This window comes from Vibrio zhugei (genome assembly GCF_003716875.1).
GTDB classification, from domain to species: domain Bacteria; phylum Pseudomonadota; class Gammaproteobacteria; order Enterobacterales; family Vibrionaceae; genus Vibrio; species Vibrio zhugei.
This window is the reverse complement of record NZ_CP033077.1, coordinates 980,415-1,095,757: the sequence shown is the minus strand read 5'-3', so window position 1 is coordinate 1,095,757 and position 115,343 is coordinate 980,415. Positions and strand designations below refer to the sequence as shown.

Below are 115,343 nucleotides of genomic sequence, written 5' to 3'. Positions count from 1 at the left end.
AAGCCTGAAAACGGAATGGGTACCAGCAACAGGCTATTTGACTCAGACTCAAGCGAAGAAAGATATCAGCTATTACTTGATGGACTACTATAATCGGCAACGGCCTCATCAAGCAAACGATGGGCTGTCGCCAGTAAAGGCCGAAAATCGGCTTAAATCTGTGTCCGGAATTTGTTGACCACACACCAACTCTATTAGTTTTTTATGTAGGATTCGTGTCCGCTTTGCTACCCGACCAGAGACTTACCGGAGCCTTGCCCCTCGGTATGTTCTCACCAAATTTCCGCACAGATTATCAGCACAGGTATTTCCTCGCGCATCCTTCCCCTAGAAATTCCGTGCAAGATACCGGAGATAGACAAGACAAGAAGTTATCTAAACCGAAACCACTTTCCTACAAACGTAAAAAAGCCCGATCATTTCTGATCGGGCTTTCTAAATAATGGAGGCGCGTCCCGGAGTCGAACCGAGGTCCACGGATTTGCAATCCGCTGCATAGCCACTCTGCCAACACGCCGTATCATTTGATGGTGCCCCGGGCCGGACTTGAACCGGCACAGCGCGAACGCCGAGGGATTTTAAATCCCTTGTGTCTACCAATTCCACCACCAGGGCAACGCAATCATACGATGGGTTAGACACCATCTGTCTCATCGACCTTTGCCGTGAGAACGAGGCGTACTTTAACGGATTAATTTATCTGGTCAACAAAAAAAATCACTTTCTTCGTTCAACCGTCTAAAAAGCCAGCTAATGCGTATGCTTCATAGGCACTGTGAACATAATTCACGCAAAGAAACGGAAGCATTCTCCCTTCCGTTTCTCCCAACGCCTATGCGATGGCACACCGACTAGTATTTGGGCCAACCTTGACTGTCCCAATTGAGCTTACTAATGATCATTTTCGATACCCCATTATCGGTGGCATCATAGCCGTGACGGATGATCACATCGGTATTGACGATATCTTCTCCGCCGACTGCAGGCCAACGATCATTGCCACGGTCAAACAGCTCTACGTTGCCGTCTAACAGGCGCTTACCGGACTTGGTCAAATATGGGCCCGTTATTGTCTGTGACCGACCATACGCAATCTTATAGGTACTGTTTAAACCACTGCAACATTTATCAATTGAGACAAATAAGTAATAGTACCCTTGACGGTAAATCAAGGTTGGGGCTTCAATGCCGCCAGTGCGTCGCGCTAAAGAATATAGCTGCCCCAGTGGCTTCATCGTTTCTGGATTCAGGCGAGTCAGTTTAATACCGTCCCAAAATGACCCAAAGACTAGCCAAGGCGCACCATCTTTTGCGATCACCAGATCTGGGTCGATGGCATTGTAGTTGTTCGACGACGTTGAACGAATCACCAAGCCATCATCACGCCACTGGCCGCTCTCAATCGAAGGAGCAGACGCTAAACCTATCATCGAGGTATTCTTACCAAAACTGGATATCGCATAATAGAGCCAAGTTCGGCCATTGTATTCACGCACATCTGGCGCCCAGACATCGATCCCATTATGCGCAGGTACATAATTTCTCCACCAGCTTAACCCCGATGGGAAAACCGCAGGAATGGGCTTCCAAGTTAACCCATCTGTCGCATATTTAGCCGGAATACCATCGCCCGTATAAAATTGCCACCAAGTGCCATTTTGGTACATCAATGTCGGATCGTGAGTAAAGGTATCACCAGATACGGCCCAGTGATCGGTCTTACCGTTCGTTTGAGAGGGGTCATAAGGCGTTGCTTGAACATTGGCCGTTTTCTCTAATTTCCATTGCTGGGCATCGTTGCCCGTGTATGTCCATTGATCAACGTTTGCCCCATCCGCAGTATTAAATTCATATAAGTCTAAGGCCTTGCCGCTATTGGCATTGATAAAACTCACATAATTACCGTGCGATTTAATGGTCCATAACTGAGTGGCATTTCCCGTATATTCCCACTGAACCGCATTGCCCCCATTCTGGGTCGAGAATTGATAAATTTCTAACGCTTTACCGCTATTAAGATTGATAAGCGAATATTGCTCGTTACCGCGATGAGTAATCAGCCATTTTTGCGTATCATGATAGGTGGGGCCCCAAGTATCGACGTTGGCACCGTCTTGAGCCAATGCAGAATTGGTCTGTAAAAATTTACCACTGTGTTTAGAGGTAATGGTATATACGCCATTATTCAGCGCAAGCGCTAATGGACTGGATAATACCATCGCACCGATGGTCAAAGCGTTCAATATCTTAGACATACAATAATCCCTTGAAGTGTCTTTACGTGTTTATAAAGGTAGGATATTTCTGTCAGATCGTGTGGTAGGCGTTGTCTTAATGGATAACAAAAAAATGAAATATTAATAAGTATCAATAAATTATGACATTGACCTTCGCGAAAAATCGTCGCTTTTATGCGATTTATGAGATCTGGGCAACGCTTTTATTGTAGGACTTATATTCCCTGAGAATCGTTCGGTGTCATGGTTTCTTTCGGTGTTCTCTCCACATGGATTCCGCATAAATTATGAACAACCTGTACGGCTTACACGACGGTAATAGGCGTTACTCTCTCGGTCGCCATAATAAAAAACGAGGCTCTCGCCTCGTTTTTTATCTCTGCCACCATAGGCTTATTTATAGCAGTGCAGCAAACTGCTTCACTAATTCAGAGTGAGCGGGCCATGCAGGTGCGGTGACCAGTTTTCCATCCGTGACCGCTTGATCAACTGCAATATCCGCATATGTCGCACTCGCTAATTCGACTTCTGGACGACAAGCCGGGTACGCAGAAACCGTTTTTCCTTCAATCACCCCCGCTGCTGTCAGAATTTGCGCGCCATGACAAATCGCGGCCACTGGTTTATCTTCTGTGAAGAAATGTTGCACCATTTCAATCACTCGAGCATTCAGTCGCAAATACTCTGGCGCTCGGCCTCCCGGTACATATAAAGCATCATAGCGGTCGAGATCCACCTCATCAAAGGTCGCATTGAGTTGGAAATGATGCCCAGGAAGTTCAATGTAAGTTTGATCACCCACGAAATCATGAATCGCTATCTTGATTGTCTCGCCTGCTTTCTTATCTGGGCACACCGCATCGACTTGATGCCCCATAGCGATAAGCGCCTGAAATGGAACCATATTCTCGTAATCTTCGACAAAATCGCCAGTAATCATTAAAACTTTAGCCACAAAAATCTCCTTGTTAGTATACGATCGCTCTGTAAGCAGAGTTCATTAGTATTATTCTTACATGTTGAGTGCGTAACGTTACTCAAATGTCGGTTGGTCTATTACCATAAAGGACAATGTTATAGAGGATAATACTCCTGCCTCATTCATCGTCCCTTTCTGGAACACAAATCACGTAGGATATTGATAAAGTTGTGTATTTAACCTAAATACTTTTGATATGTAAAATGTCAATAACAGTTGATACTGTGTCATATCAAGGTTAGAAGCCGAGAGGATGTTGCGGATATTAGGATAAGGTGACGATGCGCTCACGCTTCTCATTGCTGCATTTTATTCGATGAGACCAACGTTTGAGCTTGGATTAAGGCTGACTCTTGCCAACAAACTTTGTTATAATCCAGTCAGTGCCTTGGAACCAAACTGTTTAGGATTATCGTGCATGCCAACTCATCAAGCTTCAATCAAGCAGTCCGGCGAGAAAATCGTTGATAAGATTAAACGTGGTGACGTGTTAGAAAAAGAATGCCCATCTCGTGAAATTTTACGTAATGTTACGAGCAAATGGGGAGTGCTAACCTTACTGGCCCTCTATGGTGGCGATTCAGCCCGATTCAGTGTATTGCGCCGACGTGTCTCCGGTATCAGTGAGAAAATGTTGTCACAAACTCTACAAGCTTTAGAAGCGGATGGCTTCATCAAGCGAACGTCTTATGAAGGCGTGTCTTTGCATGTCGAGTACTCGTTAACGGTGATGGGAGAAGAAGTCGCAGCCCGTATTCTTGAACTGGCCGGATGGATTGAAGTGAACTTGTCGACCATTCTCGAGCACCGCCGTGATTACAAGGCAAAAAACACGTCATCTTAATCATCACATACGACCAAGCCACTGCCTAATAATACTGGCACTCTTTGCTATATAAGAAACTCCTAATTTTCTCTTTATTTCCAATATCACTCAATGCATACTCTCCTGCCTAAGCCCAAAGGAGAACGAAATTATGAATTCACCTCGCATCTCAGTATTAGATTTAGCTCCCGTCATCGAAGGGGCCGATCATTCCCAGACCTATCGACGTTCAGTCGAATTAGCCCAACATACTGAACAGCTAGGTTATCATCGCTTTTGGCTGGCAGAACATCATAATATGCCGGATATCGCCAGTGCCGCGACATCGGTTCTGATTGGTCATATTGCCTCTAACACTCACACCATCAGGGTCGGCTCAGGCGGCATTATGCTCCCCAACCATGCGCCACTGGTTATCGCAGAACAATTTGGCACGTTAGCAGCTCTTCACCCTAATCGCATTGATTTAGGGCTTGGACGCGCACCGGGCACTGACTATCCAACTATGCACGCTTTACGTCGTGACCCAGATAATATGGATCCGAATTTTGATGAGCTGCTGGAAGAACTGGAGTTTTTCCAAGGCCCTATTTCCTCCTCTCAACCCGTAGCAGCCTATCCGGGAGCTTACTCACAGGTGCCGATTTGGTTATTAGGGTCAAGCACTTATAGTGCGAGGTTAGCGGCTATGAAAGGGCTGCCCTTTGTGTTTGCCGCGCATTTCGCTCCTGGAGCAATGCACTCGGCCTTGAGCATGTATCGTGAACTATTCAAACCATCAGAGCATTTGGATAAACCTTATGCCATGGTGGCGGTCAATGCCACTTTAGCCGATACCGACGAGCAGGCACAATTTCTCGCCACCACAGAAAAACAAAAATTTTTGGGTATGATACGAGGTAAGCGCAGCAAACTGCCCCGCCCTGTCGCCAGCATGGACCCTTTGTGGTTACCGCATGAAAAACGTCAGTTAGAAAATCAACTGCAGGAGTCGATTATTGGCTCGCCAGAAACGGCAAAAACTCAGCTCAACGATCTGTTGGACCGCACCCAAGCGGATGAGCTCATGATACATTCCATGATTTATGATCAGGAAAGTAAACTGCATTCCTACAAGTTGCTCGCTGAGCTTGTCTCTGCAAACCTTCGTTAAAAGGATAAGTGGCGGCCTCGTTCTTACTTAACGCGCCATTTAGCGAGCGCGGCACAGACAAAAATAGCGCAGATGGCTCTGCGCTATTTTTGTCTCAATGACGAATTACTATCAATGGCGAGAATCGCTATTGGTTTAGCCTAGCAAATGCGGATTTCACTCGGCGTTTTCGCCACAATTCAACGACCTTCTCTCCCGCCAAGATGAGTCCCAACGTGGCGGTTTCTAAAACAATAATGGCAGCACTAGCGGTCACATCAATAAAGTAAGCCCCTAATAAACCACCAATGCAAAACGTCAATGCACTCACTCCCGCAATGACCATCATTTTCCATAATCGGTTGGCATATCGCATGCCGATAAAAGGCGGAACGGTTAATAAAGCGATGGTCAAAATGATACCGACAACCCGAATCATCACAACGGTAGAAAAAGCGGTCATCAACAGCAATATGGTATAAATCATTTTAACAGGCACTCGGCGAGTACGTGCGTATTCCATATCAAACGAAATTAACAAAAATTCATCGTATAACCAGACGGCTAAAACAATGATTAAGGCGACAACACCGCCCATGACCCACAAATCAAACGTAGAAACCGCGAGCATGCTACCAAACAGATAACTCATGAGATCGACGTTATAACCATTGGAAAAATCGAGCATCAAAATGCCACAGGCCATCCCAGCCGCCCACAGCGCCCCAATTAAGACTTCCGTCCGCTCACGCCGCCTTGCAGTCAATCCGCCCATCAGCAAGGCGCTGGCACTGGTAAAACACAACAATGTGGGCATTAACGGTAAACGCAAGGTAACGGCCGCGCCAACGCCGCCGTATGCCGCATGGGCAACACCGCCCGCGAGAAAAACCAATTGGTTAATAACAATCAATGTGCCGACTATCGCACAAACAATGCTCGCAAACACAGCGGCAATCAGTGCATGTTGCACAAACGTATAAGAAAAAAATTCCTGCATGGATAACTACTCGGTGACAAATCGTCTTAGGCAGATTGAACGATATTAAGGGATTGTAGATGGCTCAGACTCGTTCCAAGAGATAATGCCATCATTTCTTGCGTTAAAACATGCCCATTATGGCAGATCACGCTGCCATTCACTAATGCAGTGTGGGTGATAGGTAAATTCTGAGTGTCGGGATCGTGAGTAATGAGGACAATTGTCGCTTCTTTACTCAACTCCGCTAATAACGCATAAATTTGTTCACGCGCATCTTGGTCCACGCTGGCGGTTGGCTCGTCAAGCAACAACACACGTGGATTAATCACTAACGCTCGTGCGATCAACACGCGCTGACGCTCACCGCCAGATAACGCGGTAAACTGCTGATTTGCTAAATGGAGCAGCCCCACTTTCTGTAATGCATCGTTCACGCGTTGCTGCTTATCCGAGCGACTTAACCCTTTTTCTCGGTAGAGCCCTAAACGCACCACTTCCGCCACTTGAATCGGCAAACGTGATCCGTTAACAGTAATTTGTGGGACATACCCAACGCAAGCCAGCGCCTCTGAAGGGCGCTGACCTAATAACCGAATATGACCATGGCTCGGGGTTAACAACCCCAGCAACAATTTCACTAGGGTACTTTTCCCTCCCCCGTTGGGGCCAAGAATGAGGAGAAAATCGCCTTCTGACAAGGTTAAATTAACATCTTGCAAGACGGTTTTTTCCTCATAGGCAAAACTCACCTGTGACAATTGCAGAGCGTCAACCATGTTCTCTATCCTATTACTTTAATGCTTGTGTGAACGCGTTGGCTACGTTGACTAAGTTATTCCCCCAATCTTTCGCTAACGGATCCACGGCCACCACCTGACCACCAATTTCTTTCGCAACCGTTTGTGCTGCGCGCTTAGAAAATTGTGGCTCGACAAACACAACTTTGATACCGGAGGCTTTGGCCTGCTTGATGATTTTGGCAAGTTGTGTCGGGGTTGGGTCCGTTCCGTGTACTTGGACCGGTAACTGTTGCAAACCATAGCTACGTGCAAAATAGCCGAATGCCGGATGATACACTAAAAATGTATTGGATTTTAGTCCTTCTACTGCTTTCAAAATTTTTGTATCAATTTCGTTGATATGTTGAGCAAATTCACGAAAGTTCTTCTCGTAATCGGCGGTGTGCGCCGGATCTTGGGCAATCAAACTATCACGAATGGTGCCTGCCATGATACGAACGAGGTTTGGCGACATCCAAATGTGGGGATCTGCTCGCTCTGGACGACATGGGTTGTCATGGCCCTCATGCTTGTGATGTTCCGCATGGTCATGGTGTTCATCACCATGGTGATGCTCTTCCATGCCTTCAGGGAATTGGCGACGACAAATTCGTTCATAAAGTGGGATGACTTTCATATCCGCATTCACATCGGCAATACGGCTTTGCCACGCATTTTCGAAAGGAACACCCATTGGAAAATAGATATCCGTTTTAGCAAGATCGCGCATTTGGCGCGCTTTTGGAGCATAGGTATCAGGTTCTGCGCCGGGCGGAACAATAACATCAACCTTGACATGCTCTTTGCCGATCTGCTCAACAAAGTATTGTTCGGGGACGATACTGACTGCTACATTAATCGGTGCTGCAATAGCCCATGTTGGACACACCAATGCCGTCGCTAGCAACAGCTTTTTCAAGTTAGACACCATGTCTGGTCGCTCCTTGTCGAAATAAATCGTATGAATGGATAATGACTACTAACAGAGGAACCGCCGTCGCAGATGATTCATTGACACCTGCTCATGCTGTCTGCACGTCGGTCACCTCAAGAATTGTTATGTTATAACAAAACAATTGTGATGACAACGTTCCACTGATGTCTAGTTTACTTTTTATTGTGGCCTCAAACCCCGACAAAAAAGCGCCAATGAAGGCGCCTAGACGATTGTACAGACTCACGGCATCATCAAATCAACAGAACGTTGTCACATACAAAGCTTCAACTTTATCCCGTGCCCATTGCGTTTTACGCAGAAATTTGAGCGACGATTTTATTGACGGATCCTTTGAAAAACAGTTCACTCGAATTTGTTGATATAACCCATCCCAACCATAGTGCTCAACCAAGCGTGTTAGAATTTTTTCCAAAGTGAGCCCGTGCAAAGGGTTGTTAATCTGAGATTGATTCACGACATTTCCTAATCTTAAACACCACACCGCCGTCGCTGTGTGGATGGAGAATATAAGCGGATGGGTAATATAGCAAAATCTCATCCATTCAACATCTTTGCCTTATCATCATGGTTACCAGCGCTTAACTAAACGCCCCACTAAGTTGGGATGATAGCGCCAACAATGATCAAACATACTCAATAATTCTGGGTTACCGTAGCGAGACAAACAGACGGCATGAAAGCGGTTGTGCTGACGTTTGAGTTCCGCCACTTGCGCCAATATGGCCTCATCTTGTCGCGGAGCGATGAAATCAGAAATCATCACAATGTCGGCATTCTTATAACGTTGCGTGGCCATTTTTTCCATGCCAGCGTGAATAACTGGCTCGAAATCGGTGCCACCATGAAAAGTGTAACTCAGAAAATCACTCGCTTCTCGCAGACCATCTTGACGCGTCAATTCATAAGCAATATGTTCGGTTGAAAAAAGCATCACATAACAATCACGATCATCGGCTAGCGCTATTTGCATCAGAGCGTAGGCAAACGCCTTAGCACTGTGCTCAGGAAACCCACTCATTGAACCTGAAGCATCCACACACAGTATGAAAGGCCCCTTATCAATATCCGCTTTTTTCGACTCTGGCTTATGGGTTTTGACTTCACGTAATGTGCGTGATTTCCCTTGCATCCGATAATTCATCAATCTTTTATCAAGTAAGCGCTTATAAAACACGACCTCCAATTCTGGGTAGGTCAAAAATAACGCTTCGTTCGGCAATAACTTATTCAGATCATCGCTATTATGCACGCCCACAATATCATCGGTTGCCCAATCCGACGCTTCTTCGACCACGTCTAACGACTCTTGTGGCGCACGATTAAGGCTCGGATCATCAACGTCACTCGCCATGCGGCCGAGTTGCTCAGCGATGTCTTGCAAGCCTTTATTGCGTTGTAAAAACTTCGCATGCTGCTTCATTGTGGTGAGATCGTTACGACTGAGTTTTGCCGATGCCATATCCCATAAACGCCCAACACTATTGGTGTCGCCCGCCTCAGTCACCTTGTTCATATTGCGCAATGTTTCCATGCGCTGATATAAGTCCGCTAAAAGTTGCTCTTTATGGCTTTCAAGTTCGAGTATTTCTTCTTCACGAATCGCATCACTTAACGCTCGATACCATTGCTCACAAAAATAATGAGGAAACACAGGATTATCGACGCCTTTGTTGTTGTCGACTAAACGCTTGGCTTGACGATAAAAGCGTGATGATTTTTCCAACCGTTGCATCAGCTCGGGTAACCGATGCAAAAACGTATCTTCGCGCCAATGGATCACTTCTTGATACAGATTAATTTCTTGTTGAAAACGCTCAGCTTGGCCCACCCGTGCCATCCGATCACGTACCGAACGACGCCAACTTAGCACGTGCTTTTTGACCGAGGTACTCACTCCACGGTGCTCTGCCATGAGCATCACTTGGGAACGACCCATGAGATCATTCACCGCCGCATCAATGATACCCGAGTCGGCAATGGTCAATGCTAAATTTAATCCGTCAGCGCCCAACATGGTTCGTGCTTTCCTCTAAGAAAAATAATCCGCGAAGCGTTGTAAACGCTGAATATCGGGTTCACATTCCTCACGCACTGTCGCTAAACGCTCGACCAGCTCTTGAATGCCCGCTTCGATTTTTGATAAGACAGGCGGTTCAACGAAGTTATGAGGCAAAGCAGAATGAAATTGCGTCCGCACTTGGCGTAATTGATGCTGAGATTGCTCAAGAATATGAGCGGCTTGCTGTGTATCAGCCAACCATTGTTGATGCTGTTCCCCATCCAATCCTTGATGGGTGGCCAAAGCCACTAAAACAGAGCGGTTCGCAATATCTTTGATGACCACACGGCGGTCCGCATCCAAATCGAAGGTTAGCCGGCATAACTGTGTATTATGGTTTACATAGCCATACACATTACCGCCGCCGTCTTTAACCACTTTTTCAAACTCTGCCAACGGCACATATACCCAGCGGCTATCGCCTTTTTCATTCTCAGAGACCGACAAATTGCGATGCAGCAGCACCAGTTTCACTAATTGTGGTGAATTGCCCACCCGATGCAACGTCGCTTGCGACACATCATAGTGATACACCTGTTTCTTACGTAACCCCGATGACATTTCTACCTGTAACGACATCGCCAATGACTGTGCCACGCTTTGTGCGATGTTCGTCATAATCTCTTGAGCTAACGTCAATTGCTGAGAGACGTGTCTTTGCTCGAACGCCTCTTCCACCGCAAAGCGCTGCATGACATTTTGCACCACATCACGAGATTCAGGAGAGCTCCATAAACAATGTTCGAGTAGTAATAAATCGAGTGGATTAATCTCTTGCCGCCCATTAAAAAAGGCACTGGCTTTTAGCAATTTGACCGATTTCTTCCAACGGCGATCTGACACATACAAATCGGCAGTCTGTCCAGTTTCACTTTCCAACAGAGTTTTCAAGCGATATAGCTTGTCAAACAAGGCATCACTTAGGGTCAATTGTTGCAGTTGGGCTTGCCATTGGTGATACTCATCATGAGTGATTTTTAACGCAGGTTCCACATGGGCTTCTTGATTGGTTCCCACGGTTAACATGGCTTTGAAGTTTTGCTTGTCTTGAATGCGATTGACAAAAACACGCACTAACATCCGGTCATACAAGGCATCCAGGCCGCTATCTTGATCGGGCAGTTCATTGGAGGCGGATATCAGCAAACGCATGGGGACTTTTTGAACGTCACTGCCATTTTTAAAGGTCTTTTCATTCACAACCGTTAACAGCGTATTTAAAATCGCGGGGCCCGCTTTCCAAATTTCATCGAGAAATACCACCTGCGCGTTAGGTAAATACCCCTCAGTTAAACGGACATAACGTCCGTTGTCTTTGAGCTCTTGGATGCTCAATGGGCCAAAGACTTCTTCAGGTGTGGAAAACCGTGTCATCAAATATTCAAAGTAACTGCTCTTATCAAAGGCTTGAATTAAACGTTTGGCGATGAGACTTTTGGCAATCCCTGGCGGACCAAGTAGAAACACACTTTCGCCACTTAATGCCGCCAATAGACACAATTTTATCGTGCTTTCACGCTCATAAACGCCTTCGCTTAAAGAGGCCGCCAACTGGTTGATGCGTTCAGATAACAACGCTTGGCTTGCGTGAGAAGCGATAGGTGATGAATTCATAAATAAGCGAGCTCCTTAGCAACAGCTTAATGGATAGGTGAAAAGTGGTGGTATGGACCCGTCATCACTTAGCACCACGTCTTACCCAATATGGCGCGTATTGTTTGCAAATATTAATAGAATAGCAACCTTAGATTATTGAAAACACTAAATGGTCTGGTAATTTTGAAAAACTACGCTAAGGTATTAGGCCTAAAAAGGACAAATCTTTAGAGTGGACGCTATGAAAACCATCATTCATCAATGGAAACACTCCCTCGCTTTAACCGAACACGCCATCACGCTGCCAAATGGCAACACCATTACTCATACGACGATTGAACACCCAGGTGCGGCCGTTATCATCCCGGTAACAGATGATCAGCGGATTGTGGTCGTCAATCAATTTCGTCCTTCACTCGGTAAGTGGATGATTGAGATCCCAGCAGGCACGATGGAGCCTGGTGAAGATGCTTTGACCTGTGCCAAACGGGAATTGGAAGAAGAAACGGGATACAGCGCTGACCGTTACCTTTCCTTAGGTCAACTGACCCCAATGGCAGGCATGTGTGATGAAATTCAACATCTCTACGTCGCTTATCAACTGCACCACACCCAGCGCTACCAATGTGATGACGATGAAATCATCAAAGTTGAAACCTATACTCTGAATGAGCTAGAACAACACATTATCAATGGCGCTATCACCGATTCCAAAACGATCGCCTGTTTATACAAAGCAAAACTATCCCATGCACTCAATGATCTGTTGGCATAAGGCTAGAAAGCCCCCTAAGCGCTGACCGCTTCCCTTTACTTAGCGCTTACCTCGACCTGCGTGAATATTGAGCTTGGCCTTCAGTTTGCGTTTTTCTGCCGAGCGACTGCGACGACGACCGTGAGACTCGTTATCATTTTGGACGCTCTCAGCAGACGGTTCAAAACCAGCCAACCACTCTTGCGGTAACCGAGTATCCAATAAGCGTTCAATCGCCTCTAACGCCGGCTCTTCATCACGACTGAGTAAAGAAACCGCCAGCCCTGTTGACCCCGCTCGCCCGGTACGACCGATACGATGAATATAATCTTCCGCCTTAAATGGCATATCGTAGTTAACAACTTGCTCTAACTGAGCGATGTCCAGTCCACGAGCAGCCACATCGGTCGCGATCAATGCGCGTACTTTTCCGGCTTTAAAGTCCTGCAACGCTTTTAAGCGAGCACCTTGGCTTTTGTCTCCATTAATTGACACGGCTTTAATGCCGTCCAATTTCAATTCTTTCGCTAAATGATCACTGCCCTGCTTGGTTTTGACAAAGACCAAGACTTGCTGCCAATTTCGCGACCCAATTAAAAACGACAACAATGCTTGTTTGCGCTTTTTATCCACTGGGTACACGATTTGCGTCACGGTGTCGGCAGCAGAATTCTTTGGCGTAACTTGTATTTCGACCGGATTTTCCAATAAACGATATGCTGTCGCTTTAATTGAAGCGGTAAAGGTTGCCGAGAAAAATAGCGTTTGTTGACGCGATGGCATCTTGCGCAATAACCGCTGAATATCGGGCATAAACCCCATGTCCAAAAGGCGATCGGCTTCGTCTAACACCAACGTGGTCGCAGATTTGATGGACACCGCTTTGGTATGCAGATGATCCAGTAGCCTACCCGGCGTGGCAATGAGTATGTCGGCTCCATGCTGCAATTTATTTTTTTGCACACTCAGGCTGGTTCCGCCATAAACTGCCACAATAGAGAGCGTTGAGTGTTTGGCATACGCTTGCAAGTTATCCAACACCTGTTGCGCCAACTCTCGTGTTGGTACCACAATTAACGCTCTGACCCCGCGAGTGTCTGCTAGATAGGCTTGCGTGTCTTCATCCACGGGGTCACATAAACGCTGAATCAATGGAAGCCCATAGGCGGCGGTTTTCCCCGTTCCGGTTTGTGCCGCGGCGAGCACATCTCGACCGTCAAGCACGGCAGGAATACCTTGCGCTTGAATCGGTGTGGGGTCATTGATAAACAGTGAATGCAGTACATCAATCAGCGTAGGGTCTAGACCAAGAGCAGCAAATGACGCCGGAGAAGTCGACATAAAGGAAATTCCTAACAATAGCAAAACTGGGCGCGCATTGTATCAGACTCATTCGCCTTGTGCTGCGTTTAATAATTGCGGATAAAAAGCAAAAAATAACGATTCCAAATGCTCATACTCGGTCCTCAGCGTCATCACACACTGACTCAGCGGAGCTAAGCGCTCTCGACGTAACGCGATGCGCTGTAAAGCCATATCAATATTCTCAAAGCATTGATAAGACTCCAGCCAGCCTCCCGTCCACATTTTATCCGTGACCGAAATAAACGACTCAGGTAATGAAGTATAGGCTTGCACTGAGCGCTGCTGATGGCGAACCGTCTTCTCCGCATCACGGACAAATCCGCTCAACGGCTGATCGTGGTAACGGTGCCAATGACGGCTCAGACAATGATCCCAAAACATATCGAGTGCGATAGGAGCAAATCGTTTCAACTCGGAGGGAAAATAGTGCTTGGCGGCAAGAACGATCTCATGGCGGTCTGTATACGCATCCACCCATCGATGCAAACGAATACCCTCAACGACATCCAGAGCGTAATCATCGGTAATGTTGCCTCGGACAAAGTCACCCAATAAATTGCCCAACATTTGGCTGCGGCAATGCTCAGCAATGTGTAAGTGTGCGAGATAATTCATAAGATAAAGTAGTCAGCTAGGCGTAAAAAATAATGATGGGGCGATAAGAACTTAAAAGCCAGCGCGGCGCGCTGGCTTATCTCTATTGCAAAGAAGATGGCGTCTCTTCTTGCGTTGACGGTTGATAGTCAGAAAGTACGAAACCAATTTCCATGGCATCCATCCATTCCAAACTGTCTTCCTGAGGAACTGTATTGCGGTCACTCATTGTCGACCTCCTTATTTATTATTGTCTATACAGCCACGCGTGATAGTGATACCTCACGCTAACCTAAGCTGGATATTGCAATGTCATTGCGCTCCTTGTGTCCGATGTCTATCGTCCACGTGTCAACATTATGCGAATAATTCGGTGTCGTCTAGCCTTTCTTCCCCATCATCACAGCAAATACGCGCCATAGAGGGTAACAAAAATTGCCTGTAAATATTTATTTACACAAATTGTTAATTTTTACAAACACATTGACTCAACAGATATTCTCTTAGAGAATAGGCAAAGACAGGTTATTTATTCGTGTTACCCTCAATTTTATGACAAAAAATGAGTGTAACAATCCATAATATCGTATAAAAAAGTTTACATTTATGACTCAATCAAAGCTTTTTGGCAGTACTTTGATCATCGCCGGCACCACTATCGGTGCGGGCATGTTAGCTCTTCCTTTAGCGTCGGCAGGTATCGGTTTTTCCACATCATTGCTGATTATGTTGGTCCTTTGGGCGCTCATGGCCTTTACCGCGCTATTAATGGTCGAGCTGCACCAATACGCTGCTAGCGACGCCACACTGCATACTTTGGCACAACAAATATTAGGCAACAAAGGTAAGTGGGTCGCCACATTTGCCATGTTATTTTTATTCTATGCTCTCTGTGCCGCCTATATTGCTGGCGGTGGCTCACAGTTTACTCAACGTATTAGTGACGTGACAGGATCGCATTTCTCTCCTGCAACGGGGACGGTGCTATTTACTATTATTGTGGCAATCATCGTCACATTGGGTACTGGGCTGGTGGATAAAGTGAATCGCGTCCTGTTTGCTTGCAAGTTGATTGCTTTGGCTATGGTGCTATTTTTCTTAGCCCCTAATGTCACGCACTCTTACTTATTAAGTATGCCATTGCAACAAGGCCTCATTGTCGCTGCGATTCCAGTCATATTTACCTCTTTTGGTTTTCACGGCAGCATTCCCGCGATCGTCAATTACATGGATGGCAATACCTCAGCCTTGAGAAAAGCGATTTTAATCGGCTCTGCTATTCCACTTGTCATTTATATTTTTTGGCAATTGGTAACCCTAGGTGTCGTCTCGCAGGATCACTTGGTTAAGAACTCCCAATTAAGCGCGTTAATCCAAATATTGGCGAGCACAGTAGAGCAGTCTAATTTAAATCATATTATTGGTATCTTTGCCGATTTAGCGCTTTTGACCTCCTTTCTTGGCGTAAGTCTGGGGTTGTTTGAATTTTTAGGAGACAGTCTGCGAAAAACCAAGAGCTCAATCAGCCGCCCACTGGTGTCATTCATCACTTTTTTACCACCATTGGCTTTTGCTTTATTTTATCCGCAAGGTTTTATTATGGCACTTGGCTACGCCGCGATCGCTCTAGCCATCCTCGCCATTTTTCTACCTGTTGCCATGGTGTACACGGTGCGTAAGCGCTCACAAAACCGTCAACCTTATCAAGTCAAAGGCGGCGCTTTAGCGTTAACCATCAGTGCTCTGTTTGGAGTCGTCATTGTTGGAGTACAAATACTGGTGACACTGCACGCCCTACCTACGCTCGGTTAAGCGCTGAAAACTGGCCAAAAAACACGCTCATTGCTGCAATGTGCGTGTTTTTTTTACCTATAGCTGTGATCAATGTGAACCTATTCACGACATGGTTGTCAATTATCATCGTAAATTAGAGAAACACGATACTGCAGCTATACTAAAGTCATTAAACCATCACAACATTCGCTTAACATCGTGCTGACATCGCTATAAAGGTGTTGATTTAAAGTAAAAAAGAAATCTCTATTGAAGAAGCACTTGAGGTTGAGGATACGTATTAACAAAATTATAAAAAACAGGTAAAAATGGCATAAAATATGCTTTATAAAAACCTGAGGTAACAGACTCATTAAGGACAGCAAACCGTCACTCTGTCACGATGTCGTTAATGAACCAAACACCACCATTCCTTACAGGTTGAAGAGCAAACTCTGACTGTAGGGGCTAAAATAACAGGTACCACACCTTTGGGGCCTAGGCGTAAAGATGGGTTGATTCATGAGAAAACTAAAATATTATCTAACCAATACACTCTACAACCTGATTCCACAGCCAGTGCTGCATTTTTATGTAAAACAGCAATTGGCGAGCCTGCCTAAGCACACACAAAACAGACTGCAAAAACGCGTCGATTACTACATGAAACTCCAATCGTCGTTTCCAGTTTCTCAGCAAGCGCCTCAAATTGCCCAGTTTAAGAAGAATTGTGGCTCAACCTATTTTTTTGACTTACTCAAAGTCATCAAAGGCTTCGATCGTCATTTGCGATTCAACTTTATTCATGGCGATGTCACCGATATCCCAGCCGTCCCAACATTTGTAAAAAGCCGCCCGATTAGCGACCATAATGGGAATTCGGTACTTTTAAAACTCAATGCAATACGGCACTACCGATTTGTTGAAGATACTTTAGAATTTCGCCATAAAAAGAACATGGCGGTGTGGCGAGGCAGTGGTTTTCGCCCTAATCGACGAAATCTGCTAGAGAAATACTATTATCACGAACGTTGTGATCTCGGCAGAACGGATAAAGAAGACGAAGATCAACTGGCGTACGTTGTTCCTAAAATGTCCATCGAAGATCAGTTGAAGTTCAAATTTATCTTAAGTTTAGAAGGCAAAGACGTAGCCACCAATTTAAAGTGGATTATGTCTTCCAATTCGCTGGCGATGAGCCCGAAATTAAGATACGAAACCTGGTTTATGGAAGGCAAGCTCATTGCCAACGTCCACTATGTTGAAATCAAAGATGACTTCTCAGATTTGATAGAAAAAATGGACTACTACAATGCGCATCCCGAAGAAGCCGAGCGCATTATTAATAATGCACATCAATGGGTTGAGCAATTTAAAAATCCCCATGAGGAGCGGTTATTGAGCTATCTGGTGGCGGACAAATACTTCTATTTATCGCAGAACGTACGTTTGGCCGAAAACAATGACCGTCACTTATTAGCCAGTATCGCGAAATATGTGCATAAATAAATCACTCACAGACTGATTGCATTCATATTCGTTAACATCCTTTCTTTTTAGCAAAACCCTGACAGAGAGCCAATTTATGTCAGGGTTTTGTTATTCTTACCCGGCAAGCGTTCGGTTTTGATTCATTTTTCATCACCGCGACCTAGTTTACCTTCATTTTTGTTATTTATTCATCGATTATCATTGATAAAACATATATCAGCATATGCTAATTATTTGCTTTATCTATCGTTATTGAACGCTGTTCTTTTGAGTTTGACAATCGTCACTAAAATCGCAAGAATGCTAGCGCTTTATTAGTTCACCACTTTTTTATACTTCTTATGACTAATGGGCTTCAACTTCATCTGCTGATCTTATTCAGTTTACACTCTAAAGAACCATAGTTAATTTTATGATTAAAAAAACACTATTAGAGGCCCTAACATTAATAGGGCTGTTTGCGTTAGTCGCTGCTTGTATCGATCTTGATATTATCTACTTCAAAAACCGCATGACGGAAGCCTCCGTTACCGAGTCCATGCAATTAATTTTTCTTGCGACAACCGCGTTTTGCTTTTTCCGCCTCGGCAAAGTCAACCCCGATCTAAAGCGAGCGGCTTACCTGATTAGCGCCTTTTATCTGGTGCTACTGATCCGCGAAAACGATGAAATACTCGACTTAATCTACCATGGAGCGTGGCAAGCTCCTGCCATTCTTGTGACTTTACTCGCCTTATTTTATGCCTACAAAGGTGGCAAAGAGACACTCACTCACATGTCGACCATTCTCAGTGCACAAAATATGCGATTTGTCGTAACAGGAACCATCATGCTGCTGGTTTTCTCACGACTCTACGGGATGGGAAAGTTGTGGGAAGCACTCATGGAAGATAAATATAGCCGTATTGTCAAAAATGTCTCTGAAGAAGGGATTGAATTACTGTGTTATTCGCTTATCGCTTATGGGGCGCTTAAAGTACTATGTGAACTGAGTAAGGCACGTCCTAACGCTGAAAGCTAACGGTTAACCACGAGAACCGAAACAAAAAACAGGCTATGACGCCTGTTTTTTATTGAGCTTTCACACACTCTATTTATCAGGATAACCCTGCGGGTTGTTTGACTGCCAACGCCAAGTATCTTGGGTCATTTCTTCCAATGTTCGCGTTGCACGCCACTCCAGCTCAGTTTCCGCTTTAGCAGGGTCAGCATAACATGCGGCAATATCGCCAGGCCGACGGTCGACCAACTTATACGGAATTTTTGTGCCACTGGCTTTTTCGAATGCAGCCACCATTTCCAGCACACTGTAACCATTCCCCGTGCCTAAGTTATAGACGTGCAATCCCTCTTTGCTGCCGACATGAGTCAGTGCCGCGATATGTCCATCGGCTAAATCCATGACATGAATGTAATCACGTACCCCCGTTCCATCTTTCGTCGCATAATCGCTGCCAAAGACCGATAAAAACTCACGGCGCCCTACCGCTACCTGCGAAACAAATGGCATCAAGTTATTAGGAATGCCTTGCGGATCCTCACCTAATAAACCCGATGGATGAGAGCCCACTGGATTGAAGTAACGCAGTAAGGTAATACTCCAGTCTGGGTTCGCATTTTGGAAATCGGTTAAGCACTCTTCTACCATCAACTTACTGCGACCATAAGGGTTCGTCGCACTGGTCGGGAACGTTTCTAAAATTGGCACGGTGGCAGGATCACCGTATACCGTAGCAGAGGAACTAAACACCAACGATTTGACGCCAGCTTCACGCATCGCATCCACTAAGACTAACGTGCCATTCACATTATTGTCGTAATATTCCAATGGCTTTTGAACCGATTCTCCGACCGCTTTTAAGCCTGCAAAATGAATCACAGCATCAATAGAATGGTGGCGCATTGTTTCCACCAATAAGTCACGATCGCGCACATCGCCTTGAACGAAGGTAGGCGTTTGACCTGCCACATTTTGGATCCGCTCTAAAACGGTGGATTTGCTATTATATAAATTGTCCAAAATGACAGGATTCATCCCTGCTTCAATCATTTGAATACAAGTATGGCTACCAATATAGCCCATCCCACCTGTAACTAATACGTTCATAACTCGCCTCCTTTGACATTGACTCGATTGTACCGACTACCATGAGAAAAATCACGACCTTAGTACATCAATGACGCAACCCTGTCATTTCTAACGCAATAAAAAAGCAGGGCTCTTTCGCCCTGCTTTTCTTTGCTTTATGGCTCGACCATAAAAGTGCCTTCACGCTAACGGCTCGCCCACGACCATCGCCAGTTCACGAGGATATTCTCGCGCTTCGGCAATGGCAATCGCGCGGCGTTCAACCTCTTGACCATCTAAGGACATAGAAACAGGATGAGCCTGTTCAATATCGTCATGGTTATGATCGGACAGTCGCCAAGCAGAGACGATTTTTTGCACGGCTTCAAGCGCCGATGAACCTTTCACAATTTCGATGCGCGCGTAATGATTATCTTCCAAGCTGACATCCGCAGCACGTAAGGTTGCATCACTGCCCGGGATTTGTTGCGCACCAAATAGCGGCTTGCCAGCAATATCTGCACTGTTAAAACTCGGCATAAATTGCGCCATATGCTGGATAGCCAGTCCAGTTCGCTCAACCTGATCGGCCTCAGACCAACCTTTATTAAGCTTAAGCTGTAAATATTCTGGCAACTCGGGTTGTGCAGAGCGCAGTCCGCTTTTCACTAAGCCATCACTAAACAAGGTGATCCCTTCCGTCATACCGTGCAATTGAAAAACGCCATTAGCGTATGGCGTCAGTTGAGCCATACCTTGCGGTGTGCCACGTTGACCATGAAAGATAACCTCAGGCCACATTTGATGACAATCAGCCCAGTGTGCGACATATGCGGCTTTGAATTCGACTAAGCGATCGCGATAGTGACGCGCCATGTCATCGATCGACCCTGTTCTATAGCCACACGCATTGATCACATAATCGGCATATTGAATCGCGGTATCACCTAATGCGTTGAGCGTGGTAATTTGCCATTGGCTGCCCGTCCACTTAAGGTCGGTCACCGTGGTGTTGGTGTGTATCTGACACTGTGGCATCGCTTCTAGCGCCAATTCTGCACTCGCAGCCAAACGAAACACACTCCACCCATATTCCTGTACTGAAATCACGGGGTATTGAATCGCATCCAAATCCATATTCTGAACAACAGGAATCAGCCAATCTTCCATCGTGGTGGGCATCGCAGGCTGCTCTCGCTCACGCAGCGCTTCCAACTCTTCACGCTCAAAGACGCGATAGTAATCCTGTGGCTTACCCAACCACTCATTACGGGCATCGTCGTCCACCAGCTTTTGATACGCATCACGAATGACATCCAATCGTGAGACCACGATGTCCGGTGTTCCTGGATCCGCTTTCGGAATAGCAATCACCGTCGGGCGCTTATTGAGGGTATGTGGGTATAACCTAACGGTCTGCAACGATTGTCTGAGTAACTCAATACATTGCTGCTCAGAAATTTCTCGATACAGGTTACCGCCAGCGTGTAAGTGGCATATCGGTGGGCCGTCAACTAAACCGGCACTTTTTTCAATTAAAGAGACATTTAATCCTAACTCCCCCATATGAACCGCCGCCGTTGCACCAGCAACACCACCCCCAATAATCGCAATTTGAGGCGTGTTGGAATTCGGGTTTGTTTTCAACATCACACTTCCACTTATAGTTTGATTAAATACAGTGTAAAACGAGCTTGGTACGAAAAAAATCACATTTTTTACGCGGTCTTAGTGAAAACGAGGACCACCATTCGTGAACGCATCCTGGCCCTGCTACTCGCCAATTATGCGATTTTCGTCACACCCTATTTGTCAATCATTTTACCGGCATTTTCAAGTAAAAAATTCTTAAAAATTCCTTGACTGATTTCTTGTGGTTATCCAATTTCGTATTTTTGTGTATAACCAAATACGCTGATCATACGGTGTAGCAATGGCTAGCGTTTCATCCACCTCTGCACTAAGGATAAGTTATCCCAAAACTTATCCACTGTTTTTGTGGATAACTAGCCAGGTTATTCAAGCTTTTAATTAATTTATCCCTGTTTTCGTCGGGCGCAATAAACCTCGAAGCCCCGTCGCGACAACGCTGGCCAGTACAAAAAAGGTAAATATGGGAAGACCTATCCACAGCCAAACATGTGGATGGAATTCAATATCGAGTCCATAAGTTAACACTCCCCAGACCACCAATTCCGACACACCACTGGCAATAATACCGGCGATGAACGCCATAAGGCCGTACTCTGCCCATAATGTCTTCATGACAGTACGTCGACTTGCTCCTAGCGTTCGGTATAGCTGTATTTCGATTCGCCTCTGACTTAAACTCAATCTGAGTAATGTAAAGATCAATAATACTCCGGCTGTCACCCCTAGCCCAGCGAGAATCGTTACTGACCATACGATTTGTTTTAACAACGCGTCGAGTTTATCGGCAATTTGGCGAATATCGAGAATGCTCACTGTCGGATGTTTTCGTGACAACGTCACTAGTAGGTTGTCATCGCTCTGCGCTACGCGAAAACTCACTAACCATGTGGCAGGCATAGACTGCATTAAGTCTGGGGTAAAGATGAAATAAAAGTTGGGTTTCATCTGTCTCCATTCAACGTGACGAATCGAATTCACCTGCGCGCGAATGGTTTGGCTATTAATGACAAAGGTCAGCCAATCCCCTACGTGGATATCAAGATCGTTCGCCAGCCCTTCCTCTACCGACACCCCCTGACTTGTCGTCCACTTTCCGGCCACAACGGGGTTATAATCCGGCAAGGTCGAATCCCAAGTAAGATTGAGCTCGCGACGCAGCGCATTCGCGCCTTGGCGTCCATGAACGCGCTCTTTGGCACTGTCATCATTAATCTTGGTTAAACGACCTCGCGTCACCGGATAAGCGGGAGACCTCTCCACGCCAGCATTATCTAATCGCTTGAGATAGTCGTCTTTTTCATAAGGCGCGATATTCAGCGCAAAAGCGTTGGCCGAGCCTTGAGGCACTAGCCGTTGCCAATCACCAAGTAAATCCGTGCGGATTAACCAAATCACCGCTAATAGCATTAACGATAAACCCAAGGCGCCAAATTGAATACCTGACGCCCACTTCGAGCGTTCAATCCGACTCACGGCAAGCTTCATTGCTGGGCTTAACGCGAACGGCTTTATCACCCGAGTGAGCAATAAGCTAATCACCGCTAAAAACACAAATAGACCAAGAATCCCCGCCAGAATCATCCAAACCAAGGCATTGTTGTAGTACACCGCAATGAGCGTCGCGATGGGCAACGCAAGCAGCCACCAAGCACGGTGTTTACCCACTGTTTGGGTCTGCGCCGCATTCATCGCACTGGCTGGACTGACCGACAATAAATACGAAAAAGGGATCCCTAACGCCGGTATCGCAATGACAAGGCAAGTGACCAGAGCGCTAATAACGGGTGTCCAGCCGTAGCTAGGTAATGGCGTCGGTAACATGCCCGCCAGTGGAACACGCAGCAGAAACTCTAACCCCACTCCGATGCCTATCCCCACGAGCGCGGCAATCACAAATAGCACACTCGACTGCAAGACCAGCCATTGTAAAATCCAGCCTCTTGTCGCTCCCAAGCTTTTCAACATCGCGATCGTTCGTTGACGCGAGGCCACATAATGCTGGCACGTGAGCACTAATGTGGTGGCTGCCATTAATATCACGATGGCCACAGTTAACGACAAATATTGCTCAGTACGCTCAAACACTCGAATGGTACGATTGCCGCGATCACGATCTTTCCATTCATCACTGGGCGAGAGTGTCACGGCTTGTTTGACTCGAGTGAGCGCCTCAGGAGACGCGTTGATGTATCGCTCAAACTTTACTCGGCTTCCTAATTGCAGTGCCCCCGTCTTAGCGACATCACGTTGATGAATGTACACCGCGGGCATTTGCTGAAACGGATTAAAACGCAATCCAGGTTCCGACTGAACAGTACCCGAAATCGTAAAATCGGCATCACCAATCGATAACGTGTCACCTTGCTTCACGTTGAGCAAGGCTAACAGACGCTTATCCAACCACAGTTCATTCGGTTTCACATGATGACGAAGCGTATCACCGGCTTGCAATGTCATGGTTCCTTTCAGCGGATAAGTGCTATCGATAGCTTTGACCGTGACCAACTGCATTTGGTCATTATCGTTAAATGCCATCGTTTGGAACTGGGTGAGATCCGAAAATTGATATTGCTTGTTTCGAGTGAGCTGTTTTAAAGAGGAGGGAAGCGGATTGGCGGATTCAAACACCAGATCGGCGGTGAGGGCTTCCCCGCTCTGTTGGACAATGATCTGCTCCATCCGTCCCGCTAACGCCGTCAAGGCAAACACGCTCGCAATGATTAACGTCAAAGCCAACGCAACTGGCCATAATTGTCCGTGAATGATCTCAGATACGCCCCATTTCAATAACCGCTGGTTCATTTGCACAGCGGTTAAAGAAGATGCCGAGCTCCGTTCTGCCGTCATACCTTCTCCTCCAATTCACCATGCTGCATATGCAGGCGTCGCTGACAGCGCGCCGCGAGCTCCGGATCATGGGTCACTAAAATCAAGGTCGTACCATGCTGCTCATTTAACTCGAACAATAAATCAATCACTGTATTGGCCGTATCTTGATCAAGATTGCCGGTGGGCTCATCGGCAAACAGGATCTGCGGCTGCGTCATAAACGCGCGTGCCAACGCCACCCGTTGTTGTTCTCCACCAGATAACTGACTGGGAGTATGATGCATGCGCTCACCCAGCCCAACGGAGTGCAGTAACGCCGTTGCCCGAGTTTTATCTTCCTTTTCGCCCTTGAGTAGACATGGCAGCGTCACGTTCTCGATGGCCGATAAACTAGGAATCAATAAAAAACTTTGAAAGACAAAGCCAATCGACTGTGCGCGTAATTGCGCTCGCGCTTCATCATCTAAATTCGACAAGGTTTGCCCAAGGATGGTGACCTCACCCTGAGAGGGAGTATCCAGTCCCGCCAGTAACGTCATTAACGTTGATTTCCCAGCGCCTGAAGTACCCACAATGGCGACACTTTCTCCTTGCCATATCTCGACATTGACATCTTTTAAGATTGTTAAATGCTCTTGTTTAGTAGACACTGTTTTATATAAAGACTGAGTACTAATAATAGGTGATTGCATGATTCGTAGACTTTCCTTGTTGTTCCTGTTGATGTTTTCCACCAGCTCACATGGCCAAACATTGATGGTTTTAGGAGACAGTTTAAGTGCCGGGTACCGTATGCCTATTGAACAAGCATGGCCCAGTTTACTGAGTGAGAAGCTCCGCGAAAAAGGAAAAAATGTTACAGTTATTAACGCCAGTATTTCCGGAGACACATCCGGCAACGGTCTTGCGCGCTTACCTGGGCTATTAAACCAGCATCACCCAGACCTCGTCTTATTGGAGCTGGGCGCGAATGACGGCCTTCGTGGTTTTCAACCCCAAGGTATCGAAGCGAACCTGCGCCAAATGATTCACCTCATGAAACAACAACACACCGGTGTTGTGATGATGCAAATTCGCATTCCCCCTAATTATGGCAAACGTTACACACAAATGTTTTCCGATATCTACCCACGTGTGGCCAAATCCACAGATACGCCCTTAATTCCGTTTTTTATGGAAGACATCATCACTCGCTCAGAATGGGTGAAACCCGATGGTTTACATCCTCGTCAAGAAGCGCAGCCATGGATCGCTAACTTTATGGCAACACAATTGCAACCGTTTTTATAAAATTATATGAACTTTTAATGTTCTAGCTCAATAAATCCCCGTTAAGTGTTTTGTATTCTGCTTACTTGTGTGCAAATTACTGGGGATAGATGATGCAAATAAAGCCCGTGATTAAAGGGGTGATCGCAAAAAGTGCTCATCCATTAGGCTGTGAACAAGCCATTTTACAACAAATTCAACGAGCTCAAGCCGCATTACCGATAACTCAAGGTCCAAAGCGTGTTCTTATTCTAGGCGCCTCTTCGGGCTATGGGTTAGCAGCGCGTATCGCGCTGACATTTGGTGGTGCAAACGCGGACACCATTGGTGTGTCACTTGAAAGACCCCCTTCGCAACACCATACAGGTAGCGCGGGGTATTACAATAATAGATATTTTAAAAAACACGCCGAAGAAGCAGGACACATTGCGGTCAACATCAACGGTGATGTTTTTTCACAAGCCATCAAAGATGAAGTTATTGAAGCGATCGAGACCTACTTCGAAGGCGAAGTCGATTTAATTATCTATAGCATTGCGAGTGGTAAACGCCGTAAACCAGGAACAAACGACTTCTGGAGCTCATCCATCAAGCCTATCGGCAGTGCGGTTCAGGGCCAAACCATTAACCTTGAAACAGCGCAATGGGATAGCCTTGCGCTCGAACCTGCCACGGATCAAGAAGTCGCAGACACCATTAAAGTGATGGGCGGCGAAGATTGGGAAAGCTGGGTCGATACTCTCATCAATGTGGACTCCATTGCCCCAAACTGTAAAACCATTGCATTGTCTTATATGGGACCTAATATCACTCATCCCATTTATTTAGACGGCACGCTTGGACAAGCAAAAATTGATTTGCACCAAACCAGTCATGCGCTGAATTTAAAATTAGGCAACTACGATGGCGGCGCCTTTGCCGTGGTATGTAAAGCCATCATCACGAAAGCCAGTATGGTCATTCCTGGGCTGGTTCCGTACATGCTTGGTTTGTACAAAGTCATGCGTGAACAGGGACATCATGAAGAGGCCATTGACCAGATGCAACGCTTGTTTCGCGAAAAGCTCTATGGTCAGCCTATCGTGCCCGTCGATGGTGAACGGTTGATTCGCATGGACGATTACGAGCTCACTGACGAGACGCAGCACAAAGTCTCCACATTACTCAATGAGATGAACGCGAACAACTTTCAAACGCTGGGCGATTACGAGTCGTTTGTGAACACGTTCTTACAACTGAACGGCTTTGGCTTTGACAATATTGACTACCAACAGCCGGTCAACTTAAGTGAGTATGTTACCACTGAAGATAATGCCTGATAGCAGAACACACCTTGATTTTTTATAGGGCAAACACCCCTCGTTTGCCCTTTTTTGCCTTTCCCACGATATTCCCTTTACTCTCATAGGTGTGATTTCTATAATCCCCGCGTATCTACTAATCAATGAGTAAACCCATGGATCAATTAACATCCCGATTAAAAAAACTCGAAAAACAAAACTATCGAGCCTACCAGCAAATTAAAGGCACATACGATTTCGGCGATTTCACTTTGTTGATTGATTATACTCAGCCCGATCCCTACGCTCCGGCATCACGAATGAGAGCCATTCGTCCATGGTCGCCGAGCGGATTACAAGGGTTACGTGAGCAATCTGCAGAATATCAACTGGCCGCGCGAGACTTCATTGCGCGCAGTTTTGCCCGCTTTGCGCTTCAGGAAAATGCCATTGATATTGCGATGACTGGGCAAACAGTATTGGATAACACGGCGGTTTTATTCACCGATGAGGGCATTGAACTGCGCTTTCGCGTCAACTTACCTGCGGATGGTCGCAGCATTTTAGCAAAGCGTGCCCTTAACCTACTGACGTTCCATCTACCCAAATTCATTCGCCGCGCTACCATGGCGCGCGAACTTGATATGGAAGCATTAACCCACCATTGTGAAGTCATCGAAGATCAAGCCGCTTTACGCCAACAATTAGCCGAGCATGATTTATTAGCGTTTGTTGCCGACGGCAGTATTTTGCCACGTCTATCTGGCAATAGTGATTTACCGATGCAAGAAGCGGTGCCACTCACGGCCCCTGAATCCCTAGCGATGGAACTCACAACCCCTCATCGCGGTACCATACGTGGTATGGGCATCAAACGTAGCATTACCTTAATCGTCGGAGGTGGTTTCCATGGTAAGTCGACGTTATTGACCGCCATTGAACGTGCTGTTTACTTCCATATCCCCGGTGATGGCCGCGAATACATCGTCACGGATCCGCAAGCCATGAAAGTGCGCGCGGAAGAGGGGCGTTGCGTGCATCACCTTAATCTATCAAACTATATCAATCATCTGCCTATGGGCCGCGATACCAACGATTTCAGCACTCAAGATGCCTCGGGATCTACCTCACAAGCGGCATGGGTGCAAGAATCGATTGAATCCGGCGCGACAGGCTTATTGATTGACGAAGACACCTCGGCCACCAATTTCATGATTCGCGATCAGCGCATGCAAGCTCTGGTTGCCAAAGACGATGAACCGATTACTCCACTCGTGGACCGCGTCGCTCAACTTCGCGACGATATGGGCATTTCAAGTTTGATCGTCATGGGAGGCTCAGGGGATTATTTCGATGTGGCCGATACCGTCATTCAAATGCATGACTATCAACCGATGGATGTAACGGAAAAAGCCAAGGACATTGTCGCTCAATATCCAAATGCACGCGATGGCAAGCCTCATCAGCCCTTGCAACCGTTTACTGCCCGCCCCTTTCATTGTGGCAGCTTGCAAAGTATTTTGTCAGACGGCAAGTTCCGGGTAAATGTAGCCGACAAAAAAACTTTACGCTTTGGGAAAGAAAAGGTCGATGTCTCGGCCTTAGAGCAACTTGAAAGCGGCAATGAATTGCATTGTATCGGCTGGTTATGGACGCTGCTTGCTCAGCAACCTCAGTGGACCTCGAATCCTATTGAAACCATCGCTCACCTCCTTGACGACGCCGAGTGGTATCACCGAATTCCACAACATGGCGATCTGGCCAAACCCCGTTTACTTGACGTCATGGCCGTATTAAACCGCATGCGCCAAGCGCAATTTAAAGCACAATAAAGCGTCAGCGGCCCACAGAATATAAAATCTGTAGGCCGCTCATTCCGCCATTACACGTCTTTTCTAAGAATATTCCAAGCTTCGCATAACACGCGAAAGCGCTCTGCATCGCCTTTTTCTCTATCTGGGTGCCAACGCATCGCAAGTTTACGCCACGTTTTCCGAATTTCGTTGTCTGTCGCGGCCTCATTCAATTCAAACAAACGCAATGCTTGTGCACGACTAAAGTTGATCTCTTTAGGCTCATCACCACCGACAAATCGACGATAACGAGTCCAAAATTCATTCAGTAATCGTCTCACTTCTCCAGCGTTCGCTTCATAATTAGCCCACTCCATATAATAGTCGCGTAGTGGATCATCGAGATTAATATAGTGAATCGAACGACGAAACATGGGCTTCATCTCAATCTCCATCGCTTCCACCTGCAGCCATTTCTCCGGATACACCGTTTCCTGCAATTGGAATAACGCGTTCATGATCAGAAAATTGCGTTTAAACAGATCTTTCTCTGGCGAGTCATCGAGCTTGGGCATAAAACCCAGTTCGCCAAGGTGAGCCGATAGCGTATGAACCTTCCACCCCGAAGGGGTTTGTTTCAGCACTTCGAATATTGGCCAAACTAATGGGTTATCCATCTCGGTTTGTGATTTCACTAAAATAGGTTGAGTGTCTAACATAGTGCATCCATTGCAAGTAAGATTGGTCCTTACCAATCGTGATACATCAATTCATCGCACATCACACACGTCACGACTCATCGACGTCGAACCGACGCTCCCAAATGTTACCCCATTAAGAAGCTCATCTAGTAGGTTGGCAGTTATGTTCGCAACTGTCACCACCTTGACACTAAATACGCATCAGTTACTTGAAAGAATAGAACAAGCATCACGATGGCCCATTGAAAATACGAAGGATGTGTCAACCAATAGCCGTTTTTGAGACAATGACCTCATGAATGCATCGCTCTGACCAATGATCCCCTTAATGACATCACTGTTTCTGGGTATGGTGTTGTATCCACGCAAGATAAGGGTGAAAACCGTCAACGATCGGCAATTGAATAATTTCTGGGACGTCGTACGTATGCAGTGAGGCAATTAAACGCTCGACATCGCTGTAACAGTCGTACTGAGTTTTGATGACTAACAAGGTTTCATGAGATTGGCACACCTTTCCTTCCCAGACGTAATGGCTATTAATCGGCAGGGTTTGTACGCAAGCCGCCAAACGTTGCTCGAGTAACGAGGTAATCAACGTTTGCGTATTCACCTCATTGTCTGTTGTCGTCAGTACCACGCAATACCGCTCCGCTCCCATACTTCCTCCGCTTATTTATCACACTGAACAACACGCATCCCGATGTGCGCTTACAACGAGCATTCATCCTAACGCACTAGGCCAATTCTCGTAAGCACAATACATCGTAGAGTTCATTGAAATGGCGAATGGTATGGCAATCCGGGATATATATGACCTCGTCGCGATGTAATGCTTGCAAATGATAGGTTTGCACTCCGGCATTTAACCCGGCGGTGACGCCACGGAAAGTATCGTCAATGTAGATACATTCCGATAAACGATACCCCATACTCATTGCGCAATAGTGGATAAGGTCGGGTTCTGGTTTCCAACTGTTGGCTTCAAATGCAGAAAAGACTCGGTCTTTAAAACGTGCAGAAAGTCCCGCTAGCTCAAGTAACCGACACGTTTTATGCTTTGGTGCATTGGAGGCTACACACACATCAATGTTGTGCGCATCAAGCCGCGCGAGTAGCTCAACGGCCCCATCCATCGGGGCTAATTTCTGTGCAAATAGTCGCTGTGTTTGTTCTCGGTACGCTTGTTCGAGTTCATCCACATCCCAATTCAGCTCCATATAATCCAACAAACGCATCAAAATGTCGGCACTCTTCCCACCGTCAAATTGAGCCATTACTTGATCCATGGGAAGTATCACGCCTTTTTCTCGAAACAATTGATGCAGAACCTGGCAACACAATGTTTCGCTATCAATCAATGTGCCTTCACAATCAAATATCACGCAGCGAATTGAGACCTTATTCATGGTATACCCCCCGACTTTTCTTTAGTTTAGCGGCATACGATGTTGGAATAACGATACAGTTAACAACTCTGACGATTACGTTTAACAATCGCCGAATTTTCAAAGCAAGTCACTAATTTAAACTGGCGATGAAAATCAATACGAGAAAAAGTGAGAAATCTGACGCATTTTAGCGCTGGGAGGTTTCCAACCATAATTGTTGAGGACGCTTGCTGTGTGTCGCTTTTAACGTGACAATCGCGTTGATAAGATCTTGTTGCTGCGTAAAGCGAGAATTAGGCGTAAGTACACAATCTGAGATCAGCCACTCTTGCTGATAGTCGGTGACCATTGCCGCCGCACAAGGCTGCCCATCACAAAAACCAATATAGAGTTCACAGGGAGCCGACAAAATAATTTGAGCAAAGAATTCGAGCAACTCCGCTTGTGCGGTTTCGCCATCGACACGTTGTGATTGAAGCATCGCAAATAAAATGGTCAGACGATGAAAATCCACTAAATAGAGGTCATCACCAGATAGCGCAACGGGCTCAGCTTCACATGGCTCTACTGCCTGAGTTTCAAGCAATGATTGATAAAGCGCACGCCCCCGTAAACTTTGCGACGTGGGATGCTCTACTTCCACCTGCTGATGTAACCATTGATTTTTTACTGCGACAATTGTCGGCATAGACACATTCATAGGCGCTCTTATTTCTGGTTATTTATTCACAATATAACGATTTTACCTGTAGAAGCATACTGACCATTCCTATACTCTACAAGTCATTCAGTCATAAACGTTTGCAATCCGGACCTTGGGATATAAAACGCCGACTGCTATCATTAAAAATAAAATATGGATATCCATTTATGTTAAAGAAAATACTCAGTGTCAGCTTACTCGCCTTTATTCTAAACGGCTGTGATAATAACGAAGTTGGCGATGTCAGCTTGGGCATGTTTACCACGAAAGATCTCAAAATAGATATTCTCAAAGATCCCGACATTCCTGGCGTGACCTGTCATGTGGCCTCGGTAGAAGCCAATTTAAGCTTTTCCGATCCTAGCGATAGCTCCATTGCCTGTCGTCAAACCGGCGAAATTACCCCGGAGATGCTCACCAATATTGATAAAAGTAAATCCGGCGAAGTCCTGTTTAAAAAATCCAAAAGTATCTTCTTTAAGAGTATGAGAATTCGCCGTATTTTTGATGTAAGAACCCAGACACTGATGTATATTTCTTATACAACCAAAGAGACATCGGGGTCGTTCAAACACAGCCTATCAACCGTCCCATTATGGGGAACAAAAGCGTATGGCGCCATCACGCTAGAACACCAATAATCCCACTATTTAGTTTGATATAATTAATGAGCTATAATTGAATTCAATTATGTTACACTCTGCGCTAATACAGTTGATGCATCATATTTGTACGTTCAATTGTGATACTTGATCTCGGTAGTAGGAAAGCATGTCATTAAGCCATCATGGATTATCCTTGGAGAATTTATCTCCAGAACATAAGCAGCGTTTCAATCATATTTTGGAAGTTTTTTCTGAAGGGCTCTTTCATTTGGACAACCAAGGCATCCTCACATTTTTCACCCCTGATTTTTATACGCAATTTGGGTTTAAGAATACGCAAATCACTTATGAAGAATGGGTTGCCGTTGTCCACCCGCTTGATCGACACATTATTGACAAGGTGTTTACGGATTTCATAACTCATCTCCTACCTGGTGAGCAAAAAAACTTCCAATATCGTTTGCGTAAGTTCAATGGTCAATACACTTGGATAGAGTCTAACGTCGTATCAAAAACGGAAAACGGTGAGACATTCATGGTCGGGCGTCATTGCGACATTTCCGACCAAAAGCTAGTTGAATCGTATCTTCGGCAAACCGCTTACTATGACAGCGCTTCTGGCTTAGCGAATCGAGCAAAGCTCTTGATCGATATTGAGAACGCAAAAAAAGACGACATTGATTATACGTTATTATACATCGCGATTGATGATTTGCGTTCTTATTTTAATCAGTACGGCTCCGACGTTTCGCAACATTTGCTGCAGCATATTTTAGGTGCTATCCAAACCATTCCTAATGGCGTCGTTGAGTGCTATCAAATCCGTTCTGATGATATCGTCGTTCTGATTCGTGACCATAATGACAGCGCGGAGCTCCAACGACTGTGTCAAACGGTACATCAAGAGTATGCGCGTGCAATGAATGAGCATGGTCATTTATACGGCGATAAAATGAATATCGGCGTCTATCCTAAGATCAGTAATGACATCAATGCCGAGCAAATCATTAATATCGCATCTCGGACTTGCCAATATGCACGAGAAAAACAAGCGTCACCAATCGAAATCTATGCAGGCAAGACTCAGCGTCAAGTCGATCGCTTTTTCTTCATTGAGCGAGGCTTAAAAGAGGCATTAAACTCCAAGTCATTGAAAGTAAAATTTCAGCCCATTATACATGCGGAATCTGGAGAGGTATCGAGCTTTGAAGCCTTAGTCCGTTGGCGCTCCAAAGAATTTGGGGAAATCTATCCTGACGAGTTCATCCCTATCGCGGAAAAGAAAGGATTGATTAGCGAATTAGGCTATCAAGTATTTAGCAAAGCCTGCCAGTTTATCGTACGCTACAACAAGCAACACGGCACGTCAGTAAAAGTAAACGTCAATGTCTCGGCCCTACAACTGTTGGAACTCACTTTCCCCGAAAATATTCAATCTATCGCCAAACAAATTGGGATTGTCCCTTCTTCAATCGTTTTAGAATTGACGGAAACGGTCGTGCTCGATGGCAACCGCAATGCGATAAACCAGTTAATCAAGTTAAGCGACATTGGCTTTCAGCTGGCTTTGGATGACTTCGGCACTGGCTTTAGCTCCATGAACAGTTTCTTCGATTTGCCATTGAATCAAATTAAAATCGACCGTTCTATGGCAGTGAAAAGCATGGAAAATAACGCCATGCACGACTATCTCGCCTTCATTATTAATCTCAGCCGAGCAAACGGGATTCATATCGTTGTTGAAGGGATTGAAGATCAAGCCATGTATAAGAAGTTCTTGTCACTAGGCGCGGTCTACTTACAAGGCTACTGGTTATCCAAACCCCTATCCATTGCAACAGCCAGTCGTTATTCCCTATACACTCAGTCTTGAATCAGTCAATTCAGGCCAAAAATCAAAAACGCCGTAGAGAAGACGCCACGGCGTTTTGCATTATACCCGTTCGTAACGTCGTACCCATACTAATCCACATAGGCCCAAAATCATGATAATACCTATGCTACCGCCTCCGCCGCTACTGGATGATGGCACCACGACTGGCGTTCCTGCAGAAACCACCCGCTTGCCATCGACAGTCGCCACATAATATTGTGCGCGCACCTGTCCAGCCATGACATTTTGTATCCAACTGCGAAAATCGAAGAGCTCAGTGAATACGGACACCACTGGCGCACTTTTATCACCACATACTGACGAGTCATAACTGGTAAGCCCGATTTGTCTATAAACGCCACTTTCCAATAGGTACACCGGACCACCAGAATCACCGGAACAGGTGGCGTGTTTGTAGTCATCGCCACTATCGAGAGCGCCGTCGAAAAAAATCTGTGAATCGGTTACTGAGGAATAAAAACTGCTGCGACAAGTACTTCTATCCACAAACGTCAGTGACGTTTTCAAGAGCGTCGACGCACTCGCGCCTGACGGCTCTGTCCCGTAGGTCAGCCCATGACCAATCGCCACGTAATCCCCACCTGAAGGATAACCATCATTATACGTAAAGCTCAGCAAGTTTGAGTAATCACTGATGTTAAGCGGTTGCTCTAACTCTAACAGCGCAATATCTTGGCTGAAGGGTGGTTTGTCGATAAAGCCATCCGGATAATAAAATGCTTTCACCCGAGAAAATTGTATATTGCCATCAGGGAACTACGACTCGTCTTCTACTTGTGGAGAGACCACGGTGTACTTTAAGACATTATCGTTTCCCACCACACAATGAGCAGCGGTCAACGCAAACCGCGCATTAATGATGGTCGCGCCACAAAAACTTTGTGATGAATAAAAGTTAGGGTTGAGATATAAAAATAAGCTCGCGAAAGAAGGATAATTATTAATATTGACGTTATCGCCATTAATAATTTGCGGCTTAATTTGATACGCATGGGCCTGCACCGTGAGCAGAGCCAGTAGTACATAGAATTTAGAGAGTATTTTCACTTGATGACCGACTAGATTAAAACTTCATGCTTCTATTCTAGAAGATTTCTAGTGAATTATCTTATATAAATTAGCAACGTTATTGGCTTAATGCTTTTTCATCAACGCGCTATTCAGGGATAATGCGCCACACAAGCTGTGGCGCATTACGTCTATTTAGCCGCGGTAGTAACGCTGTGGTACGAATGGCATGCGAGTCACCAACATCGGTAGCTGTTTGCCTCGGACTTCCGCAAAAATTTCAGTATCTAATGCCGTATACTCAGCATCAACATACCCCATTGACACAGGTTTTCCTGCTGTTGGCCCAGCGGTACCACTGGTTACCCGACCGATCACATGTCCCTCGGCATTCAGCAGCACTGTTCCCTCTCGGACGGGGGCTTTGGTCAATCCAACCAAGCCAACCCGTTTGCGTTGAACATCACGAGACTCTATTTGTGGCAAGATAATCTCAGCGCCCGGGAACCCCCCTTCACGCTCACCGCCTTTACGACGCTTAGGACTGATAGCCCAAACCAATCCCGCTTCAACCGGAGTCGTGCTCGTATCTAAATCATGACCATAGAGGCATAATCCACACTCTAAACGAAGCGAATCACGGGCGCCAAGGCCAATCCATTCGACTTCTTCACAGGCCATTAGATATTGTGATAGTGAGGCAGCCTGAGTGGCAGGCACCGAGATTTCGTAACCGTCTTCTCCAGTATAACCGCTGCGACTGACTGTACACTCGATCCCGTTAATCTCAAGCTTTTGTATGTCCATAAAATGCATGTCACTGACCGCGGGCTGAAAGCGTGCTAAAACGTCAGCCGCTTTGGGCCCTTGCAAAGCCAATAGTGCATAATCCTCTAATACATCGATAGCGATATCGGCCGGAAGCTGACATTTAAGATGAGTAATATCGGCGTTTTTGCAGGCTGCATTGACGACGAGAAATAAGTGGTCGCCCATATTCGCGATCATCAGGTCATCTAAAATCCCACCTTGTTCATTGGTAAAAAACGCATAACGCTGCTTACCAACAGGCAAATCCACCACATCCACCGGAACCAGTGTCTCTAAATACTGAGCAGCCTCATTGCCACTAAGGCGAATTTGTCCCATATGAGAGACATCGAACAAGCCAGCCGCATCACGAGTATGCAGATGCTCTTTTTTCACCCCCAGTGGATACTGCACTGGCATCTCATACCCTGCAAACGCCACCATTTTGGCACCCGCTTCAATGTGTTCAGCATAAAGTGGCGTTTTCTCTAACAGGATAAATTCAGCATCCGTCGCTTTCGTCATGGTTTACTCCCTACTCCTACAACGAGCGGCCTTTCATAGTCACCGCTTCCGTCCTTCAATAATGTTTATCATCCATTACCGTACACCGTGTATCGCGAACCCCGCCATGCGTATGCCATTAGGTAACAGCTCCATTCCATCGTAAACATGTTGATTTACGGTTATTCTTCAGTAAATCAACTCCAAAAGCAATCGTTTGCATTTATTATAAGAAACTTTATTGACTAACCCGCACTGGTCACCCACAAGATTAATGCATCTTCAGCACTGGTTGAAACCAGCATGTGCCCCATATTCGCGTCGTAATAAACACTGTCACCTTCATTAAGCGTAACGGGCTCATAAAATTCGCAATAAAAAGTGATCTCTCCACTGAGCACTAACAAAAACTCTTCCCCACCATGCCGTATCCAATCACTATACTCAGAAAATGCGCGCGCCCGTACCCGACTCTTAAATGGCATCATTTTTTTCTTTGAGAGTTGCGTTGCCAGCAGTTCGTGTTCATAGGTCTGTGTCGGGTGCGGTTTACCCATCGTTTTTCTGGTAATGTCACGGCGCCCTGTCGCTTGAATTTTCTTAGGTGGCTCAAACAGTTGAGGCATATCAATATGCAAACCATGTGCTAACTTTTGCATGGCTTGGAACGTCGGTGAAATCTGCTCATTTTCGATCTTGCTCAACGTGGAGCGTGCTAATCCGGTTTGTTGGCTGGCTTCTTCTAATGTCATGCCCAGTTTGGTGCGAATCGATTTGATTCGCTCCCCCAGTTTTAATGGCGTAACCTCTGCTTTTTCTTCCGATTCTCTCGCGACTTTCATCGAAGGATACTCATCCACTATCGTTTTAGACATGCCTGTATTTACACCATAATTCACTCGTTCACTTGCTATATTGCATGAAACATTCTCCCCTTACACGCTTTCCTTAAAATAATGTGCGATCTCTAACACACATGCAAAAAGGTTTCCTATAAGAAACCTTTTTTATTGATCATTATTCAGCCACATAGTATGTTCTGCTCATAAGGCGTTTAGCAGACACGTGGATGAATGCATAGAACGAAGTTTCTTATTCAAGTGGCGATCACTTGAAAGATTTTGGATGAGTGACAGTGAGACACGATTTATCACAGCTTACCCCGACCTTAAGCGCTTTACGCTGGAATGTGTACGCGGGCATCTTGCTTATATCCGCACTTTTCATTCAATGCTCTTTTTTTATTTTTGCCTCACGCAAACGTTACCTTAGCGTCAATGGTGTGCTTTTTCGCTCGATTCACGCTTTTTGTGTGGCGATACTGTCACCACGCATTCCTCAGAATCAATTAGCATTCGTACTTCTCACTTTTGTGGCGGGCTTATCAATCTGGCATGGTCGCCAATGCATACGGATGAGGGTGACGGCGGATCGCCACACCAATACCTTCCTTCGACACAACCTCGAATACCTTTTTTGACGTAATATTATATTGAATCGTTCAGACGATAATTATTGGAGAAACAAGTAATGGACAACAAATTAAAGTTTACAGAAAGCCACGAGTGGGTTCGCGATAACGGTGATGGCACCGTCACAGTTGGCATCTCTGATCACGCCCAAGAACTCTTAGGTGACGTGGTATTTGTTGAACTACCAGAAATTGACAGCGAATTCGATGCTGGCGATGCATTCTCTTTGGTGGAATCGGTCAAAGCGGCTTCTGACATTTACGCGCCGGTCTCTGGTGTTGTGGTTGCCGTCAATGAAGACTTGGAAGACAGTCCAGAATTGGTGAACGACGAACCTTACGAGAATGGCTGGATTGCGACCCTAAAAATGAATGACGCGGAAGAATTAGACGATCTCAAAAACGCGGCTGATTATATGGCGGCATTGGAAGCAGACGAAGACTGATCGACTCACTTCCTCATTTGTTAGATAGCCGCCGATTGTGGCTATCTTGACTTAGTCACAGTGGTGAATTCTGCTCAGTCATTGGCTGAGCAAGATCACAGGTAAGGTAGCAATGACTGATTTACTCAAAAGTTTAAGCACATCTGGCGAGTTTATTCGCCGACACAACGGCCCTCGCGCGCAAGACGAAGCGCGTATGCTGAACACCATTAACGCCGCATCAATCGATGCCTTGATTGATGAAACGGTGCCAGCCGCCATTCGTCTGGAATCTCCATTAGAACTGGGCAGTGCTCTCAGTGAACCATGCATGATGCAGACCCTCAAAGAATTTGCGAAGCAGAACGTGGTGCAACGCACCTTCATCGGTCAAGGTTACTATAATACCGTTACGCCCAACGTTATATTACGTAATGTATTAGAAAACCCAGGATGGTACACCGCCTATACCCCATATCAGCCAGAGATTTCTCAAGGTCGCTTAGAGGCGTTATTAAACTTCCAACAAATGATCACAGATCTGACGGCAATGGACATTGCCAATGCCTCGTTGTTGGATGAAGCGACGGCCGCAGCTGAAGCCATGGCACTGTGTAAACGAGCAGGAAAAAGCAAAAGCAAGTCCTTCTTCGTCGCTGATAATTTGCATCCACAAACCATTGAAGTGGTCAAAACTCGCGCTGAGTTTTTAGAATTTGATGTCATTGTGGCCCCTGCGCATACCGTGACTGAACATGACGTGTTTGGCGCGCTCTTCCAACATCCAACGACCAGTGGTGAAGTCGTCGATTTGACCCCTTTGATTGAACAGGTACACCAAACAAAAGCGCTCGTCACGGTCGCGACCGATCTTCTCGCCAGCACATTATTAAAACCGGCGGGTGAAATGGGCGCGGATGTGGTCATCGGAAGTGCACAACGTTTCGGCGTTCCTTTAGGCTTCGGTGGCCCCCACGCCGCCTTCATGGCCACCCAAGATAAATACAAACGTACGATGCCAGGTCGCGTTATTGGTGTGTCAGTCGATGCAAAGGGACGTCCTGCATTGCGCATGGCGATGCAAACTCGTGAGCAACATATTCGCCGCGAGAAAGCCACCTCCAATATCTGTACCGCACAAGCTCTACTCGCCAACATGGCTGGATTTTATGCGGTATACCATGGACCTGAGGGTCTAAAAACCATTGCTCGTCGTACTCATCACCTTACCGCCATACTCGCCGCTGGCTTGACGGAAACGGGTTTTGAGCTTGCACATCATCACTTCTTCGATACTTTAACGGTGCTGACGACCGAACGAACTGGCGCGCTTTACAATAAACTTCAATCTTACGGGATTAACGTGCGTTTGTATGATGGCAGTTTAGGCATCAGTTTGGATGAAACCAGTTCAGACGCCGATTTACACTTACTGTTCTCGGCCTTTGGGGTGAAATCGACCGTCGAAACCCTGTCTGCACACATTGCCGACAATGAGTTCGCCGCCATTCCTGAGAGCTGTCGCCGTACCAGTGACTATCTGACTCATCCCGTATTTAATACCCATCATAGTGAAACGCAAATGATGCGTTATCTAAAACGGCTCGAGAACAAAGATTTCTCATTAACACACGGTATGATTCCACTCGGTAGCTGTACCATGAAGCTCAATGCAGCGGCGGAAATGCTGCCGATTACTTGGCCAGAGTTCAACCAGCTACACCCGTTTGCCCCACAAGCACAAACGGCGGGTTATCAAGCACTGGCAAGCGATCTCAAAGAAAAACTATGTGCGATTACAGGCTACGATGCCTTCTCACTACAGCCTAACTCTGGGGCTTCTGGAGAATATGCGGGGTTAATTGCGATTCAACGCTATCACCGCAGCCGCGGAGAGGAGCATCGCAATGTGTGTTTGATCCCCAGCTCGGCACACGGCACAAACCCAGCCTCGGCATCAATGGTATCGATGAAAGTGGTCGTAGTAAAATGTGATGATAACGGCAATATTTCACTCAACGACCTCGACGAGAAAATCGCTAAGCATCGGGATAATCTCTCATGCATTATGATCACGTACCCATCAACCCACGGTGTATACGAGACGGAAGTCAAAACGATTTGTGACAAAGTTCATGACGCAGGCGGACAAGTCTACATGGATGGTGCCAACCTCAATGCGCAAGTTGGGCTCACTTCACCAGGATTTATTGGTTCCGATGTGTCTCACCTTAACTTACACAAGACCTTCTGTATTCCGCACGGCGGCGGCGGACCTGGCATGGGGCCTATCGGTGTAAAAGCGCACTTAGCCGACTTTTTACCCGGCCACATCGAACATGGTGTCGACGGTAGCGAGTACGCCATTTCTGCCGCGGATATGGGCAGTGCGTCGATCTTGCCGATTTCATGGGCTTACATTGCAATGATGGGCGGTGACGGTTTAACCCAAGCCTCTAAAACCGCGATTCTCAATGCCAACTACATCATGGAACGCCTCGCACCACACTATGCTGTGTTGTACAAAGGCCAAAATGAGCGAGTCGCACACGAATGTATTATCGATATTCGTCCGTTAAAAGACGCGACCGGCATTAGTGAAGAAGATATCGCCAAACGTTTGATAGACTACGGCTTCCATGCGCCGACCATGTCCTTCCCGGTGGCTGGCACTTTGATGATAGAGCCAACAGAATCGGAAGATCTGGTCGAGATTGATCGTTTTTGTGATGCCATGATTGGCATTCGTAACGAGATTGCTCGCATTGAATCTGGCGAGTGGACCCTAGCAGAAAACCCATTGGTGAATGCGCCGCACACCCAAGCGGATCTCATGAGTGAGGAATGGCCGCACGCCTACTCTCGCGAAGTGGCCTGCTTCCCTACGCCACACAGCAAAGCCTCTAAATACTGGCCAACGGTCAACCGTGTTGATAACGTCTACGGTGACCGTAACTTAATCTGCTCATGCCCAAGCATCGAGAGTTATGAGTAATCTCAAGCACTTGTCACTATAAGCAAGTAGCAAGCTAACTTGAATCAAAAAAGGCGAACCTAACGGTTCGCCTTTTTATGACGAGCGAGAAAATTCTTATACCAAAACAAGTGACGTCTTTGGCGTAAAACTGTTCCGGTCAGCTCACGATTCAATTGTCTCTTCCGCTCAATCAGACATAGGCGTTCTCAGGTCTGTCCCTAGACGATAAATGACAGTTTCTCCCTATTCCCATTCGCGATTGAGCAAGCTGAAGGGTCACTATCAACAATAGTGATTACCAACGCCGAGGAAGTGACGCTTTATTGTGCTACTAACGTTTCAAATCGTAATCCACTCGCTGTGCGGTTCGGAAAACCTTTCCAATAAGTATGGTCGGCACTGTTCACGCCCTTGCCCCATTGACCATCGTTAGAATGTGGTACCACATCGAGATAGGCGGCCATACTGTCATCGTGTTTAAGGTACTTACCTAACCAAGCGGTAATGAAATGCGTCGAAATATTATTCATTCGCACGTTATCCCAAACAGGATCTAGATAATGCATGGAGAAGTTAAACCCTAAATCAGGATCGAATTGATACATTTCCTCTGGCGGCGCCATAGGAGCCCCAGCATTATGATTGGCATACTCAAAGGTTAACAGGGAGCGATCAACACTTGTCGCCGCTTTCCACAATGCGCGAACCCCATCATCATAACCCACAATGTCGTCTTTTGATCCAGCAATCATCAACATGGGAACACGAATCCCTTTCGCCGTTTGCGCGTCCATAAAGCCGTTATTCATACCCGCCGGAGCGAAGGTGACGGCTGTTTTTATGCGATCATCGGCAAGCTCAAGATACTCAGCACTGCCCGTTAAATATGGGTCTAATGTTCCCGTCGGTGCCGAAAAAAAACCTTCATTTTGATGGACGGCATAAGAGGTTAACCCTCCCCCTACGGTCACCGTTGTGCCGTAAGCGCCCATAGAATAACCAATAATGCCTGTATTATTGGCGTCCACAAGATGATAAAAATAGGAAGTGGGATCTTTGGCTAACTGACTGATTTGGTCAATAATAAACAACTGATCTTTCGTACGGTTAACAATACTTGAGCTGATATCACCTAAGGTACGATACGTCGAATCCGTATGATCGATAGCCACCACAACATAACCCTTTGAGGCAATATTTTCGGCGATGGGTGACATTAAAAAGCGATTACCTGGGTAGCCATGGGAGAGAATGACAAGAGGAAAAGCTTTATCAGATTTAAGCGGCTTCGCTCCCACAATAGCGCGTCCATGCAGGGCGATTTTTGTCTTACCATCACGTGCATACACATTCAACACATGTGACCCTTTGGCATTAGACACCGCAGGATACCAAGTCTCAACCGTTAACGGACGGTCGTAATAGGGAAACGCATCATCCTTGTGTCTATCTCGCTCGGTATTCAAAACATCAATCTGATGTTTATGGACAAACTCTAACTGTCTAACGCCGACCGTCTGGTTACCATACGCCGCAAGCTCAGGCGCATCCGCGCGTACAATATCAATTCGATTCTCAGCATAGGCCGCAGACAATGGCATACAAGATACCATCAAAAACCTCGCAACATAGCGCGCCATATTTTTATTGTTCATTGCCATCATCCTTTTATAAGCTCAGTTACTTCCCCAAATCGTTCTCATCGACGTGCTAGACGGTAGCGCCTTACTGTACCCTCGCTATCCGTTACGTAGTTACCGAGATATTCGCCACCACAGTTTTCGATGACCTTTTGAGATGCAGGATTATCCATTGAGCAAGTCACAATAACTGCGTCAGTGACAACGTGATCGCGCACCCAAGCGAGGAGAAAAGAGGCGACGCCTTTACCACGAGCTGACGGTCTCGTTTCGTAACCAATATGACCAATGACATTTTCTACTTTGGCATTGGTGCCTTTGCGAACTCGGATGGCACCTAAGATTTTAGAGTTTGCTAAACAATAGTACGTTGTGCTGGGCAAATAACCGTTTGTTAACTCAGCCGTTGCCTTAGAACGTTCAATCAACCCTAATAAATACGCTTTCGGGTTTTGATCCACTCCGGAATACCGAGGAATACCCGCCTCTAAGCATTCTTTCGCGTAATTCGCTAATATTGGAGCCAAATCAGGATTGGCCTCTACCACTTCCATGTCAATGTCCCTCACAACCATATAACGCTCTACTGAGCGGCGCTCAAGTGGTTTAAACTAAGATTATTAAGACGCGAACAAACGCCAGCGATTTTTGTCCAATTTAAGTCACTTGCACTGTTGTCACTACGACATACCAATATTTTTGGACATATTGAAGGCAGTAATCACAAACCCGACTTCCTGATATAGCTTGAGTGCACGCTTATTTTGATACGCGACTCTTAGTTTTATTTGATTCACACCCACGTCTTGTAGTTTTTTTTCCAAATCAGCGATAGCTTGAGTTCCATACCCCAAACCACGGTATTCATTGGATACAAAGAAATCATATATAAAGCTCGACTTGTCTACAACGTCAATGGAATGCCACAAATAACCGACTCGCTTTGTCTGCCCATCAACCTCTGCATCGATACATAGCAATGAATGCTCATTTCCCTGTAAACCATTAGGAAAGCAACGATACAGCTCTTTTTTAGCCAGCTCATTCGCCACATTTATCGAGTGTCCATAATTTTCAGCGATTTCCCGACTGTAGTCGTCGATAAAGTACTGACAGTAACCTGGGTATTCTTCTGTTCGCATTTCCCTAAGTACAATCATTATCAATTCCTTTCCATGCGATGGATGATTATATTTTATAACGCTTTATTAAGGTGAGGCATGCAATAATAAGACTTCTACATAGTCCCTTACCCACTAAAACTAACGCATGACACACTTGGATAGCTTTAGTGGCTAAATCAACGCCAATCATTGACGTTTTCATTGCTTTCCTCCAACAGTTTGACTCACTCAAAGGTTAATCTGTGATTAGAGCGGGAGTCCAATTATCTTGTTATGTGCGTTGCTATGTGTTGCGCACACTCCTTCACTGTATCGTTCTATGTAGAGAGTTCAAGGTCATAAACAACGCCTTGATGGACGCGCAAAGCTTGTTCTACAGCAGAGCCTTGAACACGATCACTTCGTAACCTCTCGCGTTCAACTAATACGTCTAAACAGCAATGAACACCGACAAACAGCGTGCTTGTTGAGCCTAAGGCGAGGTTCCATAGCTTTTGTTCACTAGAGCCATCCATAACATCATCGACTATGACACCAAGACCTAAATCTGCTAGGTGCTTAACTGTGGAGTGATAAGCCAGATTTACTTTTCTACCATATGAACCACTTTGGATTCTTTGGACAACTTTCCCTTCTAGTAATTCTTGTTGGAAGTAAAAACCGTCAGATTTCCCATCACCGCAATCTAGTGAATTCGACTTTTCTGGCATCATAGAGATGAATGTATCGATGCCAATGTGTAAGTAGTTTCTAGGCAAAATCGATTGAAGTTCTTTAGCAATCGAGCTTTTTCCAGAACTGCTTGCACCATTTAAGATTATGACATCCATACTTATTTTACCTCCAAGCACATAACGCTCTTATCACGCGCTTGTCCCGTGCATTGGTTTGTTATCTTTTGCTAAATTTTCAATTTGAGATTGATTTAACCGGAATACTGAAATTTCATCCAGTTTTTGTGCTCCGATATTCAAATAAAACTTAATTGCAGAATCATTTGTTTTAAGCGCCCACCACTCAAAGCGGGCGCAATCTTTTTCTTTTGCTATTTGAGCTAGATAAATGAGTGTTTTTTTGCCAATTCCCTTTCCTTGACACTCTGGTTCAACATATAAATCATCTAGATGCCCGAATTCAACTGCGAAGTGCGACATTCTCCAATCTCAAGCAACTAAAACCATTTTCTCAAATACAATGGCTGATTGCTTGAAGTCTAAACACTTTTTCGGTCGATAATTTATCCGCGATAAAGCGAACTCTATATCGATGTCCGTCACTGTCGTTAGATCGGTTCCTTTCTTCACATATTGCCTTAAAAGCCCGTTCGCATTCTCATTGGCTCCACGCTCCCAAGAGCTATAAGGATGGGCAAAGTACACATCAGCCTCCAACGCCTTTGCGATGGTTTCATGGCCTGCAAACTCTCTCCCATTATCTGCCGTGATAGTATGGACATGTTCCTTATAAGGCATGAGTAGCTCTATGGTGGCTTGAGTGACATCATCTGCTGACTTCGATGGCACTTTCTTGACCACGTAAAATCGTGTTTTACGCTCTAAAATAGTCACCATAGCACCGTAAGCGCACCACAAACCCCACATTCTAATCACGCATTGCCCACTCTATGATCACATCTCCAATCCAAAGGAGATGTGGCATGAATAAACGACGCACCGATCAAGAATGGCTTTCTCTGATTGAGCAATGCCAAGCCAGTTCGCTTACACAACAAGATTTTTGCCAAAAACACGACATTAGCGTATCGACGTTTTACGCTAAGCGGCAGCAGTTGAGTGTTAACCCATCTCCAACTCAGAGCGGCTTCGTTAAGGCCGAAATTATTGAAAAAACCACCTGTCGCAAGGTGACCCAGACGTCGGTAGCCAACATGACTTTGATAGTAAATAACATCGAATTGAGTATTCCTCAAGGCACGCCACCACACTATCTTGCTGAGTTGATTGGAGCCTTGTCATGAAGCGCATGATGACCGCGCCAGTGGTGTATTTATACCGCGAGTTTGTCGATTTCAGAAAATCTATCAATGGTCTGGCGCTGTTGATTGAATCCGACACCGACCTTGAGCTAGGCTCAGGGGCATTGTTCCTCTTCACCAATAAACAACGCGATAAAATCAAAGCGTTGTATTGGGACCAAACGGGTTATGCGCTCTGGTATAAACGCCTCGAAAAAGCCAAGTTTAAGTGGCCCACGCAAGAGAAAAATACGGTGTTGACCTTAACGCAATTTGACCTCGACAGACTGCTTTCTGACTTCACAATAATCGGCCATAAATCGGTAAAAATCGACAGTTTTACAATGGGTTAATGGCAATAAAAGTCAGATAAACCAAGCCTTTTTTATCGGTATTCAGTACAATAACGACCATGAAAAAGACGACCCCCGACATCAATCCAGACAGCCAAAACATCGCGGAACTTCAAGCGATGGTGAAGGCGTTGATGTCTGAGCAAGAAGCTTGGCAGCAAAAAGAATCACAATGGCAACAAGAGCGCCAATCCTTGATTGAGCAGTTCAAACTGGCACTTGACCGTCAGTTCGCCAAGCGCTCTGAAGCGTTAAAACCGTATAACGAAGCTCAGGGCGACTTCTTTAATGAAGTGGAATGCGAAGCGGAGAACGTCGACGAAGACGTGGTGACCACGACGACCACAACAAAGTGCCGTGGTAAACGCCAGCCATTACCGAAAGACTTACCTCGCGAAACCGTGGTTCTTGACCTGGACGAGCACGATAAACAGTGTCCTTGCTGTCAACATTCTCTGCATCAAATCGGGGAAGACCGTAGCGAGAAACTGGAGTTCACGCCTGCCGTTCTCAAAGTTATCGACTACGTTCGTCCTAAATACGCGTGCCGTCATTGTGAGCAACACAGTGAGACTAACCCCGTTCACCAACAGCCAGCACCCGAGAGCATTATCCCGAAAAGCTTCGCCACAGAAAGCTTGCTGGCCAATATCATCTTAGGTAAATACCAGTACGCCTTGCCGCTGTATCGACAAGAAACCTTGTTCACGCAATCGGGCATCGACTTATCAAGAACCACTATGGCTCGCTGGGTTATCCAAGTGAGCGAGAAGTTCCAACCCTTGTACCAAGCCTTAAAAACGCACTTACTTGAGCAAGTGGTGGTGCATGCTGATGAAACCCCATTGAATGTTCTGCAAGAAGAGAAGCGCAGTTACATGTGGCTTTACTGCTCAGGCGCTGACTCTCCGCAAGCTTGTTTACCGGAGATGAAAAACATCGTCTTGTACGACTATCAAAACAGTCGCGCGAGAGCGTGCCCAATGGACTTCTTGGGCGATTACTCGGGTTACCTGCAAACCGATGGTTATGTGGCGTACGATGGTCTCACTCAAGTGACAAACGTTGGTTGCTTCGCTCATGCTCGCCGTAAGTTCATGGAAGCAAAAAAGCTTCAGGGAAAAGGCAAGACTGGGAAAGTGGATATCGCGCTAGCAAAAATCCAAAAACTCTATGCGCTTGAAGCTCGCTTAAAACCGTCGTCAGCCGAAGAGCGTTGGTCAGAGAGACAATCACACGCCAAACCGATATTGGACGACCTGTATCAATGGCTCACGACACAAAAGGTGTTCGAATCCAGCCCACCGGGTAAAGCGATTAAATACACCTTGGGTCAATGGCCAAAGTTGGTGCGTTATGTGGATGATGGGCACGTATCCATCGACAACAATCGAGCAGAGCGTGCGATAAAATCGATGGTCATTGGCCGAAAGAACTGGCTCTTCGCCAACACATCAAGAGGCGCCGATGCTAGCGCATTACTCTATAGCATCATCGAGACGGCTAAAGCCAATGGACTCATTCTGTACGATTACATGGTCAAATGCATGAAAGAGCTGGCGAAAGCAGAGCCCGACATTGACTCACTTCTTCCGTGGAACTTCTCACACTAAAACGCCCCGTGTGTTCATGGGGCGCTTACATAGCACCAGTGCCATGTTTGCCTAATACGGTGTCGATTTCCCAATCACCCAATCGCTCCTTACTGTCAACGATGCTTGGCCTATCATCGATAGAAATAGCATTCTTGATCGCTGGCGCTTTCTCTTTCTTACCGCGACGATACCGCTTGTGTTCTTGTCTCAAGTGGCGATATAACTTGCCACCTAAGCGTTTATCCTGAGCGACATATCGGTAGATCCACTCATGACTCACAGCGGCACCGACTTTCGTATAGTACACAGGAAATCCCCGAATTCAACTGCGAAGTGCGACACTCTCCAATATCAAGAAGCTAAAGCCATCTCCTCAATATAATGGCTGCCTGCTTGAAGCCTAAACCACTTTCTCGGACGGTAATTTATCCGCGATAAAGCGAACTCTATATCGATGTCCGTCACTGTCGTTAGATTCGGTTCCTTTCTTCACATATTGCCTTAAAAGACCGTTCGCATTCTCATTAGCCCACGCTCCCAAGAACTGTACGGATGAGCAAAGTACACATCAGCCTTTAATTCTTTTGCGATGGTTTCATGACCTGCAAACTCTCGCCCGTTATCTGCCGTAATGGTATGGACATGTTTCTTATAGGGCTTCAGTAGCTCTATTGTCGCTTTGGTGACATCATCCGCTGACTTAGATGGCACTTTCTGTACCACGTAAAATCGAGTCTTACGCTCTAAAATAGTCACCATTGCACCTGTACCATGCTTACCTAGCACAGTGTCGATTTCCCAGTCACCAAACCGCTCCTTACTGTCAACGATGCTTGGTCTATCATCAATCGAAACGGCATTTTTTATCGCTGGAGCTTTCTCTTGTTTACCTCGGCGATACCGCTTATGACCTTGTCTCAAGTGACGATATAACTTACCGCCCAAGCGTTTATCTTGAGCAACAAAGCGATAGATCCACTCATGACTGACAGATGCACCAATTTTCGTTAATACATTAGAAATCTGCTCTGGACTCCAATCTGTTTCTAAAAGAAGGCGGATAAAATCGACACGTTCCTTTGGTATTCGGTATTTACGTGCTGTTTTGCGCTTTTTGGTAGACGACATCTGGCTTCGTTAGGGCAATAATGCTCTCCCTTCCGACCGCGTTAAGCTCACGGTATACCGTCGAGCGGTGGCACTGAACTGTTTTAGCTATTTCAGGAACCGAAATTCCCCGTTCCAAAAGAGCAGAAATCTGGTATCTTCTGCCTTCGGTCAACTGTTTGATAATTCATGGTAGTACTGCTTGTTTCTTTGGCGAGAAGAGCGTACCACTTCAGCAGTTGGCTTCCTCTTCTACATATTTCCATGAATGTCGCACTTATTATCTGAAATCGGGTATTACCCGATATGAATAAGCTAAATAATCTCTGGCAAAGGTGGTTTTTCTTTACCTATACGAGCCTTGAAGTTATTAATATCCGTTTCGAAATTTTTGTCTTCTGTTTTTAGAGCAAACTCTAACATACCATCTGTAAACCTAGTTAGGTTCAAATGATTTGATATGCGCTCATGCTTGAGGATTTTTCCATAAAGTAAGTTATGATCTATATAATCAATAGATATAACAGAAACATAGTCATTGTATTTTATATATCTTGCATTTATTCTTTGCCTATGTGCAAATTGAATCCTACAATAATCTCTTAATATCAACCCACAACTTTCAATTAATTAGATGAATCGCCAAGCTCATATTTTTGAGCAGAGCTTAATATTTTGTCAATATGATATGACAATGATAAGAAATCTTGCTTACTGAAGTATTTTAATGCATCATTATTAAAAGTTTGTAGTTCTTCTCTTGATTATCAATTACATCATTTAGTAAGTTATCTAGTATTTCATCATCAAAATTTAAAGTATATGTTTCACTATAAAGTTCTTTAAGAAATTCAATAAAATCCTTATATTCTAGTTGGAAGTCTAGGTTAGGGTTATCTATAAAGTCCAATTCTACTGGGTATGTTTCTGTAGGAACTTGCAGTTTCTTTTTGTGTATAGAATTTAAGTTATATTCAAGATATGCTTCACGTCTAATCGGTGAGGTTGAAAGTGCTAGAATGAATTTGTAAGATAGCTCTGAGTCATTTAGATAAGTGACAATCAAAATGACTGTCGACATAATTTTCTTTTTAGCAATTGATCAAAGTTGGTGTGCGTCACCATATTATCAAGCACATTACAAATGGTTTTAATTAGTCTTTCTTTCTGATTGCTATAAAGAAGATAATACATACCATCGACTATATTTTGAACTATTTGAAAAGAGTTGTGAAAGCACTCGTCTCCGAAAATCATATCCAGCGCGGTTGAATATGCACCAGATGTTATTTCTGGATAATATTTTAATATAGTGTGGTCATTAATATACTCGTATAGTCTATCATTATCTTTATCATCTAACCTTATCGATAAAAGCTCTTTCCTTCTAGACTCAACCCACTCACTAGCTTTGATTTTTCCATTTATTTTTGAACGTCTTGTGAAAATTATTGGTGTGTAATCTGGAAGATAACCCCCTCTGGCAGGATAGTTGTCACTGTTAAAATTTAACCAGTTAGGGGCGGTAACAGAGTAAATCATGTCTCGTTATCCGCAGGAAAGAAAAGACGCTATATTGAAAAAACTATTACCTCCATACTCTCGCTCAGTGGCGGAAGTCGCAAAAGAAGAAGGCATCAGTGAAGCAACCCTGTATAATTGGCGTAACGCATTAAGACAGTCAGGAGCCGTTGTGCCAGATAGTAATACTTCCTCCGATCAGTGGTCAGCGCAAACTAAGTTAGCTGTGGTTGCTGAAACCTTTTCCATGACAGAGCATGAGCTAAGTCAGTATTGTCGTGAAAAGGGGCTTTATCCTGAGCAGCTCAAAGAGTGGCGCAGCGAATGTATGCACGGCTTCATGACTCAAAAAGAACGAGAAGCGGAAGCCAAGAAACAGGCAAAAGCGGACAAACATGAAATAAAAGAGTTGAAGAAAGAACTCCGTTACAAAGAAAAAGCGCTGGCAGAAACCACCGCGCTTCTGGTGCTGAGAAAAAAGCTCAGAGCCTTTTACGGGGAAGAGCCCGAGGACGATTAACCTCAACCGATGAAAGGCAAAGCTTGGTTGCACTCATCCATGAGGCTCGCCAAAACGGCTGTCGATTAGAGAGTGCCTGTCATGAAGCTGAGATCGATTTACGGACTTACCGTCGCTGGTATCAGAGCGGTGAAATACAGGAAGATCAACGGCCGATAGCGACACGACCAGAGCCAGTAAACAAGCTCTCAAAGCAAGAAAGACAGTTGATCGTTGAAGTCAGTAACGCGCCTGAATACGCGAGTCTACCACCGAGTCAAATCGTCCCAACCTTACTGGATAAAGGTGAATATATCGCATCGGAATCGAGTTTTTATCGGGTTTTGAAAGCAGAAGGTCAACTTAACCGTCGAGGTCGCCAACGTAGTCGAAAAAAGTCATCGAGACCAACAAGTTACACCGCTACAGGGCCGAATCAGGTTTTCACTTGGGATATTACGTACATGCCGTCTGGGGTTCGTGGTCAGCATTATTATCTGTACATGATCGAAGATATTTATAGCCGAAAAATCGTTGGGTATGACGTCTATGACCGAGAGTGCGGAGAGTTGGCCGCTCAGTTACTGCAACGAACCTTGATGCGAGAGCAATGCTTCAATCAGTCTCTGGTTTTGCATTCAGATAATGGCGCTCCAATGAAATTGCGTATTTCGGTGATTGCGATCGCTTGTTTCGGTTTATTCCGATCACCTGATCCTGTCATTTTTCTCTCTTCCTATTTTTACTCTAAGTGATCGGATTGCGCCAGTTTTCTCATTGATTCACCTCCCAGTTCTATTCGATGACTATTGTGTACCAGCCGATCCATGAGAGCATCTGCGACGGTGGCGTTGCCGATCATGTTGTACCACTCTTTTACAGGTAATTGGCTGATGACGATTGTGCTGCTGTTTTGGTAACGATCTTCAAGCACTTCTAATAAGTGGCCCGCGTGTTCCTGAGTCAGTTTTTCCATCCCCCAGTCGTCGAGGATCAGTAAGCCTTTCTTAGCCAACGATTGAAGTTGTTTTTGATAGCTGCCATCCAGACGTCCTGCGGTCAGGTCATCAAGCAAGCGAGTTAATCGGTAGTATCTGACCGTTTGTTGTTGGTCGCAGGCACTGGTTGCCAGTGCACAACCAAGATACGTTTTACCTGCTCCTGTTGGGCCTGTGATCAAGATGTTTTGGTGCTTGTGTAGATAACTGCCCGTTAGTAGTTCGCTCATTTGTTTACGGTTGAGGTTTCGTCCCTCCTTGTAGACGAGTTGGCTCGGCTGTGCATCCACTCTTAATTTGGCTTGTCGTTTTAAGCGTTGGATTTTGGTCTGATTGCGATTCAAGATTTCGCTTTCCAGAAGCAGGCTTAGTCTCTCCTCGAAGTCCAGCTCTGCGTAGGTCGTCAGTTGCTCTTGTTGCTGCTCTAACGCTTTCGCCGCATGGCTCAACCGCAGGGTTTTTAGTTGGTTATTGAGTGTGTTCATATCCTTTCTCCTAGTGATAACAGTTCGGGCCACGGACATTGCTATGAACAAGGTTCGGCGTGCTCGTGTTGTCTTTGCTCAGTTGTCCTTCTCGATTGTTTTTCAGTAGATTGTTTATGAAGGTGTAGTTCGGTTTTGTCAGCATCAGCGCATCTTTACAGGCTTGCTCTAAGCGTGATTCACCATGCGCTTTACTCAGATTGAGCAGCCCAAGGCAGGAGCGATACGACTGCTCTGGATGAGGTTTGGAGTTGAGCATCTTATTGATGACTTCTCGTGTAGCCGGGCCGATATTGGCTCCCCAGTTGAGCAAGCGTCCAGGGGACCACTTTTGATGTTGATGGTTACTTGGCATATGCTCTGCGTTGGTGCTATTTCCTCGCTCTCGTTGGCTGCGTGGATGTTGAGCGACCAAGTTACCTTGGTGGTAGATCTGCACCAGACGATTGGTGGCTTCTAGCTCAACATAGTGGCCAACAAGTTGATGGGGAACCGAGTAGTAATGACGGTGATATTCAATGTGATAATCAGGCCCAACTTTGGCTCGCTTGGTTTCGGTATACAGATAACGCTGTTTGGGGAGAGGCTTTAACGCTGGCTTGTCGAGTTTATCGAACAATGATTGACGACTCGCGCCATACTGTTTCATCTCACGTTGGTTTAACTCATTCATGAGTTCTCGGATAGCGAGATTCAGCGCCTTGAAGGTATAGAAGGTTTGGTGTCGCAGCCGCATCATGATCCAGCGTTCCACTAGAAGCACGGCATTCTCTGCTTTGGCTTTGTCTTTTGGTTTGTAGGGACGAGCTGGCATTACGGCGGTTTGATAGTGATTAGCTAGTTTTTGATAGCTGTCGTTAAGTCTCGGCTCATAACGATTGGCTTTGGTGACCGCGCTACGTAGATTATCGGGAACCAAGAGCTGTGGTACACCACCGAAGTGTTCGAACGCATTAGCATGCGCCTCTAACCAGTAGGACTTACCTTGGCTCGGGAAGGCTTCAACATAGGTGTAATTGGATGCGCCTAAGGTCGCGACGAACACTTCCGCTTCACGCACTTCTCCTGTGTCAGGGTTGACCACCTGAAGCCTTGGCCCACAGTAATCGATAAACAGTTTATCACCCGCGACATGAAGCTGGCGCATGCTGCGCTTTTGCGTTTTGAACCAGCGCGTGAAGTGCTCACAGAACTGGGTGTAAGCGTAAGCTTGTTCTTGATATTGCTCATGATATTCCTGCCAGAGCAACATTTTCGTCATACCTTTACGTCTGAGTTCAACAGCGTATTGAGTGAAGTCTGGCATGACTTTATCGCGACTGGTTTTCTTATCGTGATACAGCGCTTGCGTGAGATCAGCATCACTGCAACTTTCGGGTAGAGGCCAGCCAAGCTGGATTTGTTTAAAGCGAGTAAGGAGTTCTGATATGGTGGACGGGCCGAGTTTAAGGCAAGAAGCGATGCTGCGATTTGAGAGACCGCAGTCGTACTTAAGGCGTAATACCTCTTTGATTTTGTTCATTGGAGTTCTCTTTTTGGCCATTGTCGCTTCCTTACGTTCTTGATTAAGAAGTAAAGAATAACGAGCTATTGATTTAAAAGAGAAAAAATAAGGATTTCGGGCATTCCGATCGCGGTTTTCGCTATTCCGATCACCGATTTCGGAGTTAGGCTAAAAGTGATCGGATAATCGCGGAATCAGTGATCGGTTTAAACCGAAATGGGTGATCGGATAATCCCGAAATGACTGATCGGAATGCTCCGAAATATGCAGAAATCATTGATGTTCAAAGCCAAGATGGAAGAGCTGGGCATTATCTCATCCTACAGTCGCCCACGAGTCAGCGATGACAATCCGTATGTGGAATCCTTATTCCGCACATTGAAATACGTGCCGAATTGGCCATCGAAAGGCTTTAGTGGTCTAGACATATGTCGAGCTTGGGTAGCAGACTTCGTTGTCTGGTATAACACAGAACACAAACATAGCCGCTTAAACTTTGTCACACCGTCAGAGCGCCATAGTGGAAAAGACAAACAGATCTTGGAGCATCGGGCAAAGGTGTTGATAGAACATCGTCAGAAAAGACCAGAACGCTGGTCAGGGAAAATTAGGAACTGTGAGCCGATCGGAGAGGTTCATCTGAACCCAGAAAAAAAAGCTGCTTGATAATTAAGCAAGTAGTGACAACTAGCTTGAAAAACGCCGATAATCAAGAGAAATTTTCTCTCCGAAAACTGAAATTTTCACTTCGTTTTGTAAATCATAATTATCTTCAAAATACTCAGTGGACTGAGATATTAGAAATCCTATATTATCATAGTGAGAGAAAGGTTTTCCCACGTTACCATTATTTGGTTGAGTCCATGCAGGGAAGGCTGATTTAATTTCCGTTCCTTTGAACTGAATAACTATTTTCATAGTTTTCATTGGTTCATCATTATTGATATAACCTATGATCTGACCATTACTTCGTTGAGTTATATCTTCATTCTCTAATGCCTCATCAATTGCCTCGATGACAGCATTTCTATCATAATACTTAGGGAAAAGAGTTTTCCATAGGTAGCCAGATTTATAATAATCGTCTGGATACATAGTTATTTTAGCTGCTTTACCCGCAAATAAGTCTCTGGGTAGTCTTAACGTGATAACTCCATTGCTAAGCTCTCTAGCGTAATACCAGTATTTGTGAATGTTACTGTTGAAAAAGTGTAAGTGAGAAAGTTCTTTGTAATAATTTTTTCTAAAGGTGTTCCATCCACTACAGGAATGTAAACCACCTCTCAGTACAGTCATATTGTCATCACCTTGCTGAGTTCTTACTACAAAGTTACCTTCATAGACATGCGTGACAGCCTCTTCACTAAGTCTTAGTTTTTTACCATCTGACTGTATATATTCTTTAATAATTTTCATCTTTCAATAAACTTTCGTTAAACGCTTGAGATATGATTTGTTAATTGTAATCTTTACGATGAATACTGTTAGGGAGATATACATACGAATCATCTTTTTGTTTTAGGGCCTTATCGCGAACTGCAAACACGAATGAGAATATAGCAGATCTTGTTAACTGCAAGAGTCGCTCTAGGTGATTGATAAATAGTGCTTCTTCTACGAGCACGATATATCCCATAAAATCATATGAATTATATATGTCACTAGGCCCGTTGGTGTTATGCACAACTACAAACTCATGCTCTAAGTCATTTCTTAGTTGCTTTAGGAAAGACCACTCACCACCTTTTCTATCATTTAAGTCTGTCGCAATGCTATATAATGCAAGCAGGCCTGCACTCTTATGCTCATTAAACTTATTTCTTCGGTCGTCGCTGTCAAGTTGCCAAAAGCTCTGGAAATATACCTTTCCATTCGGAGGATATAGATCAAACAGTTCACAAATAGCTATGCCTATTTTGTCTAAAATTCCAAAGCATGCTCTAAATGCTGTCCTTAGTTTTTCAACGTCAATACCTAGTAACTCATCATTAAAAAGCTCAGAAAAGCATGAAGCATGAAGTAAATCGTAATCTTTGTCTTTAGTTACATATTCGAAATATAGATGCCTTGCAAAAGAAAACTCTGATTTTAAGCGGTTAAGTACCATTTCCATTGGAATAACAAAATCTCCGACAACACCTTCCAAAGTGGGAATCGTCAAATTGTCTCTAGCGCTGCCTGAACAAGCACAGTACAGACCATGCTCAGACAAACTCAAATGATTGTCCAAACAAAACTGTCGATAACAACTTAGAGAATCATATTCAGCCTTAGTAGCTTCAGAGTCATGTAGATCAGGGGCAATCTCAGCTTCATTACAGGCTTCGTCAATTTTCTGCTGATGATAAGCGACTTGTCGTTTGTAATGCTCGCCCCATATTGGTGGAATTTCTCGTGATTTAAGCACATTTTCATATCCACCTTTTATTTGTTCCAGCATTTGGATCGAAAATGTATTCGAAACCTGATTGAGCATCATTAGTGTTTCAGATCTATTAACCCATGCCTGTGGAATGTCAAGTCCTAGAGAGATTACTTTGTCATAGCACTCTATTGCTTCTGCTATACGGAATTGTTGTTTCAACGAATTCCCTAGGTTCACAATATAAGTCGGGTTGATTTCATCCTGACATGACTTTATTGCTTTCCAGAGGTCACTTTTTATATCGATCAATTGCTCAATAGTAGAGAATGTATGATTAAAAGGATTTTTTTCAACGATCAAGTTGGACTTAGCGTTACTGAGGTTGTAGAAATATGCGTCTTCTCCTATTTGTTCGACTATTTCATCTTTATAGTCCTTGAGAATACTTAACCCTTTCTGAGTTGAGTCATTGCATGGTTGCATGTGACCAACGTCAATAAATATACTAGCAACGTTAGAGACTATTCTGAAAAAAATTGCGTCTCTATCTAAACCGCCAACTACTTGCCTATGTAAGCTCTCGGCACCTTCTTTGGCGTCATCAAACAAACCATTGCCGACAGCATCTGATAACCGACTTAGTTCTTTTACAATGAATTCTATTTCCATTATAGCTCCGAGAGTATAGTTGGTTGAACCAGAGGAAATTGATGCTTCACCTCCTCCAAGACACTTTGTTGCATAAGGAAAAGTAAGTCAACTGATGCTGAGGAGTAGCTAGTAGAAAAATGTCGAAACTCACTTTGGGGCAAAGGTGATTTAAAAAAACTGAGAAGAATATCCCTAATTGCCAACACGAAATGAGGCAGAAATGAGTGAATCATGGCAGCTCAAATCGTGCTGACCATGATGTTATATTATGTTTGAATCAGGACAGATATTGTTTAAGCCATGCGGTAGTCGATTTACAATGACTACGCAGACTCTAATGCTCACGTGCGATAAAGCACCTTCACAATGTGCCAACCAAATTTTGTTTTAACGAGTTGTGGTGTTAACACCTCCCCATTAAAGCAGGCTTTATCAAATTGTGGCACCATTTGCCCACGGCGAAACTCGCCTAAATCACCACCTTTTTTACCGGATGGACATAAGGAGTGTTTTTTCGCTAAGGTTTGAAACTTCGCCCCTTGTTTCAATTCTTTCATCAAATCTTCAGCTTGATTTTTATGCTTCACTAAAATGTGTAAAGCGGCAGCAGTTGAGGCCATATCTACGTCTCCAATGACATTCTGGCAACAGTATATCGTACTGACTCCTAATCCCAAAATGTCGAGAGCCATCATCTTATTCGCTCCCCATCTCACAGATTTGTCCTATAGTTAGACAAGAAACGTGATAACGAAAGCTCATATAACATGGACTCTATCAATAAATTAGCAAGTAATATGGAATTACGTTAATATGTAAGTGTAATTCCTTCCATAGAACAGACTAATTAACAAATTATGGCTAAGACGATAAGCAAAGCAAATCAAGCTCAGGGTATGCTCATGTTTACCTTAAACTTGCAAAAACAGCTTTTTGCTATTGGCACATTAAAGGTAAGAGAAATCATTCCTTTCATGCCCATGACGCAAATCCCCTATTCGCATCATGACGTTGTCGGTACGGTCAATTTTCGTAATATGACGGTGCCTGTCATTGATATGCCTGCTGCTATTGGTTTTCGCCGCATTGATCCCAGTGAATACAAAGATTGCTACCTGATTGTCACCGATTGTTTGCGTACTGTCGTGGCCTTCATGGTGCGTAGCATAGAAAAAATCATTGAGTGTAACTGGCGAGCGATTGAATCGGCCCCTAAGTCAGCAGGGCGCAATGTGTTTGTCACAGGCATCACACGTTTTGAAGATAGACTGGTGCAACTTCTGGATGTTGAACTATTGCTTGCCAAAATTTACCCGCAGTATGAGTCAACCAAAGTTCCGATGTTGACAGACATTGAACGAGAGCGTTTGAAGTTACTCAACATTATGCTGGTCGATGACTCCTCGATTGCGCGGAAACAATTGGCTGATGCGTTGGATCGCATCAATATTGCCTACACCGTCTGTAAAAACGGAGCGGAAGCCCTCGATCGTATGAAGGAATTGGCCAGCGAAGGCACGCCGATTGACTTATTAGTCAGCGATATTGAAATGCCAAGCCTTGATGGTTATGAACTCGCATTTGAAATTCAAAGCGATAGTCACTTGTCACATGCGTATATCATTTTACACACCTCACTCTCCAGTGAGATTTGTGTGGATAGAGCGCACCAAGTTGGCGCCCATGAGGCACTTGAGAAATTCAATGCAACCGAACTGATCGAGGCAATGCTACGCGGCGCGAAACGCATTGAAGAATACAGAAGTGACACTGTCGGTTAGCCGCTGGGTAACTCACTCATTGACTTGAATCACAAGGCAGCGAGAAATCGCTGCCTTGTCTCTTTATATTATACTCACGCCATGTGATACCCACGTCGCAGGCCTCAATCGTTCTCTAGCGAACCTAGCCACTGACTTAATAATTGGGATAAGGCTTGCTGCTCTTCTTCCGGTAATTGCGCAAGCAAGGTTTCTTGTAAGGCGACGTAATCATTTAACAAATTTTCGACACGCTCTAACCCCGTAGGGGTCAATACCACTTCCACACTGCGCCTATCTTCTTGACTGTGCTCACGGACCACTAACCCTTTACTTTCTAATTTATCTAAGCGGTTGGTCATGGCGCCGGACGTCAACATCATCGAATGCAAAATAGCAGAGGGTGTCAAACGGTATGGGGCACCGTGACGACGTAATGTCATCAGCACATCAAACTCCCCCATCAACAAACCATGAGACTTTAGCCAATCACTGACTTGTGCTTCCAAGTACTTAGTCAAGCGCAGCATACGTCCTAGAATGCCCATCGGTAAGGTATTCAGAGTCGGACATTCGTGTGCCCATTGACGACGAATTACATCAATTGAATCCATTAGTTGTGGTTACTCTCATCAAATCGCGTCGAACGTGCGATATTATATTTTAACGTTAAGATACTTTACACGATTGCCACGGGACAGTATAGTGAATGGTAATTAACTTAACGTTGAGATACTTTATATGAATATAATCCTTGCTATGATCCCTGCTTTCTTATGGGGAACCACCTATTCCGCGACACAGTTTACCCTCGATGGTTGGCCCCCGCTCTTATTAGGGGTGTTAAGAGCGATTCCCGCCGGGGTCTTGCTGCTGTTAATCAAACCCAGTTTGCCAACAAAAACATCTTGGAAGCCGTTACTACTGATTGGCGCAATTAACATTGGCGTGTTTTTCTGCTGCATTTTTGTCATGGCGCAAACCCTGCCGTCAGCCATTTCCAGTGTGGGTATGATGGGAGTGCCGGTTGTTGCGATGATCATTCACTGGATCGTTAACGGGGTAACCCCCTCTAAGCTAAAAATCGTGTGCGGGTTAGGGTTGTTGGTGCTTGCGTGGCAGCTTTTTGATCCCAGCTCCATACCACTCAACGGCGTAGGATTGCTCGCGATGGCACTGGCGATGCTTTGTTTGATCATCGGCTCTATGCTCACCCAAAAAATCGGCAAGAATGTACACTGGTGGACAATTGTGACGTGGCAATTGATATTTGGCGGTATGGTTTTAATCCCCATAGCGCTGATTCATGCTGCAATCCACACCGACGTGTATGTACAAGCCATGAGCACGTTTTCATGGAAAAACATGATGGGGATTGTATGGATCAGTGGTTTTAACACCGCTTTGGGGTATGGCTTATATGTGTGGTTAATCCAGCGTATGTCGATTGTCGACTTTACATTTGGCGGAATAGCTAATCCGGTTGCCGGCATCAGTTGCGGCATTGTGTTGTTAAACGAGTCTTATACTGCAGAGCAATTCCTATTGATGATGGCGATGATTGTCACCTCTCTACTGCCTCAGGTCATTCATGCTCGTCAGCAAGTCAAGCACACTCTGCAACCGCGATAATCATACAAGCAATTGAAAATAGACAAAAAAAAGCCAATCACAAAATGCGTGATTGGCTACATATAAGTGTGAACAAAAAGGTTCACTAACAACGTCAGTTGGCTAGGTGACTCCTTGGCTTAAAGGAGTCGTTCTATATAATGCATATAGCGTGCCAATTTAAATAGCCAATGCATAACGGCTAAATGAGTAATTATTGATGATAAAACATACAAATTATCAATATCACTCTGTTTTACCTTTCCATTTTGCGAATGAATTTGCAAAATGCAAAATCATTTACCTTATCATCGTTAATATCGCATTCATTGGCTTTGATTGATCGCGACTTTCTGACACTATATTGAGGCTTTATTCATCATCAACCTTGGCGGCAACGATATGACTCTTTCACTCTTTGACTCTCAATCCCCACAATGGCTGCCGGTCCAACAGGGAAAACTTCTGTGGATTCCTGATTTTTTATCACTGAGCGAGGCAAGCGACTATTATCAGGCGTTATATCATGGGCTCGATTGGCAGCAGCAAGCCATCACCTTATTTGGCAAATCCATCATGCAACCTCGCCTTCAAGCTTGGCACGGCGATAAAACCTATACCTATTCAGGGTTGACCATGCACCCCAACCCCTGGACCGCAGAATTACTGGAGCTCAAAGCACGGTGCGAACACGCCGCCGAACATCGCTTTAATACCGTGTTCGCTAACTTATATCGTACCGGACAAGATTCCATGGGGTGGCATCAAGATAATGAAAAAGAGCTGGGAATCAACCCAGTGATTGCTTCGCTGTCGCTAGGCGGCACACGTCGTTTTGTGTTTAAACATTTACAATGTAAATCTAAAATGGAGTTTGAGCTGACCCCAGGCTCCTTATTGGTTATGGCGGGCCCTCTCCAACATCATTGGCAACACGCCTTACCAAAAACACAAAAGTCAGTTGCACCAAGGATCAATCTCACGTTTAGGCACGTCGTGTCTGAGTAGTTATACGACAGCGTGACGTCGCTGCCATTGTTGTTTGAGCGTCGGTACAAAGCGCGCCAAGTTCGCCAAGACGATGACGGTTAAACCGAGCGCTTGTTGAGTGGTGTAACTCACATCAAACCACAATAATTGCCAAATAGCCGAGAAAATTAAGTTGGTGAAGATAAGTGGCGCTAGCTGTGAGCCAGAAGAAGCCAAACGATAAGCTTTCGCCCTAAACAGCTGAGTGCCCACCACCAGCATACCAATAGCGAGTAATGCCCACAGCACCAAGGCACTGTGCGACTCATAAAGCGAAACGACATTGAAACTCGATGAATCCAGCATGACTAACATTGGCGATAACACGATGACTGCGCAAATGAAGCTCCATAAATTCATCTCCTGACTGCTAAGGCGAGTTTGCGACACTTGATACAAGGTGACTTGTGATCCCGCATTGAAGATACCCGCGGCTAGCCCCAAGCCTAGAGCCCAATTCCAATGAAATTGGCTAAGACCGCCAGACAATAGAATCACACCAACAAAAGTGACCAATAGTGTGACGATCGATCCCCAGCGGAGTGATCGTTTAAAGGCGATGCGTTCCATAATGGGAATGAACAACGGCCCGGTACTGAACAACACCACGCATTCCACCAGCGATAAATGTTGCAACGCAAACATGAAACACATTTGTCCCGCCCCCATACAAGCGCCACGAATCAATAAGGTGCGTCTTTCCGATTTTGAAGGCCACGTAATGTGTTTTCTCAACATCCATCCACCCAGTAAAACGATCGGGATCAGATAACGAAAAAATGTAAGAGATTCTGGTGAATATTGATCACTGACCAGTTTACAAACTAAACCAGATAAAGATAAACAAAAGGTCGAAAACAACATGAAAATAACCGGATAAACTGACTTCAGCATAATGACTCCTTAGCAACTAGGCGCTATGATAACGGTTCATCACACAGAAAAATAACGAGTTAAACTAACTAAACCTGTAAGAAAAACTTAACTATGAGACGATTTCCTCCACTAAAAGCACTGTATTCCTTTGTTGCGGTCGCTGAAACAGGCAGTATGACCCAAGCGGCTGAGGCGTTGAACATCAGCCACTCCGCAGTGAGCCAAGCCATTAAGTCGCTTGAGACCTTAGTGGACCAACCGCTGTTTCATCGAATCGGCCGACGAGTCGAGCTTAATGCCGCAGGTCAACGCTACTATAAAGCCGTCGCGCCACCTTTAGAGCAGATCGTGCATGCCACTGACGCACTGCGTACTCCCAGTGATTCCAAACGCATTACATTGAATATGATTAATTCGTTAGCCATGCAATGGTGGATTCCCAAAGTGCCGGAATTTCAGGCGTATGCGCCGAATATTGATGTGCGAACCTCAAACTTAATTGGGCAGTTTTCTTTGGAAGAAGAAGGGGTTGATGTGGCGTTAATACACGGGGTCCCTTCCGATTGGCAAAACTACTATTGTGAAAAATTGGCCGACGATGAGTTGGTACTGGTCTGTCATCCAACGCTTTGCCAAGAGACGCAAGATATCGACACCTTACTGCAAACCTACCCAGTGATTGCGGCAAGAAATGCACGCCGAGTCGACGACTGGGCGCAGTGGTGTAAACTGCACCATGTCCCTATCCCGACCTTTTCTGAGCATCTGGCTTTTGCGACCTCGGCTCAGGCGGTACAAGCGACCTATCGCCAGCTCGGTCTACTGGTCACGCATCGCTTGTTCGTTAAAGACGATATTAAACAAGGCATTCTCACCATGCTTGGCCACCCAGTGTTACATCCCACTCAAGGCTTTTACTTCGTCTGTGCCCATGAAAGACTGACCGAGGAAAACATTCTCTCTTTACGTCATTGGATGAGGCTCGAATTCAAACGCGAATAGCCTGATAGCCTTTGTTCACTCCTCCTGAATGCGCTGGGATGACTGTCACCACTTGTCTCGCAAGATGTTCAAATTTTTCAAATGACTTTCTCAAGAGATTCTACTGCTCTTTTATCCATACCCTCGTTACACTGCGTCCATACAGTGAGGAGATCATCTATGGCTACAACCAGAACCGTGAAACAACGTATTCCATCGCAACCCACATCGGACGGCGATGGCGTCAAAATCAAACGTATTGCATCTTTTAATAATGCGGCGACGTCACCGTTCCTTATGATCGATGAACTCAAATCCGATGAAAGCCGTGATTACATCGGCGGATTTCCACCGCACCCTCATCGCGGGATCGAAACCTTTACTTATATGATGACTGGACACTTCCAGCACCGTGACCACATGGGTAATGTCGGCGAACTGCGTGATGGTGGCGCACAATGGATGGCCGCAGGGCGTGGCGTGATTCACAGTGAAATGCCAATCATGACCGATGGTCAACTGCATGGCTTCCAAATTTGGATCAATCAGCCGGCCAAAGATAAGATGAACCCGGCGAAATATCATGATTTCCAGCCCGAAGTCATGAAAGAATTTACGACAGAGACGTCTGGCTTGTTGCGTGTGCTCGCAGGTAACCTCCATGCGCAAGGTGAGGCATTGCAAGGCCCACTGCAAGATACTGGCGTCGAGTCGATCATTGCTGACTGGCGAGCGGAGACTTCACAAGCGGTGACATTGAATGTGCCAAGCAGCCATAACACGCTAGTGTATGTCTATGCTGGTACATTGCTCGTCGAGGGAACTCAGGTGCAAAGTGGCGAGCTCGCCATTTTGAATGCAGGCGACACTGTAAACCTTTCAGCTGAGTCTCAAACCGGAGCACTATTACTGAGCGGCGAGCCGTTACACGAACCCGTCGTGCACTATGGTCCGTTTGTCATGAACAGCATCGATGAAATTCAGCAGACCATCGATGACTTCAATAATGGGGTCTTCGAAACCTACTAATATTGCCTTTTGAAACAGCCAATGCCTTACTCATACGAGGTATTTTGTTTCCGCCACGTGGTCATTGGGCCACGTGGCTTTTTATTTATTGCGATCTTACTTCCTTTATTGATGACAAGCGCCGGATTTTGTCTACACTCATTAACAAACTTAATTATAATTAATCCTGTAGAAATGTATGAGGTTGAGCACAATTCACACTTGCATGCGTTCTATGTTACTCACCCTGCCTAGTATGAGGCATCGTTGAACGTAAAGAGTGTTGCCTATGAAAATAAACGCTATAGAAAAGCTGTTAAGACACGAGCGTATCTTTAAGTCTATGGCGCTTTTGCTGTTAAGTCTGATTGGATTACTGTTTGGTTATTATGGCTATGCCAGTTACCAAGATTATGTCGCTCCGAAACATGTGTATGGAAAATGGATTGAGATTGGCGTCCCCGACTACGATACCGACGTCCTTGTTCTCTCTGAACGTGGTGTGTACTTAAATGACCATTTAATCAGCACCACCTTTAAATTTGATGGTTCCGTCGTGACCATTAAAACCGGTGACGGGATCTCAAAGTATGAACTGAGCACCATGAAAAATATTCCCAAGCTCAAACTGATCGCCCCCAGTACCGTCAACCAAACCTTGGTGAAAGAAGAGTTTGCCGCTCAATTTAAATCTCCCGATAGAAACAACGCCCCAGCAAAACTGCGTCAGAATCTATCGGGATATTTTGAACGAGATGACGATTAACTGGAATTAACGTACCGTTACCCGGTTAATACATTTTCTTCTGGATATTTCAGCAATGTTGGCTCTGCCCGCGCGAGCATGTACGCAAGCGTCAACGGCCCAATACGCCCAACAATCATCACGACGATCAAAATCATCTTGCCAAATTCTGTCAGATGCGCGGTCAAACCGAACGATAACCCCACCGTGCCAAACGCAGAAATGGTTTCAAAGACCACCTGTTCAAATGGTGCCTTCTCTATGATAAGCAATAAAAACATCGATACCATCAGTATGCTGCCACTGACAATAATGATGGCCAGAGCCTTGGTGACGGTGGGCCAACTGATCGAACGTTTGAATAAAACAATACTCGAACGTTGGCGTAAAAAGCTCCATGTCGCCAGTAACGCCACGACAAATGTCGAGACTTTGATCCCGCCCCCAGTCGATGTCGCCCCCGCACCGATGAGCATTAAAAACATCATGATCAGCATCGCTGAATGGCTAAAATGACTGATATCAACACTATTAAATCCAGCCGTACGTGCACTCGCGGATTGAAAGAACGCTGCCAACCATTGTGTTGCAGGTGGTAAGGAACCCAGAGTCGTGGCATTGTTGTGCTCGAGCAACCAAAACATCACAGTACCAAAAACCAGCAATATCGGCGTGGCCATCAGCATGATCTTACTTTGCAGGTGTAACCGTGCCCACCCTTTCCAGCCGTTCGACCAGAGGTCACCAATCACGGTAAAACCGAGACCGCCGAGAATAAAGAGCGCCGATATTGTGACCATCACTAAAGGATCGCCAACATAATCGGTTAAGCTATTAGAAAAGAGTGAGAACCCGGCATTATTAAAGGCCGATATCGCGTGGAATAAAGCAAAAAATAGCCCATCGCTCCATCCTTTTTCCGGCACCCAGCGAAACGCCAAGAAAAACCAACCAATGCATTCAGCGATTAAAGCAAACACAATGATGTTTTTGACTAGTGACCGTAAATTCACATCGTTGTTTTGTCCTAAGGCTTCTTTGGCAAGCGCCTGCTGCTGCAGGCTTAACCGTACGCCAAACAAATACAACAGTACCGCCGAGAGCGTCATTTGCCCTAAGCCGCCGATCTGCATCAGCACCAATAGTAAAGATTGCCCAGCACGGGTAAAGTGGGTTCCGGTATCGACAACCCCAAGCCCAGTCACGCTGATCGCCGAAGTTGCCGTAAATAAGGCATCAACTAAACTCAGACCATTTTTTGAAAAGATGGGGAGCATCAATAATAAAGCCGCAGGCACCAACACGGCGATAAAACTCATAAAAATGATGCGCGGTTCATTACTGTGCCTTTTACGAGATTTTTTGCCTCTCAATTGCGAATAGGAAATGAATAACCCTTGTCGCGGACGCTTTAACTTCATAGTGCTTTTAATCTCTTCATTAATACCTCTTTGCTGCCGACAACCACGAGCATGTCGCCAATTTCTAAAGAGATATCCAAGCTTGGCGACGGAGTTAAATCAGGCCCACGACGAAACGCCAACACGGACACGCTCTCTTCGCCAATAAAAGGCAACTCCTCTATGGTATGACCTAACCATTTCCCACCAATGACGACCTCCGTCATGGCCCAGCCACTACCGAGTTCATGAAACTCAACGACACGGCGATCCAGCATTTTCCTCGCCACTCGTATGCCCATATCGCGTTCCGGCATAATGATGTGGTCCGCACCGATTTTCTGTAGAATTTTCACGTGCGAACGGTCATTGGCTTTCACCCACACCGATTTTGCACCATGTTCCTTGATGACAAGCGTGGCGAGCATGGAAGCATTGACGTTTTCACCAATCGACACCATCACCATGTCATAATCATTCAATTTCAATTCGGCGACGGTTTCTTCATGCGTACAATTGGCAATGATCGCTTGGGTCGCAATATGGGAAGCTTCTTGTACTTTTTCTTCATCGACATCGACCGCCAAGACTTGTGCCCCAGAGTCGACCAGTTCCTGACAAACCGACAAGCCAAAACGCCCTAAGCCCACTACTGCAAACTGTTTATCTTCTGTTTTCATTTATTACCTGCATACCTATACGGAATGAAATCGTCATTACTCTATCAGCCCTACTATTAAGCAACACTCCGAGCCCATTGTCTATCTCATCGATGACGGGGTGGCGCAGAGTTTTAATCTGTATCGCAATTGCACGGGTCTACTGGTGTGAATCAGTAGAGAACTCCCCATAATTCTGATAGTTTTGCAGGCAATTAAAAAAAATAATTGATGAGTGGTATGAACGACTTCCTTCAAATGGTGAAAACCTCGCCATATTTTAAAAATTTAGACAACAGCGTCATCTTTATCACCTTGGCAAGCTTAATCGCATGGGGGCTATGGCGATTTATCTACGCCCGACTTGTTTCCATCTCTGAGAAGACGAGCACCTATTGGGATGATTTGGCATTACGCGCCCTGAAAACGCCAATCAGTACCTTAATTTGGTGTTGGCCAGCCACCATCTCTATCGGAATGATCCTTGAAGAACACGACGATTCTCACTTTGACTGGCTGCCTATCCTAAAGCCGTTGATGTTAATCGCCATCGTCATCTGGGTGATGGTCCGCTTAGTCACGGAGATTGAGCATCAGTGCCTACAAAACCGTCGATACGATGAAACCACCGTACAGGCGGTCGCCAAAGTGGCGCGACTGTTTTTCGTCGCGATTGGCTTGCTTTCTTTCATGCAGGCTTTCGGCTTAAGCCTGTCAGGCTTATTAACCTTCGGTGGTGTCGGTGGATTGATTGTCGGTCTTGCGGCCAAAGACCTACTCTCCAACTTTTTTGGCGGCATGATGATCTACTTCGATCGCCCTTTTAAAGTCGGAGAATGGATTCGCTCGCCTGAACGCGAAATCGAAGGCACGGTGGAACGAATTGGTGGACGAATGACGGTAATCCGTACATTCGACAAGCGTCCGTTGTATGTCCCGAACTCGATATTCAGCAACATTGTAGTGGAAACACCGTCACGCATGCTCAACCGTCGTATTTACGAAACCATTGGCTTACGTTATCAAGACAGCGGTAAAATTCCGGACATCATTGATCAAGTTAAAGAAATGCTGCAAGAACACGACGAAATTGATAGTGATCAGACCATGATCGTCAACTTTGATTCGTTCGGGCCAAGCTCATTAAACTTTTTTGTGTATACCTTTACGAAAACCGTGAACTGGAATCGCTATCATGAGGTCAAGCAAGATGTGTTGTTAAAAGTGATCGATATTATTCACGATAATGACGCCGATATCGCGTTCCCAACACGAACATTAATGATGCACAATGCCGTTCAACCGGAACCCGATCCCGAACCTCAGCAATATGAAGAAAGTGAATCGTCGTACGATGATAATTAATCTTGATAGTTGAAAGTGTGGATGATTCAATCGTCTATGGAGCGATGTGAACCACGCATCCATTGCTGACTAAAGCATCGGCCCTCTCTGTGAGAGGGCCGATGTGTTTATTCCGCCATCGCTTGTGCGGTACGAATATAGATATCACGCAGTGCTAACGCGATGTGGCCAGGCTTGCCGTCACCAATCGGTTTATCATCAATCGCCACCACAGGCCAAACAAAGGTAGTCGCAGAGCTAATGAAGGCTTCTTTTGCGGCATACGCTTCATCAATCGTGAAATAGCGCTCTTCAACCGTGACGCCCAATTCATCCGCTAATGTGATTAATGAGGCACGAGTAATGCCATGCAAAATATCATTGCTTAGCGGCCGTGTAACAATGTTCCCTTCCTGAGTGACAATATACGCGTTACTTGAGCCCCCTTCAGTGACATAACCATCTTCAATCAGCCAAACGTCATCGGCATTGGCCGCATGGGCAGCATGTTTCGCCATACAAGCGGGCAACAAACTGGTTGTTTTAATGTCACGGCGACGCCAGCGCATGTCGTCATAAGAAATGACTTTGATGCCTTGCTGAACTTTCGGATTATTCACGAGATTGCGCGCTTGAGTGAATAACATCAACGTGGGGGCAACTCCTTCGCTATAGGAAAAATCACGATCACCCTCATTGCCTCGAGTCAACTGCAAATAAATCCCCCCTTCTTGCAGGCCATTTTTGGCTATCAACTCATGCTGAATCGCGGTTAGTTCTTGGTAAGTCACTGGCAGTGTTAAATTTAACTCGCGGCACGAGCGTTCTAAACGGCGAAAATGGCCCGCGTTATCGATGAGTTTCCCCTGTAAGACCGCAGTAACTTCATACACGGCATCGGCGAATAGAAAGCCGCGGTCAAAAATCGAGACACTGGCCTGCGATTCCAGCAAATACTCACCATTTAAATAAACTGTACGTTCCATCGTAATTAACCCCATAATTTGGTCGTAAATGGCATCATGGCATTCTCTTCAAAGGTAAAACCATGTTCAATATCTTGACTCAATAAGAGCGGTCCATCGAGGTCGACAACCGCGACGTGTTGCGCTGCGACAAACGCCGGCGCCATGCTTAACGAAGACGAGAGCATGCACCCGACCATCACCTCAAACCCCGCGGCCAACGCCGCGTCTTTTAATGCCAGCGCTTCAGTTAACCCACCCGTTTTGTCCGTTTTAATGTTGATCATATCGTACCGGTTCATGAGCTTAGGTAAGCTTGCTCGGTCATGGCATGACTCATCGGCACAAATGGGAATTGGCCTTACAAGCGTTTCCAAAATGGCATCCTCGCCCGCAGGAAACGGTTGCTCGATCATCGCCACATCCAGCTTAACCAGTTGCGGAACGAGCTGCTGATAATCCTCAACACTCCACGCTTCATTGGCATCTAAGATGATGCGAGCGTTTGGCGCGCCGCGCCGCACGGCTTCAACACGTGCCAAGTCACCCGCGCCGCCCAGTTTCAACTTCAATAAGGGCCGGTGAGCATTGTCTTGCGCGGCCATTTCCATCTTTTCCGGAGTATCCAAGGACAAAGTGAAAGCGGTCACGACAGGCTCAGGAGAGAGCGATAAAATGTCCCACACGCTTTGCTGCGACAGTTTACATTCGAGATCCCACAGCGCACAGTCCACGGCGTTTCTCGCCGCGCCAGAAGGTAAGCGCGCTTGCAATTGCTCGCGAGTCAGCCCCTTTTCTAACTCACTGATCACGCTCTCAATCTGCTCGCGAACGCTCGCTATCGATTCCCCATAGCGCGCGTAAGGCACACATTCACCGCGTGCAATTACCCCCGCTTTCTCGATCTGGACAATCAACGTATCGGCTTGAGTCTTGGAGCCGCGAGAAATGGTAAAGCTTCCGCGAATTGGCCAACTCTTTTCAATCAATGATACGTTCATTCGCCCTCCAAAAGACGATCCACAATACGACCAATACCTTGACGGAATGGATCCACCACGGGTAACCCCAACTCTTTCTCAACGTTATCCATGTATGCGAGCGCAACCGCTTCTTCCATGGCCGATGTATTGATGGAGACGCCGACAAATTTCACCTTCGGATTGGTTAAGCTCGCAGTGTCTAAATTGCGCTGAATACACTGATGTAATTCTGGCAGTTTGTAATCCGGCAACCCGCGCATATGCTCACGTGTGGGCTCATGACAGAGTACGAGCGCATCGGCTTGTGCACCATGAATCAAGCCTGTGGTAACACCGGCAAATGACGCATGAAATAGAGAACCTTGTCCTTCAATTACATCCCAGTGATCCGCGGAATTATCCGGTGAGATGGTTTCTATCGCACCCGCAATAAAATCGGATACGACCGCATCAGCGCTGACCCCCGCTCCTGTAATCAAAATGCCCGTTTGGCCTGTCGCACGGAAATCTGCATCGACACCGCGTTGTTTTAACTCATGCTCAATCGCCAAAGAGGTATACATTTTCCCTACAGAACAGTCGGTTCCAACGGTCAGTAGGCGTTTGCCAGTGCGTTTTTTGCCATTAGCAACGGGGTAAACTTGAGTCGGGAAACGCACATCAAATAGCTCTCTACCGCAACGTTTCGCACATTCCACCAGCTGAGGAATATCATTCAGACGGTTGTGCAAGCCTGCCGCGATATCCATGCCAGCTTCTAATGCGTCAAGCAAAACGCTGATCCAATCTTGCGAAATGATACCGCCTCGGTTGGCCACCCCAATCACTAAGGTTTTCGCACCACGTTGCGCGGCCTGTGTAATGGTTAAGTCCTCTAAGCCAACATCCGCATTACAAGTCGGTAAACGCAATTGCCCGATGCAAGATTCAGGTCGCCAAGTGGTAATGCCTTGCGCGACTTTTGCGGCCAGTGGATCGGCAGCATCGCCCAAAAATAATAGATAAGGTTGTTTCAGTTCCATCTGTTTATCTCCTTCATTGACGCAACGTATTGACCCAAAGTAATGGTCATAAATTTTATTGTTTTCACTATTTACTAGTGCAAAATACGTGACAGATACACAATAGAAAAGCGCTTATTTTGGCCGTTATCGCGGGACATGGTGAATAAATCCGGCTAATTCTCATTAAAACCCTGATATCATCCTAAACATAATTTTAGACATTTCATCCAAAATACAACAATTAAATAACATATATAACTACCTTTAATAGATAAAAGCAGTATAAGACTTCAACAAATAGCCAAAACATCTCTAGACGATTCTTTGCCATTGCCCCGTTATTGGCAGTGAATATCACTAAAGAAAAATATCTGAAAAATTGATAGCACTCACATTTTCTATGAAATTACCAAACAATTTCAGTATAAACATCCTCTTAGCGCGCCCCCTGCAGTACACAATGCACCAGTGAAGCACAGTCAACCACACAGATTTAGTGCGATTGCCCCGCCATGGTGCATTTAAAGCAACAGGTCTGACTTTCCGAAACGTATCTACTGCGATTCTCATCCATGGAAATTCCACCACTGAGCGATGGCATGCCTTACAAGCACATTGACTTATTTCAATATAATATGCTGAATTTATCGCCAGATTCAGGTTAAAAATTCCATAATTATCCCTTGGCGTTTGATTTTCTTATGACTAGTGGTTTCTCATGGACAATAATTCAGGTATTAATAGGAAGTCCGGTGAATAAAGGAAGAAATTCACGCAAGCGACCACGTTTGTGGTCTACAACTTGCAAAAGAGTGAATCCAGTTCAGGATAAATAACATCATAACAATCATTAGTATGGAAAAGGGACCAGGATGGAAACAATTCAAGCGTTCGTAGGACAGGTCAATGGATTAGTATGGGGTGTCCCTATGCTGATTTTGATTCTAGGAGTGGGTATTTACTTAAATATCGGCTTAAAATTCATGCCAATATTCAATATTGGCCGTGCCTTTAAACTGTTGTGGGAAGGACGACAAAACAGTGACAACGGGCAAGGAGAAATCCCCCCATTTCAAGCCTTAATGACCGCCATGTCAGCCACGGTGGGGACAGGGAATATTGCCGGGGTTGCGACAGCCGTCTTCATCGGGGGGCCTGGCGCCTTATTTTGGATGTGGATGACCGCTCTGCTCGGTATGGCGACCAAATTCGCCGAAGCGGTGCTCGCGGTGCATTTTCGTGAAAAAGGCAAAAATGGTGAGTTTGTCGGTGGTCCGATGTACTACATCAAAAACGGTATGGGTGAAAAATGGTCTTGGTTAGGCTCTTTATTTGCTTTATTCGGTACCGTCGCGTGTTTTGGCATCGGTAACGGCGTTCAGATCAATTCGATAGCCCAAGTATTAGAAACCAATTTCGCCTTTTCACCTCTCATTGTTGGTTTGGTTGTCATGGTCCTTGCTGGCGCTGTCATCATTGGTGGTATCAAACGTATTGGCGCTTTTGCTGGGGCATTAGTTCCGGTCATGGCACTGGTGTATGTGGTAGGCGGTGTCATTATCCTACTCATGAACGCGGGTGGCATCTTACCGGCACTCTCCACGGTCGTGAGCGAAGCCTTTACACCTAGCTCTGCCCAAGGCGGCTTTGCCGGAGCAACCGTATGGATGGCGATTCGTTTTGGTGTTGCTCGTGGTGTCTTCTCAAACGAAGCCGGTCTGGGTTCTGCTCCAATTGCCCACGCGAGTGCACATACCAATGACCCAGTTCGTCAGGGCTTGGTCGCCATGCTCGGTACCTTTATTGACACGATTTTGATTTGTACGATCACCGGCTTAGTGATTATTATCTCTGGTCAATGGACCAGTGGTGAATCGGGCGCCGCCTTAACATCGGCTGCATTCGATCAAATTTTACCGGGTGTCGGTGGATACATTGTGGCCGTGGCGCTGGCAATTTTTGCCTTTACGACCATCGTGGGTTGGTCTGTTTATGGTGAGCGTTGTGCGACTTTCTTGTTTGGTCCTAAGGCCTTACTTCCATTTCGTATCATTTTCGTCATCGCATTACCGGTTGGCGCCACCATGTCTTTGGACTTTGTATGGTTATTAGGTGACACGTTGAATGCGATGATGGCCATTCCAAACTTGATTGCCTTGGCAGTACTGAGCCCCGTTGTCGTGAAGTTAACCAAAGCTTACTTCAAGCCTACAGCAAGCTCTGATAACTCAATAAAATCAAACAAGTAATTTACATTGTTGTTGAGCTCCCGCTTCGGCGGGAGCGTTGTTCAACTAAGGAATATTCATGATCACAGCACAAGCTATCGTTGATTTATCAGCGTTACAACACAACTACAACAACTTAAAAGCTCAATGCCAAGGACAAAAGTTAGTTGCAGTGATCAAAGGGGATGCGTACGGCCATAACGCGGTCGAAGTCGCTCGTGCCCTTCCTCAAGCAGACATGTTTGCCGTCGCCCGTATTGAAGAAGCTGTCACCTTACGACAAGCCGGGATCACTCAACCGATTCAGTTACTAGAAGGCTGTTTCTGCCAAGACGATCTTAACATCGCCGCAGAACTCGACCTACATACCACCATTCATAGCCCAGAAACATTGCATGATCTTCAGCAGGCGGATTTAGCCAAACCCATTCGAGTATGGCTTAAAGTGGATACGGGCATGCATCGTATTGGAGTACGGCCTGAAGACGTCGATACGTATGTCCAAGCGCTGCAAGCGACGGGAAAAGTGGCGGGAGATGTCGGATTCATGAGCCACTTTTATTTGGCGGATGATGTCAACTCTCCTGCAACGCATCAGCAAATCGCCGTATTTAAGGACGCCACGCAAGCGCATCCGGGGCCGAAAAATCTTGCCAATTCCGCCGGCATTCTTTTCTGGCAAGACAGCGAGTTTGGTTACTGCCGTGGTGGTATTGCCTTATACGGCATTTCCCCTGCCGAGCACCAGTGCGGAAAAGAACTTGGTTTACAACCCGTCATGACATTACAATCGACATTGATCGCGGTACGTCCTCATCTGGCCCACGAAGCGATTGGTTACGGGCAAACTTGGACGGCGCAGCACGATACGCGTATCGGCGTTGTGGCACTGGGCTATGGCGATGGCTATCCGCGTTGTGCGCCCATTGGCACACCTGTGATGATCAATGGTCGGCGAGTCCCGATTGTTGGCCGCATATCGATGGACATGATGACCGTCGATCTAGGTGCGCAATCACAAGATCGCGTGGGCGATACTGTCGAATTTTGGGGGAACCAATTGCCCATTGAAGAGGTGGCGAACGCCATTGGCACCATCCCCTACGAACTTGTCATTAAAGTGGCACCGCGCGTCCATAAACAATTTATCCGCTAACGCATTGTCTCTACGGAGCCTCCATATCGTGCTCCGTAGTCTCGTCTCATGGTTCGAGATTACCTGACTGGCTGCATCACGCTGTCGTCGTGTCGCTGGGCTCGATGATATAATCCGACCACCAAAACACACAACACCACACACAGGGAATACAACCAGGTTGGCCCTCCCATATCAATCATGATCCCGCCTAGCAAAGGCGCGATAGCAAAACCGAACCCGGATAATCCCATAGCCCCATAATAACTCCCCCGCAAATGAGCTGGCGCTAAACGATCAAGCTGAACACCTAACGTCGGAAACACAATGACTTCGCCCACGCTTAGTAAGAAGGAACAAAGGTACCAACCTTGTGGCCAATTTTGGGTCGTAAATACAAACCCAATTTGCGAGATCAAAAATAAGACGATGCCGATTTTCGCCCGCATGAAGAGTGATAAGGGTTCGAGTAGTCTTAGCAATGGAAACTGGAAGACGATGCAGGTGATGGTGTTCACCAGCACTAAACTCGATACGATCTCAGCCGCGCCGTCTAATCCCGAACGGACAATCACTTGTGGTAACGAGCTCTCAACTTGTGCATACACAAACATCAGCAATAAATTGGCAAGGAGCAAAATCATAAACAAGCGGTCTTTGCCAATGACCGTTAATGCGGCACCAAAATGCGGTAATTGTGCCTCATCATGATGGGTCTGCGCTTTGCGCTTATCGAGAACCCTGAGCAACGCGCAGCCATAGAGTATGTAGCTAACCCCCGTGAGTAAAAACAAGCTTTGCGGTTGAGATAACCCTAGCGTTATACCAATCAAAGGGCCGAGGGTTCCTCCTAAGTTAATCGTAAAATAACGAAGATTTAATGCCAGCTCTCGATCTTTTTTATCATTCAACTGATCACTAATCACCGATTTTGCGACTTCCTCAAGCATAGGCCGTGTTAAGCCCGCCAGCGCGATCAATAGATAAAATACCCAGATATGCTCAGCAAGGCCAATCCCGCCGTACGCGACGCTCGCTAACGCCGCGCCGATCAACATAATCGTACGACGTCCAAACAAATCCGATAAGTACCCAATGTAAAACCCAGCGGTGCAGCCTACTACCGCAGAAAACGCGAGCATACCACCAATCGTCACGGCGCTGGCTTGATAATCTCGATACAAAAATACGATAAGAAATGGCCATGCCATAAAATAAGTGGTGCGGACCAACAATGTACCAATCAGTACCGTCCAAATTGAGGGCGTAAAGCGGCGAAAGCGCGCGCGATTAAATAGGCGTTCGTTGGCCATAAGATGGGAATTGTCCTTAATTTCACCAAAATCAATGAGCTAACGCTACTACAAAGCGCTAGAAAAGGAAACGTAAAAGCAGTAAGGAGAAAAAACCCTACCGATGGGTATCGGCAGGGTAATCGCAAGGTAGGCTTATTTTCTCAGCGCATTTAATTTGGCCTGCGCTAATCCATAGACAGTATCAATGGGATAACTGCCATCCTGAGTGGCTTCTCCAGCACACTTTCCAGAAAGCAGTTCAATGGCCTCAGTCACATGACTGATTGCCCATATGTGAAACTCGCCTTTTTCTACCGCTTTCACAATGTCTGGGCGCAGCATTAAATTATGTTGGTTGGATGCGGGAATGATCACGCCCTGGCTCGCATGACGTCCCTTAATACGACAAATATCAAAAAATCCTTCGATTTTTTCATTAACGCCACCAATCGGTTGCGATTCACCGAATTGGTTCATCGACCCCGTAATGGCAATATCTTGTCGATTTGGATGCTGAGCAAAAGCCGACACAATTGCACAAAACTCAGCCATACTCGCGCTGTCGCCATCAACGCCACCATAGGATTGCTCAAAAGTAATCCGTGTGGTTAACGGTACTCGAGCGGTACGTCCGAATACCGAGTGCAAATACGCAGATAAAATCATCACCCCTTTCGAGTGAATACTGCCGCCCAGTTCAACGCTCCTTTCTATATCGATAATATCGCCATCGCCATAGGAGGTCGTCGCCGTAATACGATTGGGAGCCCCAAACGCAAAATCATGACTGGCCAGTACCGATAACGCATTCACTTGCCCAATCGCATGGCCTTCCGTTTCAATCAGTGTCGTGCCGTTAATAAAGGTTTCATGCACACTGTCTTGAATTCGGTTCACACGCAGCTCTTGATTACGCAGAGCTTCATCCACATGACTTTGCCGCACCATGTTGGATTTGGCTTGCTTCGCGACATAGTTCGCCTCACGTAGCAGGTTGGCAATATGGGCTGCGTGCAAAGACAACTTATTCTGACTGCCCGTCATGCGTGAACTGTGTTCGATAATGCGGGCAATGGCCTTGCGGTCGCAATGCAGCAGGTGGTTGTCATGCACCATGCTCGATATGAGCCGCGCATAATGCAACTCTGAATCGGGAGTGCGTGTCATCTCATCTTCAAAATCTGCCGTCACACGAAATAACTCGCTAAATTCAGGATCGTATTGCGCCAATAACTGATAAGTACGATAGTCGCCAAATAAAATAATTTTCACATCGAGTGGAATCGGCTCCGGATCCAAAGACACCGTGCCGGTCAATGTGACTTCTTTTTCTAATGACGTAAAACTCAGTTGCCGCGCGCGTAATGCCCGCTTCAATCCATCCCAGACATAAGGCTGTTCAAGCACTTTAACCGCATCCATTAATAGCACGCCCCCGTTCGCTTTATGCAAGCTCCCCGGACGAATTAATGAAAAATCGGTAAATACCGTGCCTTTATACGTCGCGGTTTCAATGTACCCAAACAGCGAGTGATAATTGGGGTTTTCTTCCACCACAATCGGTAACTCATCGGCTGGACGACTGACCACGACATTAACCTTATAACGACGCGGTAAACGCTTATCGAGCGCCGCGGTAGACAATTCCGCTTGCTCTGTGCCTTCTTCCAAAAAGATATCTACGTTATCAACAATGTCTTTTTGCAGTTCCGTTAAATACGCTTTGATCTCTGGATAACGACTGTAATCCTTTTTTAATTGTTTAATGACGTGCGTAATCACGCCACGGGTCACTTCGTCGTTTAGCTTTTTGATTTTATCGGTGTATTCTTCTTCGCATTCAGTCAACTTACGAACGACATTGCGCAAATCCACTTCCAATTGGTCAATAATATGCCCAAACTGTTCTTGCTCTTCGCGGCTCAACGCTAAAAAGCTGTCTTCGGTATGCTGCTCCTCGCCATTCATGGCAATGAATTGATAATCGCCTTGCGGTGTGATGGTCAGGCTCACGCCACGCTCTTTCGCGACTTGCGTTAATACTTCCAGCTCCGACTCTTGCTTCTGTGCCAATTGATTTTTGAGTTTTTCTGAACGGCTGAAATACATTTCATTGTCAAAGGCTAACGGAATCGCTTTAACCAAGCGCCCCATCAGTTTTTCGACATCTTGACGTAGTTGGTGCCCAATTCCACAAGGCAAACGCAGAACTTTTGGGGTGCGAATATCATCAAAATTGGCAACATAACACCAATCATAAAGCGGTGGATGGTCATGTTGGTGGCGATTAAGATACCGTAAGATCATGGTCCGCTTACCCAGACCGTTTTGTCCTATCGCATAAATGTTATACCCTTTATCACGAATTGACATCGCAAACTCAACCGCTTTTTGCGCCCGTTCTTGCCCAACAATTTCATCAACGGGTGACAACTCTTTTGTGGATTTACAGGGCAATAGATCTAAATCCGCCACTTTATAAAGCTGCTCTGAACGCAATGTCTGAATGGCCATTGTTCCATCTCCTAGGTAGTTGTCATTCTTATTCTCTCCTCAGTTTAGTCGTAAATTGCCCACAATTTAGTGACTTACGCCATAGCCTAACCCAACTGAACATTTAATGACCATTTTGAAGTAAAAAGCAGGGCGTTTTACTGACGACTCTTCCTTCCGTCTCAGGCTTCCACAATTCTGTTAACAATCTGACATAACTAGGAAAACAAGCGATTCAGCTAAAAAAATGTACATAAAATAGGCTTTATGTTAATAATTTGAGGATAAACCATATTTCATAGGTTAAATGAGTGGTAACGTGTAAGCTTACGAAATACAACAACGATAGATTTTCGCTTAACATAACAATAAATTCGCAGCTAATTACGATTTTAAAATAATCAATAAACGTAATTACCATGCAGCACGACATGATTATTCAAATAAACAGAATATTGCGTGCTTCGCAAACCCGACGGCTTCACTCGTCGAACTCATCATAATGAGTCAACGTGAAGTTGTTATCGTCATTTTGCTAGGCGCTGTAGAAAACAGCACCGTTTTGTTTCAGTGTAAGTATCAAGCTATCGATAACATTGAAGCACTTGTGGGTATCATTACATGACTGATCTATTTGAAAAAAGTACGATCCAAAACCAAGAGCTAGAGCTGTTCTCTAAGATATTAGATCATAATACTAATGCTATCGGTGTCACGACACTCGAAGGAGAACTGATCTACCGAAATAAAGCGTTTCAAGAGTATTTTCCTTATACGGAAGAGACTTATATACAACCGCTATTTCCTATCACGTTTGAACGTATTAATTTTGTTAAAATAAAAACCGAGCTTGAGTCCCAAGACGACCCAATCCATTTTGTCGAAACTAATCTACAAAATAACTCCTGGTCACACCTAACCGTTACACTGACAACGGTCAATCACGTTCAATATTTTATTTTTAATATTGACCACATGCTCTCACCAGAACGTGAAGGCGTGCGCGTGAACATGCAACTGGAAAAAATCATTGATCAGTTGCCTGTGCTTGTCAGTCATTTAGACAATAATGATCAATACATTTTTGCCAATCATGCCTACACCGAATTTTTTCAATGTACCTTGGATGACATCATCGGCTGCCCGATCGAAAAATTTTTGGGAAGCGATATCTATGCCCCTCTCAAACATTTAGTCAAACGGGTTAAAGGAGGAGACTCGGTCGAGTTTGATTTGTCCATATTTAAAGGGACAGAACTGAGAATGCTGCAAGTCAGGTTTATTCCTGGTGAAAGCTTCTTTGGCGATTACTATATTTTTGCGCAAGACGTGACCGAACTAAGAACCTTTCAGAAAAAATTGGAATATCGAGCCTATCACGATTCATTAACGGGCCTAACGAACCGCACGTATTTTTTAAACGATTTCGAGCAAAAATGTAAACAAAAAGCGAACGACGTTGGGCTCTTGTTTATTGATGTGGATGGTTTAAAAAATGCCAATGATAAGTACGGTCATGATTGCGGCGATAAGCTACTCAAAGATTTCTCGCAAAATTTGAAATCTTTGCTGCGTCCCGATGACAATCTATCACGCTTGGCGGGGGATGAATTTACCGTTCTCTTATCTGGGCTCACTCATCCATTGCAAGATTTGCACGAGATATGCCAGCGAATTCAAGCGCAACTTCCGACCATGATGACCATCAATAATCATCGTATCCCTTGCAGTTGTAGTATTGGCGCCACCTACATCGACCCCAATATTGATTACACCGTGGAGACGTGGTTATCTGTGGCTGATAATGCCATGTATCGGGTCAAACACCATGGCAAAGGAAGCTACAACGTTGAAATCGTTTCTCCTGACATGAGCGATCAACACCAATAAGCGAGCCACTTTGACTCGCTTATCTGAGACGGCCCGAATATCACTTACCCTTCAACATTGAAATGGTGTTGTATAAATGAATGCAGTAACTGAATGAAGTCTTGTTCTGCTAACTTGGCGCATTTCAGGGTCTGCTCATGGGACAACTCAACATCACTTAAACCTTCAGCCATGTTGGTGATCGCACAGATAGCCAGCACCGGCAATCCACAATGAGCTGCTGAAATCACTTCCGGCACCACCGACATCCCCACAACATCCCCGCCGATGACCTGCATCATGCGAATTTCTGCCGCCGTTTCAAAGTTGGGCCCAGTATAAGAGACAAACACACCTTCATTCAAAGGAATGCGTTGCTGTTTCGCCACCGCTAACGCTTCTTCCAATAACGTCTTATCGTACGCATTGGCCAAACTAAAGAAGCGCGGCCCATAAGCATCATCGTTTGGACCGGTCATTGGTGATTCGGGCATCATATTAATGTGATCGTTAAAAACGACCAGCGAACCGACGTCAATGGAATCCGGGCGTAGCGAGCCAGCCGCATTGGTCACCAACATAAACTCACAACCGAGTCGTTTAAACGTGCGCACTGGGTTCGTCATGACTTTCATCGTTTGATGCTCGTAGTAATGACCACGCCCTTTCATGCATGCTACGTCAACCCCAAACAACCGTCCGAGAACCAATTCACCGGAGTGTCCTTCTACAGTGCTGACAGGAAACCCGGCCAGTTCTTCGTATGGAATAACCACTTTATCTTCTAGAGCGTCGGCTATAACGCCCAACCCCGAGCCTAAGATCAATCCCGCTTTAGGGTGGAAGTTAGGTTTGTGTGCGTAAATGGTGTCTAATGCCTTATTAACAGGATCAGCCGTCATGACTATCGGTTCCTCGCCAGTAATTGAATCGCCACCTTACCTTAATTATCATGCTGTAAGAATCCCTTATTTTGATACAATTGTTCTATTACCCAGCACAATAGGAAACGTTTGCATGTCGCCTTCACCACATATTACTTTAAAGATGCTTCGGTATTTTAATGAAGTGGCAAAACAAAAAAGTTTCAGTGCGGCTGCCGCTGAATTGAATGTCACCAAATCACCGCTCAGCGCCCAAATAAAAGCATTAGAGACCCAACTCGATGTGACGTTACTGCATCGCGATACTCGCAATGTGTCACTCACCGATGCAGGCCGTCAGTTACAAGAAGAATGTCGCTTAATTTTTGATGTTGTGGACACGTCGATAAGCCGAGTACAGCAGCGCCATCGCCATACGCAAAATACGATCAATATCGGTGTCATGAGTTCTGTTTTCTTAACACGGTTTGGGAATGCGCTTTATCAAATACAGCAATGTTTTCCAGAGAGGACCTATCACTTAATCGAAATGTCACCTGAGCAACAAAAGCGCGCTTTACATGAGGGGCGTATCGATCTTGGCTTTGTCCGCTATGCTGATACGTACAACATCGCGCCATTACGCGCCTCTGTTGTTTTCAAAGAGAAAATGGTTGTCGCGGTCGCCGATACCCATCGTTTAGCACAACGGAAACAACTGCGCTTAACCCAGCTGAGCCAAGAAGCGTTTATCATGTTGAAGAAAACCAATTCCGCTGCCACGCATTGGTTGACTCAGCGGTGTCAACATGCGGGCTTTCATCCCAATATCGTACAAGAAGTGATTGAGCCCAATACCTTGCTCGCGGTGATTTCGATGCGCAATGCGCTCTCAATTGTCCCGCAAAGTTATGCAAATATGGGCTGGCCACATATCTGCTTTATTCCTTTGCAAGAAGCCTTACCCGCCGACATTGTGGCATTGAGTCCAGCTTCAACCAGTGACTTCGTCGAACAAAGCTTAGCTCAATTGAAACACACAATGACTCACGCTAGCGATGGTCAGACTCTGTAAGCTAGGCCAATATTTTAACGGAACAACGCTCGATTAAAGTCGGTTCGAGCTTGATCAATTGTGGGGCCGCATCCATGGCTTTTAGGCGTGCTAAGACCGCTTCCACCGCGGCTTTACCCAAACGATATTTTGGCTGATGAATGGTGGTGAGTGGTGGCGTCATAAATTGGGCAATACTGATATCATCGTAACCGATGATGGAAATATCGTGAGGAATGGCAATACGATGCTCGGCTGCGGCATTAATCGCGCCCATGGCCATCATATCGTTACTCACAAATAAGGCGGTCGGGCGAGTTGCGCGTGACAATAACGTTTGCATCGCCTCGTGTCCCCCTTCACATTCAAAGGTACTTTCGACCACCCAATCATCGTTGATCGGTAATCCCGCCTGTTGCATGGCTGCTTGATAGCCTTGGAAACGATTGAGCGCCTGATGCTGACTTAACGGCCCAGTAATACACCCAATGTGTTTATGACCGCAATCAATCAAATACTGGGTTGCCATCACGCCCCCTTGATAAGAGTTATCAAGAATTTTATCGCTGACTTCCACAATCGGCCCCCAGTCCATCACGACCACAGGAACATCAGGATAACGTTCAAAATCCATCACTTGCTTGCATTCTAGCGTGGTACACATCAGCATTAATCCATCAACACGCTTTTGCAATAACGTATCGATAGACGCGCGCATGCGCTCCTCATCGCCTTCGGTATTACATAAAATCAAGTTATAGCCTTGTTGATAACAACTGCGTTCCACGCCCTTGACCACCTCGCCAAAAAACGGATTGGTTGACGTGGTCACTAACATCCCCAGCGTTTTTGTCCGGTTCATTTTCAGGCTACGGGCTAATGCAGAAGGCGCATAATTGAGTTGTTTAGCCGCAAGATTGACCCGTTTCGCAATATCGTCGCTCACGTAACGGGTTTGGTTAATCACATGACTGACCGTGGATGTCGAAACACCGGCTTGTTTGGCTATGTCTTTCATGGTCGCCATAATGATGACTCCTGATTATTGCTGCTGTAAAAATTCCATAACTTCACGACGGGTTGGAATTGACGTTTGTGCACCGAAGCGCGTCACCGATATTGCAGCCGCACCATGCGCAAAACGTACTGCCGATTCTAACGACATTTTTTCAATTAAACCAGTCACTAAAGCGCCATTAAACGTATCGCCAGCCGCCGTGCTATCACAGGCATCGACCGCAAAGCCAGCAATGGTTTTTCCCTTACCGTCAACACTGACCCAGACCCCTTTAGCACCCAACGTAATCATCACCGTGCCAATGCCTTTCTCATGTAATGCTTGTGCCGCGCGATCAGCTGACGCTTCATCGGTCACTTCGATACCCGTTAATACTTCCGCTTCGGTTTCATTGGGAGTGATCATATCGATACAAGCCAACAACTCATCACTTAACGGTTGAGCTGGCGCAGGATTGAGCACCACGTGCGTGCCATGCTGTTTGGCCACGTGTGCCGCATAAGTAATCCCATCAAGAGGGGTTTCTAATTGCATCAGCAAGTACTCTGCCTGTTCAATAACCTGGCGATGCGTTGCAACTACTGACTCCGTTAAATACGCATTGGCTTCTTCTGATAAACAAATGGTATTTTCACCTTCTTGCGACACTTGAATCATCGCGATGCCCGTCGGACAGTTTTCTTGAACTTCAATGTGAGAGACATCCATACCATCATCGGCAAACCGTTGGCACATCGATTGGCCAAAGGTGTCATCACCCAAACTTGCTATGAAGGTAATATCACTATCAAGACGCGCAGCCGCCACTGCTTGGTTCGCGCCTTTGCCACCCGCAATGACTTGATATTGATGACCTTGTAATGTTTCACCAGGACGAGGAAAGCGCGGAACTTGCAACACATGATCGGCATTCACACTGCCAAGTACAACCAATTGACTCATGAACATACGTCCTTTCTTGAGAAGAGTGTAACGAGACGCAGCTTTTGCGTGTGCAAAAGCTGCGTATAAAGATTATTTAGTGACAATTTTTAGTGGAACTGGGATGGATTTAGGCACAGATTGACCTTTCAACACTTTGTCCGCCGTTTCTACGCCCAATGCACCGATCAAATCCGGTTGCTGCGCAATCGTCGCACCAAGTTTGCCACGTTTGACTGCAGCAATACCGTCTTTCGTTCCATCAAAACCGACAATTAACACTTTTTTACCTGATGCTTGCACCGCACGCAAGGCACCCAGCGCCATCTCATCGTTTTGAGCAAACACCGCTTGTACATCTGGATGGGCAGCAATCAAGTTTTCCATCACATTCAGACCTTTCGTGCGGTCAAAATCGGCAGGCTGACTGGCAAGTAAGTCCATGTGATCTTTTTTCACCGCGTTCATAAAGCCTTTACCACGCTCTCGCGCCGCCGATGTGCCAGCAATGCCTTCCAACTGAATGACTTTGGCTTTCTCACCCACTTTTTCCATGATGTATTTTCCAGCCATTTCCCCGCCAGCCACGTTATCAGAGGCAATGTGAGAAACTACTTGACCATGGTTGGCACCGCGATCGAGGGTCAGCACTGGAATGTGAGAGCGATTGGCTAAACGAATGGCATTGGAGACCGCATCAGAATCCGTCGGGTTAATCAAAATGGCTTTAACACCGCGAACCGTCAGATCTTCAACGTTAGACAGTTCTTTACTTGGGTCATTTTGCGAATCGAGCACAATTAAGTTGTAACCGAGTTCCTTCGCTTTCGCTTCTGCCCCTTCTTTCATGGACACAAAAAATGGGTTGTTCAGTGTCGAGATGACAATTGCCATGGTGTCTTTCGCATGCGCTGACACGGAAAGAGTGGAGCCAAGCAATACGGTCGAGATAACAGTGGCTAATTTTTTCATAATCGGATTCCTTATTGTAGGGTAAGGCTTAGTTGTCGTTACTTATTTTTATTGTCTACTAATACGGCCAGTAGAATGACAATCGCTTTTGCGATCATTTGGAAATACGAAGAAACATCTAATAAATTCAACGCATTATTTAGGAAACCAATGATCAAAGCACCAATCAAAGTTCCCATAATTTTGCCTCGCCCACCCATCAAACTTGTACCACCAAGTACGACAGCAGCAATGGCATCCAGCTCATAGCCCACCCCAGCGGTAGGTTGCGCTGACGATAAGCGTGACGTCACAATGATGCCAGCTAACGCCGCAAGCAGACCACAGATGGAATAGACCCCAATTTTCACACGGTCGACGTTAATCCCTGAGAGACGCGTCGCGGATTCATTGCCACCGAGGGCGTAAACGTAGCGGCCAAAGCGCGTGTGGTTCAGCACATACCACGCCAAGATAAATACCACGGCCATGATCCAGACCGGAACGGGAATACCCACGATGTATCCAGTACCAAACCAAGCAAACGCATCCCCTGTATCAGTAAAGCCAGTCGAAATTGGGCGACCATCGGTGTACACCATGGTCACACCGCGTAATAAGGTCATGGTCACCAAGGTGGCGATAAACGCTTGTACTTTCCCCTTGGCAATGATCACACCACTCATCGCCCCCAGCACGGCACCCGCCAATAATGACACGGGGACCGCGACCATCACTGGAATTTCCATACCGATCATCGTGGCGGCAAACGCACCTGATAAAGCTAAGACGGATCCCACACTTAAATCGATACCAGCGGTTAAAATAACCAAGGTCATCCCCACCGCAATGATCGCGTTCACCGACGTTTGGCGCAAAATGTTCATTAAGTTACCAAACGTAAAGAAATGTGGGTTTAAATACGACACCACGGCAATCAAAAAAATGAGAGCAATTAATGACTTCTGCTCAATGAGGCGCTCTTTACTCAGCCATTTTTTCTCTGGCTGCTGTTGCGGTTGTCGGGTTGTTTCAGTACTCATGCTGGCTCCTCGTTTACAGACTCTTGCATCCACTTAAGGGATTCTTTTTTATTCTTACCAACGGCACTGGCCATTAGGCTTTCTTGGTTAGCGTCATCGGCATTAAATTCGCCCGTAATATGGCCTTCATGCATGACTAAAATACGGTCGCTCATCCCCAACACTTCTGGCATTTCTGACGACACTAAAATGATGCTCATGCCTTCGGATTTGAACTCGTTAATCAGTTGATAGATCTCTTTCTTAGCCCCTACGTCCACACCTCGTGTCGGTTCATCGAGAATGAGCACTTTAGGACGCGTCATCAATCCCTTCGCAATCGCGACTTTTTGTTGATTGCCCCCGGACAGGTTGCCAATGATTTGTTCACGTTTAGGGGTTTTGATATTGAATAAATGAATAAAATCATCCACCGCCAAGCGCTCTTGCGCCTGCTGGATATGTAGGCCACGGCTAAAATAAGGCAACGCACACAAGCTCATGTTGTCTTTCACCGACAGTCCCAACACCAAACCATCCCCTTTGCGATCTTCAGAAATGTAGGCAATGCCGGCATGCAATCCATCTTTGGGGGAATGAATATTGAGAGGCTGACCGTCTAAGGTAATGTCACCATGGGTTTTTGGTAACGCGCCATAAATCATTTTCATGAGCTCCGTCCGGCCCGCGCCCATTAACCCAGAGATTCCAAGGATTTCGCCTTTCTTCAAGCTAAAGCTGACATCGTGAACCCCGTCACCACTTAAGCCGGTCACTTCCATACAGACCTCATCACTGGCCGAGGCAAGACGTGGGTATTGTTCATCCAGTCGACGCCCCACCATCAACTCAATCAGATGATCTTCGTGCGTGTTAGCCACTTCGTATTGTTTGATGAACTTACCGTCACGCAAAATCGTGATGTCATCGCAAATCTCAAAAATTTCTTTCAAACGGTGAGAGATATAGACAATCCCACAACCTTGTTCACGTAATTCACGAATGACGGTAAAAAGAGACGCCGTTTCCGTATCGGTTAACGCATCAGTCGGCTCATCCATAATGATGACTTTCGATTCAAACGACAGCGCTTTGGCAATTTCTACCATTTGCTGCTCACCTAAGCTGAGATCGCCCAATGGGGTTTTTGCCGAGTGTTTGACGTTAAGACGAGCCAGCAGCTGGTTAGCTTGCTGATACATCTCTTGCCACAAAATGCGTCCCATGGGCGAGACAATTTCTCTTCCTAAAAAAATATTCTCGGCAATGGTGAGCTCGGGAATGAGATTAAGCTCTTGGTGAATAATACTGATCCCGGCATGCTGGGATTCACGAGGCCCTTTAAATTGGACCGGCATACCTTGGTATTCAATTTTTCCCGCGTCTTTTTTGTAGATGCCAGTAAGCACTTTCATGAGCGTCGACTTACCCGCACCATTTTCTCCCATCAAGGCCATGACCCGACCGGAATACACATTCAAGCTGGCTTTATCTAACGCTTTTACGCCAGGAAACGCTTTCTCGATGTCACTTAAGGATAAAATTGGCTGACTCATCATCTGTCCTCTTTGTTGTTATCAATGCGTCGCTTGCGCGACATCAGGCTCAGAATTAAAACGTCACGCCCGCACGAAAAATAATGTTCGCAAAAGGAGAACATTCACCAGTACGTACAATGGCTTTACTGCGTTGAGTTCGAGCTTTAAACGCTTCATGCGGCATATATTCCACCGTAATCGGCTGGGTATGCGTCTGACTCTCTTGCTCGAGAAGCGTCAGGAGTGACTGATGCAAGTCCGCATTCATCTCGCGAATCTCCTCGGCCAAAATCACGCTTTCCACTTGGGACTCACTGAGCAAGGTCGCGACCGTATCGAGAAACGAAGGAATTCCCGCCGTCAGCGCTAAATCGATACGCTGCACCTGACTAGGAATTGGTAGTCCCGCATCGCACACCGTGTATTCATCGGTATGCCCCAGTGAGGCAACAAGTTGCGATAAAGGGGCGTTTAACAAGGCTGATTTTTTCATAATAAGGGCAATATCCTGTTTGGCTTATCGGAAGTCATCGATAAAAAGCCGTCATCGAAACGTTTCGATGATAATAATGACAACGAAAAAAGTTTGCATTGCTGATCGGAATAGAATGTGAATTGGATCTGTCTATTGGACAATTCAACAGAGCAATTGGTGAGAAAGATCACTCTAGTAAGAAAGGAGTGGCATAACGATTTTTCGTACCACTAACAATCTCACCTGTTATCGCGCTAAACTGGTATCATACACCACCAAATTGATGGATTTTCGCATGATAAAACGTATTGTTTTCTTAACACTTACCACGCTGGCTCTCGCCGGATGTGGTGATGATGTCGGCTCTAAAGCCTGGTGTTCTCACATGGAACAAACGCCCAAGACTCAATGGAGCAGTGACAATGCCATGGACTACGCCAAACATTGTTTAATGGGCAACGAAGTGGGCAGTCAAACTTGGTGTCAGGGCATGGAAGACAAGCCGAAAGGTGAGTGGACGGCGAACGAAGCCACCTCTTACGCAAAACATTGCATCCTGTAGCCAGATATATGGCGACGCATCACAACACATAACTGAAAAGAGAGGCGCTCAGCGCCTCTCTTTTGCTAGGTCATCAGATCGCCCATCACTCAGAGTCGTTTGATGTTTCCAGCTTTTCTTGAGCCAACGCTTTCGCGCCAGCAAAGTCCATTTTACCGGTGCCTAATATCGGCACGGCATCGACATGGAAAATGCGACTGGGCTGCATTAAACTGTCCATACCTTCTTGTGCAAGGGTCTGTTTTATCTCATCTTCTGACCGCGTACTCTCCGTTAAGACAATGATCTTCTCCCCTTTCTTTGCATCGGGAAGGTTCACCGCGACCAAATTCATCTCGCTCTCATCCAGCAACGATTTGATGGTGTTTTCCACCGCGCTCAAACTGACCATTTCCCCGGCTAACTTAGCAAATCGAGAATAACGATCGACAATGGTTAAATAACCGTCCTCGTCTAAGTGCCCTTTGTCTCCGGTTTTATACCAACGTTGACCTTCCAGTTCGACAATGGCTTCGTCGGTTTTCTCTTGATCTTTGAGGTACCCTTGCATGATTTGCGCGCCACCAATCATGATCAATCCATCTTCTCCAGCAGGCAGCGTGTCTAAGCTGTCTGGGTCGACAATTCGAAACGTCGTTCCCGGTAAGGCTAAACCGACCGTGCCCTCGCGAGATGCCTCTTGAATGTAAGCCTGCTCACGAATTAAATGCCCCGGTAAATTAACACTCGCCACAGGAGTGGTTTCGGTGGTTCCGTAACCTTCCAGAACGGGGACCATAAAGGTTTCTTGAAACGCACGTTTGACGTCAGCGTCCAACTTTTCAGCCCCGGATACCACCGCGCGCAATGAGTTAAACATCATGGGTTTGATACGGCGATTACGCTGATACATGCGTAAGAACGTTGACGTGGCACACATTAACGTTGCTTGATGTTTGGCAACGGCTTTAGCAATATTGGCGCCATCAGTAGGATCGGGATGACAAATGACCGGAATGCCTTCCATCAACGGCAGCATACCTGTCACGGTTAAGCCAAAAGCATGAAACAATGGCAACGTTGCCATGATGCGATCATCTTCTCGAACGTTCAGCACATCCGCCACTTGACGTAGATTGGCCATAATATTGCGATGGCTCAACATCACGCCTTTGGGCTCCCCTTCACTGCCCGAGGAAAATAAAATCGCGGCGGTGTCTGTCAAATGCTGGTTGTGACAAAACAGCATCGTCAGCCACGTCGCCGGTAAACCATAAGCCGCCACGGTAGTCAGCCAGCGACGAGTCGGACTGACCTCCTTCATGATATCTTCAAGATAACAGACAGAGCCCCCCTCTAAGATGGTTTCACAATCCACGCCTTTCTTACTCAGCTTCTCAATAAATTGACGTGAGGTCACCACACTATGAATATCAGCGCGCTGCTTTGCAGACGCAATCGCCTCCAGCGAGGACGTATAGTTGATATTGACCACCGTCTTACCCGCCATCAATGTCGCCACGTTAGCGAGTAAACCCGCACTGGAGGTCGGCACCAACAATCCAATATGCTGCCCAGATAATTGAGCAATGGGGTGCTTCATGAGTAAGCTGCCGATTAAGCAGCGCATATGCGACATCGGTTTACCATGACTATCGACAATCGCCCATTTCGCTGGACGCGATTTTGCCGTGGTAATCCACGTCTTCGGTAACGGCTCCAGTGTGTCCGCGTAATCATTCCAACTGGCCACCGACATATCAAACACTTTTTGTTTCACCTCGGCCGCCGTCGAATGAATCGACATGGGCTCACCAAATGCCACCGTGATATCGCGCTTTATCCCTTTATTTCGAGCTTTATCGAGTGTTTTGGTCGAACGAGAAAACGCACTTCCCCACATCCCTCTGAGATAAAACGGGATAATCACCCCTTCTGCTTGTTCGCACGCGACCTCAAAGCCATGTTTGAACTCACCCAGTTGACCCAAGTGACTGATGCGGCCTTCTGGAAAAATACACACGGTTTTGCCCGCATTGAGTAATTCGGTCACACGCTGCAAGGCCGTTTGACTGTGCCCCGGCGCAATAGGAATGACCCCAAATCGCTGGCAGATCCATTTGAAATACCAGCGCTCATAGAGATCTTGCGCCATCACAAAATGAACATGATAAGGGCTCGCCATATGGATCAACGCCCAATCTAACCAACTGATGTGGTTGCCCAGCAATAAAATGCCTTGCTCAGACTGGGGAAAGTGCTCTAAACCTATCACTTTCAATCGATATTTATGCCCAATCATCCGAGTCAGCAGACCTCGAATCAAAGCATGTGGAAAACGAATCACTGCCGTCAACGCCATAAACACACTGAGTATGAAAACCAACCACACAAGATACGCACTATTAAGTCCAGACAGCATTACACCAACCGTTAGGCCCAACACAAGCAGCATCGCCCCGGCTTGCACCATGTTTTGACAGGCCAGCACGCGCGCCAATTCCTTACGCTTTGCATAAAACTGCACGCGAGCCTGTAATGGCACAGTGATCAGAGCACAGCCAAATCCAACGCCCGTAAAGAGTAAGGCCAGCCAGCCTGCAGAGGCCACTTGCGTGACCATACCAAGACAAAGACACACACATAGCGCCCCTGTCGGGACTAACGATAAGTTAATATGCCGAAGAGAGCGCTTTGCCGAAAAAATGGCGCCGAGAATAAAGCCGACACCGAGCATCACCATGATGCTTTGAATCTCGGCATTGTGACGCAGCATGATGTGTGTTTTGGCATACAAAGGAAAAATCGTGAGCAGCACCGTCCCTATCACTAAAACACTGGCGATGCCGAGTATCGATTGCCATAAAACAGGATGACGTAAAAGGCGTCCCCATTGGCGCGTCAAACCATGGGATTGGGTGTGCGTCGCCCAAGTCAGAGAAGAGGAGGAAGCGGACTCTGCCGGGTTATTGGATAAACGAAAGGCAAAGTAACATTCAACGGCGGATATCACGACCAATACCCATCCTAATGCGGCCACATGGTGTAAAACCATTGCGGACGAATCGCTCGACTTAAGCGGTACCAGTTGGGTAAAGGCCATGGAGCACACAACACTGCCAAGTACCAGCGATAACACGGACACGGCTTGTACCCAGCCGTTGGCTTGTCCGAGCTCTTGTGAGCCAAAACGTTCACGCATATAGCCATTTTTAGCCGGAGAATAGAACGCGCTTTGGATGGTAAGGACCACACTTAAGGCCAAAGCCAAATAGAAATGCCCCGAATAATAGCTGTAGGTAATTAGCAATGACGTCACCAACCCGCCGACGGCGCACATCCGAATGACGCGTCGTTTCGGATAACGGTCCGCCATAAATCCTGTCGGCAAAATGACAAGAACAAAAGACAACAACATCAATCCATTGACGAGCGCCATCCAACCGATGTGTTCACTTTTAGGAAAACTCTCAAAAATGGTATTTTGCACTATGACCTTGTGGCCAAAGTCGACAAATATATTGGCGAACACCACCAACAGATAAGCCATAAACCCTTTATTTCTCAATGTTTGATGCATAGAACGCCTCCCAGCTTGTCTGACGTTCACCAACATAGCCTATATCCGTCGTGGTTAGGTTAGCCCCATATCAGGAGGCGCAATGTTGACGTAAATTTAACCAAACCATTGATATAAAAATAAGATCTTAAGAAACGAGGCCGCCGAAACAATCATACCTTCGCTTCTTTGCCAAAAATCATTACAATGCGCGGCACTGAAGGTTGGGTGAAAAATGGCAGGGGGAACCATGAAATTAAGTCAACGATTACGACTGATCGCCCAATGGGCAGAGACACAAACGCAGCAACACGCTTATGATCACATTTGGGATGGGTGCTGTGACCATGGCTATCTTGGCGCCGACCTGTTACAGCGAATCAGCTCTGCCACCATACATTTTGTCGATGTGGTGCCTCATCTGATCGAACAACTCACCCAGCGCTTGCAAACGCACCAGACTGAGGCCACACGCCACTGGCGCACCCATTGTATCGATATGACGCAGTTGCCTTTGACGCATTTCTCGGGCCGACACTTGGTGATCATTGCCGGGGTCGGCGGTGATCTCATCAGCCACTTTATCGAGCAAATAACCCGCAACCACCCCAACCTTGAGGTGGATTTCATTGTGTGCCCAGTGCGACATCAATACGCACTGCGCCAGCGTTTGATCACCCATCATTACCGTTTAAGACGTGAAGCGTTGGTGGAAGAAAACCGTCGGCACTACGAAATTCTAAGCATTACCCAGTGCCGAGATGATACCTCAACCTCGCTCCACCCTGTCGGCCAACAAATCTGGCAAGCAGAGAACGAAGCACAACAGCAGGTGATCCAACGATATCACCGGAATACCATCGCCCACTATCAACGTCTCTTGCACCATAATGCCCAGGAAACGGATGACGCATTACGTGCTTATCATGCCATTGAAGGCTTATCACCGCCCTAATTTCATACGTTTTCCCACCCAACCATGCTGGCTTGCTTGTTCAATACTTTTATCGATTGAACAAAATCGCTCGGACGTTGGGCCATGCCATAACACACATGCAATGGCAAAAGGTGCTCTTCGCGAGGTTGACAAAAACGCGCGCCCGGCGCGTTATACCATTCAATGAAACGCTGCGTACGTTGTGCTTCGTCGAGCGCCTCACTGGAACATGTGTCTTGTAACCAAGCTTCGAACGCCTCGTTTTGGGCGGTGATCGCCTCCGTGGTCGGCGCAAAAAACGCGTTCATATTGTGAAACGAGAATCCAGAACCAATCACCAATAAATTGTCATAGTCCAGTTCAGCTAACGCGGCACCAATATCGAGATGCTGAGCCGCATCCAACCCTTTGACTAACGACAGCTCAACCACGGGGATAGCCGCGTCTGGGTACATCAACATTAACGGTACAAATACGCCATGATCCCAGCCGCGTTGCGTATCCAATTTCGCGGCAATGCCTGTCGTGTGTAACACCTCGTAAATCTTGTGGGCTAATGGCAGCGCGGCGGGAGCGGGATAGGTTAACTGATAGGTCTCTTCGGGAAACCCATAGTAGTCATACACAAGTGAAGGCTGAGTGGCCGCAGTAATGGTCGGCACATCTTCTTCCCAATGAGCACTCACCACAAGAATCGCATCCGGCTTGGGGAAGCGAGCCGCCAAGGCTTTCAGTTCCGTCACCATTTCTTGATGAGCTGGATCACCCATCAGAGGCATTGGGCCACCACCGTGAGAAATGTACGCAATATGCTTATTATTCTGAGTCATTCTTCTTTTCCTTTTATTCATTGCGTGATCAGTCTTGATAATATCTCGGTCGATACCTAGCCTCTACGTGAAAGATTAGATGTATTTGTTCTAAAAGTATGATCATTATTCTCAAGACAAAAAAAGGCTCTGTGAATACAGAGCCTCAATTCTCATTAAAAACCGTTGATACACCGATGAAGCGTTTAGTGTCCGCCCGCGGCTTTTTTCGTCAAGAAGATAAATGGCATGGTGATAAAAAATATCGCCGTCAAAATCACGAAGATATCAATGGTCGACAGCATGAACGATTGATTGGTGATCGTGCCATTAAGCGATGCCAACATCGACTGCCCACCTTGCTGAATGTCGTCTTGCACCAATGGATTGTACGGGTTGATATGCTCACTCAATACCGAGTGATGCAAACTGGCACCATGTGACCAGTACCACGTCGTCAACGACGAAGCAAAACTGGCCCCGATCGTACGAATAAAGGTCGACAAAGACGCGGCATCCGAGACATCCGCTCCGCTGAGATCAGACAATAAAATGGTCGTCATTGGCATAAAGAACAGTGCGATCCCTATCCCCATAAACAGCTGCACAATCGCGATGGTGGTAAAGTCCACTTCTGTATTAAAGCCAGCACGCATCAAACAACTGGCCCCAATGACCACAAATGCGCCCGCCGCGAGCATTCGCATATCCATTTTATGACCAAAACGTCCGAGTATTGGGGTTAAGAATAAGGGGATCACCCCCATTGGCGCACAAGCCAATCCGGCCCATAACGCCGTATAACCCAACTGGTTTTGCAGCCATTGTGGAAGCAATAGGTTAATACTGAAGAACCCCGAGTAACCAATGGTGAGGACAATCGTCCCGATACAAAAGCTACGATTGGTAAACAGCTTCAAGTTGATAATCGGATTGTCATCGGTCAATTCCCAGATAACCATGAAAACAATCATGACCGCAGCAAAAATGGACCCAGCGACAATCCAATCATTATCAAACCAATCAAGCTCATTACCTTTATCAAGTACGATTTGCAGTACACCAACGCCCAGAGCCATGGTGGCTAAGCCGACATAATCTAACTTGGTTCTTTCCGTCTGCTGCGGGCGATCACGTAACTGCGTCATCAGCACCATCACAGAAAAAATCCCGATGGGAATGTTAATAAAGAAAATCCAAGGCCAGCTATAGTCGTAGGTCAGCCAACCGCCCAGAATCGGCCCAACAATCGGCCCAACCACGGCAACCATACCAATTAAAGCCAGCGCCATGTGTCGTTTATCTTTCGGAAAAATCGACATCAGCAACACTTGGCTCATCGGAAACAAGGGCGCGGCCGCTACCCCTTGAAACGTCCGAAAGATAACCAGCTCGCCCATACTTTGCGAGATACCACATAAAAAGGATAAAACGCTAAACGCAATCAAAGCCCCCAGATACAAACGCACCTCGCCAACACGACGACTCAGCCAAGCGGTAATAGGCAGACCAATCGCATTACTCACGGTGAAAGACGTAATCACCCATGTGCCTTGGTTCGAGCTGACCCCCATATTACCGGCGATGGTTGGAAGTGACACGTTTGCAATCGTGGTATCAAGCACCTGCATGAACACACCCAATGCAATGGCGAAGACACACAGCGCCATATTATTGGGTCGAAACAGTTGTTCATCGCTCATAACACACCCTTATTACTCTTTCGCTAAATAATGCTGAGCACCGGCATCATTGTCTTCAATGATCATCTTAATCATGCGATTCACTCCCGCTAAGGATTGACGATAAACATTGGTTTCAAAGCGTGCGTCATCAGAATTACGTTTCGACAATAGCGGCCCGTCTTGGTTATCGGTATGCACATCCACGATCATAGACAGACCAATGCGTAACGGGTGCTTAGCAAGCTCTTCTTTATCCAATTGAATCCGAACAGGCAAACGCTGCACAACTTTGATCCAGTTGCCTGTGGCATTTTGAGCAGGCAAGATAGAAAACGCACTGCCGGTACCAATGCCCAAACTTTGTACGGTGCCGTGGAAGGCAACATCTTCACCATAGAGATCCGAGGTTAAGGTGACTTTCTGACCAATGCGCATGTCATGCAATTGGGTTTCTTTAAAGTTGGCATCCACCCACACTTGATCCAATGGCACAACCGTCATTAACTTCGAGGATTGAGATACCCGTTGGCCAACCTGTACATTGCGTTTTGCAACGTATCCAGACACTGGCGCGACCATCACAGTCCGCTTTTTGGTGAGGAAGGTTTTCTTCACATTGGCAATCGCCGATTTCACTAAAGGATGATCACTGACGGTGGTGTTATGCACGGCCGCTTCACGCGATTCCAGTGTTTGTTTGGCCGCTGCTAGAGCTTGATCCGCAGAATTCATCACATCACGAGCATGACTCAATTCTTCGCGAGATAAGCCACCAGCCTTAACCATGTTTTGACGACGTTGATAATCACGCTGCGCCTTATGGAATGCAATGGTCTTACTTTTCACCACGGCCTTGGCTTGCTCTAAGTCATTAAACAAAGCGCGAACTTGACGCACGGTTTGACCCAAATTGGCTTTGGCTTGCTCAAAGGCAATATTGGCATCGGCATCGTCTAACGACACCAATGGCTGTCCTTTTTTCACATAGTCGCCATCTTCCACATTAATTCGTGTGACCGTTCCTGTGATTTCTGGTGTGATCTGTACTAAGTTACCATCCACATACGCGTCTTCGGTCGTTTGTTCCCCTTCCACAAACGTCACGTAATAACCAACAGAACACGCGGCGATAATAAGTAAGATAATGGCAAAGACTGCTAAGCCTTTTTTGCGCTTTTGCGCATTGCTAGAAGCAGTAGGTTCTTGTTTGTCTTGTTGCATGTTATTTAACCTTCACGTGTTGTTGTTCTGTATTCTCTGAATGCGATGCGCTGGGCTCATAAAAACCGCCGCCCAAAACTTTAACCAGCATCACTTGTTTCTCTTGCTGCTGATTTTGCAAGCGAACCAAGGCCGACTCGGCCTGCAATAACCGTTGCTCCGCCACCAGTACATCTAAGTGGCTGCCCATCCCCGATTGATAACGTCTCTCGTTGATGTGATAGCTTTTCTCCGCCAGCTTGACGCTCAATTTGGCATCATCCAATTGTTGATCCGCCGATTTTAATGCCATGATGGTATCGGAAACATCGCCCAAAGCTTTGACTAAGGTGCGATTGTATTGAGCCACGGCCGAATCGTAATCCGCGGTTTTTCTGATGTAGTTAGCTTTCAAATCTTTAGTAAAGATGGGCAGTGAAATGGCCGGAGACACATGCCAAGAACGGCTTGGCTCAGCAAACATGGCATCCCCTAACACCGCTTTAAAGCCCGCCATAGCGCTTAAATTGAGGTTAGGATAAAACTTGGTTTTCGCCGCAGAGATGTCTTTCGTGGCCGCTTCGACTCGCCATTTGGCCGCCACTAAATCTGGACGGTGCGCCAGCAAATTGGCAGGTAGATTGTTGGGCAATGCGAGTTGGGTGGTCATCACCACCGTCGGACGTTGAATGGAATCCGCGACATCCGGCCCTTGACCGATCATCGTCGCCAACGCATTTTTCAACTGCTTGACGGCTAGGCGACGTTTTTTCAGATCTTGTTTGGCCGAGGCTTCATTACTTTGTGTGGTATATAACCGGTCTTTCGAGGTCAGGCCATTATCGAGCAACCGCTGCGTGATGGAGACAATGTGGTGAGTACGGTCGTAGTCTTTTTGCGCGAGATCCAACAGGTGATACGCACTTGCCAATTTTACATAAGTACTGACAATACTGCTCGACACCGTAATGTTTGCGGCTTGATGATCGATCTCTGCCGCATGCTGCGCATTCACACTCGCTTCCCATGCATCACGCTGACCGCCCCACAAGTCAAACGTGTACTCACCACTCAAGCCAAGACTGTACAGGGTGGTGTAACGGCTCCCTTGACCGAGCGGATCTTCTGAGCGCGATAATCGCGAGCGAGTCATGCCACCTTGGGCAGTCAAGCGAGGTTCAAACTCGGCTTCCGCCGCCATGACTGACGCCGACGCTTTACGTAGATTCGCGTTCGCCATTTGAATGGTAGGACTATATTGCAACGCCTGCTCAACCAACCGATTCAATTGAGCATCATGCAGCGATGTCCACCACTGCTGCTGTGGCCATTGAGCCGGCGATAGGGATTCATCCGCTAAATGCTGGCTATGTGCAAGAACCGAAGATGTGTTGATCTTATTCGCCGGTTTAATATCACTAGGCGCAGCGCATCCGTACAGCAAGGTGACCGACACCAAGGCTGCCAACGGCTTCATCATCGTCTTCATTTCTTACCTCTTAATACTGTATTCATACCATCATCACTCAATCCTGAGAGCACTATTTTTTGTAAACAGTGACGCAATTGTTGTTTCTCTTCTACCGTCAGCACCTGCTCTAATTGTTCAAGTGCTCGGCATGCCACGGGTTTGGCTTGTTCGATGAGTAGCGACCCTTTATCGGTTAATGCGAGTAAGCAAGAACGTCGATCGTCGGGGTCTGAAGCGCGGGTGATCAGACCTTTGAGTAATAAACGATCGACCATGCGTGTGATGCTACTCTTATCCACATTGAGCATTTTGCCAATATCCGAAGGGCGGTAATTATGTAAATTATCGATTTGGAAAAGCACTTTGGCTTGCGTTGCCGTAATGTCTTCAATGAGGTCGGCTGACGCCAAGGCGTGATCGATCAGTCGATCTTTATAATTGGAAGAATGGCCAAGAAGAAATCCAATATTATCCATTAAATTCAGATAATTATCGTAGTCTTGTGCATCATATGACATACACGCCCCTTTTTGGTTGCCACGTCAATAGTTGTAATAGCAACTAAATATATAGATTCCCGACCCTTTGATCAATCATTTTTTACACGGCACAAATTAAGTAGGAAATGCGAGAACACTTTCGCGGACAGCCAGCGATTCACTTTACGCTATTTTTATTAGTAGACATTCAAGGTTCGGTTAACAAACACACAATACCCCCACCGAGCTCGGTCATCGGACATAAAAAACGGCCAGCAAGCTGACCGTTTTTCGACACTCATCATCACGGTTATACCGTTTGTTGTTGTCCTTCCACTTCCGGATTATGCTCTTGTTTCAGCAAACGGCTGGTCAATGTGCCGGCCGTCATCGAGCCTGACACATTCAGCGCCGTGCGTGCCATATCAATCAACGGTTCAATAGAAATCAACAAGGCTGCAATGGTCACAGGTAAGCCCATCGCTGGTAGCACAATCAGGGCAGCAAAGGTCGCCCCACCGCCAACGCCAGCAATACCAAACGAGCTGATGGTAATGATCGCAATTAACGAACCAATGAAATGGATGTTCATTGGGTCAATACCAACGGTTGGCGCCGCCATGATAGCCAGCATCGCCGGATAAATACCTGCACAACCATTTTGACCGATTGTGGCACCGAACGAGGCCGCTAGATTAGCAATAGCAGGTGGCACGTTAAGCTTGGTAATTTGCGCTTCAACGTTTAATGGAATCGTCGCCGCAGAGCTACGAGAACTGAACGCGAACGTCAGCACAGGCCAGATACGAGTAAAGTAGGTTTTCGGGCTCACGCCAACCAATGACACAAGCAAGCCGTGAACGAGGAACATCAAGAAGATGGCTAAGTAAGACGCAACGATAAAGCCAAGTAATTTCAGAATATCGTTCACACTGGATGTCGCAATCACTTTGGTCATAAGCGCGGCAATACCATAAGGTGTGATTGCCATAACCATTTTCACCAAACGCATCACAACCGCTTGTAAGCTCTCTACAAACGTACGGATCGGTGTTTCAAGCTCTTCTTTTTCAATCATCACTTTACGTGCGGCAATGCCACACAGAACACCGAAGATCACCACGGCAATAATCGAGGTTGAACGCGCGCCAGTCAGATCTGCAAATGGGTTCGTCGGAATAAAGCTCACCAACATTTGCGGGATCGTCAGATCCGCAACAACGGAAGCGCGAGATTGCAAAGACGCTAAACGGGCCGTTTCTCGTGCCCCTTCGGTGAGTCCAGCCGCCGTCAAACCAAACCAGTGCGCCATGAAGATACCAATCACCGCGGCAATGGCGGTGGTAAATAGCAGCACCCCGATCGTTAAGGTCGAAATTTTACCGAGTGACCCATTTTTATCTAAACGCACGACTGCAGAAATCATGGAAACCAGCACCAATGGCATGATCACCATTTTCAGTAGGCCGACATAGCCTTTACCAGCGATGGCCACCCAAGATAACACTTGTTCGGTCGCCGCTTGTCCTTCACCGAGGAAATACTGTAATCCTAGGCCGAACAAACTCCCCAACACTAAGCCAATCAAAACAAGACGAGAAAGCGTATTCGACTTTCTCTGAAAATGAAATATGACGGCCAAAATGCCAACAAATATCGCTAATGACACGATAGCTGAAATTGACATACAACTCCCTAGTGTTCAAACGGTGAATAAAAAAGTTAGCGCGCATGATAACGCTTCACTTCTAAATGTCCGCCACCTTGCTTTAAATTATCCATAACTATTTGCTATGTCTTATAACTATTAGTTTTATAGTATTAGTATCTCATAACGCCGCGATAGGAAGACGTACTCAACCAGAGATAGCGATATCCTCCGTTTGTCCTACCTGATACAATCCCACTTATTTCTTTTTGAACCGCCTTTATGGCCACAGGAAACATTGTGCAATCGACCACTTCTTTTCGCTCCGTCGCGCTTAAGCCTTCATTGCTAAGCACCCTAGATGATCTGGGATTTACCACCATGACGCCGATCCAAGCGGCAGCGTTACCGACGATCATTGAAGGCAAGGATGTGCTCGCTCAAGCCAAAACGGGCTCGGGTAAAACGGCCGCTTTCGGTTTGGGTCTGTTAAATAAACTGGAAGTAAAACGCTTTCGCGTGCAATCCTTAGTGTTGTGCCCAACACGGGAATTGGCCGATCAGGTGGCGAAAGAACTGCGCCGGTTTGCGCGCAGTATTCACAACATCAAGATCCTCACGTTGTGTGGCGGTGTGTCCATCGGTCCACAAATCGGCTCACTGGAACATGGTGCGCACATCATCGTTGGTACCCCAGGTCGTGTACTGGATCATTTGGAAAAAGGTCGCCTCAACCTCGATAACCTCACGACCTTTATCCTTGATGAAGCGGACCGTATGCTTGAAATGGGCTTTACTGAAGCCTTAGATACCATCGCCAGCTATATGCCAGCACAGCGTCAAAACTTACTCTTCAGTGCCACGTTCCCCGAGCCCATCGCCAAGATTGCCCGTCAAATGATGAATGAGCCAGTCACCATTCAAATTGAAGACACTGACGACAAACTCAACATCACACAATCGTTCTATTCAGTGAACAATGCCGCTGACCGCGAGCATGCAACTGAAGCCTTATTGCTCCATCATCAACCCGAAAGTGCCGTGATTTTTTGTAATACCAAACGCGAAGCACAAGCTTTAGCGGATTATTTGTCCGATATCGGTTTTGATGCCAAAGCCTTGCATGGCGACCTTGACCAGCGTGAACGCGATCAAGCCTTGGCACTGTTCGCATTAAAATGCATCAATGTGTTAGTGGCAACCGATGTCGCCGCACGCGGGCTCGACATCGACGCGCTAGACTTAGTGATTAACTATCAGTTGGCCCACGATCCAGAAACCCATGTTCACCGCGTAGGCCGTACTGGCCGTGCGGGTGCAGACGGTCTTGCCGTTAGCTTGGTCGGTCCTAAAGACGACATGAAATTATCGCTGATTGAAGACAAATTTGGCCCACAATCACTGGCCAAATTGCCGACGATCGAAGAAGGAGTCGTGCCGGCGAAGGCCGCGATGACCTGTATTCGCATTGAAGGTGGAAAGAAACAAAAACTGCGACCTGGGGATATTCTTGGCGCATTAACGGCAGGAAACGATCTTTCAGGCAGCGATGTGGGTAAAATTCAAGTTCATGATATTTGGGCACATGTCGCGGTACACCGTTCTCAAGCGAAATTAGCACTGCGTAAATTGAATGAAGGAAAAATGAAAGGTAAATCGTTTAAAGCGCGCTTTATGTCGTAGTTCCGACTCGCGACAAGAGCGACGAGTCTATTGTGTCTCTATCCACACGCATCGGCCCCTACCATGATTGATGGTAGGGGCCGATGCGTACCTGCTAAGGTCGTATTAATCATTGACTGGCGCAGTCTGATCATCTGCTGGCACGTTCTGATTATCCGTGGGGGCGTTATGGTTATCCGCGGGGGCGTCATCATCCGCCGTCGCTTCATGAATCGCTTGTTTCGTCTCATGATACGCTTTAGATGAATCGTCTTTCATCCCATTCCAAGTATTCGAACACCCGGTGACAAAGAATGCGACGGCAAGTGCCAAAATCGATAATTTCATACTTCACTCCTTTCATGGTGGTATTGACCGTTTAGACAATAAAGCGAAGCCCTTCTTTCCATAACAACATCGCGTCAAATTTCTGTGAATTCCTAGGATTGAAGCGCCGCCACGCTGTGAACGATTCTCCTTCTACCCCCAATAAAAAAGGACGTATGACTACGTCCTTTATACCCTGTGATGCTCTACTACAATCAACGATGCTGCATTAATGCTCCGCAGGCTTAACCTCTGCAACAGCCTCTTTGTCTTTATAAATCAAGTGCAAATCACGCTGTGGATACGGGATGGATAGACCAGCGTCTTCAATGCGTCGCTTAACTTGGCGTTGAATATTCCAGTAGGTTTCCCAATATTTTTCTCGTGGGCACCAAGCACGCAATTGCAAATTGACAGAACTGTCTGCCAAGGTATGCACAATCACTTGTGGTTCCGGCTCTTTGATCAAATGCTCTTGGGCAAACGCTAAATCACGCAAGACTTGCAACCCTTCATCCACCGAATCGTCGTAAGAGATTCCCACCGTAATATCCATACGACGCTTGCCATTACGCGTATAGTTTTTAATGGTGGAGTTCCAAATCGTTTGATTGGGGCTAGAAATATAAATGCCATCCGCCGTTTCAAAAATCGAATTAAATAAACCGATATCCGCGACCGTTCCCGCATAGCTGCCAAACTCGACAAACTCGCCTTTTTTTATCGGTTTTAAAAATAAGAGCATGATGCCTGCCGCAATATTGCTCAGCGTATCTTTTAAGGCAAGACCAATCGCCAAGCCGGCAGCACCAACAAGCGCAATTAAACTCGCCGTATTCACCCCAAATAAATCGAGGATGACGACGATTCCGACTAAATAAACCGTGTATCCGGCGGTTTTCGCTAATAAGCGAGCCACAATTTCATCACCACCGCTGAGTTTAGTCACTCCTCGGTTCACCCCCTTTGAAATCATTTTCGAGACAAAAGACGCCACGATTAGAACCAATATCGTTAATAAAGCATTTTGCGCGATCTGAATAATGAGATCCTGATGCGTATTATATAGTGCAATGAGCGTTTCCATTTCTATCCTCTTTACGATCTAAGTCGATCCATCACCACCATTACGTTATTCCATGAATAGGCTGTCTTCCCTTGCCTTGTGGCCTTCGGGACATGACAGGTCATTCCCTATTCATCGCTCATAATATTGATGCTGCTCTAACCTGTAAGTGTTTCATAATCATAGCATAGTGACGGATATAAGATATTTCCAAATTCCCAATCCGTTAGCCCCTTTTTCCTTTCAATAACCGGTCTCGGTGACCCATAGCTTCATCTTTTCGAGCGGATTGAACTGACACGCTACAGTGAAAGTTTTTCACTGATTATCTGCAAGCGTTCTGGCGATAAGAGTGGATGGGGCACAGCGCCCACTAACATCACAATATCCACAGAGGGTAATGGTGGCATATTGTCCATCACGACCAGATCCTCAGTGACGCTGAGTTTGCCCATTGCCCCTATCGCTAAACCTTGCCGCACGATGGCGCGTTGCGCAGAGGCACTATTGGCACACATAACAAGTTGGAAAGCTTGCCCGCGTTTCTGTAAACCATCAATCGCTGCGGCATGATAACGACAATCCGCTTGAAATAACGCCAAAGGTAAAATCGCTTGCTGTAAGCATTGGTTATCCACACTGCCTATCCAAACACCTTCATCACTCGTTAACCAATACCCTTCCAAGCTATCCGGTGAGCGCGTGACTATCGCCGCATCCAACTCACCACGATCCAACTTTTGCCTTAGTAAAAAACTCGGCTCATTGAACACTTGGATAGACAACTTGGGTTTTGCTTCTAATAACAAGCGGATAATTTGTGGTAATAATTTATCGTTGTAATCTTCAGGGCACCCTAAACGCAGTGATTGCTTATCTTTATAGCTATTGAACCCTTTTAAGGTTTGATCATGTAGGCTGACCAGCTGCTTGGCATCTTTCACTAGAGCCAAACCCGCTTCTGTGAGTAATAAGTTACGTCCTTGCTTTTGAAACAACGCACATCCCAACTCTTTTTCCAGCTTGTGCATTTGTGCGCTAAACGCCGATTGTGTGCGAAACACCTGCCTAGCCGCTCGTGTATAACTGCCTGTTTCTACAAACGCCAGAAAACTGCGTAGCACATCGATATCCATACATTCATCCATTACTTTTTATTAATAGAAGCTACCAACACTATCCGTTATATCCAAGTCGGTTTTATGAGTTTACGCAACCGCCCTTCGGAAAACGAGCAAAAACAGAATGAAATTAGAAATGTATAAAAACAAACCTAGAATATGGCGATACCGTGACGGCCGAATACAATATCACCACTGTGTTGTACGATTTGCTATCACTAAAATGGCAGGCTCTATGAGCAGGAAGACACTTAAACCGCATTATTGTGGTTTTTGAGTCTGAACGGGAATTTCAGGAAAAAAGCTGTTTAGCTTAAATGACTTAGTAACATTAATTCATATAAGAAAAAGTACCTTGGTTCCTTCACGTTTGTTAGCATCATGAACTAGCCAACATCACTTTGTATTCATCAAACATTTTTTTGAAGCCAAAGGCCGATTCTGGATTGCTAAGCATATACACTTCATTAAGTCCTGACTTTGAACTTAGATGAAGCTCTCCATATTGAACAACCGGAATTTGGTAGTTGTCAGCAAAGCGTTTGTCCCTACTACCATCTTTATTAGATTTTGCCCATGTGTGATCAATAACTTCAGCATCACTTGGTACTATTTCAGTTTCTATAAAATTAGTTAGGTTAAAATCAATATCAACATCAAGTAAGTCTATCAGAGCAAAGTCATTATCTTTTTCAATAAAAAGAAACTGTGGGAACAATTGCAAATCCCCGCCATTTGCATTTTCAAAGTAAATCGCCTTGTAATTACACTGTATTTTACTGTTATGTACTCTTTTGAAACTAACCGCTTTACGTTCAATCACATTGTTCGCCGTGGTTCTTTCTGCGACACGATCAATTGATTGTGATGTTGTAATATCCCACATTTTTTGTGTATCAAGGACATCTGAGAACCTGTCATCTAAAGTTCCAAAAGCTGCTTCGAGCTGTTCAGAGAGTGAGATCTCAAGTCCCAGTTTATGCCTCTCATAATCGTGAGCGAGCTTTTTCAAACTTTTACTAATGTTTGTAATGGTATCTTTTTTTATCTGGATCTTGTTTTTAAAAACTAGTTTTAAAGGAAACCAGTTAATCCAAGCAAGATCTGACTTCATCTGTTTTAGCTGCTTTTCCGCAAAACCTATATCCTTTTCGAGCTTGCTTCGCCCACTTTCGATATCACGAAGAGTGGATTTGAGCTCATTTAAACTCTCTGATGATAATTTCCCTACTGCTCTACTTTTGAAGTAAACCTTATCTAAATTAACCATGACCACTCCTTTGGGAGTTACCGTAATAATGATGCTAACGCCTTAATCTTACGAATCCCCTCATAATTTCTATATAAAACAATGAGTAGACGCACATCGCTCATTCTGATCTAATGAATTTCGCCAAAAACACACTTGATTCAATGAATTTAATAGGGAGCCCTAACGATGCGCGATGTTCAAATTCTACAGCAAACTCTTGAAAACCAATGCCCTGGTATTCACAAAAAACGACTTAGATCTCTTATGCTTGCAACCAGAGCGGTACTGGGCGGCTCTGATCTCACCCTCACTAAAATTGGACGAGCTCTCGACACTGATACCACGGTGAAACATGCCATCAAACGTATTGACCGATTGCTTGGTAATCGCAGTCTACATCGTGAAAAAGAGTCCATATATAAATGGCATGCGTCCCTTATTACCCGAGCCAATCCTTTTCCTGTACTACTGGTTGATTGGTCGGATGTTCGTGAGCAACTGCGCTATATGACATTGCGAGCTTCGATATCCGTTAAAGGTCGCGCCGTCACGCTTTATGAACAGGCATTTGAGTACAAAAACTACAACTCACCCAAGAGCCATCAGCACTTTCTCGATAAGCTTCAATCCTTGCTCCCCCAAGGTTGCACCCCTATCATTATCTCCGACGCTGGCTTTAGAAATACGTGGTTCAGGCAAGTCGCCAACAAAGGTTGGTTCTGGCTTGGGCGTGTACGGGGCGAAGTCTCGATTAAGTGTGGCGAGAGCGCTTGGCAATGGAATAAAGCCTTTTACCCTCAAGCGACTGATAAGCCGCTGTTTTTAGGAGAAAGCCAACTGGCTAAGCGCTCACCGCTTCAGTGCTTTGCTTACTTATACAAGAGTCATCCCAAAGGCAGAAAAGCCCATCGGCATAGTCGAACCTGTCAGAAACACTCGGCTGGAAAAGTGTTCCATAAAGGAGCGAAAGAGCCTTGGCTTCTGGTCACTAACATCCCCAACCATGTACTTAACGGCATTAAAATTACCCGTTTGTACGCCAAAAGAATGCAAATTGAAGAGTCGTTCCGAGATCTAAAAAGTCCAGCCTACGGGTTGGCGCTTCGCCATAACCGAACACGTTGCACCAAACGTATTGATATCTTGTTGCTCATGGCATTGATGGCCGAAATCATCATGTGGTGGAATGGCTTAATCGCCATGCAAGCCAAATGGCATTATGACTTCCAAGCCAACACCATCAAGCATCGCCGTGTGCTCTCCATTCCTAGACTTGGTAAGGAAGTACGTTGCCACCGAAGATACCGAATACAAGAGTCCCAATATCATTGGGCAATGGTCGAATATCAACGCCTTACGCATACCTGTGGGTTGGGGGAATTATGAGGGGATCCGCCAACGCCCAATTCTTACGAATCCCCTCATAATTTCTATATAAAACAATGAGTAGACGCACATCGCTCATTCTGATCTAATGAATTTCGCCAAAAACACACTTGATTCAATGAATTTAATAGGGAGCCCTAACGATGCGCGATGTTCAAATTCTACAGCAAACTCTTGAAAACCAATGCCCTGGTATTCACAAAAAACGACTTAGATCTCTTATGCTTGCAACCAGAGCGGTACTGGGCGGCTCTGATCTCACCCTCACTAAAATTGGACGAGCTCTCGACACTGATACCACGGTGAAACATGCCATCAAACGTATTGACCGATTGCTTGGTAATCGCAGTCTACATCGTGAAAAAGAGTCCATATATAAATGGCATGCGTCCCTTATTACCCGAGCCAATCCTTTTCCTGTACTACTGGTTGATTGGTCGGATGTTCGTGAGCAACTGCGCTATATGACATTGCGAGCTTCGATATCCGTTAAAGGTCGCGCCGTCACGCTTTATGAACAGGCATTTGAGTACAAAAACTACAACTCACCCAAGAGCCATCAGCACTTTCTCGATAAGCTTCAATCCTTGCTCCCCCAAGGTTGCACCCCTATCATTATCTCCGACGCTGGCTTTAGAAATACGTGGTTCAGGCAAGTCGCCAACAAAGGTTGGTTCTGGCTTGGGCGTGTACGGGGCGAAGTCTCGATTAAGTGTGGCGAGAGCGCTTGGCAATGGAATAAAGCCTTTTACCCTCAAGCGACTGATAAGCCGCTGTTTTTAGGAGAAAGCCAACTGGCTAAGCGCTCACCGCTTCAATGCTTTGCTTACTTATACAAGAGTCATCCCAAAGGCAGAAAAGCCCATCGGCATAGTCGAACCTGTCAGAAACACTCGGCTGGAAAAGTGTTCCATAAAGGAGCGAAAGAGCCTTGGCTTCTGGTCACTAACATCCCCAACCATGTACTTAACGGCATTAAAATTACCCGTTTGTACGCCAAAAGAATGCAAATTGAAGAGTCGTTCCGAGATCTAAAAAGTCCAGCCTACGGGTTGGCGCTTCGCCATAACCGAACACGTTGCACCAAACGTATTGATATCTTGTTGCTCATGGCATTGATGGCCGAAATCATCATGTGGTGGAATGGCTTAATCGCCATGCAAGCCAAATGGCATTATGACTTCCAAGCCAACACCATCAAGCATCGCCGTGTGCTCTCCATTCCTAGACTTGGTAAGGAAGTACGTTGCCACCGAAGATACCGAATACAAGAGTCCCAATATCATTGGGCAATGGTCGAATATCAACGCCTTACGCATACCTGTGGGTTGGGGGAATTATGAGGGGATCCGCCAGCGCCTTAATAACAGACTAAATGCGGTTGGCTAAAATACGAGCGCATCGAGATAGGCAGCCATATTTTGTCCTTGTTGATTAACTTGTTAGTCCTATTTAAAACCTTTGATAAAGAATAATAGATAAAATAGTACACAACATCATTTTGTGTTTTTCTTCCATTTCGTCTAGATGATATTGCTTCCTATCTAAAGCTGCTTTTATTCGACCAGCAGCAGATAAAACTAAAGCTTTCTGTTTATGATCGTCAAAGCTTCCTTGTTCTAGAATTGAATTATATTGAGCACCTTCCCAAAAGCATCCATTTTTCCTTATAAAACCCCCTCTGGCAGGATAGTTGTCACTGTTAAAATTTAACCAGTTAGGGGCGGTAACAGAGTAAATCATGTCTCGTTATCCGCAGGAAAGAAAAGACGCTATATTGAAAAAACTATTACCTCCATACTCTCGCTCAGTGGCGGAAGTCGCAAAAGAAGAAGGCATCAGTGAAGCAACCCTGTATAATTGGCGTAACGCATTAAGACAGTCAGGAGCCGTTGTGCCAGATAGTAATACTTCCTCCGATCAGTGGTCAGCGCAAACTAAGTTAGCTGTGGTTGCTGAAACCTTTCCCATGACAGAGCATGAGCTAAGTCAGTATTGTCGTGAAAAGGGGCTTTATCCTGAGCAGCTCAAAGAGTGGCGCAGCGAATGTATGCACGGCTTCATGACTCAAAAAGAACGAGAAGCGGAAGCCAAGAAACAGGCAAAAGCGGACAAACATGAAATAAAAGAGTTGAAGAAAGAACTCCGTTACAAAGAAAAAGCGCTGGCAGAAACCACCGCGCTTCTGGTGCTGAGAAAAAAGCTCAGAGCCTTTTACGGGGAAGAGCCCGAGGACGATTAACCTCAACCGATGAAAGGCAAAGCTTGGTTGCACTCATCCATGAGGCTCGCCAAAACGGCTGTCGATTAGAGAGTGCCTGTCATGAAGCTGAGATCGATTTACGGACTTACCGTCGCTGGTATCAGAGCGGTGAAATACAGGAAGATCAACGGCCGATAGCGACACGACCAGAGCCAGTAAACAAGCTCTCAAAGCAAGAAAGACAGTTGATCGTTGAAGTCAGTAACGCGCCTGAATACGCGAGTCTACCACCGAGTCAAATCGTCCCAACCTTACTGGATAAAGGTGAATATATCGCATCGGAATCGAGTTTTTATCGGGTTTTGAAAGCAGAAGGTCAACTTAACCGTCGAGGTCGCCAACGTAGTCGAAAAAAGTCATCGAGACCAACAAGTTACACCGCTACAGGGCCGAATCAGGTTTTCACTTGGGATATTACGTACATGCCGTCTGGGGTTCGTGGTCAGCATTATTATCTGTACATGATCGAAGATATTTATAGCCGAAAAATCGTTGGGTATGACGTCTATGACCGAGAGTGCGGAGAGTTGGCCGCTCAGTTACTGCAACGAACCTTGATGCGAGAGCAATGCTTCAATCAGTCTCTGGTTTTGCATTCAGATAATGGCGCTCCAATGAAATCATTGATGTTCAAAGCCAAGATGGAAGAGCTGGGCATTATCTCATCCTACAGTCGCCCACGAGTCAGCGATGACAATCCGTATGTGGAATCCTTATTCCGCACATTGAAATACGTGCCGAATTGGCCATCGAAAGGCTTTAGTGGTCTAGACATATGTCGAGCTTGGGTAGCAGACTTCGTTGTCTGGTATAACACAGAACACAAACATAGCCGCTTAAACTTTGTCACACCGTCAGAGCGCCATAGTGGAAAAGACAAACAGATCTTGGAGCATCGGGCAAAGGTGTTGATAGAACATCGTCAGAAAAGACCAGAACGCTGGTCAGGGAAAATTAGGAACTGTGAGCCGATCGGAGAGGTTCATCTGAACCCAGAAAAAAAGCTGCTTGATAATTAAGCAAGTAGTGACAACTAGCTTGAAAAACGCCGAAAATCCCAAGTTTTAGATTGAAAAAACGCAACCTTATCTTCATATTTATGATAATTATCTGGTGCTTTAGTTTCTGCAATTTCATTTATTAAAGCATTCAATTCAGCACCAAATGAGTTTTCTTCCTCCAAGTATTTATCGCAATCCCAAATCACATCCCAATTAGAACGAATATGCTCAAGTGGTTTTAATACATAATCTAGAATAGATTCACTATTTGCGAAAAAATTTACAACTAATGCGTTCATAAAACTCCTTTAGGCCTAACATTTTAACAGTGCAAATGCGCGTTTACACAAAGCCTCATAGCTCAAATAATCGAATCTAACAATCTGTTTTAAAAAACACTTTTAAGACTTATCCCAAAGCAACTCAAAATACAAATTCGAGCATGCGCGTTATTCTGGCTGATGAATTGGTTAATAATTGATTTTAATAGACTTTTATTGACATTGCTATGACAAGCCGAGCAAAAAACACTACTCAAGTCATAAAAACAGGCATGCAACTGGCAAACATAAAATAAACTGTATGTTTATCCGTAAAAAGGCAATGTATCCACAAGGAATACTCGATGTCTTCCAATCCATTTATCAATCATCTCAGAAGCAAGTGCGTGTACGGGGCTACAACATTAAAACGGAAAAATCCTACTTGTATTGGATTCGTTATTTCATCAGATTCAATAACCTCAAGTATCCTGATTATGTCTTGGTTCAAATACACCGCGCCAAAATGCATTCAGTTGATTCTCTAAATCGTCAAGATTGACTGATCCATTTCCTTTGGCCATTGCTGTAAGGAACCGATCTTGATGCTCGTTTTTGATACTTAACAGAACCTCTTCTGACTCAGCTTTCAAAATATCTTGCACATCAAACCCGAGTAAGAATGCTGTTACCAGCTCGACGTCGTAGTCGAAATCTGTCGGTACATAATCCTCCCAAAATCGGTCTTGATGGATCAATTGGTACTTGTTCAGTAGGAGAAGAAAATCACTCGCGTCTTTCGAATTTTCATTACCGCGCTCGGCCCAGGCAATCAGTTTCATCAACGCAATCCCCGGTAAAGATGCGACGTTGAATGTCAAACTATCAATTTCAACTTGTAGCGAAGATTCAAACGCCTCTTTAAAGCCAATTACGGACATCGTTTCTTCGTGCTTGGGTGGCCACTGTATACGCCGTTCTTCGTCTTCCAAGGCGCCAAAAGGTAAAATATCAACTGGATACCTCGACTTTGGCTCACGTAGGCGGTGGACTAAATCAGTTTCTGTCAAACCTGAACTGATTAACGACGCCTTAATATCTTCAAACTGGTCCCAAGTGTCCACAAAAATGGCGGTATCAATATCAGCTGTCGCTCGACCAGGCGCGTGTCCGAAAATCCCATGCATCACAATATCCCTAGCAGTTGCACCGGCTATGAAATACGGGATTTCTAAAGTATTAGTAGCTTTCACTACTTCCGTTAACGCCTTGACGAATTCTTGGTTAAGGGAGTGTTTTAAGGTGTAAGTATTTGTCATTAATCATCTCCGCAACTTCCCTATTTCGTCCGTCTTGAGTTGCAAGTAACTCTGCAATAGTAAGTATCGCTCTACCCTTTTCTGTTATCTTCAATTCATCTCCCCAGAATGGTCGGCAAACCTGCAATCTCGGAGCCTTTGGGTTAGATTTATTGAACTCATATCCATGAACTCGATCCTTTGAATATAGAAAAAGGGTTTGAGGATGTAGGTAGTCTGTTAGCTCCGCTGCTGCAGCTTCCCCACCCCAAATCGCACCGTTCGGTAACTCGATGGCTTTCCAGTCTAAAGGGGGTGGAAAAGGTATAGGAACTTGCTTAGAACCAATGTGCTTATAGTAGCTCAACAACCAGTCGTACATAAGGCTATTTTCATCAAAGAACCTACGCTTCAATTTATCCTTTTGTATGTAATTTTTCTCAATCAAAAACTTGATGGCTTTATTTGCCATGCTTACTGAGATACCAGCTTTCCGAGAAATTTCCTCATAGGTTGATTTCAACAATATCGGTTCACAGATCAAAGCGAATACACATTTCACGATACCTTCCGTCATCGCTACTGGATGTTTTTTCACTAGGCCGCTCTGATAAGGTTTTGTAATAAGGATATAAAGGTCTTCATTAACAATCCGAATATTACCTGATTCGTCAATATAGTTGAGGCCAAGGTTTTCACATTCATCCTTGAGGAAATCAGTTAGCGCGTTAGTAACTAAAACATACCCGCCATCTATCTGCATGTGAGCTTTTACATTACGCAAAGACTCTTTTCGATGAACCCGCTTAAAGTCCACTAATAATTGGTGACGTCGTTCACCTAGCCAAATGGTTAAAGTTCCATCGAAATTTTTATTCTGTTCATAACTAAACTCGGCCTGCCAAGACTTTGGCAAGCTTTCAGTGAAGTTAATCAATTCTGATTCGATACTCATTTACATGAAATCCCAAATTACATGAATCATGTAAAAATCATATCCGTGTAAATCAACTTTGTAAAGTAGAAAGAGTGTTCATTAAAAAACGCTAAATAGAGTACTTAATCGTAAGCGCCCCATGAACACACGGGGCGTTTTAGTGTGAGAAGTTCCACGGAAGAAGTGAGTCAATGTCGGGCTCTGCTTTCGCCAGCTCTTTCATGCATTTGACCATGTAATCGTAGAGAATGTGTCCATTGGCTTTAGCCGTCTCGATGATGCTATAGAGTAATGCGCTAGCATCAGCCCCTTTTGATGTGTTGGCGAAGAGCCAGTTCTTTCGGCCAATGACCATCGATTTTATCGCACGCTCTGCTCGATTGTTGTCGATGGATACGTGCCCATCATCCACATAACGCACCAACTTTGGCCATTGACCCAAGGTGTATTTAATCGCTTTACCCAGTGGGCTGGATTCGAACACCTTTTGTGTCGTGAGCCATTGATACAGGTCGTCCAATATCGGTTTGGCGTGTGATTGTCTCTCTGACCAACGCTCTTCGGCTGACGACGGTTTTAAGCGAGCTTCAAGCGCATAGAGTTTTTGGATTTTTGCTAGCGCGATATCCACTTTCCCAGTCTTGCCTTTTCCCTGAAGCTTTTTTGCTTCCATGAACTTACGGCGAGCATGAGCGAAGCAACCAACGTTTGTCACTTGAGTGAGACCATCGTACGCCACATAACCATCGGTTTGCAGGTAACCCGAGTAATCGCCCAAGAAGTCCATTGGGCACGCTCTCGCGCGACTGTTTTGATAGTCGTACAAGACGATGTTTTTCATCTCCGGTAAACCAGCTTGCGGAGAGTCAGCGCCTGAGCAGTAAAGCCACATGTAACTGCGCTTCTCTTCTTGCAGCACATTCAATGGGGTTTCATCAGCATGCACCACCACTTGCTCAAGTAAGTGCGTTTTTAAGGCTTGGTACAAGGGTTGGAACTTCTCGCTCACTTGGATAACCCAGCGAGCCATAGTGGTTCTTGATAAGTCGATGCCCGATTGCGTGAACAAGGTTTCTTGTCGATACAGCGGCAAGGCGTACTGGTATTTACCTAAGATGATATGGGCCAGCAAGCTTTCTGTGGCGAAGCTTTTCGGGATAATGCTGTCGGGTACTGGCTGTTGGTGAACGGGGTTAGTCTCACTGTGTTGCTCACAATGACGGCACGCGTATTTAGGACGAACGTAGTCGATAACGTTGAGTATCGCAGGCGTGAACTCCAGTTTCTCGCTACGGTCTTCCCCGATTTGATGCAGAGAATGTTGGCAGCAAGGACACTGTTTATCGTGCTCGTCCAGGTCAAGAACCACGGTTTCGCGAGGTAAGTCTTTCGGTAATGGCTGGCGTTTACCACGGCGCTTTGGCTTTGTTGTGGTCGTCGTGGTCACCACGTCTTCGTCGACGTTCTCCGCTTCGCATTCCACTTCATTAAAGAAGTCGCCCTGAGCTTCGTTATACGGTTTTAACGCTTCAGAGCGTTTGGCGAACTGACGGTCAAGTGCCAGTTTGAACTGCTCAATCAAGGATTGGCGCTCTTGCTGCCACTCTATTTTCTCAGGCATTAACGCCTTCACCATCGCTTGAAGTTCCGCGATGTTTTGGCTGTCTGGATTGATGTCGGGGGTCGTCTTTTTCATGGTCGTTATTGTACTTAATACCAATAAAAAAGGCTTGGTTTATCTGACTTTTATTGCCATTAACCCATTGTAAAACTGTCGATTTTTACCGATTTATGGCCGATTATTGTGAAGTCAGAAAGCAGTCTGTCGAGGTCAAATTGCGTTAAGGTCAACACCGTATTTTTCTCTTGCGTGGGCCACTTAAACTTGGCTTTTTCGAGGCGTTTATACCAGAGCGCATAACCCGTTTGGTCCCAATACAACGCTTTGATTTTATCGCGTTGTTTATTGGTGAAGAGGAACAATGCCCCTGAGCCTAGCTCAAGGTCGGTGTCGGATTCAATCAACAGCGCCAGACCATTGATAGATTTTCTGAAATCGACAAACTCGCGGTATAAATACACCACTGGCGCGGTCATCATGCGCTTCATGACAAGGCTCCAATCAACTCAGCAAGATAGTGTGGTGGCGTGCCTTGAGGAATACTCAATTCGATGTTATTTACTATCAAAGTCATGTTGGCTACCGACGTCTGGGTCACCTTGCGACAGGTGGTTTTTTCAATAATTTCGGCCTTAACGAAGCCGCTCTGAGTTGGGGATGGGTTAACACTCAACTGCTGCCGCTTAGCGTAAAACGTCGATACGCTAATGTCGTGCTTTTGGCAAAAATCTTGTTGTGTAAGCGAACTGGCTTGGCATTGCTCAATCAGAGAAAGCCATTCTTGATCGGTGCGTCGTTTATTCATGTCACATCTCCTTTGGATTGGAGATGTGATCATAGAGTGGGCAAAGCCTGATTAGAATGTGGGGT

Annotated in this window: 102 protein-coding genes, 2 tRNA genes and 6 pseudogenes (1 of these 110 only partly in view); 37 read left to right on the top strand and 73 right to left on the bottom strand. The window is 45.8% G+C overall.

Features of this window, described 5'->3' with window-relative positions; translation table 11 throughout:
• The gene (locus EAE30_RS05030; RefSeq protein WP_123014948.1) for an IS3 family transposase occupies positions 1 to 178 on the top strand (it extends 982 nt beyond the left edge of the window). Within the gene, positions 1 to 178 belong to an annotated coding region that runs on past the window's edge; the region does not span the whole gene.
• A gap of 265 nt (positions 179 to 443) precedes the next feature.
• On the opposite strand, the gene EAE30_RS05025 is transcribed toward EAE30_RS05030, so the two are convergent.
• The 4 genes from EAE30_RS05025 to EAE30_RS05010 form a co-directional block, all read right to left on the bottom strand.
• Positions 444 to 517 (bottom strand) — tRNA-Cys (locus EAE30_RS05025).
• A gap of 11 nt (positions 518 to 528) precedes the next feature.
• Positions 529 to 615, bottom strand: a tRNA-Leu gene (locus EAE30_RS05020).
• Positions 616 to 851: 236 nt separating this feature from the next.
• On the bottom strand, positions 852 to 2,255 hold the full coding sequence (locus EAE30_RS19130) for a family 43 glycosylhydrolase (RefSeq protein WP_199287018.1): 1,404 nt from the start codon (positions 2,253 to 2,255) through the stop codon (positions 852 to 854).
• 379 nt (positions 2,256 to 2,634) lie between these two features.
• Entirely contained in the window at positions 2,635 to 3,192 is a 558-nt protein-coding gene (locus EAE30_RS05010; protein ID WP_199287017.1) for a DJ-1/PfpI family protein, read from the bottom strand.
• A gap of 442 nt (positions 3,193 to 3,634) precedes the next feature.
• Here EAE30_RS05010 and EAE30_RS05005 point away from each other — a divergent pair, with 442 nt between their 5' ends.
• Positions 3,635 to 4,060, top strand: coding sequence for a winged helix-turn-helix transcriptional regulator (locus EAE30_RS05005; RefSeq protein ID WP_123014947.1), 426 nt, complete (start codon positions 3,635 to 3,637; stop codon positions 4,058 to 4,060).
• Between the two features lie 133 nt (positions 4,061 to 4,193).
• Complete coding sequence (locus EAE30_RS05000) at positions 4,194 to 5,195, top strand: LLM class flavin-dependent oxidoreductase (RefSeq protein ID WP_123014946.1); 1,002 nt, start codon at positions 4,194 to 4,196, stop codon at positions 5,193 to 5,195.
• A 127-nt stretch (positions 5,196 to 5,322) separates the two neighbouring features.
• Here the strand turns inward: EAE30_RS05000 and EAE30_RS04995 are convergent, their stop codons facing one another.
• The 6 genes from EAE30_RS04995 to EAE30_RS04970 form a co-directional block, all read right to left on the bottom strand.
• On the bottom strand, positions 5,323 to 6,174 hold the full coding sequence (locus tag EAE30_RS04995; RefSeq protein ID WP_123014945.1) for a metal ABC transporter permease: 852 nt from the start codon (positions 6,172 to 6,174) through the stop codon (positions 5,323 to 5,325).
• A gap of 26 nt (positions 6,175 to 6,200) precedes the next feature.
• Positions 6,201 to 6,932, bottom strand: a complete 732-nt coding sequence (locus EAE30_RS04990) for a metal ABC transporter ATP-binding protein (RefSeq protein ID WP_123014944.1) — start codon at positions 6,930 to 6,932, stop codon at positions 6,201 to 6,203.
• A 13-nt stretch (positions 6,933 to 6,945) separates the two neighbouring features.
• Positions 6,946 to 7,866, bottom strand: a complete 921-nt coding sequence (locus EAE30_RS04985; RefSeq protein WP_123014943.1) for a metal ABC transporter solute-binding protein, Zn/Mn family — start codon at positions 7,864 to 7,866, stop codon at positions 6,946 to 6,948.
• 262 nt (positions 7,867 to 8,128) lie between these two features.
• A complete protein-coding gene (locus EAE30_RS04980; RefSeq protein WP_123014942.1) occupies positions 8,129 to 8,347 on the bottom strand; it encodes a VF530 family protein in 219 nt (72 codons plus the stop codon).
• A gap of 114 nt (positions 8,348 to 8,461) precedes the next feature.
• A complete protein-coding gene (gene viaA, locus EAE30_RS04975; protein WP_123014941.1) occupies positions 8,462 to 9,907 on the bottom strand; it encodes an ATPase RavA stimulator ViaA in 1,446 nt (481 codons plus the stop codon).
• Between the two features lie 15 nt (positions 9,908 to 9,922).
• Positions 9,923 to 11,566: an ATPase RavA domain-containing protein gene (locus EAE30_RS04970; RefSeq protein WP_123014940.1), complete on the bottom strand. Its 1,644-nt coding sequence runs from the start codon at positions 11,564 to 11,566 to the stop codon at positions 9,923 to 9,925.
• Positions 11,567 to 11,789: 223 nt separating this feature from the next.
• Between EAE30_RS04970 and EAE30_RS04965 the strand changes: the two genes are divergently transcribed.
• Positions 11,790 to 12,323, top strand: coding sequence for an NUDIX hydrolase (locus tag EAE30_RS04965; protein WP_123014939.1), 534 nt, complete (start codon positions 11,790 to 11,792; stop codon positions 12,321 to 12,323).
• A gap of 39 nt (positions 12,324 to 12,362) precedes the next feature.
• Here EAE30_RS04965 and EAE30_RS04960 read toward each other — a convergent pair whose 3' ends face one another.
• The 3 genes from EAE30_RS04960 to EAE30_RS19125 all read right to left on the bottom strand — a co-directional run bounded on the left by EAE30_RS04960 (position 12,363) and on the right by EAE30_RS19125 (position 14,490).
• A complete protein-coding gene (locus tag EAE30_RS04960; RefSeq protein WP_123014938.1) occupies positions 12,363 to 13,643 on the bottom strand; it encodes a DEAD/DEAH box helicase in 1,281 nt (426 codons plus the stop codon).
• A 48-nt stretch (positions 13,644 to 13,691) separates the two neighbouring features.
• The gene (locus tag EAE30_RS04955) at positions 13,692 to 14,282 is read right to left on the bottom strand and encodes an acyl carrier protein phosphodiesterase (protein WP_123014937.1); all 591 of its coding nucleotides are present in this window, start codon (positions 14,280 to 14,282) and stop codon (positions 13,692 to 13,694) included.
• An 82-nt stretch (positions 14,283 to 14,364) separates the two neighbouring features.
• Entirely contained in the window at positions 14,365 to 14,490 is a 126-nt protein-coding gene (locus tag EAE30_RS19125; RefSeq protein ID WP_261809176.1) for a hypothetical protein, read from the bottom strand.
• A gap of 377 nt (positions 14,491 to 14,867) precedes the next feature.
• Between EAE30_RS19125 and EAE30_RS04950 the strand changes: the two genes are divergently transcribed.
• The 3 genes from EAE30_RS04950 (at position 14,868) to EAE30_RS04940 (ending at position 18,546) form a co-directional block, all read left to right on the top strand.
• Complete coding sequence (locus tag EAE30_RS04950) at positions 14,868 to 16,073, top strand: aromatic amino acid transport family protein (RefSeq protein WP_123014936.1); 1,206 nt, start codon at positions 14,868 to 14,870, stop codon at positions 16,071 to 16,073.
• Between the two features lie 483 nt (positions 16,074 to 16,556).
• The gene (locus tag EAE30_RS04945) at positions 16,557 to 17,543 is read left to right on the top strand and encodes a glycosyl transferase family 90 (protein WP_123014935.1); all 987 of its coding nucleotides are present in this window, start codon (positions 16,557 to 16,559) and stop codon (positions 17,541 to 17,543) included.
• Positions 17,544 to 17,937: 394 nt separating this feature from the next.
• Positions 17,938 to 18,546, top strand: a complete 609-nt coding sequence (locus EAE30_RS04940) for a hypothetical protein (protein ID WP_123014934.1) — start codon at positions 17,938 to 17,940, stop codon at positions 18,544 to 18,546.
• Positions 18,547 to 18,615: 69 nt separating this feature from the next.
• Here the strand turns inward: EAE30_RS04940 and galE are convergent, their stop codons facing one another.
• The 4 genes from galE to EAE30_RS04920 form a co-directional block, all read right to left on the bottom strand.
• Entirely contained in the window at positions 18,616 to 19,632 is a 1,017-nt protein-coding gene (gene galE, locus EAE30_RS04935; RefSeq protein ID WP_123014933.1) for a UDP-glucose 4-epimerase GalE, read from the bottom strand.
• 162 nt (positions 19,633 to 19,794) lie between these two features.
• On the bottom strand, positions 19,795 to 21,243 hold the full coding sequence (locus EAE30_RS04930; protein WP_123014932.1) for an FAD-dependent oxidoreductase: 1,449 nt from the start codon (positions 21,241 to 21,243) through the stop codon (positions 19,795 to 19,797).
• Between the two features lie 381 nt (positions 21,244 to 21,624).
• The gene (locus EAE30_RS04925) at positions 21,625 to 24,093 is read right to left on the bottom strand and encodes an ABC transporter permease (protein WP_123014931.1); all 2,469 of its coding nucleotides are present in this window, start codon (positions 24,091 to 24,093) and stop codon (positions 21,625 to 21,627) included.
• The gene (locus tag EAE30_RS04920; RefSeq protein WP_123014930.1) at positions 24,090 to 24,767 is read right to left on the bottom strand and encodes an ABC transporter ATP-binding protein; all 678 of its coding nucleotides are present in this window, start codon (positions 24,765 to 24,767) and stop codon (positions 24,090 to 24,092) included. The genes EAE30_RS04925 and EAE30_RS04920 overlap by 4 nt, the downstream gene beginning before the upstream one ends.
• Between EAE30_RS04920 and tesA the strand changes: the two genes are divergently transcribed.
• The 3 genes from tesA (at position 24,766) to EAE30_RS04905 (ending at position 28,456) form a co-directional block, all read left to right on the top strand.
• Positions 24,766 to 25,365, top strand: coding sequence for a multifunctional acyl-CoA thioesterase I/protease I/lysophospholipase L1 (gene tesA, locus EAE30_RS04915; RefSeq protein WP_123014929.1), 600 nt, complete (start codon positions 24,766 to 24,768; stop codon positions 25,363 to 25,365). The two genes, EAE30_RS04920 and tesA, sit on opposite strands and share 2 nt — an antisense overlap.
• A gap of 92 nt (positions 25,366 to 25,457) precedes the next feature.
• Positions 25,458 to 26,663: an enoyl-ACP reductase FabV gene (gene fabV, locus EAE30_RS04910; RefSeq protein ID WP_123014928.1), complete on the top strand. Its 1,206-nt coding sequence runs from the start codon at positions 25,458 to 25,460 to the stop codon at positions 26,661 to 26,663.
• 137 nt (positions 26,664 to 26,800) lie between these two features.
• On the top strand, positions 26,801 to 28,456 hold the full coding sequence (locus tag EAE30_RS04905) for an ABC-ATPase domain-containing protein (protein ID WP_123014927.1): 1,656 nt from the start codon (positions 26,801 to 26,803) through the stop codon (positions 28,454 to 28,456).
• Positions 28,457 to 28,506: 50 nt separating this feature from the next.
• On the opposite strand, the gene EAE30_RS04900 is transcribed toward EAE30_RS04905, so the two are convergent.
• The 4 genes from EAE30_RS04900 to EAE30_RS04885 all read right to left on the bottom strand — a co-directional run bounded on the left by EAE30_RS04900 (position 28,507) and on the right by EAE30_RS04885 (position 31,197).
• Entirely contained in the window at positions 28,507 to 29,136 is a 630-nt protein-coding gene (locus EAE30_RS04900; protein ID WP_241967543.1) for a DNA-J related domain-containing protein, read from the bottom strand.
• A 316-nt stretch (positions 29,137 to 29,452) separates the two neighbouring features.
• Positions 29,453 to 29,779 carry a divalent-cation tolerance protein CutA gene (cutA, locus tag EAE30_RS04895; protein WP_123014926.1) on the bottom strand — a complete coding sequence of 109 codons (327 nt, stop codon included), beginning with the start codon at positions 29,777 to 29,779 and terminating at the stop codon, positions 29,453 to 29,455.
• 76 nt (positions 29,780 to 29,855) lie between these two features.
• The gene (locus EAE30_RS04890; RefSeq protein WP_123014925.1) at positions 29,856 to 30,527 is read right to left on the bottom strand and encodes an HAD family hydrolase; all 672 of its coding nucleotides are present in this window, start codon (positions 30,525 to 30,527) and stop codon (positions 29,856 to 29,858) included.
• 169 nt (positions 30,528 to 30,696) lie between these two features.
• The gene (locus EAE30_RS04885; protein ID WP_164711794.1) at positions 30,697 to 31,197 is read right to left on the bottom strand and encodes a hypothetical protein; all 501 of its coding nucleotides are present in this window, start codon (positions 31,195 to 31,197) and stop codon (positions 30,697 to 30,699) included.
• 182 nt (positions 31,198 to 31,379) lie between these two features.
• Between EAE30_RS04885 and EAE30_RS04880 the strand changes: the two genes are divergently transcribed.
• Both EAE30_RS04880 and EAE30_RS04875 read left to right on the top strand, forming a co-directional pair.
• Entirely contained in the window at positions 31,380 to 31,853 is a 474-nt protein-coding gene (locus tag EAE30_RS04880; protein ID WP_123014923.1) for a CreA family protein, read from the top strand.
• A 130-nt stretch (positions 31,854 to 31,983) separates the two neighbouring features.
• A complete protein-coding gene (locus EAE30_RS04875; protein ID WP_123014922.1) occupies positions 31,984 to 33,690 on the top strand; it encodes a GGDEF domain-containing phosphodiesterase in 1,707 nt (568 codons plus the stop codon).
• A 60-nt stretch (positions 33,691 to 33,750) separates the two neighbouring features.
• Here the strand turns inward: EAE30_RS04875 and EAE30_RS04870 are convergent.
• From EAE30_RS04870 to EAE30_RS04855, 3 genes and pseudogenes are all read right to left on the bottom strand, one after another.
• Positions 33,751 to 34,713: pseudogene (locus EAE30_RS04870) on the bottom strand (S1 family peptidase).
• Between the two features lie 201 nt (positions 34,714 to 34,914).
• Positions 34,915 to 36,054: a glycine cleavage system aminomethyltransferase GcvT gene (gene gcvT, locus EAE30_RS04860; protein ID WP_123014919.1), complete on the bottom strand. Its 1,140-nt coding sequence runs from the start codon at positions 36,052 to 36,054 to the stop codon at positions 34,915 to 34,917.
• 224 nt (positions 36,055 to 36,278) lie between these two features.
• Positions 36,279 to 36,908, bottom strand: a complete 630-nt coding sequence (locus EAE30_RS04855) for a helix-turn-helix domain-containing protein (RefSeq protein WP_123014918.1) — start codon at positions 36,906 to 36,908, stop codon at positions 36,279 to 36,281.
• 655 nt (positions 36,909 to 37,563) lie between these two features.
• Here EAE30_RS04855 and gcvH point away from each other — a divergent pair.
• Together gcvH and gcvP are read left to right on the top strand one after the other, a co-directional pair.
• Complete coding sequence (gene gcvH / locus EAE30_RS04850; RefSeq protein ID WP_123014917.1) at positions 37,564 to 37,950, top strand: glycine cleavage system protein GcvH; 387 nt, start codon at positions 37,564 to 37,566, stop codon at positions 37,948 to 37,950.
• A gap of 112 nt (positions 37,951 to 38,062) precedes the next feature.
• The gene (gcvP, locus tag EAE30_RS04845; RefSeq protein WP_123014916.1) at positions 38,063 to 40,924 is read left to right on the top strand and encodes an aminomethyl-transferring glycine dehydrogenase; all 2,862 of its coding nucleotides are present in this window, start codon (positions 38,063 to 38,065) and stop codon (positions 40,922 to 40,924) included.
• Between the two features lie 302 nt (positions 40,925 to 41,226).
• Here the strand turns inward: gcvP and EAE30_RS04840 are convergent, their stop codons facing one another.
• The 6 genes and pseudogenes from EAE30_RS04840 to EAE30_RS04815 all read right to left on the bottom strand — a co-directional run.
• Positions 41,227 to 42,561 carry an alpha/beta hydrolase family protein gene (locus EAE30_RS04840; protein WP_199287016.1) on the bottom strand — a complete coding sequence of 445 codons (1,335 nt, stop codon included), beginning with the start codon at positions 42,559 to 42,561 and terminating at the stop codon, positions 41,227 to 41,229.
• 44 nt (positions 42,562 to 42,605) lie between these two features.
• Positions 42,606 to 43,100, bottom strand: a complete 495-nt coding sequence (locus EAE30_RS04835) for a GNAT family N-acetyltransferase (RefSeq protein WP_123014914.1) — start codon at positions 43,098 to 43,100, stop codon at positions 42,606 to 42,608.
• Between the two features lie 126 nt (positions 43,101 to 43,226).
• Positions 43,227 to 43,706, bottom strand: coding sequence for a GNAT family N-acetyltransferase (locus EAE30_RS04830; protein WP_123014913.1), 480 nt, complete (start codon positions 43,704 to 43,706; stop codon positions 43,227 to 43,229).
• 281 nt (positions 43,707 to 43,987) lie between these two features.
• A complete protein-coding gene (locus tag EAE30_RS04825; protein WP_164711792.1) occupies positions 43,988 to 44,521 on the bottom strand; it encodes a chloramphenicol phosphotransferase CPT family protein in 534 nt (177 codons plus the stop codon).
• A 12-nt stretch (positions 44,522 to 44,533) separates the two neighbouring features.
• Positions 44,534 to 44,824: a GNAT family N-acetyltransferase gene (locus EAE30_RS04820; RefSeq protein WP_123014911.1), complete on the bottom strand. Its 291-nt coding sequence runs from the start codon at positions 44,822 to 44,824 to the stop codon at positions 44,534 to 44,536.
• Positions 44,825 to 44,833: 9 nt separating this feature from the next.
• Positions 44,834 to 45,247 (bottom strand): annotated as a pseudogene (locus tag EAE30_RS04815) (IS30 family transposase); the annotation flags it as partial.
• A gap of 80 nt (positions 45,248 to 45,327) precedes the next feature.
• Here EAE30_RS04815 and tnpA (EAE30_RS04810) point away from each other — a divergent pair.
• Genes tnpA (EAE30_RS04810) through tnpC (EAE30_RS04800) form a run of 3 tightly spaced genes read left to right on the top strand, consistent with a single transcriptional unit; the run spans position 45,328 to position 47,611 of the window.
• Positions 45,328 to 45,648, top strand: a complete 321-nt coding sequence (gene tnpA, locus EAE30_RS04810) for an IS66 family insertion sequence element accessory protein TnpA (protein ID WP_123014138.1) — start codon at positions 45,328 to 45,330, stop codon at positions 45,646 to 45,648.
• The gene (gene tnpB, locus EAE30_RS04805) at positions 45,645 to 45,998 is read left to right on the top strand and encodes an IS66 family insertion sequence element accessory protein TnpB (protein ID WP_164711789.1); all 354 of its coding nucleotides are present in this window, start codon (positions 45,645 to 45,647) and stop codon (positions 45,996 to 45,998) included. The genes tnpA (EAE30_RS04810) and tnpB (EAE30_RS04805) overlap by 4 nt, the downstream gene beginning before the upstream one ends.
• Positions 45,999 to 46,057: 59 nt before the next feature.
• Entirely contained in the window at positions 46,058 to 47,611 is a 1,554-nt protein-coding gene (gene tnpC / locus EAE30_RS04800; RefSeq protein ID WP_123014910.1) for an IS66 family transposase, read from the top strand.
• A gap of 28 nt (positions 47,612 to 47,639) precedes the next feature.
• Here the strand turns inward: tnpC (EAE30_RS04800) and EAE30_RS04795 are convergent.
• The 4 genes and pseudogenes from EAE30_RS04795 to EAE30_RS18840 form a co-directional block, all read right to left on the bottom strand.
• Positions 47,640 to 47,876 (bottom strand): annotated as a pseudogene (locus EAE30_RS04795) (IS30 family transposase); the annotation flags it as partial.
• Between the two features lie 68 nt (positions 47,877 to 47,944).
• Positions 47,945 to 48,887: pseudogene (locus tag EAE30_RS04790) on the bottom strand (IS30 family transposase).
• 537 nt (positions 48,888 to 49,424) lie between these two features.
• Positions 49,425 to 49,781: a hypothetical protein gene (locus tag EAE30_RS18845; RefSeq protein WP_199287015.1), complete on the bottom strand. Its 357-nt coding sequence runs from the start codon at positions 49,779 to 49,781 to the stop codon at positions 49,425 to 49,427.
• Positions 49,763 to 50,242, bottom strand: a complete 480-nt coding sequence (locus EAE30_RS18840) for a hypothetical protein (RefSeq protein WP_199287014.1) — start codon at positions 50,240 to 50,242, stop codon at positions 49,763 to 49,765. Before EAE30_RS18840 ends, EAE30_RS18845 begins: the two co-directional genes overlap by 19 nt.
• Between EAE30_RS18840 and EAE30_RS18995 the strand changes: the two are divergent.
• Positions 50,241 to 51,382, top strand: a pseudogene (locus tag EAE30_RS18995) (transposase); the annotation flags it as partial. The gene EAE30_RS18840 and the pseudogene EAE30_RS18995 sit on opposite strands and share 2 nt — an antisense overlap.
• Before the next feature lie 80 nt (positions 51,383 to 51,462).
• On the opposite strand, the gene istB reads toward EAE30_RS18995, so the two are convergent.
• Both istB and istA read right to left on the bottom strand, forming a co-directional pair.
• Positions 51,463 to 52,203 (bottom strand): IS21-like element ISVch3 family helper ATPase IstB, encoded by a 741-nt coding sequence (gene istB / locus EAE30_RS04770; RefSeq protein ID WP_123014102.1) that lies wholly within the window; start codon positions 52,201 to 52,203, stop codon positions 51,463 to 51,465.
• 10 nt (positions 52,204 to 52,213) lie between these two features.
• The gene (gene istA / locus EAE30_RS04765; RefSeq protein WP_123014567.1) at positions 52,214 to 53,746 is read right to left on the bottom strand and encodes an IS21 family transposase; all 1,533 of its coding nucleotides are present in this window, start codon (positions 53,744 to 53,746) and stop codon (positions 52,214 to 52,216) included.
• 231 nt (positions 53,747 to 53,977) lie between these two features.
• Here istA and EAE30_RS04760 point away from each other — a divergent pair.
• Positions 53,978 to 54,373 (top strand): annotated as a pseudogene (locus EAE30_RS04760) (integrase core domain-containing protein); the annotation flags it as partial.
• Between the two features lie 21 nt (positions 54,374 to 54,394).
• On the opposite strand, the gene EAE30_RS04755 reads toward EAE30_RS04760, so the two are convergent.
• The 3 genes from EAE30_RS04755 to ppiC form a co-directional block, all read right to left on the bottom strand.
• Positions 54,395 to 55,123, bottom strand: a complete 729-nt coding sequence (locus EAE30_RS04755) for a hypothetical protein (protein ID WP_199287012.1) — start codon at positions 55,121 to 55,123, stop codon at positions 54,395 to 54,397.
• A 40-nt stretch (positions 55,124 to 55,163) separates the two neighbouring features.
• On the bottom strand, positions 55,164 to 56,741 hold the full coding sequence (locus EAE30_RS04750) for an LA2681 family HEPN domain-containing protein (protein ID WP_123014907.1): 1,578 nt from the start codon (positions 56,739 to 56,741) through the stop codon (positions 55,164 to 55,166).
• 323 nt (positions 56,742 to 57,064) lie between these two features.
• Positions 57,065 to 57,343, bottom strand: coding sequence for a peptidylprolyl isomerase PpiC (ppiC, locus tag EAE30_RS04745; protein ID WP_123014906.1), 279 nt, complete (start codon positions 57,341 to 57,343; stop codon positions 57,065 to 57,067).
• Between the two features lie 237 nt (positions 57,344 to 57,580).
• Between ppiC and EAE30_RS04740 the strand changes: the two genes are divergently transcribed.
• A complete protein-coding gene (locus EAE30_RS04740) occupies positions 57,581 to 58,504 on the top strand; it encodes a chemotaxis protein (protein ID WP_123014905.1) in 924 nt (307 codons plus the stop codon).
• Between the two features lie 104 nt (positions 58,505 to 58,608).
• Here the strand turns inward: EAE30_RS04740 and EAE30_RS04735 are convergent, their stop codons facing one another.
• Positions 58,609 to 59,097, bottom strand: a complete 489-nt coding sequence (locus EAE30_RS04735) for a MarR family winged helix-turn-helix transcriptional regulator (RefSeq protein ID WP_123014904.1) — start codon at positions 59,095 to 59,097, stop codon at positions 58,609 to 58,611.
• A gap of 127 nt (positions 59,098 to 59,224) precedes the next feature.
• On the opposite strand from EAE30_RS04735, the gene EAE30_RS04730 reads away from it, so the two are divergent.
• Positions 59,225 to 60,115, top strand: a complete 891-nt coding sequence (locus tag EAE30_RS04730; protein ID WP_123014903.1) for a DMT family transporter — start codon at positions 59,225 to 59,227, stop codon at positions 60,113 to 60,115.
• A gap of 381 nt (positions 60,116 to 60,496) precedes the next feature.
• Positions 60,497 to 61,102: an alpha-ketoglutarate-dependent dioxygenase AlkB family protein gene (locus tag EAE30_RS04725; protein ID WP_123014902.1), complete on the top strand. Its 606-nt coding sequence runs from the start codon at positions 60,497 to 60,499 to the stop codon at positions 61,100 to 61,102.
• Here the strand turns inward: EAE30_RS04725 and EAE30_RS04720 are convergent, their stop codons facing one another.
• Positions 61,103 to 62,017: a DMT family transporter gene (locus tag EAE30_RS04720; protein WP_123014901.1), complete on the bottom strand. Its 915-nt coding sequence runs from the start codon at positions 62,015 to 62,017 to the stop codon at positions 61,103 to 61,105. It lies immediately after the preceding gene.
• 93 nt (positions 62,018 to 62,110) lie between these two features.
• Between EAE30_RS04720 and EAE30_RS04715 the strand changes: the two genes are divergently transcribed.
• From EAE30_RS04715 to EAE30_RS04705, 3 genes are all read left to right on the top strand, one after another.
• The gene (locus EAE30_RS04715; RefSeq protein WP_123014900.1) at positions 62,111 to 63,001 is read left to right on the top strand and encodes a LysR family transcriptional regulator; all 891 of its coding nucleotides are present in this window, start codon (positions 62,111 to 62,113) and stop codon (positions 62,999 to 63,001) included.
• Positions 63,002 to 63,160: 159 nt separating this feature from the next.
• Positions 63,161 to 64,009 (top strand): pirin family protein, encoded by an 849-nt coding sequence (locus tag EAE30_RS04710; RefSeq protein WP_123014899.1) that lies wholly within the window; start codon positions 63,161 to 63,163, stop codon positions 64,007 to 64,009.
• Positions 64,010 to 64,277: 268 nt separating this feature from the next.
• On the top strand, positions 64,278 to 64,754 hold the full coding sequence (locus EAE30_RS04705) for a DUF2850 domain-containing protein (protein ID WP_123014898.1): 477 nt from the start codon (positions 64,278 to 64,280) through the stop codon (positions 64,752 to 64,754).
• A 17-nt stretch (positions 64,755 to 64,771) separates the two neighbouring features.
• On the opposite strand, the gene EAE30_RS04700 is transcribed toward EAE30_RS04705, so the two are convergent.
• Both EAE30_RS04700 and EAE30_RS04695 read right to left on the bottom strand, forming a co-directional pair.
• Positions 64,772 to 66,154, bottom strand: a complete 1,383-nt coding sequence (locus EAE30_RS04700; RefSeq protein ID WP_123014897.1) for a TrkH family potassium uptake protein — start codon at positions 66,152 to 66,154, stop codon at positions 64,772 to 64,774.
• Positions 66,151 to 66,813: a potassium channel family protein gene (locus tag EAE30_RS04695; RefSeq protein ID WP_123014896.1), complete on the bottom strand. Its 663-nt coding sequence runs from the start codon at positions 66,811 to 66,813 to the stop codon at positions 66,151 to 66,153. The genes EAE30_RS04700 and EAE30_RS04695 overlap by 4 nt, the downstream gene beginning before the upstream one ends.
• Positions 66,814 to 67,032: 219 nt before the next feature.
• Here EAE30_RS04695 and EAE30_RS04690 point away from each other — a divergent pair, with 219 nt between their 5' ends.
• Positions 67,033 to 68,157, top strand: a complete 1,125-nt coding sequence (locus tag EAE30_RS04690) for a mechanosensitive ion channel family protein (RefSeq protein ID WP_123014895.1) — start codon at positions 67,033 to 67,035, stop codon at positions 68,155 to 68,157.
• A gap of 107 nt (positions 68,158 to 68,264) precedes the next feature.
• Here EAE30_RS04690 and EAE30_RS04685 read toward each other — a convergent pair whose 3' ends face one another.
• Genes EAE30_RS04685 through dgcN form a run of 3 tightly spaced genes read right to left on the bottom strand, consistent with a single transcriptional unit; the run spans position 68,265 to position 71,106 of the window.
• Positions 68,265 to 69,122, bottom strand: coding sequence for a D-amino-acid transaminase (locus tag EAE30_RS04685; protein WP_123015017.1), 858 nt, complete (start codon positions 69,120 to 69,122; stop codon positions 68,265 to 68,267).
• A 5-nt stretch (positions 69,123 to 69,127) separates the two neighbouring features.
• Entirely contained in the window at positions 69,128 to 70,102 is a 975-nt protein-coding gene (gene dgcA / locus EAE30_RS04680; RefSeq protein WP_123014894.1) for an N-acetyl-D-Glu racemase DgcA, read from the bottom strand.
• The gene (gene dgcN, locus EAE30_RS04675) at positions 70,099 to 71,106 is read right to left on the bottom strand and encodes an N-acetyltransferase DgcN (RefSeq protein WP_123014893.1); all 1,008 of its coding nucleotides are present in this window, start codon (positions 71,104 to 71,106) and stop codon (positions 70,099 to 70,101) included. The genes dgcA and dgcN overlap by 4 nt, the downstream gene beginning before the upstream one ends.
• A gap of 854 nt (positions 71,107 to 71,960) precedes the next feature.
• Between dgcN and EAE30_RS04670 the strand changes: the two genes are divergently transcribed.
• Together EAE30_RS04670 and alr are read left to right on the top strand one after the other, a co-directional pair.
• Entirely contained in the window at positions 71,961 to 73,337 is a 1,377-nt protein-coding gene (locus tag EAE30_RS04670; RefSeq protein WP_123014892.1) for an alanine/glycine:cation symporter family protein, read from the top strand.
• A 58-nt stretch (positions 73,338 to 73,395) separates the two neighbouring features.
• Positions 73,396 to 74,472: an alanine racemase gene (gene alr / locus EAE30_RS04665; protein WP_123014891.1), complete on the top strand. Its 1,077-nt coding sequence runs from the start codon at positions 73,396 to 73,398 to the stop codon at positions 74,470 to 74,472.
• Positions 74,473 to 74,531: 59 nt separating this feature from the next.
• On the opposite strand, the gene EAE30_RS04660 is transcribed toward alr, so the two are convergent.
• Both EAE30_RS04660 and EAE30_RS04655 read right to left on the bottom strand, forming a co-directional pair.
• Positions 74,532 to 75,764 (bottom strand): MDR family MFS transporter, encoded by a 1,233-nt coding sequence (locus EAE30_RS04660; RefSeq protein ID WP_123014890.1) that lies wholly within the window; start codon positions 75,762 to 75,764, stop codon positions 74,532 to 74,534.
• Between the two features lie 135 nt (positions 75,765 to 75,899).
• On the bottom strand, positions 75,900 to 78,260 hold the full coding sequence (locus EAE30_RS04655) for a Lon protease family protein (protein WP_123014889.1): 2,361 nt from the start codon (positions 78,258 to 78,260) through the stop codon (positions 75,900 to 75,902).
• 600 nt (positions 78,261 to 78,860) lie between these two features.
• On the opposite strand from EAE30_RS04655, the gene EAE30_RS04650 reads away from it, so the two are divergent.
• Positions 78,861 to 80,129 carry a diguanylate cyclase domain-containing protein gene (locus EAE30_RS04650; protein ID WP_123014888.1) on the top strand — a complete coding sequence of 423 codons (1,269 nt, stop codon included), beginning with the start codon at positions 78,861 to 78,863 and terminating at the stop codon, positions 80,127 to 80,129.
• 44 nt (positions 80,130 to 80,173) lie between these two features.
• Here EAE30_RS04650 and xapA read toward each other — a convergent pair whose 3' ends face one another.
• Positions 80,174 to 81,010 (bottom strand): xanthosine phosphorylase, encoded by an 837-nt coding sequence (gene xapA, locus EAE30_RS04645; RefSeq protein ID WP_123014887.1) that lies wholly within the window; start codon positions 81,008 to 81,010, stop codon positions 80,174 to 80,176.
• Positions 81,011 to 81,125: 115 nt separating this feature from the next.
• Between xapA and EAE30_RS04640 the strand changes: the two genes are divergently transcribed.
• The gene (locus EAE30_RS04640; RefSeq protein ID WP_123014886.1) at positions 81,126 to 82,046 is read left to right on the top strand and encodes a LysR family transcriptional regulator; all 921 of its coding nucleotides are present in this window, start codon (positions 81,126 to 81,128) and stop codon (positions 82,044 to 82,046) included.
• A 1-nt stretch (position 82,047) separates the two neighbouring features.
• On the opposite strand, the gene EAE30_RS04635 is transcribed toward EAE30_RS04640, so the two are convergent.
• The 6 genes from EAE30_RS04635 to rbsD all read right to left on the bottom strand — a co-directional run bounded on the left by EAE30_RS04635 (position 82,048) and on the right by rbsD (position 87,968).
• Entirely contained in the window at positions 82,048 to 83,052 is a 1,005-nt protein-coding gene (locus EAE30_RS04635) for a substrate-binding domain-containing protein (protein WP_123014885.1), read from the bottom strand.
• A 15-nt stretch (positions 83,053 to 83,067) separates the two neighbouring features.
• Positions 83,068 to 83,985 carry a ribokinase gene (gene rbsK / locus EAE30_RS04630; protein WP_123014884.1) on the bottom strand — a complete coding sequence of 306 codons (918 nt, stop codon included), beginning with the start codon at positions 83,983 to 83,985 and terminating at the stop codon, positions 83,068 to 83,070.
• A gap of 72 nt (positions 83,986 to 84,057) precedes the next feature.
• On the bottom strand, positions 84,058 to 84,936 hold the full coding sequence (rbsB, locus tag EAE30_RS04625; RefSeq protein ID WP_123014883.1) for a ribose ABC transporter substrate-binding protein RbsB: 879 nt from the start codon (positions 84,934 to 84,936) through the stop codon (positions 84,058 to 84,060).
• A 38-nt stretch (positions 84,937 to 84,974) separates the two neighbouring features.
• On the bottom strand, positions 84,975 to 85,958 hold the full coding sequence (gene rbsC, locus EAE30_RS04620; protein ID WP_123014882.1) for a ribose ABC transporter permease: 984 nt from the start codon (positions 85,956 to 85,958) through the stop codon (positions 84,975 to 84,977).
• The gene (gene rbsA, locus EAE30_RS04615) at positions 85,955 to 87,493 is read right to left on the bottom strand and encodes a ribose ABC transporter ATP-binding protein RbsA (RefSeq protein WP_123015016.1); all 1,539 of its coding nucleotides are present in this window, start codon (positions 87,491 to 87,493) and stop codon (positions 85,955 to 85,957) included. Before rbsA ends, rbsC begins: the two co-directional genes overlap by 4 nt.
• Before the next feature lie 55 nt (positions 87,494 to 87,548).
• The gene (gene rbsD / locus EAE30_RS04610; protein WP_123014881.1) at positions 87,549 to 87,968 is read right to left on the bottom strand and encodes a D-ribose pyranase; all 420 of its coding nucleotides are present in this window, start codon (positions 87,966 to 87,968) and stop codon (positions 87,549 to 87,551) included.
• Between the two features lie 280 nt (positions 87,969 to 88,248).
• On the opposite strand from rbsD, the gene EAE30_RS04605 reads away from it, so the two are divergent.
• Entirely contained in the window at positions 88,249 to 88,512 is a 264-nt protein-coding gene (locus EAE30_RS04605) for a DUF3012 domain-containing protein (RefSeq protein WP_123015015.1), read from the top strand.
• A gap of 85 nt (positions 88,513 to 88,597) precedes the next feature.
• On the opposite strand, the gene EAE30_RS04600 is transcribed toward EAE30_RS04605, so the two are convergent.
• The gene (locus EAE30_RS04600) at positions 88,598 to 92,071 is read right to left on the bottom strand and encodes an acyl-[ACP]--phospholipid O-acyltransferase (protein ID WP_123014880.1); all 3,474 of its coding nucleotides are present in this window, start codon (positions 92,069 to 92,071) and stop codon (positions 88,598 to 88,600) included.
• Positions 92,072 to 92,300: 229 nt separating this feature from the next.
• Between EAE30_RS04600 and EAE30_RS04595 the strand changes: the two genes are divergently transcribed.
• Positions 92,301 to 93,005, top strand: a complete 705-nt coding sequence (locus EAE30_RS04595) for a tRNA (adenine(22)-N(1))-methyltransferase (RefSeq protein ID WP_164711790.1) — start codon at positions 92,301 to 92,303, stop codon at positions 93,003 to 93,005.
• A gap of 2 nt (positions 93,006 to 93,007) precedes the next feature.
• Here the strand turns inward: EAE30_RS04595 and EAE30_RS04590 are convergent, their stop codons facing one another.
• The 6 genes from EAE30_RS04590 to EAE30_RS04565 all read right to left on the bottom strand — a co-directional run bounded on the left by EAE30_RS04590 (position 93,008) and on the right by EAE30_RS04565 (position 100,318).
• Positions 93,008 to 93,817, bottom strand: coding sequence for a DODA-type extradiol aromatic ring-opening family dioxygenase (locus EAE30_RS04590; protein WP_123014878.1), 810 nt, complete (start codon positions 93,815 to 93,817; stop codon positions 93,008 to 93,010).
• Between the two features lie 185 nt (positions 93,818 to 94,002).
• Positions 94,003 to 95,499 (bottom strand): DHA2 family efflux MFS transporter permease subunit, encoded by a 1,497-nt coding sequence (locus tag EAE30_RS04585; protein ID WP_123014877.1) that lies wholly within the window; start codon positions 95,497 to 95,499, stop codon positions 94,003 to 94,005.
• 12 nt (positions 95,500 to 95,511) lie between these two features.
• Entirely contained in the window at positions 95,512 to 96,702 is a 1,191-nt protein-coding gene (locus tag EAE30_RS04580) for an HlyD/EmrA/EmrK family protein (RefSeq protein ID WP_123014876.1), read from the bottom strand.
• A gap of 1 nt (position 96,703) precedes the next feature.
• The gene (locus EAE30_RS04575) at positions 96,704 to 98,170 is read right to left on the bottom strand and encodes an efflux transporter outer membrane subunit (protein WP_123014875.1); all 1,467 of its coding nucleotides are present in this window, start codon (positions 98,168 to 98,170) and stop codon (positions 96,704 to 96,706) included.
• On the bottom strand, positions 98,167 to 98,670 hold the full coding sequence (locus EAE30_RS04570; RefSeq protein ID WP_123014874.1) for a MarR family winged helix-turn-helix transcriptional regulator: 504 nt from the start codon (positions 98,668 to 98,670) through the stop codon (positions 98,167 to 98,169). Before EAE30_RS04570 ends, EAE30_RS04575 begins: the two co-directional genes overlap by 4 nt.
• Before the next feature lie 271 nt (positions 98,671 to 98,941).
• Positions 98,942 to 100,318, bottom strand: a complete 1,377-nt coding sequence (locus EAE30_RS04565; RefSeq protein WP_123014873.1) for an L-cystine transporter — start codon at positions 100,316 to 100,318, stop codon at positions 98,942 to 98,944.
• Positions 100,319 to 100,561: 243 nt separating this feature from the next.
• Here EAE30_RS04565 and dbpA point away from each other — a divergent pair, with 243 nt between their 5' ends.
• Positions 100,562 to 101,962: an ATP-dependent RNA helicase DbpA gene (gene dbpA, locus EAE30_RS04560; protein ID WP_123014872.1), complete on the top strand. Its 1,401-nt coding sequence runs from the start codon at positions 100,562 to 100,564 to the stop codon at positions 101,960 to 101,962.
• Positions 101,963 to 102,067: 105 nt separating this feature from the next.
• Here the strand turns inward: dbpA and EAE30_RS18830 are convergent, their stop codons facing one another.
• The 4 genes from EAE30_RS18830 to EAE30_RS04540 all read right to left on the bottom strand — a co-directional run bounded on the left by EAE30_RS18830 (position 102,068) and on the right by EAE30_RS04540 (position 105,725).
• Complete coding sequence (locus tag EAE30_RS18830) at positions 102,068 to 102,289, bottom strand: hypothetical protein (RefSeq protein WP_199287051.1); 222 nt, start codon at positions 102,287 to 102,289, stop codon at positions 102,068 to 102,070.
• 208 nt (positions 102,290 to 102,497) lie between these two features.
• A complete protein-coding gene (locus EAE30_RS04550; RefSeq protein WP_123014871.1) occupies positions 102,498 to 103,355 on the bottom strand; it encodes a mechanosensitive ion channel family protein in 858 nt (285 codons plus the stop codon).
• Positions 103,356 to 103,636: 281 nt separating this feature from the next.
• Positions 103,637 to 104,470 (bottom strand): LysR family transcriptional regulator, encoded by an 834-nt coding sequence (locus tag EAE30_RS04545; RefSeq protein WP_123014870.1) that lies wholly within the window; start codon positions 104,468 to 104,470, stop codon positions 103,637 to 103,639.
• Between the two features lie 364 nt (positions 104,471 to 104,834).
• The gene (locus tag EAE30_RS04540) at positions 104,835 to 105,725 is read right to left on the bottom strand and encodes a hypothetical protein (protein ID WP_123014869.1); all 891 of its coding nucleotides are present in this window, start codon (positions 105,723 to 105,725) and stop codon (positions 104,835 to 104,837) included.
• Positions 105,726 to 105,893: 168 nt separating this feature from the next.
• On the opposite strand from EAE30_RS04540, the gene EAE30_RS04535 reads away from it, so the two are divergent.
• Complete coding sequence (locus EAE30_RS04535) at positions 105,894 to 107,093, top strand: IS4 family transposase (RefSeq protein ID WP_123014377.1); 1,200 nt, start codon at positions 105,894 to 105,896, stop codon at positions 107,091 to 107,093.
• Between the two features lie 143 nt (positions 107,094 to 107,236).
• Positions 107,237 to 108,436, top strand: a complete 1,200-nt coding sequence (locus EAE30_RS04530) for an IS4 family transposase (protein ID WP_123014377.1) — start codon at positions 107,237 to 107,239, stop codon at positions 108,434 to 108,436.
• 109 nt (positions 108,437 to 108,545) lie between these two features.
• Here EAE30_RS04530 and EAE30_RS04525 read toward each other — a convergent pair whose 3' ends face one another.
• Positions 108,546 to 108,836 (bottom strand): hypothetical protein, encoded by a 291-nt coding sequence (locus EAE30_RS04525; RefSeq protein WP_123014868.1) that lies wholly within the window; start codon positions 108,834 to 108,836, stop codon positions 108,546 to 108,548.
• On the opposite strand from EAE30_RS04525, the gene EAE30_RS04520 reads away from it, so the two are divergent.
• Positions 108,835 to 110,375 (top strand): IS3 family transposase gene (locus EAE30_RS04520; protein WP_123014867.1). Its coding sequence is split into 2 segments (ribosomal slippage): positions 108,835 to 109,288 and positions 109,288 to 110,375, totalling 1,542 coding nucleotides; the frame shifts between segments, so codons are not numbered across the junction. The genes EAE30_RS04525 and EAE30_RS04520 overlap by 2 nt on opposite strands.
• A gap of 14 nt (positions 110,376 to 110,389) precedes the next feature.
• Here EAE30_RS04520 and EAE30_RS04515 read toward each other — a convergent pair.
• Complete coding sequence (locus EAE30_RS04515) at positions 110,390 to 110,656, bottom strand: hypothetical protein (protein WP_123014866.1); 267 nt, start codon at positions 110,654 to 110,656, stop codon at positions 110,390 to 110,392.
• A gap of 283 nt (positions 110,657 to 110,939) precedes the next feature.
• On the opposite strand from EAE30_RS04515, the gene EAE30_RS19175 reads away from it, so the two are divergent.
• Complete coding sequence (locus tag EAE30_RS19175; RefSeq protein ID WP_338419003.1) at positions 110,940 to 111,179, top strand: phage integrase N-terminal SAM-like domain-containing protein; 240 nt, start codon at positions 110,940 to 110,942, stop codon at positions 111,177 to 111,179.
• Here the strand turns inward: EAE30_RS19175 and EAE30_RS04505 are convergent.
• The 5 genes from EAE30_RS04505 to tnpA (EAE30_RS04485) form a co-directional block, all read right to left on the bottom strand.
• A complete protein-coding gene (locus EAE30_RS04505; protein WP_123014865.1) occupies positions 111,100 to 111,936 on the bottom strand; it encodes a nucleotidyl transferase AbiEii/AbiGii toxin family protein in 837 nt (278 codons plus the stop codon). The genes EAE30_RS19175 and EAE30_RS04505 overlap by 80 nt on opposite strands.
• Positions 111,902 to 112,870 (bottom strand): type IV toxin-antitoxin system AbiEi family antitoxin, encoded by a 969-nt coding sequence (locus EAE30_RS04500; RefSeq protein ID WP_123014864.1) that lies wholly within the window; start codon positions 112,868 to 112,870, stop codon positions 111,902 to 111,904. Before EAE30_RS04500 ends, EAE30_RS04505 begins: the two co-directional genes overlap by 35 nt.
• 139 nt (positions 112,871 to 113,009) lie before the next feature.
• A complete protein-coding gene (tnpC, locus tag EAE30_RS04495; protein WP_123014863.1) occupies positions 113,010 to 114,548 on the bottom strand; it encodes an IS66 family transposase in 1,539 nt (512 codons plus the stop codon).
• A gap of 59 nt (positions 114,549 to 114,607) precedes the next feature.
• On the bottom strand, positions 114,608 to 114,961 hold the full coding sequence (gene tnpB / locus EAE30_RS04490; RefSeq protein WP_164711789.1) for an IS66 family insertion sequence element accessory protein TnpB: 354 nt from the start codon (positions 114,959 to 114,961) through the stop codon (positions 114,608 to 114,610).
• A complete protein-coding gene (gene tnpA / locus EAE30_RS04485; protein ID WP_123014138.1) occupies positions 114,958 to 115,278 on the bottom strand; it encodes an IS66 family insertion sequence element accessory protein TnpA in 321 nt (106 codons plus the stop codon). The genes tnpB (EAE30_RS04490) and tnpA (EAE30_RS04485) overlap by 4 nt, the downstream gene beginning before the upstream one ends.
• Between the last annotated feature and the right edge of the window lie 65 nt (positions 115,279 to 115,343).

What these genes read in the sequence shown, in the direction of transcription:
- EAE30_RS19130 (WP_199287018.1), bottom strand. Translation starts at nt 2,255, where the DNA reads ATGTCTAAGATATTGAACGCTTTGACCATCGGTGCGATGGTATTATCC.
- EAE30_RS05005 (WP_123014947.1), top strand. Translation starts at nt 3,635, where the DNA reads ATGCCAACTCATCAAGCTTCAATCAAGCAGTCCGGCGAGAAAATCGTT.
- EAE30_RS05000 (WP_123014946.1), top strand. Translation starts at nt 4,194, where the DNA reads ATGAATTCACCTCGCATCTCAGTATTAGATTTAGCTCCCGTCATCGAA.
- EAE30_RS04995 (WP_123014945.1), bottom strand. Translation starts at nt 6,174, where the DNA reads ATGCAGGAATTTTTTTCTTATACGTTTGTGCAACATGCACTGATTGCC.
- EAE30_RS04990 (WP_123014944.1), bottom strand. Translation starts at nt 6,932, where the DNA reads ATGGTTGACGCTCTGCAATTGTCACAGGTGAGTTTTGCCTATGAGGAA.
- EAE30_RS04985 (WP_123014943.1), bottom strand. Translation starts at nt 7,866, where the DNA reads ATGGTGTCTAACTTGAAAAAGCTGTTGCTAGCGACGGCATTGGTGTGT.
- viaA (WP_123014941.1), bottom strand. Translation starts at nt 9,907, where the DNA reads ATGTTGGGCGCTGACGGATTAAATTTAGCATTGACCATTGCCGACTCG.
- EAE30_RS04970 (WP_123014940.1), bottom strand. Translation starts at nt 11,566, where the DNA reads ATGAATTCATCACCTATCGCTTCTCACGCAAGCCAAGCGTTGTTATCT.
- EAE30_RS04965 (WP_123014939.1), top strand. Translation starts at nt 11,790, where the DNA reads ATGAAAACCATCATTCATCAATGGAAACACTCCCTCGCTTTAACCGAA.
- EAE30_RS04960 (WP_123014938.1), bottom strand. Translation starts at nt 13,643, where the DNA reads ATGTCGACTTCTCCGGCGTCATTTGCTGCTCTTGGTCTAGACCCTACG.
- EAE30_RS04955 (WP_123014937.1), bottom strand. Translation starts at nt 14,282, where the DNA reads ATGAATTATCTCGCACACTTACACATTGCTGAGCATTGCCGCAGCCAA.
- EAE30_RS19125 (WP_261809176.1), bottom strand. Translation starts at nt 14,490, where the DNA reads ATGAGTGACCGCAATACAGTTCCTCAGGAAGACAGTTTGGAATGGATG.
- EAE30_RS04950 (WP_123014936.1), top strand. Translation starts at nt 14,868, where the DNA reads ATGACTCAATCAAAGCTTTTTGGCAGTACTTTGATCATCGCCGGCACC.
- EAE30_RS04945 (WP_123014935.1), top strand. Translation starts at nt 16,557, where the DNA reads ATGAGAAAACTAAAATATTATCTAACCAATACACTCTACAACCTGATT.
- EAE30_RS04940 (WP_123014934.1), top strand. Translation starts at nt 17,938, where the DNA reads ATGATTAAAAAAACACTATTAGAGGCCCTAACATTAATAGGGCTGTTT.
- galE (WP_123014933.1), bottom strand. Translation starts at nt 19,632, where the DNA reads ATGAACGTATTAGTTACAGGTGGGATGGGCTATATTGGTAGCCATACT.
- EAE30_RS04930 (WP_123014932.1), bottom strand. Translation starts at nt 21,243, where the DNA reads ATGTTGAAAACAAACCCGAATTCCAACACGCCTCAAATTGCGATTATT.
- EAE30_RS04925 (WP_123014931.1), bottom strand. Translation starts at nt 24,093, where the DNA reads ATGACGGCAGAACGGAGCTCGGCATCTTCTTTAACCGCTGTGCAAATG.
- tesA (WP_123014929.1), top strand. Translation starts at nt 24,766, where the DNA reads ATGATTCGTAGACTTTCCTTGTTGTTCCTGTTGATGTTTTCCACCAGC.
- EAE30_RS04920 (WP_123014930.1), bottom strand. Translation starts at nt 24,767, where the DNA reads ATGCAATCACCTATTATTAGTACTCAGTCTTTATATAAAACAGTGTCT.
- fabV (WP_123014928.1), top strand. Translation starts at nt 25,458, where the DNA reads ATGCAAATAAAGCCCGTGATTAAAGGGGTGATCGCAAAAAGTGCTCAT.
- EAE30_RS04905 (WP_123014927.1), top strand. Translation starts at nt 26,801, where the DNA reads ATGGATCAATTAACATCCCGATTAAAAAAACTCGAAAAACAAAACTAT.
- EAE30_RS04900 (WP_241967543.1), bottom strand. Translation starts at nt 29,136, where the DNA reads ATGTTAGACACTCAACCTATTTTAGTGAAATCACAAACCGAGATGGAT.
- cutA (WP_123014926.1), bottom strand. Translation starts at nt 29,779, where the DNA reads ATGGGAGCGGAGCGGTATTGCGTGGTACTGACGACAACAGACAATGAG.
- EAE30_RS04890 (WP_123014925.1), bottom strand. Translation starts at nt 30,527, where the DNA reads ATGAATAAGGTCTCAATTCGCTGCGTGATATTTGATTGTGAAGGCACA.
- EAE30_RS04885 (WP_164711794.1), bottom strand. Translation starts at nt 31,197, where the DNA reads ATGCCGACAATTGTCGCAGTAAAAAATCAATGGTTACATCAGCAGGTG.
- EAE30_RS04880 (WP_123014923.1), top strand. Translation starts at nt 31,380, where the DNA reads ATGTTAAAGAAAATACTCAGTGTCAGCTTACTCGCCTTTATTCTAAAC.
- EAE30_RS04875 (WP_123014922.1), top strand. Translation starts at nt 31,984, where the DNA reads ATGTCATTAAGCCATCATGGATTATCCTTGGAGAATTTATCTCCAGAA.
- gcvT (WP_123014919.1), bottom strand. Translation starts at nt 36,054, where the DNA reads ATGACGAAAGCGACGGATGCTGAATTTATCCTGTTAGAGAAAACGCCA.
- EAE30_RS04855 (WP_123014918.1), bottom strand. Translation starts at nt 36,908, where the DNA reads ATGTCTAAAACGATAGTGGATGAGTATCCTTCGATGAAAGTCGCGAGA.
- gcvH (WP_123014917.1), top strand. Translation starts at nt 37,564, where the DNA reads ATGGACAACAAATTAAAGTTTACAGAAAGCCACGAGTGGGTTCGCGAT.
- gcvP (WP_123014916.1), top strand. Translation starts at nt 38,063, where the DNA reads ATGACTGATTTACTCAAAAGTTTAAGCACATCTGGCGAGTTTATTCGC.
- EAE30_RS04840 (WP_199287016.1), bottom strand. Translation starts at nt 42,561, where the DNA reads ATGAACAATAAAAATATGGCGCGCTATGTTGCGAGGTTTTTGATGGTA.
- EAE30_RS04835 (WP_123014914.1), bottom strand. Translation starts at nt 43,100, where the DNA reads ATGGAAGTGGTAGAGGCCAATCCTGATTTGGCTCCAATATTAGCGAAT.
- EAE30_RS04830 (WP_123014913.1), bottom strand. Translation starts at nt 43,706, where the DNA reads ATGATTGTACTTAGGGAAATGCGAACAGAAGAATACCCAGGTTACTGT.
- EAE30_RS04820 (WP_123014911.1), bottom strand. Translation starts at nt 44,824, where the DNA reads ATGTCGCACTTCGCAGTTGAATTCGGGCATCTAGATGATTTATATGTT.
- tnpA (WP_123014138.1), top strand. Translation starts at nt 45,328, where the DNA reads ATGAATAAACGACGCACCGATCAAGAATGGCTTTCTCTGATTGAGCAA.
- tnpB (WP_164711789.1), top strand. Translation starts at nt 45,645, where the DNA reads ATGAAGCGCATGATGACCGCGCCAGTGGTGTATTTATACCGCGAGTTT.
- tnpC (WP_123014910.1), top strand. Translation starts at nt 46,058, where the DNA reads ATGAAAAAGACGACCCCCGACATCAATCCAGACAGCCAAAACATCGCG.
- EAE30_RS18845 (WP_199287015.1), bottom strand. Translation starts at nt 49,781, where the DNA reads ATGTCGACAGTCATTTTGATTGTCACTTATCTAAATGACTCAGAGCTA.
- EAE30_RS18840 (WP_199287014.1), bottom strand. Translation starts at nt 50,242, where the DNA reads ATGATTTACTCTGTTACCGCCCCTAACTGGTTAAATTTTAACAGTGAC.
- istB (WP_123014102.1), bottom strand. Translation starts at nt 52,203, where the DNA reads ATGAACACACTCAATAACCAACTAAAAACCCTGCGGTTGAGCCATGCG.
- istA (WP_123014567.1), bottom strand. Translation starts at nt 53,746, where the DNA reads ATGGCCAAAAAGAGAACTCCAATGAACAAAATCAAAGAGGTATTACGC.
- EAE30_RS04755 (WP_199287012.1), bottom strand. Translation starts at nt 55,123, where the DNA reads ATGAAAATTATTAAAGAATATATACAGTCAGATGGTAAAAAACTAAGA.
- EAE30_RS04750 (WP_123014907.1), bottom strand. Translation starts at nt 56,741, where the DNA reads ATGGAAATAGAATTCATTGTAAAAGAACTAAGTCGGTTATCAGATGCT.
- ppiC (WP_123014906.1), bottom strand. Translation starts at nt 57,343, where the DNA reads ATGGCCTCAACTGCTGCCGCTTTACACATTTTAGTGAAGCATAAAAAT.
- EAE30_RS04740 (WP_123014905.1), top strand. Translation starts at nt 57,581, where the DNA reads ATGGCTAAGACGATAAGCAAAGCAAATCAAGCTCAGGGTATGCTCATG.
- EAE30_RS04735 (WP_123014904.1), bottom strand. Translation starts at nt 59,097, where the DNA reads ATGGATTCAATTGATGTAATTCGTCGTCAATGGGCACACGAATGTCCG.
- EAE30_RS04730 (WP_123014903.1), top strand. Translation starts at nt 59,225, where the DNA reads ATGAATATAATCCTTGCTATGATCCCTGCTTTCTTATGGGGAACCACC.
- EAE30_RS04725 (WP_123014902.1), top strand. Translation starts at nt 60,497, where the DNA reads ATGACTCTTTCACTCTTTGACTCTCAATCCCCACAATGGCTGCCGGTC.
- EAE30_RS04720 (WP_123014901.1), bottom strand. Translation starts at nt 62,017, where the DNA reads ATGCTGAAGTCAGTTTATCCGGTTATTTTCATGTTGTTTTCGACCTTT.
- EAE30_RS04715 (WP_123014900.1), top strand. Translation starts at nt 62,111, where the DNA reads ATGAGACGATTTCCTCCACTAAAAGCACTGTATTCCTTTGTTGCGGTC.
- EAE30_RS04710 (WP_123014899.1), top strand. Translation starts at nt 63,161, where the DNA reads ATGGCTACAACCAGAACCGTGAAACAACGTATTCCATCGCAACCCACA.
- EAE30_RS04705 (WP_123014898.1), top strand. Translation starts at nt 64,278, where the DNA reads ATGAAAATAAACGCTATAGAAAAGCTGTTAAGACACGAGCGTATCTTT.
- EAE30_RS04700 (WP_123014897.1), bottom strand. Translation starts at nt 66,154, where the DNA reads ATGAAGTTAAAGCGTCCGCGACAAGGGTTATTCATTTCCTATTCGCAA.
- EAE30_RS04695 (WP_123014896.1), bottom strand. Translation starts at nt 66,813, where the DNA reads ATGAAAACAGAAGATAAACAGTTTGCAGTAGTGGGCTTAGGGCGTTTT.
- EAE30_RS04690 (WP_123014895.1), top strand. Translation starts at nt 67,033, where the DNA reads ATGAACGACTTCCTTCAAATGGTGAAAACCTCGCCATATTTTAAAAAT.
- EAE30_RS04685 (WP_123015017.1), bottom strand. Translation starts at nt 69,122, where the DNA reads ATGGAACGTACAGTTTATTTAAATGGTGAGTATTTGCTGGAATCGCAG.
- dgcA (WP_123014894.1), bottom strand. Translation starts at nt 70,102, where the DNA reads ATGAACGTATCATTGATTGAAAAGAGTTGGCCAATTCGCGGAAGCTTT.
- dgcN (WP_123014893.1), bottom strand. Translation starts at nt 71,106, where the DNA reads ATGGAACTGAAACAACCTTATCTATTATTTTTGGGCGATGCTGCCGAT.
- EAE30_RS04670 (WP_123014892.1), top strand. Translation starts at nt 71,961, where the DNA reads ATGGAAACAATTCAAGCGTTCGTAGGACAGGTCAATGGATTAGTATGG.
- alr (WP_123014891.1), top strand. Translation starts at nt 73,396, where the DNA reads ATGATCACAGCACAAGCTATCGTTGATTTATCAGCGTTACAACACAAC.
- EAE30_RS04660 (WP_123014890.1), bottom strand. Translation starts at nt 75,764, where the DNA reads ATGGCCAACGAACGCCTATTTAATCGCGCGCGCTTTCGCCGCTTTACG.
- EAE30_RS04655 (WP_123014889.1), bottom strand. Translation starts at nt 78,260, where the DNA reads ATGGCCATTCAGACATTGCGTTCAGAGCAGCTTTATAAAGTGGCGGAT.
- EAE30_RS04650 (WP_123014888.1), top strand. Translation starts at nt 78,861, where the DNA reads ATGACTGATCTATTTGAAAAAAGTACGATCCAAAACCAAGAGCTAGAG.
- xapA (WP_123014887.1), bottom strand. Translation starts at nt 81,010, where the DNA reads ATGACGGCTGATCCTGTTAATAAGGCATTAGACACCATTTACGCACAC.
- EAE30_RS04640 (WP_123014886.1), top strand. Translation starts at nt 81,126, where the DNA reads ATGTCGCCTTCACCACATATTACTTTAAAGATGCTTCGGTATTTTAAT.
- EAE30_RS04635 (WP_123014885.1), bottom strand. Translation starts at nt 83,052, where the DNA reads ATGGCGACCATGAAAGACATAGCCAAACAAGCCGGTGTTTCGACATCC.
- rbsK (WP_123014884.1), bottom strand. Translation starts at nt 83,985, where the DNA reads ATGAGTCAATTGGTTGTACTTGGCAGTGTGAATGCCGATCATGTGTTG.
- rbsB (WP_123014883.1), bottom strand. Translation starts at nt 84,936, where the DNA reads ATGAAAAAATTAGCCACTGTTATCTCGACCGTATTGCTTGGCTCCACT.
- rbsC (WP_123014882.1), bottom strand. Translation starts at nt 85,958, where the DNA reads ATGAGTACTGAAACAACCCGACAACCGCAACAGCAGCCAGAGAAAAAA.
- rbsA (WP_123015016.1), bottom strand. Translation starts at nt 87,493, where the DNA reads ATGAGTCAGCCAATTTTATCCTTAAGTGACATCGAGAAAGCGTTTCCT.
- rbsD (WP_123014881.1), bottom strand. Translation starts at nt 87,968, where the DNA reads ATGAAAAAATCAGCCTTGTTAAACGCCCCTTTATCGCAACTTGTTGCC.
- EAE30_RS04600 (WP_123014880.1), bottom strand. Translation starts at nt 92,071, where the DNA reads ATGCATCAAACATTGAGAAATAAAGGGTTTATGGCTTATCTGTTGGTG.
- EAE30_RS04595 (WP_164711790.1), top strand. Translation starts at nt 92,301, where the DNA reads ATGAAATTAAGTCAACGATTACGACTGATCGCCCAATGGGCAGAGACA.
- EAE30_RS04590 (WP_123014878.1), bottom strand. Translation starts at nt 93,817, where the DNA reads ATGACTCAGAATAATAAGCATATTGCGTACATTTCTCACGGTGGTGGC.
- EAE30_RS04585 (WP_123014877.1), bottom strand. Translation starts at nt 95,499, where the DNA reads ATGAGCGATGAACAACTGTTTCGACCCAATAATATGGCGCTGTGTGTC.
- EAE30_RS04580 (WP_123014876.1), bottom strand. Translation starts at nt 96,702, where the DNA reads ATGCAACAAGACAAACAAGAACCTACTGCTTCTAGCAATGCGCAAAAG.
- EAE30_RS04575 (WP_123014875.1), bottom strand. Translation starts at nt 98,170, where the DNA reads ATGAAGACGATGATGAAGCCGTTGGCAGCCTTGGTGTCGGTCACCTTG.
- EAE30_RS04570 (WP_123014874.1), bottom strand. Translation starts at nt 98,670, where the DNA reads ATGTCATATGATGCACAAGACTACGATAATTATCTGAATTTAATGGAT.
- EAE30_RS04565 (WP_123014873.1), bottom strand. Translation starts at nt 100,318, where the DNA reads ATGTCAATTTCAGCTATCGTGTCATTAGCGATATTTGTTGGCATTTTG.
- dbpA (WP_123014872.1), top strand. Translation starts at nt 100,562, where the DNA reads ATGGCCACAGGAAACATTGTGCAATCGACCACTTCTTTTCGCTCCGTC.
- EAE30_RS18830 (WP_199287051.1), bottom strand. Translation starts at nt 102,289, where the DNA reads ATGAAATTATCGATTTTGGCACTTGCCGTCGCATTCTTTGTCACCGGG.
- EAE30_RS04550 (WP_123014871.1), bottom strand. Translation starts at nt 103,355, where the DNA reads ATGGAAACGCTCATTGCACTATATAATACGCATCAGGATCTCATTATT.
- EAE30_RS04545 (WP_123014870.1), bottom strand. Translation starts at nt 104,470, where the DNA reads ATGGATATCGATGTGCTACGCAGTTTTCTGGCGTTTGTAGAAACAGGC.
- EAE30_RS04540 (WP_123014869.1), bottom strand. Translation starts at nt 105,725, where the DNA reads ATGGTTAATTTAGATAAGGTTTACTTCAAAAGTAGAGCAGTAGGGAAA.
- EAE30_RS04535 (WP_123014377.1), top strand. Translation starts at nt 105,894, where the DNA reads ATGCGCGATGTTCAAATTCTACAGCAAACTCTTGAAAACCAATGCCCT.
- EAE30_RS04530 (WP_123014377.1), top strand. Translation starts at nt 107,237, where the DNA reads ATGCGCGATGTTCAAATTCTACAGCAAACTCTTGAAAACCAATGCCCT.
- EAE30_RS04525 (WP_123014868.1), bottom strand. Translation starts at nt 108,836, where the DNA reads ATGATTTACTCTGTTACCGCCCCTAACTGGTTAAATTTTAACAGTGAC.
- EAE30_RS04515 (WP_123014866.1), bottom strand. Translation starts at nt 110,656, where the DNA reads ATGAACGCATTAGTTGTAAATTTTTTCGCAAATAGTGAATCTATTCTA.
- EAE30_RS19175 (WP_338419003.1), top strand. Translation starts at nt 110,940, where the DNA reads ATGTTTATCCGTAAAAAGGCAATGTATCCACAAGGAATACTCGATGTC.
- EAE30_RS04505 (WP_123014865.1), bottom strand. Translation starts at nt 111,936, where the DNA reads ATGACAAATACTTACACCTTAAAACACTCCCTTAACCAAGAATTCGTC.
- EAE30_RS04500 (WP_123014864.1), bottom strand. Translation starts at nt 112,870, where the DNA reads ATGAGTATCGAATCAGAATTGATTAACTTCACTGAAAGCTTGCCAAAG.
- tnpC (WP_123014863.1), bottom strand. Translation starts at nt 114,548, where the DNA reads ATGAAAAAGACGACCCCCGACATCAATCCAGACAGCCAAAACATCGCG.
- tnpB (WP_164711789.1), bottom strand. Translation starts at nt 114,961, where the DNA reads ATGAAGCGCATGATGACCGCGCCAGTGGTGTATTTATACCGCGAGTTT.
- tnpA (WP_123014138.1), bottom strand. Translation starts at nt 115,278, where the DNA reads ATGAATAAACGACGCACCGATCAAGAATGGCTTTCTCTGATTGAGCAA.